The sequence below is a fragment of the Microbacterium saperdae genome (assembly GCF_006716345.1).
In the GTDB taxonomy this organism is placed as follows: domain Bacteria; phylum Actinomycetota; class Actinomycetes; order Actinomycetales; family Microbacteriaceae; genus Microbacterium; species Microbacterium saperdae.
The window spans coordinates 672,016-783,841 of sequence record NZ_VFOX01000002.1; the positions used below are offsets into that span (position 1 = coordinate 672,016).

The 111,826-nt window shown below is 69.5% G+C and carries 109 protein-coding genes and 2 pseudogenes (2 of these 111 running past the window's edge); 66 read left to right on the plus strand and 45 right to left on the minus strand.

The annotated features are described in order from the left end of the window. A protein-coding gene (locus FB560_RS17830; protein WP_141874055.1) for an MFS transporter crosses the window boundary here: on the minus strand, window positions 1–797 show its 5' portion. Its footprint begins 442 nt before the window's first position; the window shows 797 of its 1,239 coding nt (coding positions 1–797); its start codon is at window positions 795–797; the stop codon falls past the left edge of the window. Between the two features lie 82 nt (window positions 798–879). On the opposite strand from FB560_RS17830, the gene FB560_RS17835 reads away from it, so the two are divergent. After that, the gene (locus tag FB560_RS17835) at window positions 880–1,185 is read left to right on the plus strand and encodes an ArsR/SmtB family transcription factor (RefSeq protein WP_141874056.1); all 306 of its coding nucleotides are present in this window, start codon (window positions 880–882) and stop codon (window positions 1,183–1,185) included. Between the two features lie 225 nt (window positions 1,186–1,410). Further along, window positions 1,411–2,754, plus strand: coding sequence for an HNH endonuclease (locus FB560_RS17840; RefSeq protein ID WP_141874057.1), 1,344 nt, complete (start codon window positions 1,411–1,413; stop codon window positions 2,752–2,754). Window positions 2,755–2,759: 5 nt separating this feature from the next. Here FB560_RS17840 and FB560_RS17845 read toward each other — a convergent pair whose 3' ends face one another. After that, on the minus strand, window positions 2,760–2,969 hold the full coding sequence (locus FB560_RS17845; protein ID WP_141874058.1) for a helix-turn-helix domain-containing protein: 210 nt from the start codon (window positions 2,967–2,969) through the stop codon (window positions 2,760–2,762). Further along, window positions 2,969–3,457 (minus strand): DUF2975 domain-containing protein, encoded by a 489-nt coding sequence (locus FB560_RS17850; RefSeq protein WP_141874059.1) that lies wholly within the window; start codon window positions 3,455–3,457, stop codon window positions 2,969–2,971. Before FB560_RS17850 ends, FB560_RS17845 begins: the two co-directional genes overlap by 1 nt. 140 nt (window positions 3,458–3,597) lie before the next feature. Here FB560_RS17850 and FB560_RS17855 point away from each other — a divergent pair, with 140 nt between their 5' ends. After that, window positions 3,598–3,936 carry a YciI family protein gene (locus FB560_RS17855; RefSeq protein WP_141874060.1) on the plus strand — a complete coding sequence of 113 codons (339 nt, stop codon included), beginning with the start codon at window positions 3,598–3,600 and terminating at the stop codon, window positions 3,934–3,936. Window positions 3,937–3,952: 16 nt separating this feature from the next. On the opposite strand, the gene FB560_RS17860 is transcribed toward FB560_RS17855, so the two are convergent. Then, window positions 3,953–4,237 carry a helix-turn-helix domain-containing protein gene (locus FB560_RS17860; protein WP_141874611.1) on the minus strand — a complete coding sequence of 95 codons (285 nt, stop codon included), beginning with the start codon at window positions 4,235–4,237 and terminating at the stop codon, window positions 3,953–3,955. A 69-nt stretch (window positions 4,238–4,306) separates the two neighbouring features. Here FB560_RS17860 and map point away from each other — a divergent pair, with 69 nt between their 5' ends. After that, entirely contained in the window at window positions 4,307–5,080 is a 774-nt protein-coding gene (gene map / locus FB560_RS17865; protein WP_141874061.1) for a type I methionyl aminopeptidase, read from the plus strand. A gap of 11 nt (window positions 5,081–5,091) precedes the next feature. Here map and FB560_RS17870 read toward each other — a convergent pair whose 3' ends face one another. Next, window positions 5,092–6,681, minus strand: coding sequence for a glycosyltransferase family 2 protein (locus FB560_RS17870; protein WP_141874062.1), 1,590 nt, complete (start codon window positions 6,679–6,681; stop codon window positions 5,092–5,094). A gap of 154 nt (window positions 6,682–6,835) precedes the next feature. Here FB560_RS17870 and FB560_RS17875 point away from each other — a divergent pair, with 154 nt between their 5' ends. Continuing rightward, window positions 6,836–7,426: a PadR family transcriptional regulator gene (locus tag FB560_RS17875; protein WP_141874063.1), complete on the plus strand. Its 591-nt coding sequence runs from the start codon at window positions 6,836–6,838 to the stop codon at window positions 7,424–7,426. Window positions 7,427–7,471: 45 nt separating this feature from the next. Then, window positions 7,472–9,178 (plus strand): ABC1 kinase family protein, encoded by a 1,707-nt coding sequence (locus FB560_RS17880; protein WP_141874064.1) that lies wholly within the window; start codon window positions 7,472–7,474, stop codon window positions 9,176–9,178. A 15-nt stretch (window positions 9,179–9,193) separates the two neighbouring features. Here the strand turns inward: FB560_RS17880 and FB560_RS17885 are convergent, their stop codons facing one another. Next, window positions 9,194–10,765 (minus strand): SDR family oxidoreductase, encoded by a 1,572-nt coding sequence (locus FB560_RS17885; RefSeq protein ID WP_141874065.1) that lies wholly within the window; start codon window positions 10,763–10,765, stop codon window positions 9,194–9,196. Window positions 10,766–10,873: 108 nt separating this feature from the next. Here FB560_RS17885 and FB560_RS17890 point away from each other — a divergent pair, with 108 nt between their 5' ends. Further along, a complete protein-coding gene (locus tag FB560_RS17890; protein WP_141874066.1) occupies window positions 10,874–12,097 on the plus strand; it encodes an MFS transporter in 1,224 nt (407 codons plus the stop codon). Between the two features lie 32 nt (window positions 12,098–12,129). Here the strand turns inward: FB560_RS17890 and FB560_RS17895 are convergent, their stop codons facing one another. Continuing rightward, window positions 12,130–12,654: a MarR family winged helix-turn-helix transcriptional regulator gene (locus FB560_RS17895; RefSeq protein ID WP_141874067.1), complete on the minus strand. Its 525-nt coding sequence runs from the start codon at window positions 12,652–12,654 to the stop codon at window positions 12,130–12,132. Window positions 12,655–13,123: 469 nt separating this feature from the next. Beyond that, window positions 13,124–13,876, minus strand: coding sequence for an SDR family NAD(P)-dependent oxidoreductase (locus FB560_RS17900; protein ID WP_141874068.1), 753 nt, complete (start codon window positions 13,874–13,876; stop codon window positions 13,124–13,126). Between the two features lie 148 nt (window positions 13,877–14,024). On the opposite strand from FB560_RS17900, the gene FB560_RS17905 reads away from it, so the two are divergent. The 3 genes from FB560_RS17905 to FB560_RS17915 all read left to right on the plus strand — a co-directional run bounded on the left by FB560_RS17905 (window position 14,025) and on the right by FB560_RS17915 (window position 16,916). Beyond that, the gene (locus FB560_RS17905; RefSeq protein ID WP_229672986.1) at window positions 14,025–14,450 is read left to right on the plus strand and encodes an ArsR/SmtB family transcription factor; all 426 of its coding nucleotides are present in this window, start codon (window positions 14,025–14,027) and stop codon (window positions 14,448–14,450) included. A 2-nt stretch (window positions 14,451–14,452) separates the two neighbouring features. Beyond that, the gene (locus FB560_RS17910) at window positions 14,453–15,430 is read left to right on the plus strand and encodes an SRPBCC family protein (protein WP_141874069.1); all 978 of its coding nucleotides are present in this window, start codon (window positions 14,453–14,455) and stop codon (window positions 15,428–15,430) included. Window positions 15,431–15,557: 127 nt separating this feature from the next. Beyond that, entirely contained in the window at window positions 15,558–16,916 is a 1,359-nt protein-coding gene (locus FB560_RS17915) for a flavin monoamine oxidase family protein (protein ID WP_141874070.1), read from the plus strand. 50 nt (window positions 16,917–16,966) lie between these two features. Here the strand turns inward: FB560_RS17915 and FB560_RS17920 are convergent, their stop codons facing one another. From FB560_RS17920 to FB560_RS17955, 8 genes are all read right to left on the minus strand, one after another. Continuing rightward, a complete protein-coding gene (locus FB560_RS17920; RefSeq protein ID WP_141874071.1) occupies window positions 16,967–17,314 on the minus strand; it encodes a hypothetical protein in 348 nt (115 codons plus the stop codon). Window positions 17,315–17,347: 33 nt separating this feature from the next. After that, complete coding sequence (locus tag FB560_RS17925) at window positions 17,348–18,058, minus strand: Pr6Pr family membrane protein (RefSeq protein ID WP_229672988.1); 711 nt, start codon at window positions 18,056–18,058, stop codon at window positions 17,348–17,350. A 75-nt stretch (window positions 18,059–18,133) separates the two neighbouring features. Continuing rightward, window positions 18,134–18,523: a DoxX family protein gene (locus FB560_RS17930; RefSeq protein WP_141874072.1), complete on the minus strand. Its 390-nt coding sequence runs from the start codon at window positions 18,521–18,523 to the stop codon at window positions 18,134–18,136. 20 nt (window positions 18,524–18,543) lie between these two features. Then, window positions 18,544–19,278: a ribonuclease H family protein gene (locus tag FB560_RS17935; RefSeq protein WP_141874073.1), complete on the minus strand. Its 735-nt coding sequence runs from the start codon at window positions 19,276–19,278 to the stop codon at window positions 18,544–18,546. 51 nt (window positions 19,279–19,329) lie between these two features. Next, complete coding sequence (locus FB560_RS17940) at window positions 19,330–19,560, minus strand: hypothetical protein (protein WP_141874074.1); 231 nt, start codon at window positions 19,558–19,560, stop codon at window positions 19,330–19,332. A gap of 67 nt (window positions 19,561–19,627) precedes the next feature. Continuing rightward, on the minus strand, window positions 19,628–19,957 hold the full coding sequence (locus FB560_RS17945; RefSeq protein ID WP_141874075.1) for a hypothetical protein: 330 nt from the start codon (window positions 19,955–19,957) through the stop codon (window positions 19,628–19,630). A gap of 29 nt (window positions 19,958–19,986) precedes the next feature. Further along, entirely contained in the window at window positions 19,987–20,325 is a 339-nt protein-coding gene (locus FB560_RS17950) for a protealysin inhibitor emfourin (protein WP_141874076.1), read from the minus strand. Beyond that, complete coding sequence (locus FB560_RS17955; protein WP_141874077.1) at window positions 20,276–21,367, minus strand: M4 family metallopeptidase; 1,092 nt, start codon at window positions 21,365–21,367, stop codon at window positions 20,276–20,278. Before FB560_RS17955 ends, FB560_RS17950 begins: the two co-directional genes overlap by 50 nt. A 188-nt stretch (window positions 21,368–21,555) precedes the next feature. Here FB560_RS17955 and FB560_RS17960 point away from each other — a divergent pair, with 188 nt between their 5' ends. Both FB560_RS17960 and FB560_RS17965 read left to right on the plus strand, forming a co-directional pair. After that, window positions 21,556–22,797 carry a hypothetical protein gene (locus tag FB560_RS17960; protein ID WP_141874078.1) on the plus strand — a complete coding sequence of 414 codons (1,242 nt, stop codon included), beginning with the start codon at window positions 21,556–21,558 and terminating at the stop codon, window positions 22,795–22,797. Window positions 22,798–22,861: 64 nt separating this feature from the next. Continuing rightward, window positions 22,862–24,073 carry a hypothetical protein gene (locus FB560_RS17965; protein WP_141874079.1) on the plus strand — a complete coding sequence of 404 codons (1,212 nt, stop codon included), beginning with the start codon at window positions 22,862–22,864 and terminating at the stop codon, window positions 24,071–24,073. Between the two features lie 139 nt (window positions 24,074–24,212). Here the strand turns inward: FB560_RS17965 and FB560_RS17970 are convergent, their stop codons facing one another. After that, window positions 24,213–24,683 carry a hypothetical protein gene (locus FB560_RS17970; protein WP_141874080.1) on the minus strand — a complete coding sequence of 157 codons (471 nt, stop codon included), beginning with the start codon at window positions 24,681–24,683 and terminating at the stop codon, window positions 24,213–24,215. Between the two features lie 133 nt (window positions 24,684–24,816). On the opposite strand from FB560_RS17970, the gene FB560_RS17975 reads away from it, so the two are divergent. The 14 genes from FB560_RS17975 (at window position 24,817) to FB560_RS18040 (ending at window position 44,226) form a co-directional block, all read left to right on the plus strand. Further along, a complete protein-coding gene (locus FB560_RS17975) occupies window positions 24,817–25,986 on the plus strand; it encodes an ROK family transcriptional regulator (protein WP_141874081.1) in 1,170 nt (389 codons plus the stop codon). An 80-nt stretch (window positions 25,987–26,066) separates the two neighbouring features. Further along, the gene (locus FB560_RS17980) at window positions 26,067–27,554 is read left to right on the plus strand and encodes a M81 family metallopeptidase (protein WP_141874082.1); all 1,488 of its coding nucleotides are present in this window, start codon (window positions 26,067–26,069) and stop codon (window positions 27,552–27,554) included. Between the two features lie 163 nt (window positions 27,555–27,717). After that, window positions 27,718–29,526 (plus strand): peptide ABC transporter substrate-binding protein, encoded by a 1,809-nt coding sequence (locus FB560_RS17985; protein WP_229672990.1) that lies wholly within the window; start codon window positions 27,718–27,720, stop codon window positions 29,524–29,526. 52 nt (window positions 29,527–29,578) lie between these two features. Next, window positions 29,579–30,595 (plus strand): ABC transporter permease, encoded by a 1,017-nt coding sequence (locus FB560_RS17990; protein ID WP_141874083.1) that lies wholly within the window; start codon window positions 29,579–29,581, stop codon window positions 30,593–30,595. Beyond that, complete coding sequence (locus FB560_RS17995) at window positions 30,592–31,470, plus strand: ABC transporter permease (RefSeq protein ID WP_229672992.1); 879 nt, start codon at window positions 30,592–30,594, stop codon at window positions 31,468–31,470. The genes FB560_RS17990 and FB560_RS17995 overlap by 4 nt, the downstream gene beginning before the upstream one ends. Beyond that, the gene (locus tag FB560_RS18000) at window positions 31,467–33,134 is read left to right on the plus strand and encodes an ABC transporter ATP-binding protein (protein WP_141874084.1); all 1,668 of its coding nucleotides are present in this window, start codon (window positions 31,467–31,469) and stop codon (window positions 33,132–33,134) included. The genes FB560_RS17995 and FB560_RS18000 overlap by 4 nt, the downstream gene beginning before the upstream one ends. Next, the gene (locus FB560_RS18005) at window positions 33,131–34,096 is read left to right on the plus strand and encodes an ROK family protein (RefSeq protein WP_170198206.1); all 966 of its coding nucleotides are present in this window, start codon (window positions 33,131–33,133) and stop codon (window positions 34,094–34,096) included. The genes FB560_RS18000 and FB560_RS18005 overlap by 4 nt, the downstream gene beginning before the upstream one ends. Window positions 34,097–34,149: 53 nt before the next feature. After that, on the plus strand, window positions 34,150–35,670 hold the full coding sequence (locus FB560_RS18010) for an SDR family NAD(P)-dependent oxidoreductase (RefSeq protein ID WP_141874086.1): 1,521 nt from the start codon (window positions 34,150–34,152) through the stop codon (window positions 35,668–35,670). Between the two features lie 169 nt (window positions 35,671–35,839). Next, complete coding sequence (locus FB560_RS18015; protein ID WP_141874087.1) at window positions 35,840–38,821, plus strand: DUF5107 domain-containing protein; 2,982 nt, start codon at window positions 35,840–35,842, stop codon at window positions 38,819–38,821. A 4-nt stretch (window positions 38,822–38,825) separates the two neighbouring features. After that, window positions 38,826–39,755, plus strand: a complete 930-nt coding sequence (locus FB560_RS18020) for an aldose 1-epimerase family protein (protein ID WP_170198207.1) — start codon at window positions 38,826–38,828, stop codon at window positions 39,753–39,755. 144 nt (window positions 39,756–39,899) lie between these two features. Further along, a complete protein-coding gene (locus FB560_RS18025) occupies window positions 39,900–40,844 on the plus strand; it encodes a carbohydrate ABC transporter permease (protein WP_229672994.1) in 945 nt (314 codons plus the stop codon). Window positions 40,845–40,853: 9 nt separating this feature from the next. Continuing rightward, the gene (locus tag FB560_RS18030; protein ID WP_141874089.1) at window positions 40,854–41,765 is read left to right on the plus strand and encodes a carbohydrate ABC transporter permease; all 912 of its coding nucleotides are present in this window, start codon (window positions 40,854–40,856) and stop codon (window positions 41,763–41,765) included. A gap of 41 nt (window positions 41,766–41,806) precedes the next feature. Beyond that, window positions 41,807–43,162, plus strand: a complete 1,356-nt coding sequence (locus FB560_RS18035; RefSeq protein ID WP_141874090.1) for an ABC transporter substrate-binding protein — start codon at window positions 41,807–41,809, stop codon at window positions 43,160–43,162. A 77-nt stretch (window positions 43,163–43,239) separates the two neighbouring features. Then, complete coding sequence (locus FB560_RS18040) at window positions 43,240–44,226, plus strand: NAD-dependent epimerase/dehydratase family protein (RefSeq protein WP_141874091.1); 987 nt, start codon at window positions 43,240–43,242, stop codon at window positions 44,224–44,226. A gap of 6 nt (window positions 44,227–44,232) precedes the next feature. Here the strand turns inward: FB560_RS18040 and FB560_RS18045 are convergent, their stop codons facing one another. Beyond that, the gene (locus FB560_RS18045) at window positions 44,233–45,123 is read right to left on the minus strand and encodes an AraC family transcriptional regulator (protein WP_170198208.1); all 891 of its coding nucleotides are present in this window, start codon (window positions 45,121–45,123) and stop codon (window positions 44,233–44,235) included. Window positions 45,124–45,240: 117 nt separating this feature from the next. On the opposite strand from FB560_RS18045, the gene FB560_RS18050 reads away from it, so the two are divergent. Further along, window positions 45,241–47,400 carry an alpha-galactosidase gene (locus tag FB560_RS18050; RefSeq protein ID WP_141874093.1) on the plus strand — a complete coding sequence of 720 codons (2,160 nt, stop codon included), beginning with the start codon at window positions 45,241–45,243 and terminating at the stop codon, window positions 47,398–47,400. Between the two features lie 24 nt (window positions 47,401–47,424). Here FB560_RS18050 and FB560_RS18055 read toward each other — a convergent pair whose 3' ends face one another. Next, window positions 47,425–47,916, minus strand: coding sequence for a hypothetical protein (locus tag FB560_RS18055; protein ID WP_141874094.1), 492 nt, complete (start codon window positions 47,914–47,916; stop codon window positions 47,425–47,427). Next, window positions 47,913–48,251 carry a winged helix-turn-helix transcriptional regulator gene (locus FB560_RS18060; RefSeq protein ID WP_141874095.1) on the minus strand — a complete coding sequence of 113 codons (339 nt, stop codon included), beginning with the start codon at window positions 48,249–48,251 and terminating at the stop codon, window positions 47,913–47,915. Before FB560_RS18060 ends, FB560_RS18055 begins: the two co-directional genes overlap by 4 nt. Before the next feature lie 77 nt (window positions 48,252–48,328). On the opposite strand from FB560_RS18060, the gene FB560_RS18065 reads away from it, so the two are divergent. After that, on the plus strand, window positions 48,329–48,982 hold the full coding sequence (locus FB560_RS18065; protein ID WP_141874096.1) for an FMN-dependent NADH-azoreductase: 654 nt from the start codon (window positions 48,329–48,331) through the stop codon (window positions 48,980–48,982). A gap of 26 nt (window positions 48,983–49,008) precedes the next feature. On the opposite strand, the gene FB560_RS18070 is transcribed toward FB560_RS18065, so the two are convergent. After that, window positions 49,009–50,085: a sensor histidine kinase gene (locus FB560_RS18070; protein WP_141874097.1), complete on the minus strand. Its 1,077-nt coding sequence runs from the start codon at window positions 50,083–50,085 to the stop codon at window positions 49,009–49,011. Between the two features lie 10 nt (window positions 50,086–50,095). Next, window positions 50,096–50,767 carry a response regulator transcription factor gene (locus FB560_RS18075; RefSeq protein ID WP_141874098.1) on the minus strand — a complete coding sequence of 224 codons (672 nt, stop codon included), beginning with the start codon at window positions 50,765–50,767 and terminating at the stop codon, window positions 50,096–50,098. Window positions 50,768–50,854: 87 nt separating this feature from the next. On the opposite strand from FB560_RS18075, the gene FB560_RS18080 reads away from it, so the two are divergent. From FB560_RS18080 to FB560_RS18095, 4 genes are read left to right on the plus strand one after another with little or no spacing between them, the layout of a single operon-like run. Further along, entirely contained in the window at window positions 50,855–51,523 is a 669-nt protein-coding gene (locus FB560_RS18080; protein ID WP_141874099.1) for a M15 family metallopeptidase, read from the plus strand. Beyond that, window positions 51,520–52,650 (plus strand): alanine racemase, encoded by a 1,131-nt coding sequence (alr, locus tag FB560_RS18085; protein WP_141874100.1) that lies wholly within the window; start codon window positions 51,520–51,522, stop codon window positions 52,648–52,650. The genes FB560_RS18080 and alr overlap by 4 nt, the downstream gene beginning before the upstream one ends. Then, window positions 52,647–53,603: a D-alanine--D-alanine ligase family protein gene (locus FB560_RS18090; RefSeq protein ID WP_141874101.1), complete on the plus strand. Its 957-nt coding sequence runs from the start codon at window positions 52,647–52,649 to the stop codon at window positions 53,601–53,603. The genes alr and FB560_RS18090 overlap by 4 nt, the downstream gene beginning before the upstream one ends. 56 nt (window positions 53,604–53,659) lie before the next feature. Beyond that, on the plus strand, window positions 53,660–54,049 hold the full coding sequence (locus FB560_RS18095) for a VOC family protein (protein WP_141874102.1): 390 nt from the start codon (window positions 53,660–53,662) through the stop codon (window positions 54,047–54,049). A 192-nt stretch (window positions 54,050–54,241) separates the two neighbouring features. Here the strand turns inward: FB560_RS18095 and FB560_RS18100 are convergent, their stop codons facing one another. From FB560_RS18100 to FB560_RS18115, 4 genes are read right to left on the minus strand one after another with little or no spacing between them, the layout of a single operon-like run. Then, window positions 54,242–56,755, minus strand: coding sequence for a DEAD/DEAH box helicase (locus tag FB560_RS18100; protein WP_141874103.1), 2,514 nt, complete (start codon window positions 56,753–56,755; stop codon window positions 54,242–54,244). Window positions 56,756–56,794: 39 nt separating this feature from the next. Beyond that, window positions 56,795–57,508 (minus strand): purine-nucleoside phosphorylase, encoded by a 714-nt coding sequence (gene deoD / locus FB560_RS18105; RefSeq protein WP_141874104.1) that lies wholly within the window; start codon window positions 57,506–57,508, stop codon window positions 56,795–56,797. 14 nt (window positions 57,509–57,522) lie between these two features. After that, window positions 57,523–58,191, minus strand: a complete 669-nt coding sequence (locus FB560_RS18110; RefSeq protein ID WP_141874105.1) for a DNA alkylation repair protein — start codon at window positions 58,189–58,191, stop codon at window positions 57,523–57,525. 21 nt (window positions 58,192–58,212) lie between these two features. After that, a complete protein-coding gene (locus tag FB560_RS18115) occupies window positions 58,213–59,247 on the minus strand; it encodes an FUSC family protein (protein ID WP_141874106.1) in 1,035 nt (344 codons plus the stop codon). A 158-nt stretch (window positions 59,248–59,405) separates the two neighbouring features. Between FB560_RS18115 and FB560_RS18120 the strand changes: the two genes are divergently transcribed. The 11 genes from FB560_RS18120 (at window position 59,406) to FB560_RS18170 (ending at window position 71,038) form a co-directional block, all read left to right on the plus strand. Further along, entirely contained in the window at window positions 59,406–59,861 is a 456-nt protein-coding gene (locus FB560_RS18120; protein WP_141874107.1) for an SRPBCC family protein, read from the plus strand. Window positions 59,862–59,937: 76 nt separating this feature from the next. Further along, entirely contained in the window at window positions 59,938–61,023 is a 1,086-nt protein-coding gene (locus FB560_RS18125; RefSeq protein WP_229672996.1) for a DUF998 domain-containing protein, read from the plus strand. Window positions 61,024–61,125: 102 nt separating this feature from the next. Further along, a complete protein-coding gene (locus tag FB560_RS18130; protein WP_141874109.1) occupies window positions 61,126–61,383 on the plus strand; it encodes a hypothetical protein in 258 nt (85 codons plus the stop codon). A gap of 86 nt (window positions 61,384–61,469) precedes the next feature. Continuing rightward, the gene (locus FB560_RS18135) at window positions 61,470–64,322 is read left to right on the plus strand and encodes an ATP-binding protein (protein ID WP_141874110.1); all 2,853 of its coding nucleotides are present in this window, start codon (window positions 61,470–61,472) and stop codon (window positions 64,320–64,322) included. 290 nt (window positions 64,323–64,612) lie between these two features. After that, window positions 64,613–64,816: a cold-shock protein gene (locus tag FB560_RS18140; protein ID WP_141874111.1), complete on the plus strand. Its 204-nt coding sequence runs from the start codon at window positions 64,613–64,615 to the stop codon at window positions 64,814–64,816. Window positions 64,817–65,016: 200 nt separating this feature from the next. Next, entirely contained in the window at window positions 65,017–66,051 is a 1,035-nt protein-coding gene (locus FB560_RS18145; protein ID WP_141874112.1) for an iron-siderophore ABC transporter substrate-binding protein, read from the plus strand. 31 nt (window positions 66,052–66,082) lie between these two features. Further along, on the plus strand, window positions 66,083–67,126 hold the full coding sequence (locus FB560_RS18150; RefSeq protein WP_141874113.1) for a FecCD family ABC transporter permease: 1,044 nt from the start codon (window positions 66,083–66,085) through the stop codon (window positions 67,124–67,126). Next, window positions 67,123–68,202, plus strand: coding sequence for a FecCD family ABC transporter permease (locus tag FB560_RS18155; RefSeq protein ID WP_141874114.1), 1,080 nt, complete (start codon window positions 67,123–67,125; stop codon window positions 68,200–68,202). Before FB560_RS18150 ends, FB560_RS18155 begins: the two co-directional genes overlap by 4 nt. After that, window positions 68,199–68,999: an ABC transporter ATP-binding protein gene (locus tag FB560_RS18160; RefSeq protein WP_141874115.1), complete on the plus strand. Its 801-nt coding sequence runs from the start codon at window positions 68,199–68,201 to the stop codon at window positions 68,997–68,999. The genes FB560_RS18155 and FB560_RS18160 overlap by 4 nt, the downstream gene beginning before the upstream one ends. Further along, window positions 68,989–69,948, plus strand: coding sequence for a siderophore-interacting protein (locus FB560_RS18165; protein ID WP_141874116.1), 960 nt, complete (start codon window positions 68,989–68,991; stop codon window positions 69,946–69,948). The genes FB560_RS18160 and FB560_RS18165 overlap by 11 nt, the downstream gene beginning before the upstream one ends. Before the next feature lie 208 nt (window positions 69,949–70,156). After that, on the plus strand, window positions 70,157–71,038 hold the full coding sequence (locus tag FB560_RS18170) for an alpha/beta fold hydrolase (RefSeq protein WP_141874117.1): 882 nt from the start codon (window positions 70,157–70,159) through the stop codon (window positions 71,036–71,038). Between the two features lie 218 nt (window positions 71,039–71,256). Here the strand turns inward: FB560_RS18170 and FB560_RS18175 are convergent, their stop codons facing one another. After that, window positions 71,257–72,099 (minus strand): alpha/beta fold hydrolase, encoded by an 843-nt coding sequence (locus FB560_RS18175; RefSeq protein ID WP_141874118.1) that lies wholly within the window; start codon window positions 72,097–72,099, stop codon window positions 71,257–71,259. A 96-nt stretch (window positions 72,100–72,195) separates the two neighbouring features. Between FB560_RS18175 and FB560_RS18180 the strand changes: the two genes are divergently transcribed. The 3 genes from FB560_RS18180 (at window position 72,196) to FB560_RS18190 (ending at window position 74,673) form a co-directional block, all read left to right on the plus strand. Next, window positions 72,196–72,765 carry a TetR/AcrR family transcriptional regulator gene (locus tag FB560_RS18180; protein ID WP_141874119.1) on the plus strand — a complete coding sequence of 190 codons (570 nt, stop codon included), beginning with the start codon at window positions 72,196–72,198 and terminating at the stop codon, window positions 72,763–72,765. A 124-nt stretch (window positions 72,766–72,889) separates the two neighbouring features. After that, window positions 72,890–73,777: an aldo/keto reductase gene (locus FB560_RS18185; RefSeq protein WP_141874120.1), complete on the plus strand. Its 888-nt coding sequence runs from the start codon at window positions 72,890–72,892 to the stop codon at window positions 73,775–73,777. A 101-nt stretch (window positions 73,778–73,878) separates the two neighbouring features. Then, the gene (locus FB560_RS18190; protein ID WP_141874121.1) at window positions 73,879–74,673 is read left to right on the plus strand and encodes a TspO/MBR family protein; all 795 of its coding nucleotides are present in this window, start codon (window positions 73,879–73,881) and stop codon (window positions 74,671–74,673) included. 54 nt (window positions 74,674–74,727) lie between these two features. Here the strand turns inward: FB560_RS18190 and FB560_RS18195 are convergent, their stop codons facing one another. The 6 genes and pseudogenes from FB560_RS18195 to FB560_RS18220 all read right to left on the minus strand — a co-directional run bounded on the left by FB560_RS18195 (window position 74,728) and on the right by FB560_RS18220 (window position 82,516). Next, entirely contained in the window at window positions 74,728–75,399 is a 672-nt protein-coding gene (locus FB560_RS18195; RefSeq protein ID WP_141874122.1) for a response regulator, read from the minus strand. Continuing rightward, window positions 75,396–77,956, minus strand: a pseudogene (locus FB560_RS18200) (ATP-binding protein). Before FB560_RS18200 ends, FB560_RS18195 begins: the two are co-directional and overlap by 4 nt. Continuing rightward, the gene (gene kdpC, locus FB560_RS18205; RefSeq protein ID WP_141874123.1) at window positions 77,953–78,555 is read right to left on the minus strand and encodes a potassium-transporting ATPase subunit KdpC; all 603 of its coding nucleotides are present in this window, start codon (window positions 78,553–78,555) and stop codon (window positions 77,953–77,955) included. Before kdpC ends, FB560_RS18200 begins: the two are co-directional and overlap by 4 nt. Before the next feature lie 24 nt (window positions 78,556–78,579). Beyond that, window positions 78,580–80,745: a potassium-transporting ATPase subunit KdpB gene (kdpB, locus tag FB560_RS18210; protein ID WP_141874124.1), complete on the minus strand. Its 2,166-nt coding sequence runs from the start codon at window positions 80,743–80,745 to the stop codon at window positions 78,580–78,582. A 2-nt stretch (window positions 80,746–80,747) separates the two neighbouring features. Then, window positions 80,748–82,427 (minus strand): potassium-transporting ATPase subunit KdpA, encoded by a 1,680-nt coding sequence (gene kdpA / locus FB560_RS18215; RefSeq protein WP_141874125.1) that lies wholly within the window; start codon window positions 82,425–82,427, stop codon window positions 80,748–80,750. After that, a complete protein-coding gene (locus tag FB560_RS18220) occupies window positions 82,427–82,516 on the minus strand; it encodes a potassium-transporting ATPase subunit F (RefSeq protein WP_141874126.1) in 90 nt (29 codons plus the stop codon). The genes kdpA and FB560_RS18220 overlap by 1 nt, the downstream gene beginning before the upstream one ends. Window positions 82,517–82,742: 226 nt before the next feature. On the opposite strand from FB560_RS18220, the gene FB560_RS18225 reads away from it, so the two are divergent. From FB560_RS18225 to FB560_RS18235, 3 genes are all read left to right on the plus strand, one after another. Beyond that, window positions 82,743–83,906 carry an SLC13 family permease gene (locus FB560_RS18225; protein ID WP_141874615.1) on the plus strand — a complete coding sequence of 388 codons (1,164 nt, stop codon included), beginning with the start codon at window positions 82,743–82,745 and terminating at the stop codon, window positions 83,904–83,906. Between the two features lie 207 nt (window positions 83,907–84,113). Then, complete coding sequence (locus tag FB560_RS18230; RefSeq protein ID WP_141874127.1) at window positions 84,114–84,800, plus strand: GntR family transcriptional regulator; 687 nt, start codon at window positions 84,114–84,116, stop codon at window positions 84,798–84,800. Window positions 84,801–84,823: 23 nt separating this feature from the next. Continuing rightward, the gene (locus FB560_RS18235) at window positions 84,824–85,528 is read left to right on the plus strand and encodes a GntR family transcriptional regulator (RefSeq protein WP_141874128.1); all 705 of its coding nucleotides are present in this window, start codon (window positions 84,824–84,826) and stop codon (window positions 85,526–85,528) included. Between the two features lie 17 nt (window positions 85,529–85,545). Here FB560_RS18235 and FB560_RS18240 read toward each other — a convergent pair whose 3' ends face one another. Beyond that, a complete protein-coding gene (locus tag FB560_RS18240) occupies window positions 85,546–87,651 on the minus strand; it encodes an APC family permease (RefSeq protein ID WP_229672999.1) in 2,106 nt (701 codons plus the stop codon). Window positions 87,652–87,732: 81 nt separating this feature from the next. Beyond that, a pseudogene (locus tag FB560_RS18245) lies at window positions 87,733–88,056 on the minus strand (nuclear transport factor 2 family protein); the annotation flags it as partial. Window positions 88,057–88,197: 141 nt separating this feature from the next. Here FB560_RS18245 and FB560_RS18250 point away from each other — a divergent pair. The 5 genes from FB560_RS18250 (at window position 88,198) to FB560_RS18270 (ending at window position 92,031) form a co-directional block, all read left to right on the plus strand. After that, window positions 88,198–88,896 (plus strand): GTP pyrophosphokinase, encoded by a 699-nt coding sequence (locus tag FB560_RS18250; protein ID WP_141874129.1) that lies wholly within the window; start codon window positions 88,198–88,200, stop codon window positions 88,894–88,896. A gap of 179 nt (window positions 88,897–89,075) precedes the next feature. Further along, the gene (locus FB560_RS18255) at window positions 89,076–89,363 is read left to right on the plus strand and encodes a hypothetical protein (protein ID WP_141874130.1); all 288 of its coding nucleotides are present in this window, start codon (window positions 89,076–89,078) and stop codon (window positions 89,361–89,363) included. 96 nt (window positions 89,364–89,459) lie between these two features. Then, window positions 89,460–91,070 (plus strand): molybdopterin-dependent oxidoreductase, encoded by a 1,611-nt coding sequence (locus FB560_RS18260; RefSeq protein WP_141874131.1) that lies wholly within the window; start codon window positions 89,460–89,462, stop codon window positions 91,068–91,070. A gap of 41 nt (window positions 91,071–91,111) precedes the next feature. Beyond that, window positions 91,112–91,600, plus strand: a complete 489-nt coding sequence (locus FB560_RS18265) for a MogA/MoaB family molybdenum cofactor biosynthesis protein (RefSeq protein ID WP_141874132.1) — start codon at window positions 91,112–91,114, stop codon at window positions 91,598–91,600. Further along, a complete protein-coding gene (locus FB560_RS18270; protein ID WP_141874133.1) occupies window positions 91,597–92,031 on the plus strand; it encodes a molybdenum cofactor biosynthesis protein MoaE in 435 nt (144 codons plus the stop codon). The genes FB560_RS18265 and FB560_RS18270 overlap by 4 nt, the downstream gene beginning before the upstream one ends. Before the next feature lie 28 nt (window positions 92,032–92,059). On the opposite strand, the gene FB560_RS18275 is transcribed toward FB560_RS18270, so the two are convergent. From FB560_RS18275 to FB560_RS18300, 6 genes are all read right to left on the minus strand, one after another. Continuing rightward, the gene (locus FB560_RS18275; RefSeq protein ID WP_141874134.1) at window positions 92,060–92,293 is read right to left on the minus strand and encodes a MoaD/ThiS family protein; all 234 of its coding nucleotides are present in this window, start codon (window positions 92,291–92,293) and stop codon (window positions 92,060–92,062) included. Continuing rightward, on the minus strand, window positions 92,290–92,784 hold the full coding sequence (gene moaC / locus FB560_RS18280) for a cyclic pyranopterin monophosphate synthase MoaC (RefSeq protein WP_141874135.1): 495 nt from the start codon (window positions 92,782–92,784) through the stop codon (window positions 92,290–92,292). The genes FB560_RS18275 and moaC overlap by 4 nt, the downstream gene beginning before the upstream one ends. Then, window positions 92,781–94,016 carry a molybdopterin molybdotransferase MoeA gene (locus FB560_RS18285; protein WP_141874136.1) on the minus strand — a complete coding sequence of 412 codons (1,236 nt, stop codon included), beginning with the start codon at window positions 94,014–94,016 and terminating at the stop codon, window positions 92,781–92,783. Before FB560_RS18285 ends, moaC begins: the two co-directional genes overlap by 4 nt. Beyond that, a complete protein-coding gene (locus FB560_RS18290) occupies window positions 94,013–94,798 on the minus strand; it encodes a HesA/MoeB/ThiF family protein (RefSeq protein ID WP_141874137.1) in 786 nt (261 codons plus the stop codon). Before FB560_RS18290 ends, FB560_RS18285 begins: the two co-directional genes overlap by 4 nt. Window positions 94,799–94,865: 67 nt before the next feature. Beyond that, window positions 94,866–95,633 (minus strand): CPBP family intramembrane glutamic endopeptidase, encoded by a 768-nt coding sequence (locus tag FB560_RS18295; protein WP_229673001.1) that lies wholly within the window; start codon window positions 95,631–95,633, stop codon window positions 94,866–94,868. A gap of 98 nt (window positions 95,634–95,731) precedes the next feature. Next, window positions 95,732–97,135, minus strand: a complete 1,404-nt coding sequence (locus tag FB560_RS18300; protein WP_229673003.1) for a D-alanyl-D-alanine carboxypeptidase family protein — start codon at window positions 97,133–97,135, stop codon at window positions 95,732–95,734. A 108-nt stretch (window positions 97,136–97,243) separates the two neighbouring features. On the opposite strand from FB560_RS18300, the gene FB560_RS18305 reads away from it, so the two are divergent. From FB560_RS18305 to FB560_RS18320, 4 genes are read left to right on the plus strand one after another with little or no spacing between them, the layout of a single operon-like run. Next, window positions 97,244–97,636 carry a TOBE domain-containing protein gene (locus FB560_RS18305; RefSeq protein WP_141874139.1) on the plus strand — a complete coding sequence of 131 codons (393 nt, stop codon included), beginning with the start codon at window positions 97,244–97,246 and terminating at the stop codon, window positions 97,634–97,636. A 1-nt stretch (window position 97,637) separates the two neighbouring features. Further along, window positions 97,638–98,420, plus strand: a complete 783-nt coding sequence (gene modA / locus FB560_RS18310) for a molybdate ABC transporter substrate-binding protein (RefSeq protein WP_141874140.1) — start codon at window positions 97,638–97,640, stop codon at window positions 98,418–98,420. 2 nt (window positions 98,421–98,422) lie between these two features. Beyond that, a complete protein-coding gene (gene modB / locus FB560_RS18315) occupies window positions 98,423–99,205 on the plus strand; it encodes a molybdate ABC transporter permease subunit (RefSeq protein ID WP_141874619.1) in 783 nt (260 codons plus the stop codon). Then, the gene (locus tag FB560_RS18320; RefSeq protein WP_141874141.1) at window positions 99,202–100,254 is read left to right on the plus strand and encodes an ABC transporter ATP-binding protein; all 1,053 of its coding nucleotides are present in this window, start codon (window positions 99,202–99,204) and stop codon (window positions 100,252–100,254) included. Before modB ends, FB560_RS18320 begins: the two co-directional genes overlap by 4 nt. Window positions 100,255–100,258: 4 nt before the next feature. Here the strand turns inward: FB560_RS18320 and FB560_RS18325 are convergent, their stop codons facing one another. Together FB560_RS18325 and FB560_RS18330 are read right to left on the minus strand one after the other, a co-directional pair. Then, window positions 100,259–100,645 carry a bleomycin resistance protein gene (locus FB560_RS18325; protein WP_141874142.1) on the minus strand — a complete coding sequence of 129 codons (387 nt, stop codon included), beginning with the start codon at window positions 100,643–100,645 and terminating at the stop codon, window positions 100,259–100,261. Window positions 100,646–100,683: 38 nt separating this feature from the next. Next, window positions 100,684–101,052 (minus strand): VOC family protein, encoded by a 369-nt coding sequence (locus tag FB560_RS18330; protein ID WP_141874143.1) that lies wholly within the window; start codon window positions 101,050–101,052, stop codon window positions 100,684–100,686. A gap of 62 nt (window positions 101,053–101,114) precedes the next feature. Here FB560_RS18330 and FB560_RS18335 point away from each other — a divergent pair, with 62 nt between their 5' ends. After that, window positions 101,115–101,570, plus strand: coding sequence for a MarR family winged helix-turn-helix transcriptional regulator (locus FB560_RS18335; RefSeq protein WP_141874144.1), 456 nt, complete (start codon window positions 101,115–101,117; stop codon window positions 101,568–101,570). A 103-nt stretch (window positions 101,571–101,673) separates the two neighbouring features. Then, window positions 101,674–102,753: a GTP 3',8-cyclase MoaA gene (gene moaA, locus FB560_RS18340; RefSeq protein WP_141874145.1), complete on the plus strand. Its 1,080-nt coding sequence runs from the start codon at window positions 101,674–101,676 to the stop codon at window positions 102,751–102,753. Window positions 102,754–102,882: 129 nt separating this feature from the next. Here the strand turns inward: moaA and FB560_RS18345 are convergent, their stop codons facing one another. Together FB560_RS18345 and FB560_RS18350 are read right to left on the minus strand one after the other, a co-directional pair. Beyond that, a complete protein-coding gene (locus tag FB560_RS18345) occupies window positions 102,883–104,097 on the minus strand; it encodes an amidohydrolase (RefSeq protein WP_141874146.1) in 1,215 nt (404 codons plus the stop codon). Window positions 104,098–104,234: 137 nt separating this feature from the next. Next, window positions 104,235–104,882 carry a TetR/AcrR family transcriptional regulator gene (locus tag FB560_RS18350; RefSeq protein ID WP_141874147.1) on the minus strand — a complete coding sequence of 216 codons (648 nt, stop codon included), beginning with the start codon at window positions 104,880–104,882 and terminating at the stop codon, window positions 104,235–104,237. A 157-nt stretch (window positions 104,883–105,039) separates the two neighbouring features. Between FB560_RS18350 and FB560_RS18355 the strand changes: the two genes are divergently transcribed. From FB560_RS18355 to FB560_RS18380, 6 genes are all read left to right on the plus strand, one after another. Then, a complete protein-coding gene (locus FB560_RS18355; protein ID WP_141874148.1) occupies window positions 105,040–106,704 on the plus strand; it encodes an ABC transporter substrate-binding protein in 1,665 nt (554 codons plus the stop codon). A gap of 128 nt (window positions 106,705–106,832) precedes the next feature. After that, entirely contained in the window at window positions 106,833–107,657 is an 825-nt protein-coding gene (locus FB560_RS18360) for an ABC transporter ATP-binding protein (protein WP_141874149.1), read from the plus strand. Next, window positions 107,654–108,460 (plus strand): ABC transporter ATP-binding protein, encoded by an 807-nt coding sequence (locus FB560_RS18365; RefSeq protein WP_141874150.1) that lies wholly within the window; start codon window positions 107,654–107,656, stop codon window positions 108,458–108,460. Before FB560_RS18360 ends, FB560_RS18365 begins: the two co-directional genes overlap by 4 nt. Beyond that, window positions 108,457–109,545, plus strand: coding sequence for an ABC transporter permease (locus tag FB560_RS18370; protein WP_141874151.1), 1,089 nt, complete (start codon window positions 108,457–108,459; stop codon window positions 109,543–109,545). The genes FB560_RS18365 and FB560_RS18370 overlap by 4 nt, the downstream gene beginning before the upstream one ends. A 1-nt stretch (window position 109,546) precedes the next feature. Continuing rightward, the gene (locus FB560_RS18375) at window positions 109,547–110,641 is read left to right on the plus strand and encodes an ABC transporter permease (RefSeq protein WP_188895035.1); all 1,095 of its coding nucleotides are present in this window, start codon (window positions 109,547–109,549) and stop codon (window positions 110,639–110,641) included. Then, a protein-coding gene (locus FB560_RS18380; RefSeq protein ID WP_141874152.1) for an exo-beta-d-1,3/1,6-glucosidase crosses the window boundary here: on the plus strand, window positions 110,641–111,826 show its 5' portion. 1,061 nt of this gene lie beyond the right edge of the window; only the first 1,186 of its 2,247 coding nucleotides appear in the window; the start codon lies at window positions 110,641–110,643; its stop codon lies beyond the right edge, outside the window. Before FB560_RS18375 ends, FB560_RS18380 begins: the two co-directional genes overlap by 1 nt.

The following is a 111,826-nucleotide window of genomic DNA, read 5'->3' on the forward strand; positions in this document are numbered from 1 at the left end:
GCCTCGCCGCCGAGCTCGCCGCGCACGATGTTGGCGCCGAGCGACAGGAACAGTCCGCCGGTCGCCCAGCCCGCGATCACGGCAGGGGCTCCGCGCCAGAAGTCGGCGCGGATCTCGGAGGGGATCGACAGGCGGAAGCTCAGCGACGCCCACACCCCCGGCTTGCGGGGCGCGGTCTCGGGGATGAGGAAGAACAGCGCGGCGAGCACGACGTATGCGGAACTCAGCGGAGCGAACACGTCGAGCAGCGCCTCGCCGCTGACGTCGAGCATCACGGCGGAGGCGAGTGCCCCGAGTGCGAGTCCGATGCCGGGGCTGAGCGCGTTCCAGAGGGCGGCGACTCCCGGACGACCGCCGGGCGCGAAGTCGAGCACGGTCGCCGACAGCGCCGAGATCAGCAGACCGCTCGCGATGCCCTGCAGGATACGGGCGAGGAACAGCACCGCGACGGCATCCGCGTGCCAGAAAAGGATCATGCTCCCTGCCAGCAGCAGGAACCCGGCGATCGCGACCGGGCGGCGGCCGATGTGGTCCGAGAGGGATCCGGCCGTGAGAAGAGTGAGCAGCAGTGCGACGGCGTAGACCGCGAACACGGCACTGATGACGATCGCGTCGAACCCGATGTCCTGCGCGAGCACCGGATAGAACGGCGACGGCGCACTCGCCCCGACCATCATCAGGATCTGCGCCACGATCGCCAGCACGAACCCGAATCGAGCGCGCGGGCGGGTCGGCGCCGGGGCCTGCCCAAGGGGCGTGGATGCCGTCGGCACGACGATCGGCGCGGTGGTGGTCATGGCGGCTCCTCATAAGGTTCGAGAATCATCGAACTATCGGAGCGTACTCGCCATCCGCTAATTGTTCAACTATTATCGAACCATGCCTGGCGATCTTCCGCACCCGGAGCGCTCCGAGATCCAGCTGACCGACGTGCTCTTCGCGCTCAGCGACCCCGAGCGCCTCGCCATCACGCGCCAGCTCGCCGACGGCCCGCTCGACATGGCCGCCTGTCACGCCACCGACCCGAACCTCCCGAAGTCGACCAAGTCGCACTTCATGAAGGTGCTGCGCGAGGCCGGCGTCATCCGCAATGAACCCCACGGGCGCCGACGGATGCTGACACTCCGCCGCGACGATCTCGACGCATTGTTCCCCGGACTTCTGGAGTCGGTGCTCCGCGGCTAGCGCGGCGCTGCGCACATGGCTCGGCCCTGTGCGCCTCGCTCGGTCTCAGGCGGCAGATCTGGCCGAGGCAAGCGCACATGGCCGCGGCGGATGCGCGAACCAGGGCCTCAACTCTGTCCAGTCGTGATCGGATCAGTTCCCCGGCTCCCCGCGCGGCATGCCGGAGTATTGGAATACATTCGAACAAAACTTCGAATGTCGAGCTTTCGCGCGGTAAAATCGAGCATGCCCAAACTCCTCGCACTGCACGACGCGGTCCTCCGCCTCGAGGCCGCGTGGGCAGATGCTGATGACGCGCTGGACTTGACGAGGAATCAGCTCATCGGGGTCCATGAGGCGATCGGTGCGCTGCAGCGCCAACTCGATGCCGTGCATGCAGATGTCGCTGCGGGCATCGCGCGGGAGTCTCGACTCGAACTCGGCGCCGATGGCTTGGCCAAGCAGCGGGGATACCGTTCCCCTGCCAAGCTCATCGCCGCCGCCGTGGGAATCTCGACCGGCGACGCCGCACGGCTGGTCGCGGTCGGTGAGGCCACGGCCCCGCGCAGCGACCTTCTGGGGGCGCGCCTACCGGCCAAGTATCCCGCGGTGCGCGCCGCACTCGATTCGGGGGCGATCGGCGCCCAGGCCGCGGCCTTGATCGTCGGGCTCCTTGACCGGTGCCGCGTCGCGGCCGGCGCGGAGCGCATTGCGGAGGGGGACCGGATGCTGGCCGAAGCGGCCCCTGGCGTTGCGCTCGACGACCTCCGCAAGCTCATCGTGCGAGCGGAGGCGTGGCTTGATCCGGATGGCGTGGAGCCACGCGCCGACGCACAGCGGAGTGCGCGGTCGCTCACGATGTTCGAGCGCAACGGCATGCTGCACCTCGACGCGAAGCTCGATGCCGAGACCGCGGCTCCGATCGTCGCTGCCGTTCGCGGGTACGTCACCGCGGCGTTCGCTGCACGGGCGGAAGCTCCCGATCCCGAATCGTCGGATGTGGATCGCCGCACGGTGGCGATGATCCAGGCCGACGGTCTCGCCGTTCTCTGTGCCCACGCGCTCGGATGCACGGCGGAGCGCCTCCCGCTGGCCGGCGCGACGGTCGTCGTGCGTATCGGCCTCGACGAACTGGAGTCCGGAGCGGGATCCGCGGCGATCGACGGCATCGACCAGCCCATCAGCGTCGCGGCGGCCCGCCGGATGGCAGCGGGAGGTGGCGTGATTCCCTGCGTGCTCGGTGGTGAGAGCGAAATCCTCGACTGGGGGCGTGAGAAGCGGCTTTTCACCAGGGCGCAGAGACGTGCGCTCGTCGAGCGCGACGGGGGATGTGCGATGTGCGGGCTGCCACCCGAGATGACCAAAGCGCATCACATCCGATGGTGGAAGCGAGATCACGGTCCGACCGACCTGTCGAACGGCGTGCTGCTCTGCGAGACGTGCCACCATCGCATCCACGACAACGACTGGGAGATCCGCATCGAGGGCGCAGGTGTCGCCGCGCGCGTCTGGTTCGTCCCGCCCGGGTATATCGATGTCTCGCGCACGCCACGGCTGGGTGGTCGCGCCCGCTTCGACATCGCCGCGTGACCGGCTCAGTCCTCCGGCACCCACCGCAGCAGGTCGCCCGGCTGGCATTCGAGCACCTCGCACAGAGCGTCCAGCGTGGTGAAGCGCACGGCCTTGGCGCGACCGTTCTTCAGAACGGCCAGGTTCGTCGGGGTGATGCCGATCCGGTCGGCCAGCTCGCCCACACTCATCTTGCGACGTGCCATCATCACGTCGATGTCGACGACGACGGGCATCAGATCACCTCGTTGTCGAGTTCGGAGCGCAGCGTGCGCGCCTCGGTGTCGCGCTCGATCGCCTGCCGCAGCAGCGCCTTCATCACGACGACCAGCAGTGCCATGCCGCACAGCACCACTCCCGCTCCGCCGACCAGCGCCACGACTCCCGGCGCGATCGACCCCGGCGCCAGCACCCCGGCCAGCACGAACGTCAACGCCGCCGCCACCAGGATCGCGCCGATGATCACGTCGACGAACCGGAAGGACGACGCCGAGAAGATCGAGCCGCGGCGCACGCGGTTCAACAGCATCCACACGCACACCGCGAACACCTGCATCGTCGCCACTCCGCCCACGACGATCCCGACGATCACGATCCGCCCCCAGAGCTCCTCCTCGCCGAGGTCGAGCCAGAGCAGTGGGGCGATGAGCGCCTGCACGGCGACCGATCCCACCAGCGCCACCACGATCACGATCCGCAGCACGATGATCGTCGTCTTGCCCATGGGGCCACCTCTCGTCGAAGAACAGCAGTAATCTATCGTTAATCGTTCGATATGTGAAACCGAGAGCCCGATAGCCGCCAGACCGGGTGCCCCGACGCAACCCCATTGCCTCGCATCCGCCCGCGCGGCACCATCGACGTATGACCAAGTTCCTCATCTCCTTTCCGAGTGAAGCCATGGTGGTCGCCGAAGAGGACTTCCCGACCGTCGTCGCCGAGTCCCACGCCGTGATCGCCGAGGCCAAGGCCGCCGGTGTGTACGTCTTCGGCGGAGGTATCGCCGAAGAGATCGACCCCGTGCTGATCGCAGTCGACGGCACCGTGCAGAAGACGACGTACCCGGGCAGCGAGCTCACGGGCGGTTTCACGGTGCTCGAACTTCCGACACGCGAGGACGCCGTCGAATGGGCGCACAAGATCGCTCAGGCGTGCCGGTGCGCGCAGGAGCTGCGCGAGTTCGCCTTCGATCCGGACAGTTGACCCAAGCGGACCTCGGCTACGAGGCGATCCGCTCCCGACCGGTCGCGGTGCCGACGGCATCCGTCCCGATCTCGGCCCAGAGCGTGTCGAGCGAGATCTCGAGAACTCCGGCGATCGCGGCGATCGTCGAGAACGCGGGCGTCGCCACGCGGCCGGACTCGATCTTGCGCAGGGTTTCGGGGGAGACGCCGGCATCGAGCGCGATGCTCAGCATCGACCGCTCGCCGCGTGCGCGTCGCAGCAGGGCGCCCAGGCGCTCGCCGCGTTCGAGCTCGGCGGGAGTGAGCGGCATCCGGACCATCATGATGCCCATACTAATACCGGGATAGTATTACCGGGATAGTTTTCGGTACCCACGGAGAGAACCCCCATGATCGAGATCCTGACCGCTGCTGAACTGGACCGTGCCCGCGAGACGGGTGCGCTCGTCGGCACCATCCTGCAGGCGATGAAGGAGCGCGCCACCGTCGGCGTGAACCTGCTCGACATCGACCGGTGGACGAAGCAGATGATCGAGGATGCCGGTGCCGTCTCCTGCTACGTCGACTACGCACCCTCGTTCGGCCGCGGACCCTTCGGCCACTACATCTGCACGGCCGTGAACGACGCAGTGCTGCACGGCCTGCCGCACGACTACGCGCTCCGCGACGGCGACCTGCTCACGCTCGACCTCGCTGTCACACTCCGCGGCATCTCGGCCGACGCGGCGATCAGCTTCGTGGTCGGAGAGACCCAGGCGCCCGAGGATCTCGCGATGATCGATGCGACCCAGCGCGCGCTCGCCGCGGGTATCGCCGCCGCCCGCCCGAACGCGCGCATCGGCGACATCTCGCGCGCGATCGGAACCGTGCTGCGCACAGCCGGCTACCCGATCAACCTCGAGTTCGGTGGGCACGGCATCGGCTCGACCATGCATCAGGACCCGCACATCGCGAACGACGGACGCCCGGGCCGCGGCTACATCCTGCGCCCCGGCCTGCTGCTCGCGATCGAGCCGTGGGTCATGGCCGACACCGACGAGCTCGTGACGGATGACGACGGCTGGACCCTCCGCAGCGCGACCGGCGCCCGCACCGCGCACACCGAGCACACGATCGCGATCACCGAGAAGGGCGCAGAGATCCTGACGCTGCCGCGGGCCTGACGACCGCGAACCTACTTCCGCCGCGCGCGCCAGCGTCGCATCGCACGACCGGCGGAGTCCCTCAGGCGCCCTCCGGGCCACTCGCGCCGCAGCTCGACGCCTCCGTCATCCGTCGCGACGAGTTCGCACCTGCGGCCGGCCAGGAACGGCGAGCGGCCGGCGCGGGCGAGCGTATCGGGATCGGCGTGCACGGGAACGTCGAAGGTCCACCCGGCACGGCGGATCTTCGCGGTGAGGCGCGCACTCCGCAGCGTATCCGTCGGCCCGAAGGTCTTGAGCGGGTCGATCGTCACGGTGATGGCACCCAGGTCGGGCTGTCGCTGCGTCGCGAGCGCTCGTTCGCTCGCGCCCGACTCTCCGGAGACGATGTCAGACAGGACGAGATCGACGCGGTCGTTGCGCAGCTCGCGGCCGGCGAGGAGGGCGTCTCCGGGCAGGTCCGCGAGCCAGGCTGCGGACACGAGCCGCTCAGCGCCCGTCTTCGTCGTCTCGAAGACCAGGGCATCGTGACCGTCGTGGGTGATCGTGACGCGCAGCGTGAGGTGGAGCCCACCGCCACGCGACCAGGCGGCTGACGTCACCGTTGCCCGGCACTCCATGTCGGTCTCGAACATCGCGAAGCGCACGAGGTCCTCCCACCGACCCGCCCGGAGCAGGGCAGAGCGGATGCGGTGGGGGAACGCGAGCCCGCCGTCCACTCCCGGTCCGAACCTCTTCTGCACCAGCGGTGCCACGACGCGGAGCAGGCGCTCGCGATAGGCGGCGGGGTACTTCCGCATCCGTCGGCCCGCGAGACGCTTCAGGATCTTCCCGCGATACCAGTGCCGCAGCAGCCGGTCGCGCAGCCGACCCGGCTCGGTGTGCGCGTCGACCAGGTCGAGCACGGCTTCCAGGTGTGGAAAGTACGACTCCGGATCGATGCGCGACGAGCTGGCGCTCCCCGGGTGCTTGACCCAGGCGTAGCAGGGCTCGCTCGCCAGGATCGAGATCGTGTCGGCCGCGAAGTACGCCTGCATGACGAAGAGGTGATCCTCCAGCCGCACCTTCCCGTCGGGGAAGCGGATGTCGTTCGCGCGCAGAAAAGACGTGCGGAACAGCTTGTGCGGGGTGAGCATCTCCAGCAGCGGGTCCTCGCCGAGCGTCGCGCGCGGGATGTCGCGGCGGAAGATCCGTGACGGCAGGTCGCGCCCGATCCCGACCTCGCGACCGACGACGACATCCGACCCGTGCAGGTCGGCGTAGTCGCACAGCTTCTCGAGCGCACCGTCGAACAACCAGTCGTCCTGGTCCACGAACTGCACATACGTGCCGCGGGCGGCCTCGACCCCGCGGTTGCGCGGCGTTCCCGGCCATCCGGAGTGCGGCAGATCCAGCACACGCACGTTCGCCCTGGTGCGTGCGACCTCCGTCAGTCGCGCATGTGTCTCCTGACCGGAGCCGTCGTCGCACAGGAGGACTTCGAAGTCGGTGACCGGCAGCGTCTGCCGATCGAACGAGGCGATCAGGTCGTCGAAGGTGGGACCGGGACGGAACACCGGAACCACCACACTCACTCGGACGGACGCGGACGGCTCTTGCTGTTCAGGCTCTGGGGACACCATTCGGAGTAAAACATGAGTTCTTGTGCGTCACACGGGGCTTGCCATTCCGTCTCATGCATGCATGCCAGCGGGACGCCCGGGGGCGGATTCCCACCCCACCCACAGGGCTAACGATATATCGTTGAGTATCGCTACCCAGCTACGGGAGGTCACCATGAACAACGCATTCCCCTCGAACCCGTTCGGCGGATCCGGCTTCGGAGCCGGCGCCGGCGGTCCGGCATCCGCTCTGTTCGAAGCAATGGATCAGCTCCGCAAGTCGTTCGACCCGCGTCCGGGCGGCGCCTCGCGCATGGCGCGCGGCGACGTGCGCTCGGCCGTGCTATCGCTCCTCGCCGAGAAGCCCATGCACGGCTACCAGATCATCAACGAGATCTCCGAGCGCAGCGGCGGATCGTGGAAGCCCAGCGCGGGCTCCGTGTACCCGACCCTGCAGCTGCTCGCCGACGAGGGCTTGATCGAGGCCGAAGAGCAGAACGGTCGCAAGACCTACTCGCTCACCGAGGCGGGCCGCGATGTCGCCGCCGAGTCGGCCGACACCCCGGCTCCGTGGGAGTCCTCCGGCCACCGTGCCGGCGAGTCCCGCGACAGCGCCCGGTTCAACGCGCTGCCCAAGGCCGGAGTCGACCTTGCCGCCGCTGCCGCCCAGGTCGGTCGCAGCGGAAGTCCGGAGCAGGTGCAGGCCACCATCGAGGTGCTCGACGAGGCCCGCCGTAGGCTGTACTCGATCCTCGCCCAGGACTGATCGCGCAGTGCGGCATCCGGTGAGGAGCGGCGAGAGGATGACGCGATGACGGATGCCGCGGCGCAGGGCGCCCATCGTGCCCGCTACCGCCGCATCCTGTCGTTCGCGGCGCGGGAATTCGTCAAGATCTGGTGGTACGAGCTCGTCCTCCCGCGATTCGGGATGAGCTCGCTCGCAGAGCGCACCCGCGGCCCGCGCATGCAGAAGTTCGCTCGCCGCTTCCACGCGCTCGCGATCGAGCTCGGCGGTCTCATGATCAAGGTCGGGCAGTTCATGTCGTCGCGCCTCGACGTGCTGCCTCCCGAGATCACGGCCGAGCTCGAAGGGCTGCAGGACGAGGTGCCTGCAGTGCCGTTCGCCGACATCCGCGTGGTCGCCGAGGCCGAGCTGGGCATCCCGCTCACGCGCGCTTACTCCTGGTTCGACGAGACCCCGGTGGCTGCGGCATCCCTCGGGCAGGTGCACCGCGCCCGCCTCTCGGAACTCGACGCCGCCGACACCGGACTCGAGAACGTCGTGGTCAAGGTGCAGCGGCCGGGCATCGACGGGATCGTCGCGGTCGACCTGGCCGCCCTCCGCCGCGTCGCCCGGTGGCTGACCCGCGTGCGTCTGGTCGCCGACCGCGTCGATGCCCCCGCGCTCGTCGAGGAGTTCGCCGAGACCAGCCTCGAGGAGATCGACTATCTCCACGAAGCCGCGAGTGCCGAGCGCTTCCGCGAGAACTTCGCCGACGACCCGCGCGTCGACACCCCCGAGATCGTCTGGGAGCGCTCGACCCGTCGCGTGCTCACCCTCTCGGATGTCACGGCGATCAAGATCAACGACACCGAAGCCCTCCGCGCCGCCGGCATCGACCCCGCCCAGGTCGCCGAGGTCTTCGCCGAGGTCATGTTCGACCAGGTGTTCACGCACAGCTTCGTTCATGCCGATCCGCACCCCGGCAACATCTTCGTGACGCCGGGCCCTTCGGCGGACTCAGGGAGTCAGGCCGATGACTGGCGCCTGACCTTCATCGACTTCGGCATGATGGCCGAGGTGCCCGACAGTCTGCGCGACGGGCTGCGCATGCTCCTGATCGCCGTCGCCGCGCGCGACAGTCGCGGGCTCGTCGCCGCCGCGCAAGAGATCGGCGTGCTGCTGCCCTCCGCCGACACGGCCGAGCTCGAACGTGCGCTGAAGGCGCTGTTCGCGCGCTTCGGCGGCATGGGCTTCGCGGAACTGGCCACGGTCGACCCGCGGGAGTTCCGCGACTTCGCCGACGAGTTCGGCGACATGGTGCGCTCCCTCCCACTGCAGCTGCCCGAGAACATGCTGCTCTTGATCCGCGCGGTCTCGCTGACCTCCGGCATGTGCAGCGGGCTCGACCCGTCGTTCAACGTGTGGGATGCCGCCGAACCCTACGCCGGACGACTGCTCCGCGACGAGACCGGCAATGTGGTGCAGGCCTTCGCCTCGCGGGCGATGGAGACCGCCGGCATCACGATGCGGCTGCCGAAGCGCATCGACGACATCATCGGCCGCGTGGACGACGGGACGGTGTCGTTCGACACCTCCCGCCTGGAGCGCCGGCTCGACCGACTTGAAGGCATCGCGCGGCGCATCGCCTCCGGTGTGCTGTTCGCCGCGATGCTCGTGGGTGGCGCGCTGCTGGTCACTCCGCTGCCTCCGCTCGGCATCACGCTGATCTGCGCCTCGGCCCTGCCGCTGTTGCACTCCGTGTTCGCGGGGGTCGGCCGGCGCGGACCACGCTAGTCACGCGCGGCGTCGTCAGTCCCGCGTGCGGTCGACCCGATCGGCACCCTCCGCGGCCGCCGTGATGCGGGCGGCCATCCCCGCGAAGATGAACCCGTGGAAGGGCAGCACGGCGAGCCAGTACAGGCGTCCGCTCAGACCCTGCGGGAAGAACACCGCGCGCTGCTCGTATCGCGCGCCGTCGTCCTCGGCGATCGCGCGCAGCTCGAGCCATGCGGATCCCGGCACCTTCATCTCGGCGCGCAGGCGCAGCAGCCCGGCCTGCTCGTCGCCGGAGCCCGGTGCCGACGCCGCTTCGACCCGCCAGAAGTCGATCGCATCGCCCACGCGCGCGGCGGTGCGACTGCGGCGGCCGCGGCGCAGTCCGACTCCGCCGACCAGTCGGTCCATCCACCCGCGCACGGCCCACAGGAACGGCGAGGAGTACCAGCCGTTCTCGCCGCCGATGCCGACGATCACGCGCCACAGGTCGTCGACGGATGCCGAGGTCTGCAGCGAGCGCGCGTCGGTGAACGCCGTGCGGCCGGCCCAGTCGGGGTCGCTCGGCAGCGGGTCGCTGGGTGCGCCGGAGACCTCGGAATCCTGCCAGCTCGTCTCGATCGTGTCGGCATCCACGCGTCCGAGCGCCAGGGCCACGGCGGTGCGATAGGGGGTCAGGCCGCCGGACGGCGGCGGGATCAGCTCGTCGACCGCATGGTCCTTCACGACGCACTCGTTCTGCAGCGAGGCGACGAGCGGGCGGGCGATCGACCGCGGTACCGGGGTCACCAGGTTCACCCAGTGCGAGGCCAGGCCGGGGGTGAGCACCGGCAGCGCGGCGATCGCGCGCTGGGGGAGCCCGGCCTCGACCGCGTAGCCGTTCATCATCTGTCCGTAGCGGAGCACGTCGGGTCCGCCGATGTCGACAGCACGGTTCACATCCGCGTCGACCCTGGCCGCGCCGAGAAGATAGTGCAGCACATCGCGCACGGCGATCGGCTGGATGCGGTTGCGCACCCACTTCGGCGCCGGCATGTAGGGCAGCACGTCGGTGAGGTGCCGGATCATTTCGAACGACGCCGAGCCCGATCCGATCACGACGCCCGCCTGCAGCACGAGCGTCGGCACGCCGGAGTGCAGGAACGTCTCGCCGACCTGCACGCGGGAGCGCAGGTGCGGAGACAGCTTCGCGTCTTCGGGATGCAGCCCGCCGAGGTAAACGATGCGGTGGACGCCCGCAGCCTTGGCGGCCTCGGCCACCGTGGTGGCCGCACGATCGTCGCTCTCCTCGAAGCCCTTGCCCGCGGTCATCGAGTGGATCAGGTAGTACACGACGTCGACGTCGTCCATGGCCGTTGCGACGGCATCCGCGTCGTCCGCCGAACCTTCCACGATCTCGCAGTCCGGGCCCCAGGGGAAGGATGCCGCGCGCGCCGCATCGCGTGCGAGGACCCGCACCCGGTATCCGGCGTTCAGGAGCCGTGGAGTGAGCCGCCCTCCGATGTAACCGGTGGCGCCGAGGACCAGGGCCCGGGGGGCACTGCCGTCGTCGCGCGGGACGGCGCGCAGCTCTTCTTCGCGGCCGGTGGGCTGGGTGAGCTCGGTCATGTCTCGACAGTAGGCGCGGGTGGCGGGCGGCGATACGGGGTTGCGCGCGTCGGCACGGCCCATTAGGCATGTTCGCGGCGGGCGCCGCGGGGCCGTACGATCGTACTCATGACTTCAATCGAATCGATTCGACGATTCACGCCCGACCGGCAGACACGTCGCGCGCGCCTCGCCGTCTCGGCGCTGTTCCTGACGAACGGGGCGCTGTTCGCGAACATCCTCCCGCGCTACCCCGAGATCAAGTCCGCGCTCGGACTCGACAACGTCGGATACGGCCTCGCGATCGCCGCATTCCCCGCCGGAGCCATCGCCGCGGGACTTCTGGCCGCGGTGCTGATCCGCCGGTTCGGCTCGGCCCGCATCGCCGTGATCGGCACGATCCTCACCAGCCTCGGCCTGCTGTCTGCCGCGCTCGCCCCGTCGGGACTGCTCTTCGCCGCCGCGCTGCTGATCGGTGGTGCATCCGACGCCATCACCGATGTCGCGCAGAACGCGCACGGCCTGCGGGTGCAGCGCCGCTACGGCCGCTCGATCATCAACTCCTTCCACGCGATCTGGTCGATCGGCGCCGTTCTCGGCGGTGGCATGGCGGCGGTGGCGATCGCGTTGCAGCTGCCGCTCGGCGTGCACCTCGGCATCTCGACGGCCGTGTTCGGCATCGTCGCGCTGGTCGCGCTGCGGTTCTGCCTCCCCGGTCGCGACGACGAGGTCGAGGCGGATGCCGTCGCCGAACCGGCCGAGCTGGGGGAGACCCTGCGGCGGGGCATGAGCCCGCGGACCGTGTTCGTCCTCATCGCCCTCACGATCATCGCCATGGCCGGAGCCGTGGCGGAGGACGCGGGCAACTCCTGGGCGACGCTGTATCTCGGAGAATCCCTCGGAGCCGCTGCCGCGATCGCCCCGCTCGGCTTCATCGCCCTGGTCGGTGCGCAGTTCATCGGACGCCTGATCGGCGACGGCCTCACCGATCGGTTCGGGCAGCGCGCAGTCGCCAGGGTCGGCGGCCTGATCGCGGCCGTCGGCATGGGCCTGGCGCTCGCGTTCCCCTCTGTCCCCGGCACGATCCTCGGGTTCGCGGCGGTCGGCTTCGGCATCGCGACGCTCATCCCCGCCGCCATGCACGCCGCCGACGAGCTGCCGGGGCTGCGACCGGGCGTCGGCCTCACGATCGTGTCCTGGCTGCTGCGCCTCGGGTTCCTGTTGTCCCCGCCGTTCGTCGGCTACATCGCCGAGACCGAGAGCCTGCGGGCCGGACTGCTCGTGGCGCCGGTCGCGGCTCTGGTCGCGGTCGCGCTCGCGGGCGTGCTGGAGAAGCGGAAGCCGCGGGGGTAGTCGCGGGACGGCGTCGGGACTGCGTCGGGCGATCAGCTCGGGTCGACGCCGGGGTCCCGGTCGGAGGCCTCTTCGACCGCCGAGCTCATGCCGGCGAGGAAGCGGGTGACGACCGCGCGGTCGTGGTCCGAGAGGCTGTCGACGTACGCCAGCATCCGTCGGTGCATGGCGCCGAGCGTGGCCTGCACCTCTTCATCGCTGCTGTCCGTGGGGACGACGACCCCGGCGCGACGGTCGGTAGGGTGTGCTTCGCGTCGCGCGTGACCGTCCCTCTCGAGTCGGTCGATCAGCGTGGTCGTCGATGCGGTGGAGATGTCGAGGACGCGGGAGAGGTCGATCGGCCGCACGAGCCGTCCGGCGCGCTGCTCGTGCAGCAGGAAGCGCAGGGCCATGAGGTCGGTCTCGTTCATGCCCATGGAGGCGCGAGTGCGTGCCCGCATGGCGGTCTCGGCGGCGCGGTATCGGCGCAGCATGTTCAGCACGTCGATGGTCTGGGCGGAGTCGCCTTCCGGGTACCAGTAGCCGGAGCGCGAGAACTCGTCCCGCTGTGGCGTCATCACCGTTCGTCCCGCTTGCGCATGTCGCTGGTCCCGACTCGAAAAGGCGCCCTCGATGCCCCCCGGCGGATATCCATTGTCGCACTGGCAGGGGGCTGCGTCAGATGTCTTTCGAAGTGCGTGGAATCGACTTCGAGAATGTGACTAGATAATCTAGATACTAGATTTACTCGGCATATCTCACGCGAGGAAAGACCATCAGACACCCGGAAGACGACACGCGCCTGTTCCCGCACGCCGTCTATGGGTTGCGGCGATCGGGAAGGCGCTCGTCGCGGCGCAGTACAGGACGCGTTCGGGTCGCGCCCGTGGGAAGGCGACGGCTGCAGCGTGCTGCATGTTCGCGTCCCGTGCTACGCGGGGTACCCGCAGGACGTCGGATGAGCAAGGGACATCCGACTTCCTGCGTCTCACCCGAATGAAGGAGCCCGGTTGCGGAAGCTGGGGCTTCGCAACCGGGTTCCCGGTGTCACTGGGCGGTGTAGCCGCCGTCGACCAGGTGGTAGCTGCCGGTGATGAAGCTCGCGGCATCGCTGGCGAGGAAGGCGATCAGGTTCGCGACCTCATCGGCCTGTCCCAGGCGTCCGATCGGGTGCTTGCTCACCAGGAAGTCCTTCGCCTCGGCGCCCATGTTGGCAAGCAGCGGGGTGTCGATGAAGCCGGGGCCCACCGAGTTCACGCGCACGCCCTGCGCCGAGTACTCCAGCGCCGCGGACTTGGTCATGCCGACCACGCCGTGCTTGGCGGTGACGTAGGCGGGGGAGTTCGCGAAGCCCACGCTGCCGAGGATCGACGCGATGTTCACGACCGAGCCGCCGCCGTTCGCGAGGATCGACGGGATCTGCGCCTTCATGTTGCGGAACACCGCGTTGAGGTTGATCGCGATGACCCTGTCCCAGGCTTCGTCCTCGTACTCGGCGGTGGGGGCGGATGCGCCGCCGATGCCCGCGTTGTTGACGCCGATGCGCAGCGGGGCGAGGGTGTTCGCGAGCTCGACGGAGGAGGCGATCCAGACCGCGTCGGTCGCATCTCCGACGGAGGCCTCGGCGGTGCCCCCGGCGGCCCGGATCTCCTCGACGACCGCGTTCGCGTGGTCCGCGTTCAGGTCGTTCACGACCACGGCCGCACCGTTCGCGGCGAGCAGGAGGGCAGTCGAGCGTCCGATTCCGCTCCCCGCTCCCGTCACGATCGCCGAGCGGTCTGAGACGTCGTACTGAGCCACGAGTGACTCCACTTCCGGGCGGTCACGGTGCCGGGAGATCTTCTCGGACGGTCCGTCCTTCCTTCCACCCTACGCCCGGATGGAGGGGATGGATTCGCGTGAATGAATATCTTGACACCACGTCCGCTGAGGCATAACGTACAACCAAATGGTTGCACAAAGAGAACTCAGCGAAGCGGAGGTGGACCGTGTCTTCCACGCACTGGCCACGTCGACCCGGCGTGACATCCTGCGCCGGACGATCGAGCGGGAGCAGTCCGTCTCGACGCTCGCTGCTGAATACGAGATGTCGTTCGCCGCGGTGCAGAAGCACGTCGCCGTGCTCGAGGCCGCGAACCTCATCGTCAAGCGCGCCGAGGGACGCGAGCGGCTCGTCCGCGCGAATCCCGAGATGATCGCCCGCGCCAGGGCGCTCCTCGCCCGCTACGAAGAGCTGTGGCGGTCGCGCATCGCCCGACTCGACGACCTGCTGGCCGAGCCCGCCCCTTCGACGAGCTCAGGGACCCACGGCGGCTCAGGGACCCAGCCCACCCACGACGACACCACCGACCCACGCACTGAACAAGGAGACTGACAATGCCTGTCACTGACGTCATCACTGACACCGAGAACCTGACCATGACGGTCATCGCCGACCTGGCCGCACCCGTCGAGCGCGTGTGGAACGCCTACACCGATCCGCAGCAGCTCGAGCGCTTCTGGGGTCCTCCCGGATGGCCGGCCACATTCACGAAGTGGGACCACACGGTGGGCGGCAAGGCCGACTACACGATGAACGGACCCCGCGGAGAGAAGGCCTCGGGTACATGGGAGTTCCTCGAGATCGACGGCCCGCGCACGTTCACGGTGCTCGACGCGTTCGCCGATGAGGACGGAAACCCCAACCCTGATCTGCCATCGATGCGGATGACATTCACGTTCGCCCCGTCCGACACCGGTACGCGCATGGTCAACACGAGCTACTTCACCTCTCTCGAGGCGCTGGAGCAGGTCGTGCAGATGGGTGCGGTCGAGGGCACGAAGCAGGCGATGAGCCAGCTGGACGCCGTGCTGCAGGACCTCCGCGACTACGCGCAGGGCAAGGGCACCACGGTCGAGCTGCTCGACGACACTCACGTGCGCATCACCCGGCTCGTCGAGGGTTCACGCGAGCTGGTCTGGCGCGCGTACAACGAGCCCGAGCTCATCAAGCAGTGGATGCTCGGACCCGACGGGTGGGAGATGACCGAGTGCGTCGTCGCGACGGTGCCGGGCGAGACCTACCGCAACTCCTGGGCCCCGGTCGGCGACACGGAGGGTGAGCCGTTCGGCTTCGAGGGTGAGGTGCTGATCTTCGACGAGCCGCGCCGTGCCGTGACCACCGAGCGCATGCAGGGCCAGCCGACCGAGACGCTGAACGACCTGAACCTCTACGAGGAGGACGGCGCGACCCTCATCACGGTGCTCATCGAGTACCCCGACAAGGAGACGCGCGACATGATCCTCGCCACCGGCATGGCCGACGGCATGGAGGCGTCGTACGCACGGCTCGAGACCGGGCTGCTCACGGTCTGACCGTCCGCAACTCCTCAGAAACCGGCCGATCCGCTCGCGGATCGGCCGGTTTCTGCGATGTAGGGGCGGTTCGAGAGCGGTTCTTGAGGAGTGGTGAACGGGCCAAGCGGGATAAAGTGGCGGGACGATGAGGATCACGCGCCGCACTCTGCTTCTGGGAGCCGGCGCCGGCGCGATGTCGGTGCTGCTCGCCTCGTGCACCCCGGAGCCGAATCCCGCCCCGTCGCCGACGCCCACCCGCACGCGCGAGCCGCAGCCGAACGGCGACGTCCCGGTTCCGGCGGGCAGCGTGCGCAGTTCGTGGACCACCGATCCCTTCGCCCGCGGCGCGGCGAGCTTCACCCCGGTCGGCGCGCTCGCCGGCGCCCGCGCGGCGCTGGCGGCATCGGTCGAGGACCGCCTCTTCTTCGCCGGCGAGGCCACGGATGAAGACGCCCCCGGCACCATGCGCGGCGCGATCAGCTCGGGTGAGCGCGTGGTCGACGAGATCCGCGAGCGGGCGCAGCGCGGGGAGCGCATCGCCGTGATCGGCGCCGGTCTCGCCGGTGCCACGGCAGCCGCCGGACTCGTGGATGCCGGCATGGAGGTCACGGTCTTCGAAGCACGGGACCGCGTCGGCGGTCGCGTGCACTCCCGTTCCGATGACTCCTGGCCGATGCCGGTCCAGCTCGGCGCGTGGCTGTTCGCCGCGGATGACACCGACTTGATCGACCGACTGAGCGCGCGCGACATCGGTGTGGTCGACCTCTCCGGTGCGCAGTGGCTCTCGCCGGAGGGCGAGGTCGATCCGGTCAGCGCCGAGCCGTTGCAGACCGCGATCGATGCCGCGCAGACCGCGCCCGAAGACGTCACGATCGCCGAGGCGCTCACAGAGGCGGGCGGCGACCCCGCCGATCCCGCGACCGCGGCGCTGCTCGCCTTCCTCGCCACGCACGCGGGAGCCGATGCCGATCTGCTCTCGAGCTGGTTCCCGCCGGCGCTCGTCGAGGGCGATCAGATGGCGGCGCGCGACACCCTGGTGCCGTTCGTCGAGCAGGCGCTCGACGGTCTGCGGGTGGGACTCTCCTCTCCGGTCGCCGGTCTCGCCTACGACGACAGCGGCGTGAGCGTGCGCCTCGGCACCGGCGAGGCATCGTCGTTCGACCGCGTGGTCGTGACCGTGCCGCTGGGGGTTCTGCAGCAGCAGGGACTCGAGTTCGATCCGCCGCTCCCGTTCGCCAACCGCGGTGCGATCACGGCCCTCGGCATGGGTGCGATCGAGACGATCTGGCTGCGGTTCGATGAGCCGTTCGGAGAGTCGGATGCCGCGCTCTGGCACACGGTCGGCGGCGACGCGATGATCCGCACCTGGGTGAACCTGCGTCCGGCGACGGGCGAGAACGTGCTGGTCGGCATCGTCGGCGGCAAGGCAGCGGAGGACTTCGCGGCGCTCGACGACGAGGCCGCGCTGGAGGCCGCGCTGGCCTCTCTCACCGTCTACGCCTGAGGCGCGTCTGACGACGGTGCGCGCTCGGGCGGAGAGCCCGATCTCTGACGTCAGCGATAGTCCGGGGTGTGACGGCGCCGGAGGGCCTGCGCGCCGGCACCGATCGCGAACGTGAGCAACGCTGCGGTCCAGCAGATCACGAAGGACAGAAGGATGAGGGTGGCGACCACCATCTCGCGGTCGTAGGCCGAGACATCGTCGCGGAGTGCCTGGATCTGGCCGTACAGGAGCCACACGACGGCGAGACCGGGACCGGCGACCATGAGCCCGGTCACCCAGCGGCTCACGACCCGGGAGACGGATCCTCGGCGAGCGGCGGCGGCCGCCACCTTGGATATGCCGACCACCAGCAGTGCGACGACCGTGAGCAGAGCCGCGAGCACGATGACCATGTCCATGGTGTGGAAGTCTATGCGGCCCGCCGCGCCGCACTACCGCCGACCGGTCGAACCCGCCAGTGCGTGCTCCCGCGGGAGCTCTTCCGTCGGTGGCGGCGCGGGCTCCTCGAGTCGCAACCGCTTCGGCACCGGCATCCGGCTGATCAGCACGAGTGCCGTCGCGACGACCGCGAAGGTCGCAAGGGCGATGCCGGATGACGCGAGGAACTCGGCCGGTCCGCTCACCTGTCGCGGATCGAGGAAATAGTACGGATACCAGCCGATCAGCGGCCCACGCACCATCGTGAACACACCCCACACCACCGGATACACGAGCGTGGCCGGGATCACGCGCCATGGCACGGAGCGGTGCCCCGGCGCGAGCGCCCAGGCGATCACGGTGCACGCCGGGAGCCAGAAGTGGAGCACCTGGTCGGACCACGGCACGTCGATGCGGATGCCGCGGATGCCCGCCTGCCAGACCAGCAGTGCGAAGACGAGCCCGGCCGTGATCGTCCAGGTCAGCACCATGGCGAGAGCGACCGTGAGCCAGCGCGGATCACGGTCGCGCTGCAGGGCGATGACCCCGCCGACGGCCAGCAGCACCACGAACATGATGTTCGACTGGTTCGTCAGGTAGGCGAAGAAGTTCTGGCTCGCGATCGTGTACGAGGCCAGGCCCCAGGCGAGCCGATGGATGAGAGCGACCAGGCACAGCGCGGCCGCACTCAGCCGCAGCAGGCCGAAGACGGTACGCGCCGTCACCGCTGCGTCGCCTCCGCCCATTCCATCAATCGAGTCTACGGATGCCGGATGGGTGGCTCTGTCATGCTCCGCGCGTCAACGGCGCGCGCTGCGGGTCGACCAGAGCGCGAGGCCGATCAGCACCGGCTGGAAGAACAGCCGCACGAAGCGCTTCATGTCGGTGTCGAGTCCGAAACCGTCGCGATGGTGCATCCACTGGGCGAGGTTGCCGGGGAACACGGCCAGGAAGAACAGTGCCGCCACCACGCCCGTGAGTCGTCGGCGACGGCGGGCGAGCAGCAGCGCCGAGCCGAGGGCGATCTCGACGGCGCCGGATGCCACGACCGTCACGTCGGGATCGAGCGGCAGCGACTCCGGTACCTGGGCCCGGAACTCCTCCCGCGCGAACGTGAGGTGCGAGACACCCGCGAAGACGAGGGAGGACCCCAGGAAGACGCGGCCGATCGTGCGTGCGACGGAAGACATGGTGCGAGTGTACGCGCGGGTCAGATCAGTCGACGCAAGGCCTGCTCGAGAGACACCCCCTGCGCTTCCGCGCGGTCGCGCAGACGCGCGTGCTCCTCGCCGGAGAGGGTGAGCTGCAGGGCGATGGGCTCGGCCGTGGGGGCGTCGAGCCCGTCGAGCAGATCGGATGCCTCGGCCCACAGCGGCGCGGCGGATGCGACGGGGGTGGGGGCATCCGGAGCCGGCGGCTCGTCGTCGACGGTGTCCTGCGCGGGGGTGCTCGGTGTCGGAGCGGATGCGGGCGTGCCGCCCCCGCGGGTGAAACCGGGGCCCCGCCGCGGCTCCTGCTTCTGCTGATAGGCCTTCGCTGCCGCGTTGGCGCGCTCGTCGGCGGCCTCGTTCAGTTCATCGCCCGCGTGCCCCTTGACCCAGGAGAACTCGACGGTCCGGCCGCGCATGGCCTCGTCGATGCCCTCGAGCAGATCACGGTTGAGCACGGGGCCGCCGTCGGACTTGCGCCAGCCGCGGCGCTTCCATCCCGGCATCCACTTGGTCACGGAGTCGATCACGTAGCGGCTGTCGCACCAGATGTGCAGCTTCTCATCGGAGCCGGCCGTCGCTTTCAGCAGCTCGAGCACCGCCTGGAGCTCACCCTGATTGTTGGTGCCGTGCGGCGATCCGCCCGCTCCCCAGTTGTCGTCGTCGATGTACCAGGCCCAGCCGTTGGGGCCGGGGTTGCCCAGGGCGGAGCCGTCTGCGGCGGCGGTGATCGTCATCCCTCAACCGTAGCTGCGGGCGACGACGTGGTACGACGGTGGGTGGGGGCCTCAGGCTTCGGCCTCGTCCTCCGGCTCGCCGTTCTCGGTCGAGACGGCGGCGGGCGCAGGCACCGCGACCGGGAACACGATGGAGTTCACCGAGGCTCCCAGCCCGAGCGCCATCGGATCGACGGACGGGACCGCATCGAGAACGTCGGCGCCTTCGCGTTCGAGGGGCTCGGACGGAAGTCCGGCCCATTGGTTCTCTTCTTCCTCGGGGCGGTGCTGGAACAATCCCATGCCTCCCATTGTGAGCCCGCGCGCGGCGCGTGCGAGCCGATTCACACCGGATTGATCGGATGCCGGGTCAGCCCACCCTGCGGAACGTGAAGTACCCGACGACCTGGCCGCGGGTGACGGTGCCGGTCGTGTTGCTGAGCGCGCGCGGCGAGGAGGTGGCACCCGTCTCGGCGAAGGCATAGCCGGTGTGCTCCAGTCGCCAGCCCAGGCCTTCGACCTCGCTGAGGAACGAGCCGACGGTGTCGCTGCTCGACACCGCGTTCGCGCTCGAACCCCACGATGAGGTCTGGCCTTCGAGCAGGCTCACATCGAGCTGCAGGTGCAGCAGAGCATCGCCGCGTGCCTGCGCATCGCGGGCGAGGTCGAGCAGGCGCGTGGCTTCGTCGGCGGTCAGCATGGAACTCCGTTCGGTGGGAGGGGGGGGTATCAGTCGGCTGTACGCGATGCCTCGCGCACGGCCTGCACCAGAGCCAACCAGGGGCCGGCGAGTTCCGAGTCGGGGAGTTCGCGCTCGCGGCGCTCGACGGGCGTGCGCGCGCGGATGCTCCAGACGAAGCGGTCGGCGCCGGAGGTGGCATCCGCGTTCTCGTCCCAGGGGCAGCTCTCGATCAGCGCGATCCATTCGGGGGCTTCGGACGGTTCGGCCTCGATCCGCCAGCGACGGCTGATGCCGGCGATACCGCCGGAGCGCACGACCGCGATGACGACGTCGGCGTCAGTCGACTCGTCGATCGGCCTGTTGATCGGTCCCGGGGACTCGCTCATGTTCATAGACTCCCACGGTGGTCCACGCGCGTCGAGCCGCAGCCCCCGTGCCCGCGTCGATCGCGCTCGCCGCGGCGACGGTGGCATCCGCGAACTCCGTGAAGGTCGCCGTGCTCGACAGGCCGCCGGTCAGCGCCCGATACCAGGCCGTGCCTGCCCGCTCCCAGGCGTTGCCGCCGAGGTCGGTCGCGAACAGCGCGAACGCCCGATTGGGGATGCCGGAGTTGATGTGCACCCCGCCGTTGTCCTCCGTCGTGCGCACGTATCCGCTCATGTGGTCGGGCTGCGGGTCCTTGCCGAGCTCGTCATCGTCATAGGCCGTGCCGGGAGCGATCATCGAGCGCAGGGCCGCACCCTCGACGGCATCCGTGAAGATCTCGGCTCCGATGAGCCAGGTCGCCTGGTCGGCCGTCTGCCCGAGGAGGTACTGCTCGGTGAGAGCGCCGAACACGTCGGCGATCGACTCGTTGAGCGCGCCGGGCTGCCCCTGGTACTCGAGGTTGGCGGTGTGCTGCACGACGCCGTGGGCGAGCTCATGTCCGATGACCGTGGTCGACGCCGTGAAGTGCTGGAACACCTCGCCGTCTCCGTCGCCGAAGACCATGCGCTCGCCGTCCCAGAACGCGTTGTCGTAGTCGACGCCGTAGTGCACCGTCGCGTCGAGCGGCGCTCCCGCGTCGTCGAGCGAGTTGCGCCCGAAGGCCGAGAGCAGCAGCTCGAAGGTGGCGCCGAGGCCGTCGAACGCCTGATTCGCCGCAGCGTCTTCGACCGGCCCGTCGTCTTCCGTGCGCACCACGAGCCCCGGCAGCGTCTGCGTGTTGCCGGCGTCGCTGATCGTGCGGTTCGGCGCATCCGACAACTGGGCGACGAGGTCGCCGTTCTCGTCGATCGACAGGTCGATGCGTGCCCGGAACGGCGGGCGGCCCGCGGTCAGGGTCTGCCGGGCGGCGGCGGCGGCCTTGGGGAAGCGGCCCGACTCGGCCAGGCGTGCGAGCAGATAAGAGGGGACGACACCGTGACGCTCGAAGGATGTGCTGCTCATGAAGCGACCCTACGCCGGGGTGCCGACCTTCGGGAGTGTCGGCGGTCAGCTCCGGGGCGTGCGGAGGAGATCTCCCGCCGGGGAGGAGGTTCGGCCCGCATTCCTCCTCCCGAGGCGGGGAACTCCTCCCGAAACGGCAGACCCCTTAACTTGAGATTGAGAATCGTTATCAATAAGGTGAGAGTCCTATGGACGCCCACCGCCCCCTCCGCGCTCCTCGCCCATCCACCGCCGCCCGCTCCACCGCACTCCTCGTCGCGGTGCTGGCTCTCACCGCGTGCTCCGCCTCGACCCCGGCATCCGATTCGCCGGCCGAGAGTCGCACCGGCTCCGACGCGCACGGGATCGACGGCGGAGGGGCAGCCGAAGTCGCCGCGCCCGCCCGCGCTCTGGTCATCGCCGGCCACGACGGCAGCGCTACCCTGCTCGACCTCGAGACCCGGGAGCGCACGACTCTCGCCGAGGCCCGCGACGACCTCGTGAGCATCCAGAGCGACGGACGCCTGCTGTACCTCGCGCACGGAGCCGGTGACCGCACCAGCGTCGAGGTCATCGACACCGCCCGCTGGACCATGCCGCACGGCGACCACTCGCACTCCTTCCGCGGCGAACCGCGCGCGCTCGGCGCCCTCGACGGCGACGGCCTCCCCCGCATCACGGCCGGCGAGCAACGGGGCGCACTCCGGTTCGACGGCGAACTCCTCCTCCTCGGCCACGATGCGCTCGGCGACGGCCTCGATGCCGCGCCCCGGGTCGGCATCGAGGCGGCCGGCCCGGTCATCCCCTTCGCGGGGCACCTGCTCGTCCCCTCCGGCGGCACCGAGATCCAGGTCGCCGATGAAGGCGGGGTTCCGATTCCCGGCTCCGGCATCCCGTGCACCGACCCCTCGGATGCCGATATCACTCGCGTCGGCGCGGTGTTCTCGTGCGCCGAGGGCGCCGTGCTGTTCGTCCGTGAGGTCGGCGGGGCGGCGGCCGGCGAGAGCATCCCGTATCCGGAGGGCGCCGTACCCACCGCACAGTTGCACGGACGCACCGATCGCCCGGACCTCGCCGGAGTCGCCGCGGACGGCGCGTGGCTGCTCGACGTGCGGCAGCGCACCTGGACGCTCCTCGCATCCGACGTGCCTCTCGTGCGCGCCACCGCGGTCGGCGACGACGACAGCCGCACGATCGCGATCGACGTCGATGGCCGCATCCGCATCTTCGGTGCCGACGGAGCGCTCCTCGCCCGCACCGAGCCCCTGGTCGCGACATCCCTCCGCGATGCCGCATCCCGCGATCGGGTGCAGCTGATCGTTGACGGGCAGTTCGCCTACGTCTCCGACCCGACCGCGGGAGTCGTGCACGAACTCGACCACCTCGATGACCTCCGCGTCTCCCGGACCTTCAACGACCTCGACCCCTGGTTCGTGCAGCTGGTCGGCTGACCCCACTCCTCGGCGGCATCGCCCGTCACGCGCACCCGCGCACCCCTGAGAAAGAGAGAAACCCATGTCCCGACCTGTTCGCAGCCGCCTCGCGATCGGTGCGCTCGGCGCGCTCGCCGCCGTGACCCTCGCCGGATGCGCGACGTCCGCGCCCGCCGCAGACACCCCCGCGCCCGCCACCTCCGACCGCGCCCACGAGGGCGACACCCGCATCGCCGTGACCCACGACGGCGGCGTCCTCGTGCTCGACGGCGAGACGCTCGACACTGTCGATCACGTCGAGCTCGACGGCTTCCTGCGCGTCAACGGTGCCGGTGACCACGACGGCCACGTGTTCGTCACGGCGGATGACGGCTTCCACCTGCTCGACACGGGGCTCGCCTCCGACACCGTGGAGTTCACGGGCGAGGTGTTCGACGCCGTCGCTCCCGGTCACGTGACTCCGCACGCCGGCCGCACGGCCCTGTTCGACGACGGCACCGGGGACGTGCGGGTGTTCGACACCGACGCGGTCGGCACCGGCACGCTGCCCGAGTTCGACACCCTCACCTCGGAGGCGGCCCACCACGGCGTCGCGATCGAGCTGTCGGACGGCACCACTCTCTCGACGATCGGCACGGAGGAGTCGCGCAGCGGCGTGCGCCTGCTCGCGGCCGACGGTACCGAGGTCACGCGCAACGAGCAGTGCCCCAGCGTGCACGGAGAGGGCGCGGTCAAGGGCGAGGTCGTGATGTTCGGATGCCAGGACGGCGTGCTGCTCTTCGACGACGGCGCCTTCACCAAGCTCGACGCGCCAGACGAGTTCGGACGCACGGGCAACGCCTACGTCACCGACACCAGTGCGATCGCGGCGGCCGACTACAACGCCGACCCCGACGCCGAGGGCTACCTGCTCTCGCAGCTCGCACTCGTCGACACCGACGCTCAGACGCTCTCCGTCGTCGACCTGCCCGAGGGAGTCGAGTACACCTGGCGCGGCGTCGGCCGCAGCGCGCATGACGACATCATCGTGCTCGGCGCGGACGGCAGCCTGAACGTGCTCGACGAGACCGGCGCCGTGCAGGAGTCATGGACCGTGATCGATCCCTGGGTCAGCCCCACGGAGTGGCAGCAGCCGCACCCCGGCCTGCGCGTGGTCGGCGACATCGCCTACGTCACCGAGCCTGCGGCGAACCGCATCCTCGCGGTCGATCTGCACACCGGTGAGGTGTCCGCCGAGGCGACGCTCGACGTGGTGCCGAACGAGTTCGTGGTGGTGGGCGCCGCCGGTCACTGACCCCGGGTCCTTCGCTTCCGTGCCGAGCGCACCGGATGCTGTCGAGTGCACGGCTTCTTCGCGGGAGGAAGCCGTGCACTCTGTCGTTCGTCGTGCGCGCGGGCGATCCCCGGAGCGGGATGCTCGGGCGCCGTGACGCTCAGGGGTGCGTGACGCTCAGGACCGTGGTGCGCAGCACGCCGCCGTGGACCGGCACCTCGTAGCGCACGGGCATGCCGGGGTGGGCGAGCGAGAACCAGAAGCTCTCGACCGGGGCATCCGGCGCTTCGGACGTGTCGTAGCGACGGCACTCGAGCACGCCGAGCGGTGTCTCCAGAGACACATCGGTCACGGTCGTGTGCGCGGCGGGGAACGCGGCGTGCCCCTGCAGTTCGGCCCAGGTCACCCGGCTCGACGCGACCGCCTCGGGGGCGTCTGCGGCCCAGCGGTCGAGCGTGGCACCCTCGGCATCCGTCTCGCGGAAGCGGTTGACGCGCTCTCCGCGGGATCCGTCCGGCTGCTCGACCCGCAGCAGGATCGTCTTTCCGCGCCCTGTCGCCTCGCGGATCTCGGCCGCCGTGAACGGCGTGGGCAGCAATCCGGGGCCGAGGACATGCGGGTCGGTGGTCATCCCCACATTCTCCGCCCGTCGCTGCCCGACGTCACGGAATCGCCCCGCGTCGGCACGTTTCGCAGAGGATGACATTGCTCCACCGTGGCAGTATCTTTGTTTGACCACCGAAACAAGATGAGTCGAGGACAGCGTGACACCGGCGGCACACACCTCACATTCCGCGGGCGAGCTCTTCCGGCTCGTGCGCGCCGGTCGGGCGCAGTCGCGGGCCGATCTGGCTCGGCTCACGGGCCTCTCCGCCTCGACGGTCGCACTGCGCATCGAGGAGCTCATCTCTCATGGCTACGTCGAGGAGACGGGGCAGGGCGAGTCGCGCGGAGGCCGCCGCCCTCGGGTGCTCGCGGTCAAGGCCGGCGGCAGCATCGTCGCCGGCGTCGACCTCGGCGAACGGCATGCCACGATCGCGTTGCTCGATCGCCGGGGTGAGATCGTGGCATCGACCATCGACCAGGTCTCGCTCCTCGACGGGGTGGAGAGCGTCGTCAGCGAGGTCTGGGAGAGCGCGCAGCGCCTCGCCGAGGAGGCGGGCGGCCTGCGGATCGAAGGCATCGCGATGAGCCTTCCCGGTCCCGTCGATTCCCGCACCTCGCGGCTGCTCGCGCCGATGCGCATGCCCGGGTGGAACGGCGTCGACGTCGGAGAGGTGCTCGGCTCCGTCACCTCGCTGCCGTATCTGATCGACAACGACGCCAACGCCATGGCGGTCGGCGAGTTCCTCGAACGCGGGGGCGGCACCGAGCAGCTGGTCTTCGTCAAGGCCGGCAGCGGCATCGGCTGCGGCATCATCCTCGACGGCGCGGTCTACCGCGGCTTCCGCGGCGTCGCGGGCGACATCAGCCACGTCGCGCTGCACAACGCTCCGCCGGTGATCTGCTCGTGCGGGCGGATCGGATGCCTCGACGTCGTCGCCAGCGGTGCCGCCATCGTGGATGCGCTCAAGGAGGCGGGGGAGCCGGTCGAGACCCTCGACGACGTGCTCGCTCTCGCCCAGAACGCCCACCCCAAGTCGACCGCGCTGCTGCGCGAGGCCGGCGCGCGGACCGGCGAGGTGCTCGCCACGATCATCAACTTCTTCAATCCGCAGACTCTGGCGCTCGGCGGGCGGCTGGCGGCGGCCGACGCCTTCGTCGCCGGAGTGCGGCAGGCGCTGTTCACGCTGTGCCTCCCGATGTCGACCGACTCGCTGGAGATCGACGTGAGCAGGGCGGGCGCCCTGGCCGGAGCGCGGGGTGTGGGGTGGGAGCTCCTGGAGAGCATCCTGGATCCCGCGCGGATCGACGAGGAGCTGCGCGTCGCCTGAAACTGCGATTTCGGCGTAAGTCACAAGTTTGACGAAGGAAGAGGCTGGGTTTGCTTCGATCTGCCGTCTAAGCTTTTGGCATGGCCGAAACCACTGCGCGTCCCCGAATCGCCATCGCCGGCATGGCGATCGAGTCCAGCACGTTCTCTCCGCACCGTGCCGGCGAGCGCGACTTCCAGCGCGTCGAGGGTGACGAGCTCACGGGCCGCTACGACGCGATCCGCAACGGCGAGCTGACCGACCGCGCCGAGTGGCTTCCGGTCTACTACGCACGTTCGATCCCCGGAGGGGCCGTGCTCCCGGAGGTCTACGAGAGCATCAAGCAACGCATCTGCGACGGTCTGGCCGCGCTGCTCGCCGACGGCGGCACGCTCGACGGCCTCTTCTTCGACATCCACGGCGCCATGAGCGTCGTGGGCCTCGATGACGCCGAGGGCGACCTCATCACCGCGATCCGCGACGTCATCGGCCCCGATGTGGTGGTCTCCGCGTCGATGGACCTGCACGGCAATGTCTCGCGGACCCTCATCGAGAATGTCGACCTCATCACCTGCTACCGGCTCGCTCCTCATGAGGACACCTGGGAGACGCGCGACCGCGCGATCCGCAACCTCGTCGAGGCTCTCGAGAGCGGCACCACCCCGCACCGTGCCTGGGTGCGGGTGCCGATCCTCCTGCCGGGCGAGAAGACCAGCACGCGCGTCGAGCCGGCCAAGAGCCTGTACGCCCGCATCCCCGAGATCGAGGCGCGTCAGGGCGTGACGGATGCCGCGATCTGGATCGGCTACGCGTGGGCGGACGAGCCCCGCTGCCATGCCACCGTCGTCGTGACGGGCGTCGACGAGGCGGCGACGGCGGCGGCGGCCGAGGAGCTCGGGCAGGCGTTCTGGGCCGTGCGCGACGACTTCGAGTTCGTGGGCCCTCCCGGCACGCTCGACGACGCGGTCGTCGCCGGGCTCGCGGCGACCGACACTCCGTACTTCATCAGCGATTCCGGCGACAACCCGGGCGCCGGCGGCACCGGAGACGTCACCTGGACGCTGGCTCAGCTGCTGCAGAAGCCCGAGCTCACGGCGGATGACGCTCCCGTGACACTGTGCGCGTCGGTGTTCGACAAGGGGGCGCTCGACCTGCTGCGCACCCATGCGATCGGCGACGAGGTGTCGCTCGAGGTCGGCGCGCGCATCGACAGCGGACCGCACGGCCCCGTACGCGTCGACGCGGTGCTGCACAGCCTGCACGAGGGTGATGTGGATGCCGGAGGCGTCGCCGTGCTGCGCAAGGGCGGGCTGCACATCGTCGTCACCGAATTCCGCAAGGCGTATCACGCGATCACGGACTTCACCTCGATCGGTCTCGACCCGGCATCCGCCCAGATCGTGGTCACCAAGATCGGCTACCTCGAGCCCGAGCTGTACGCGGCCATGCGCGGCTGGACGTTGGCGCTCACCCCCGGTGGCGTCGACCAGGATCTCGAGCGGCTCGGACATCACCGCATCCTGCGCCCGATGCATCCCTTCGACGCCTTCGACTCGACGCCGGATCTGTCTGCGGAGATCGTTCGATAGACCGCGCGAACCGCGCCCGTTTGTCCGAAATCGCACCAAGTTAGTTACATAACCGTAACGCAACTGGCTATTTCGGGATACTTGCTTCGGGCATGATTCAAAGTACGTCGCCAGCTGGACGAACTCGCGTCCCTCAGTGCGGCATCGGAACAAGGAGGTTACATTGCGTACTCAGACGCTGCGTCGCCGAATGCTCGCCCCCCTGGGCGCACTCGCCGTCGCGACGCTCGCCCTCACCGCGTGTGGGGCCGGAGGAAGCGGAAACGAATCCGCTGGCGACAAGGACACGGTCAGCTTCGCGCTCCAGGTCGGCACCGGGCCGAACTGGATCCTGCCGATCTCCTCGCCCGACAAGATGGCCACGCACAACAGCGCCATCAAGGCGACCATGTGGCCGCGCCTGTTCGAATACAACGGTGTCGACGGCGAGATGGGCTGGGACGAGAAGGCCTCCGCTGCCAAGTCCTACGAGTTCTCCGACGACCAGAAGACCATCACGATCACGCTGAACGACCTCGACTGGTCCGACGGCGAGCCGGTCACCTCCCGCGACGTGGAGTTCTGGTTCAACCTGGTGCGCTTCAACGGCGAGAAGACCGGCGGATACTCGGCCGGACTCATGCCCGACAACGTGACCGAGTTCACCACCATCGATGACAAGACGTTCTCGCTGACGATGGACAAGGTCTACAACGAGGAGTTCCTCCTCGGCAACCAGCTCAGCCTGATCTACCCCATGCCGCAGCACGTCTGGGACAAGACCAGCGCCGACGGCGAGGTCGGCGACCTCGACCGCGACGCCGAGGGCGCCACCCAGGTGCTCGACTACCTGTTCTCCGAGGCCGAGGACATGAAGACCTACGCGACCAACGACCTGTGGAAGACCGTCGCCGGTCCGTACACGGTGAAGAGCTGGTCCGACTCGGGTCAGGTGGAACTCACCGCGAACAAGAAGTACACGGGTGAGGACAAGCCGAGCATCGCGAACGTGACGTTCATGCCGTTCACCTCGGCCGACGCCGAGATGAACGTCGTGCGCTCCGGCGATGTCGACTACGGCTACGTGACCAGCTCGCAGCTGACGAACGAGAAGCAGTTCACCGACCTCGGTTACAGCATCGAGCCGTGGGCCGGATGGTCGATCACGTACATGCCGTACAACTTCGCCAACCCCGAGAAGGGCGCTTTCTACAAGCAGCTCTACGTGCGTCAGGCCCTGCAGCACGCCATCGACCAGGAGACCATCTCCGAGGTCGTGTGGCACGGCGCCGCGACCCCCGACTACGGGCCCATCCCGCAGACGGCGGACTCGAACGGCCTCTCCGACGTGCAGAAGAACAACCCGTACCCCTTCGATCTGAAGGCGGCCGAGAAGCTCTTCACCGACAACGGCTGGGAGAAGGACGCCGACGGCAACCTCTCCTGCGTCGACGCCGGAACGGATGCCGGCCAGTGCGGCGAGGGCATCGCAGCGGGCGAGAAGGCGGAGATCGTCGTCACCACGCAGAACGGCTCGCAGGAGACCGACAACATGATGGCGGAGATCCAGTCGTCGCTCGGCAAGATCGGCGTCGCCATGACGATCGACTCCAAGCCGCTCGACACGGTGCTCACGCAGGCACAGGAGTGCAAGACCGGCAGCGCGTGCACGTGGGAGCTCGTCTTCTTCGGCACCGCGGGCAGCTGGTACTTCCCTCCCTATGCCACGGGTGAGCGCGTCTTCGCGAAGGACACCAAGTGGAACGCCGGACAGTACGACAACCCCGAGGCGGAAGAGCTCGTCCAGGCGATGGCCTTCTCGACCGACCCGGAGATCGCCAAGAAGTACTCCGAGTTCCTCGCCACCGACCTCCCGGTCATGTGGATGCCGAACCCGGTGTACCAGGTCTCCGTCGTGCGTGACGGACTCGACATCGCCCACCAGGACCCGGGTGCGTCGTTCCTGCCGCAGCGCTGGTCCTGGACCGACTGACGAGTCCCGGATCAAGCGATACTCCAGGACCGAGTGACAAGAGACGGATGACATGAGCGTGGTGGACGCAGCGCAGAGCGCGCAGAAGAAGGAGAGGACCGGCGGCGGTCGGTTCTGGTGGTACCTGCTGAGGCGGGTCGGCCAGGGCGGCATCGTCATCCTCATCGTGACGCTGATCGTGTTCGCGTTGCTCCACCTCGCCATGCCGAACGGTCCGGCCGCCGGCATCCTCGGGATGCAGGCCTCGCAGGAGCAGATCGATGCCTTCAATCGTGAGAACGGCTTCGATCTGCCCCTGTGGCAGCAGTACTTCAACTTCCTCGGGCAGCTCCTGCAGGGTGACCTCGGCGACTCGTTCAAGCTGAACCGCCCCGTCGCGGACGCGATCGGGCAGCGCCTGCCGAAGACCCTGATCCTCGCGCTCATCTCGATGCTGATCGCGCTCATCATCGCGATCCCGATGGGCATCTTCCAGGCTGTGCGTCGCGGCAAGGCCGCCGACTACATCCTCACGACGTGGAACTTCATCGTCTACTCCACGCCGTCCTTCTTCCTCGGACTCATCCTCGTGATCGTGTTCGCGCAGTGGCTGCGACTCGTGCCCGCGCAGGCGCCGCAGGGCGAGACCGTCGGAGACGTGCTGGCGAACCCCGCCGGTCTCGTGCTCCCCGTCGCCACCGCGGCCCTCGGCATCATCGCGACGTTCTCGCGGTACATGCGCTCCGCCACGATCGACAACCTCTCCGAGGACTACGTGCGCACCGCCAGGGCCAAGGGCACCTCGGTGCCGGTCGTGATCACCCGTCACGTCGTGCGCAACTCGCTGACTCCGGTCATCGCCATGCTGGGCTACTACCTGCCCGTCATGTTCGGCGGCATGATCGTCGTCGAGTCGCTCTTCAACTACCCGGGCATGGGGCTGCTGTTCTGGACGTCGGCGCAGACGTCCGACTACCCCGTCCTGCTCGGCTGCATCCTGGTCATCGCGCTGGCGACCGTCATCGGGTCGCTCCTCGCCGACATCATCCAGGCACTGCTCGACCCGCGCACCCGTGAGGAGCTCTCGTGAGCACGACGACCATCCTGACCCGCACGCTGACCCCGCGTCAGCGCGGCATGCGTCGCTTCCTGCAGAACAAGCTCGCGGTGTTCGGCATCGTCACGATCGCCCTGTTCCTGCTGTTCTGCTTCGTCGGACCGCTGATCCACCCCACGGATCAGGTCCACACGGACCTGCGCAACACCATGCTCCCCCCTGGCAGCCCCGGACACCCGCTCGGCACCGATGACATCGGCTACGACGTGCTCGGGCGCCTCATGATGGGCGGCCAGATCTCGATCCTCATCGGTCTCGCGGCCGGCATCCTGGCCACCGTCATCGGCACGCTGTGGGGAGCGATCGCCGGCTACGTCGGCGGCGCCGTCGACACCGTGATGATGCGCGTCGTGGACGCGGGCATCGCGATCCCGGCGACCTTCCTGCTGCTGATCCTCTCGGCCATCCTCCGACCGAGCGTGCCGCTGATGATCTGCGTGATCGGTCTGGTGTCCTGGCTCGTGCCGGCGCGTCTCGTGCGCGCCGAGTCGATCTCGCTCAAGTCGCGCGAGTACGTGCTGGCGCTGCGGGCGATGGGCGGTACCCACTCGCGCGCCGTCCTCAAGCACATCGTCCCCAACACCGTCGGCACGATCGTGGTGAACGCGACCTTCCAGGTGGCCGACGCGATCCTGCTCGTCGCCTACATCTCCTTCCTCGGGATGGGGCTGCAGAAGCCGGCCACCGACTGGGGCGCCATGCTCACCAGCGGCATCACCTACACCTACGCCGGTGCCTGGTGGCTCATCTTCCCCGCCGGATTCTGCATCGTGCTCACGGTGTGCGCGTTCAACAGCATCGGCGACGGCCTCCGCGACTTCTTCGACGTGAAGGGACGTGCCGCATGAGCGACGCGCTGCTCTCCATCACCGACCTCACCGTCACCTTCCGCACCGAGGACGGCCCGGTCGAAGCCGTCAAGGGCATCGACCTGGACGTGCGCGCCGGAGAGGTGCTCGCCCTCGTCGGCGAGTCGGGATCGGGAAAGTCGGTCACCGCGATGGCGGTGCTCAAGCTGCTGCCGCGGTCCGCGACCGTGACCGGCTCCATCCGTCTCGGCGGCCGCGAGATCCTCCCGCTCGGTGAGCCCGAGATGAACGGCATCCGCGGCGCGGAGATCTCGATGGTGTTCCAGGAGCCCATGACGGCTCTCAACCCCAGCATGCGGATCGGCGACCAGATCACGGAAGCGATCCTCAACCACGCCGGCGTCCCGAAGGCGGACGCGTGGAAGCGCGCGATCGCGCTGCTGCAGCGCGTGGGCATCCCGGAGCCGGAGCGCCGCGCGAAGAGCTACCCGCACGAGCTGTCCGGAGGTCAGCGCCAGCGCGTGGTCATCGCGATCGCGCTGGCGTGCGAGCCGCAGCTGATCATCGCCGACGAGCCGACGACCGCGCTCGACGTGACGGTGCAGGCCGAGATCCTCGACCTCATCCGTCGCCTGGCCGCCGACACGGGCACGGCATTCCTGCTCGTGACCCACAACATGGGTGTGGTCGCCGACATCGCCGACCGCGTCGCCGTCATGCTCCGCGGCACCATGGTCGAGGTGGGCAGCACGCGCGAGGTGCTCACGGCTCCGCGCGAGGACTACACGAAGAAGCTGCTCAGCGCCGTGCCCTCGCTGCCCGACATCGCCACGGTCGTCGAGCGCGCCGAGGCGGAATCGGTGCCGGACGCCGTGCTCGACATGGTCGGCGCGAGCGTCACCTACCGCCGCGGAGGGCGCTCCTTCCTCGCGCTCGACGGCGTGGACCTGCGCATCGCCCCGGGCGAGATCCTCGGCCTGGTCGGCGAATCGGGTTCCGGGAAGTCGACACTCGGCCGTGCGGCGCTCGGACTGCTGCCCCTGTCGGCCGGGAGCATGACGCTCTTCGGCGAGCAGGTCGGCCGCGGCGGCGTCGGCCGCAGACGCGAGCGCGAACTCCGCGGACGCGTCGGCGCGATCTTCCAGGATCCGGGTTCGAGCCTGGACCCGCGGATGACGGTGGGCGAGGCGATCGCCGAGCCGATGCTCGTGCAGCGCCGCAAGCTCCCGACCACGGCGACCCAGCGCCGCGCACGCGTCGCCGAGCTCCTCGACGCGGTCGAGCTGCCGACGACGTACGCCAACCGCTATCCGCACGAGCTCTCCGGAGGGCAGCGTCAGCGCATCGGCCTGGCACGGGCCATCGCCCTGGAGCCCGAGCTGATCATCGCCGACGAGCCCACCTCTGCACTGGACGTCTCGGTGCAGGCCGCCGTGCTCGAGGTGCTGCGCTCGCTGCAGGAGAAGATGCACTTCGCGTGTCTCTTCATCAGCCACGACCTCGCGGTGGTGCATCAGATCTCCGACCGCGTCGCCGTGATGCTGAAGGGCGAGATCGTCGAGACCGGTTCGGCCGACGACGTGCTCCTCGCGCCGCAGCATCCGTACAGCCGGCGCCTGCTGGCATCCGTGCCCGTCCCCGACCCGGACAAGCAGGCGCTGCGACGGGAGGCCCGTGCGGCCGCCCGGGTGATCGCTCCGTGACGGCGCTCGCTTCCGACGCGCACAGGGGCAGGAACAGGGCGGGCGACCGTGACACCGCGGTCGTGCTGGGACTCGACGTCGGCGGATCCAGCGTCAAGCATCTGCTCGCCCGTGCCGATTCGTCGATGTCGGAGCCGCCGACGCCGCTCGCGCGCGGCAGGAACGCGACGCCGATCTCGGCGCCGGCCGAAGCTCTCGCGGCCATCGCGGAGACGATCAGAGGCGACCGTGCGCTGGCGCGCCTCGTGCTCTCGATCCCCGGCATCGTGGACGAGGAGAACGGTGTGGTCATCCGCTCGGCCAACATCCCCGCGCTCGACGGATCCCCGCTGGGAAGCCAGCTCGAGACCGCGCTCGGCGTGCCGGTCGACGTGATCAACGACGGGCATGCGGCAGCGGTCGCCGAGGCCTCGTGGGGCGCGGGGGCCGGAATCGACGACGTCTTCGTCCTCGCGCTCGGCACCGGGATCGCCGGGGCGCATGTGATCGACGGGCGGGTCGTCACGGGCGCTCATGGCTCTGCGGGCGAGCTCGGCCACATCACGATCGACCCGCTGGGTCGCGCCTGCTCGTGCGGTCGCCGCGGCTGCCTGGAGACCATCATCGGAGCGCCTGCGCTGCGAGACGCGTGGACGGAGGTCGGTGGCAGAGGCGGACCCGAGGCGCTGTTCGAGGCGTTCGCGCAGGGCGACGGTGCGGCGACGGCCATCGTGCGCCGGGCATCGTCGGCGCTGGCCGAAGCCATCCTCACTCTCTGCGCGGTCGTCGACCCCGGCGGCATCGTGATCGGCGGGGGCCTCGCTCAGGCACCGCATCATCTCGTGACGCTCGCCGAGCGCTATGTGCGGGAGCGGGCGACGTTCCATCGGGTTCCCCCGATCGTCCCGGCGACCCTCGGGGGATGGGCGGGTGCCAACGGCACCGTGCTCACGGCCCTCCGCCGCCAGCGGGTCGCCGGCTAGCCTCCGTTCGATCCCGCGCCGAACGTCCAGGACACTCGCGTAAAATCAGCACAATGACCGACGAGCACCTGCCCTCCGAAGAGCCCCTGGGTGCCGGCATCGACCCCGACGATCTCGCCACGACGCTCCGAGTGCTCTCCGAGCTCCACCAGATCGACAACGAGCACCCGGACTTCGTCGCCGTCCGCCACGCGACCGCCGCGATGTTCAAGGCCGTCAAGCGCGTGCGCCGCAAGGAGATCCGCGACGCGATCGCCGACGCCGACAAGGCCGTGGTCGCCCGCACCGCCACCGGCGCTCCCGACCGCATCGACGACGAGACCCGCGGCAACGACCTCGCCACCAGCGTCGTCGACGCCCCGATCGCGGGCGAGCTCATCAAGCCCCGCAACTGCTACATCTGCAAGCAGCCCTACACGCAGGTCGACGCGTTCTACCACCAGCTCTGCCCGGACTGCGCCCGTTTCAGCCACGGCAAGCGCAACGCCCGCACCGACCTCACCGGCAAGCGAGCGCTGCTCACGGGCGGCCGCGCCAAGATCGGCATGCACATCGCACTGCGGCTGCTCCGCGACGGCGCGCACACGACCATCACGACGCGGTTCCCCCGTGACGCCGTTCGGCGGTTCTCGGCTCTGCCCGATTCGGCGGACTGGCTGCATCGGCTGCGGGTGGTCGGCATCGACCTGCGCGACCCCGCCCAGGTGATCGGCCTCGTCGATTCCGTCGCGGCGCAGGGACCGCTCGACATCCTCATCAACAACGCGGCGCAGACGGTTCGCCGCTCGCCCGGTGCGTACTCGCTGCTGGCGGATGCCGAGCTGCAGCCGCTGCCCGATGGACCTCTGCCCGAGATGGAGACATTCGGCCACACGGCCGACCCGCACCCGCAGGCGCTGCAGGCCTCCGTCGACGCGCATCCGCTGCTGTCGGTCGCTGCTCTCGGCGGCACGGTCGCCGAACAGGGCGGCCAGGCGCTCACGGCCGAGGACCTCGCGCGGCTCGCGATGGCCCCCGGATCCTCCTCGCTCGAGAAGCACGCCGACGGCACCGCGATCGACGCCGGGGGACTCGTGCCCGATGTGAACCGGGTCAACAGCTGGGTGCAGTCGATCGACCAGGTCGACCCGCTCGAGATGCTCGAGGTGCAGCTCGCGAACACCACGGCGCCGTTCCTGCTGATCAGCCGGCTGCGTGCATCGATGGCGGCATCCTCCTCGCACCGCAAGTACGTGGTGAACGTGTCGGCCATGGAGGGGCAGTTCTCCCGCCGCTACAAGGGCCCAGGACACCCGCACACGAACATGGCGAAGGCGGCGCTGAACATGCTCACGCGCACCAGTGCCGGCGAGATGCTCGAGAAGGACGGCATCCTGATGACCGCCGTCGACACCGGGTGGATCACCGACGAGCGCCCGCACTACACCAAGGTGCGCCTGGCCGAGGAGGGTTTCCACGCCCCGCTCGACCTGGTCGACGGCGCGGCCCGCGTGTACGACCCGATCGTGCGCGGCGAGGCCGGCGACGACATCCACGGCGTCTTCCTGAAGGACTACGAGCCCAGCCCCTGGTGAGGTCCGGCTGATCGTGGAGCGGTGGCCGCCGGCCGCAGGATGATCAGTGTTTTGTCCAGGCTCCCCCGCAATCTGGCCATGGGGGAGAGCCCCGTATCTTCCTAGTCTCGATGTGACCGCCCGGGCGATTCCCGCCCGGCGCTGCCGATCCAGACAAGGACGTTCCGCCATGGCACCCTCTTCTCCCGCATCCCCGGCGAACGCCCTGATGGATTCGACCGAGGGAGGTGCGGCGGGCGCCCCGGGGCGGATCACTCTTCCGGAAGCGCCGCGCGAGCTGGCGTCACGTCTCGAGGCCGGGGAGACCATCGCCTGGAGGGAGCCGCTCCGCATCCTCACGTATGCCGCCGGGGAGCCCAGTCGCTACCCGATGTATCTCGACCAGCGCGTCTACCAGGGCTCGAGCGGGAAGATCTATCCGCTTCCGTTCACCGAGCAGGTCGCCGAGGACGGAGAGCCGCGCGACTGGCAGGCCATCCATCTCGAGAACCGCTACGTACGTCTGGTGATCCTGCCGGAGCTCGGCGGACGCATCCACATCGGCTTCGACAAGACCACCGGCTACGACTTCTTCTACCGCAACAACGTCATCAAGCCTGCGCTGGTCGGGCTGGGCGGCCCGTGGATCAGCGGCGGCGTCGAGTTCAACTGGCCGCAGCACCATCGCCCGGCCACCTATCTCCCCGTCGAGACCAGCATCGAGCACGAGGATGACGGATCGGTCACGGTGTGGTGCCACGATCATGACCCCTTCGCGCGCATGTCGGCGCAGCACGGCATCCGTCTGCGTCGCGACAGCTCGGTCGTGGAACTGAGGGTGCGTCTGCACAACCGCACGATGGAGCGGCAGACGTTCCTCTGGTGGGCGAACGTCGCCGCCTTCGTGCACGACGGCTATCAGTCGTTCTTCCCGGAGGATGTGCGCTACGTCGCCGACCACGCACGGCGTGCCCTCACGGCGTTCCCCGAGGCGGATCGTCCCTACTACGGCGTCGACTACCCCGCCCTGGCTGCGGAGCGTCCTGGTGCCGACCGCATCGACTGGTATCGCAACATCCCCGTGCCCACCTCCTACATGATCGTGGACTCGGCCCAGGACTACTTCGGCGGCTACGACCATGACGCCGGCGCCGGATTCGTGCACTGGGCCGAGCGCCGGATCTCCCCCGGCAAGAAGCAGTGGACCTGGGGCGATGCCCCCTTCGGTCGCGCCTGGGACGCCCAGCTCACCGACGCCGACGGGCCCTATGTGGAGCTGATGGCCGGCGTGTACACCGACAACCAGCCCGACTTCAGCTGGCTGCTGCCGGGGGAGACGAAGACCTTCAGCCAGTACTGGTTCCCGATCCCGGCGATCGGCGTCGCGCATCAGGCGACCACGGATGCGGCGGTGCACGTCGACCGCGGGGCGGTCACTCGCGCGGTGGCCGCCGTCACCTCGCCGCGACCCGACGCGACGCTCGCGATCCTGCAGGACGGAGAGGTCGTGGCGTCACGCCGTGCCGACCTGGAACCCGGCGTGCCCTTCGCGCTGCAGGCGGATGCATCGGGAACCGGGCTCGGCGTCGAGCTGAGGGCTGCAGACGGGACCCTGCTCGTGCGCTGGGAGCCGGTCGACACGGATGACGAGGAGCCCTGGGTCGCCGAGGAGCCCCCCGCCCCCGCGGCCATCGCCTCGGTCGAGGAGCTGTATCTCACGGGGCTCCACCTCAGTCAGTACCGGCATCCGACGCGCTCGCCGCTGCCCTACTGGGACGCCGCGCTCGAGATCGATCCCGACGATGTGCGCACCAACCTCGCGCTCGCCGATCGCGAGTATCGCCGCGGTGGATATGCGGCGGCACTCGCACGGGTCGACAGGGCGCTCGCCCGCCTCACGCGCCGCAATGCCAACCCGCAGGATGCGGAGGCGTTCTACCTGCGCGGGCTGATCCTGGAACGGCTCGGACGCCGCGCCGAGGCTGAGGAGGCCTGGGGTAAAGCGGGGTGGGATGCCACCTGGTCCGCGGCGGCAGGGTTCGCGTTGGCCCGTTCGCATGCGGCGCACGGGCGCGATCGCGCTGCCCTGCGGGTGATCGAGAGCATCGACGGCGCGACCGGGCACGACGCACGCCGCGTCGCCCTGCGTGCGATCGTGCTGCGGCGTCTCGGGCGTGCCGACGAAGCTCACGCCCTGCTCTCCGAGGCGCTGCTGGTCGATCCGCTGGACTCGACGCTGCGCATCCTGGCCGGCGATCTGTCGGGCGAGGACCCCGGTCTCCTGCTCGACGCCGCACTCGATCTGCGGGCGGCGGGCGAGGACCAGCTCGCGCTCGAACTGCTGGCTCGGGTCGACGCGCTGCCGTTCGACCCGAGCGGGAACCGGAAGCCGCTCGCGCTCTATCTGTCCGCGGTCATCCTGGAGGGTGCGGGGAGGGCGGAGGAGGCTGCTCACGCTCGGGCGCGCGCACGTGCTCGAGATCTCACGTGGGCGTTCCCTTCCGGGCTCGATGCTCTCGATGCGCTCGACGCGGCGATCCGGGTCGACCCCTCCGATCCCACCGCCCGCCACCTGCGCGGCATGCTGCTGTACGGGCTCGGCCGCCGTCGCGACGCCGCGGAGGACTGGGACCGGGCGATCGCCGCGGGGCTCGAGGATACGGTGCTGCTGCGCAACGCGGCCCTGGCGGCGTACAACATCCGCCACGATGATGAGCGGGCCTGGGCGCTGTACTCCGAGGCGATCGCTCTCGCTCCGGACGATGCGCGACTGCGATACGAGCAGGATCAGCTCGCCGTCCGGTTGGGCCGTTCCTCCGCCGAGAGGCTGGAGAGCCTGCGGCCGGTGGTCTCCACGGTCCTGACTCGCGACGACCTGACGATCTCCTATCTGAGCCTGCTGATCGAGGCGGGCGAGGCGGCCGAAGCCCTGCGCATCCTCACCGAGCGCTCGTTCCACCCGTGGGAGGGCGGCGAAGGGCAGGCGCTCGGGGTGTGGGACGCGGCGCACCACGCGCTCGGACTCCCGCAGAGCGACCCGCCCGCATCGCTCGGCGAGACGCGTTCGCCCTACACGCCCCCGGTCGCCAGGGACGATGAGGGTGTCACCGACTACTTCGCGACGAGCCTGCCCGAGCTTCTGCTCTTCGCCCGTGAACAGTCGGAGGGCTGAGCGGGTGGCGCGCATCCCGCTGAGCGGTGAGCAGTGCGTGCTGCAGGGACACGGCTACCGCGCCGAGATCGCGACGGTGGGCGCGACGCTCCGCAGTCTGAGCCACCGTGGTCGACCGCTGATCGCCGGGTTCCACGCCGACCGCGTGCGCCCGGCGATGCGCGGAGCGCTCCTGGTGCCGTGGCCCAACCGCACCGCCGACGGTCGATACGACTTCGCCGGGGAGAGCCACAGGCTGCCGCTCGATGAGCCGGATACGCGCACCGCCGTGCACGGACTCGTCGCGTGGTCGTCGTTCGAGGTAATCGACCGTGACGACGAGAGCGTCACCCTGCAGGCGACGCTCGAACCGCGTCCCGGGTATCCGTGGCGACTGCGGGTGCGCGCCGCCTTCCAGCTCGAGTCCGGCGGGCTGCGGCAGGAGATCACGGTCGAGAACGACTCCGAGCGCACGGCCCCGGTCGGGATCGGAGGGCACCCCTACCTGCTGGCGGGCCCGGCGGAGGACGGGGGTGTCGACGGCTGGCAGCTCGAGGTCGACGCGCAGCACGTGCTGCTGACCTCCGCGGAACGCATGCTTCCCGAAGGGCTGGTCGCGGTGGACGAACGACCCGAGTTCGACTTCCGCACGCCCCGTCGAATCGGTCGGACCGCGCTCAACAACTCCTATACGGGGTGGGGACGGTCCGCAGACGGCATCGCGGCGATCAGTCTGCGCGATGCCCAGGGAGCGGGCGTGAGAATAGCCTGGGATCGGCGCTGCGACTGGGCGCACCTCTACAGCTCCGACGAGCCGGTGGACGGCATCCGTCGCGCGGCGCTCGCCGTCGAACCGATGACCTGCCCGCCCGACGCGCTGAACTCCGGCACCGGTCTGCTCGCCGTCCACCCCGGGCGGAGCGTCGACGCCGGCTGGCTCCTCAGCGCGCTCTGACTCCTTCATCCATCATCGTTATGTCTAGGTTTCCCATGAAATGCTTCCTGTTGCCGCGGAAAACGCCGCCTTACGTTTGTGAAATGTTCACCGACGAACGCTCAGCTCAACGAACCGAGCGCCCCACCCGGAAGGCGGCACCTGATGGCCGTTGACGTCGCTCCGCTCGTCTCGACGCGCAGCCCGCGAGGCGGCCGCGTCCGGATGTCGGTCTCGGCCGCGCACCGTGGCGACGCGAGGATGGCGTGGCTGCTGATCGCTCCCGCGCTGCTCGGGTTCCTCGTGTTCGCGGTCTACCCGACTCTGCGCGGCATCTACCTCAGCTTCACCGACTTCCGTGTGATCGGAGACGCCAACTGGATCGGCGGCGCGAACTTCGTGCGCATGATGGGCGACGAGGTGTTCTGGAACTCCCTGCGGGTGACGGTCTACTACGTGCTGCTGTCCGCCGGCGGGGTGATCGTGTTGTCGCTCGTGACCGCCGTGATCCTGCATCGGCTGACCACCTCGACCACGATCCGCAGCGTCATCATCATCCCGTTCCTCGTGTCGAACATCGTCGCCGGTGTGATCTGGACCTGGATGATGGACTCCCAGCTCGGCATCGCGAACGAACTGCTCGAGGCCGTCGGCATCCCGCGCATCCAGTTCTTCACCGACCCCGCATGGGCGATCCCGGCGCTGGCCGCTGTCACGGTGTGGAAAGGGCTCGGCTACACCACGATCCTCCTGTTCGTGGGGCTCCAGGCGATCCCCGTCCAGGTCTACGAGGCGGGGCGGCTGGACGGCGCGAGCGAGTTCCAGATGTTCCGGCGGATCACGATTCCGCTACTGCGCCCGGTGCTCGCGATGGTCGTGATCCTCACCATCATCAACTGCTTCCAGATCTTCGACCTGGTGCAGGTGACGACGAAGGGCGGACCCGAGAACTCCACCAACGTGCTGCAGAACTACATCTACAGCAAGGCCTTCGGGCAGTTCGACTTCGGTTACGCCTCGGCGATCTCCCTCGGGCTGTTCCTGATCATGCTCGTCATCACCTTCGTGCAGATGCGCCTGTCGCGTATCAACGAGTCGGACACGGACTAAGGGGTCGTCATGGCAACCACGCACATCGAACGCCGCAAGCACCGCCCCTTCAGCATCGGCAGGGCGGCCGGGTGGACCTATCTCGGCATCGTCCTGGTCGTGACGGTGTTCCCCTTCTACTGGATCCTGCGCACGGCGCTGTCGAACAACAAGGCGCTCGCGACCGATCCGAGCTCGCTGCTTCCGGTCGATTTCACCGTCGAGGCCTTCCGGCGCGTGCTCGGCATCGCCACCCTCGCCGAGGCGCAGGCGCAGGGCGGCAACGTCGCCGGCTTCGACATCGGGATCTACATGCGCAACTCGGTGATCTACGCCGGCGTCTCGACCGTGCTCGTCGTGCTGTTCTCCGCGCTCGCCGCCTACGCGTTCTCCCGCCTGGAATGGCGAGGACGCAATCTGGTCTTCGGGGTGCTGATGGTCGCGCTGATGGTTCCCGGGATCATGACCCTGCTCCCGAACTTCGTGTTCATCAAGCAGCTCGGACTGGTCAACACCTTCGCGGGGCTGATCCTGCCGGGTGCCCTGTTCTCGGCGTTCAACATCTTCTTCCTGCGCCAGTTCTTCCTCGGTATCAGCCGGGAGGTCGAGGAAGCAGCGATCATCGACGGCGCCGGGCGGCTGCGAGTCATGTTCCGCATCATCATGCCGATGGCCCAGGGCCCGATCGTGACTCTGCTCATCCTCGGATTCATCGGTGCCTGGAACGACTACTTCTGGCCGCTCCTGGTGTCGACCTCCGGTGATGAGGTGCGACCGCTTACCCTCGCCCTGGCGGTGTTCCGGCAATCGGCGCCCGGGACGGCGACCGACTGGGCCGGCCTCATGGCCGCGGCGCTGATCGCCGCGGTGCCCATGTTCCTCATCTTCATGATCTTCGGACGCCGGATCGTGAACTCGATCGGCTTCTCCGGCGTCCGCTGAACCCGCAACACCGACATCCACTGCAATCGAAGGAATCAGAGATGACTACACGATCGACCTTCCAGAGGGTCGCACTGCTCACCGCGACGGCGTCGTTGCTCGTGCCCCTCGCTGCCTGCTCCACGGGCAGCGGCGATGAGGCAGGCGGAAAGGTCCCGATCCAATGGTGGACCTGGGACCAGGGTCAGTCGCTGTCGTACGAGAAGTGCGCCGCGGCCTTCAACGAGGCGAACCCCGACATCGACGTCACGGTCTCGTACTACAACTGGAACGACTACTGGACCAAGCTCACGGCCGGATTCGTCGCGGGCGATGCGCCCGACACCTTCATGAACCACGCGAACTACTTCCCCGAGTACGTGTCGCAGGGGCAGCTGCTCGCGCTCGACGACCTGATCGCGTCGAGCGACTTCGACCTCGACCGTTTCAGCGTGGGGATCGACACCTGGACGTACACCGACGGCAAGCACTACGGCCTGCCGAAGGACTGGGCGACCGAGGTCTGGTACTACAACGAGGACGCCGTCGCGGACGCCGGTCTCACCGCCGACGACATGCAGAACATGACGTGGGCGCCCGACGGCAGCGGCACGTTCGGCGAGATCGTGAAGAAGCTCACGGTCGACGCGAACGGGGTGCACGGCGACCAGCCGGGCTTCGACAAGGACAACGTGGCCGTCTACGGTCTGATGCCGATGGGCCTTCAGGGCAACAACGGTCAGGACAGCTGGAGCGGCTTCCTCTCGACGACGGGCTGGACGCTGGGCGACGAGAAGAACTGGCCGACGCGCTTCCAGTACGACGACCAGGGCTTCCAGGACTCCCTCGACTGGATCCGCAGCCTGAGCGCGGACGGTTTCAGCCCGAAGAACGGCGCCTTCACGACCGAGATCGCCGACTGGCTCGGCTCGGGCAAGATCGCGATGGCAGGCAGCCACACCGCCAACCTCGGCGCGCTGACCAGCATCGAGGGCGTGAACATCTCGTTCGCCCCGACCGTGATCGGCGAGGACGGGAAGCGCAGCTCGCTCACGAACTCGAACGGCGACTCGATCTGGGCCGGCACCAAGCACCCGGACGAGGCCTGGAAGTGGGTCTCCTTCCTCGGATCCCCGGACTGCCAGAGCCTCGCGGGCGAGGACGGGACCTTCTTCCCGTCGATCCCGGAGTCGATGAAGGTCACCCAGGAGGCGATGCTCGAGAAGGGCATCGATGTGGCGCCGCTCGTCGAGCTGGTGGAGAGCGGACAGACGTTCACCACCCCGGTGTTCCAGCGCGGTGGTGAGCTCGATGCGACGCTGAAGCCGATGTGGGAGAAGTTCTGGAACTTCTCGGCCGACGCCGAGATCTTCGATCAGATGGCGGCGGAGTCCGAGCGGATCCTCGCTCAGCAGTGATCGCAGCCGTGTGCGGCGGAGTGCCCCCGGCTCCGTCGCACACGGTCGCCCAGAGAGAACATCGATAGGAGTCGCTCATGCCGCTGTCCGTCCTCTACATCGGCGGGACCGGCGTCATCTCCTCCGCCTGCGTCCGGGCCTCGCTCGCTCTGGGTCATGAGGTGCACGTCCTCCATCGCGGCACGGGCGGCGGGCACGGGACGCCTCCGGGGGTGATCGAGCATCGCGGTGATATCCGCGACCCCGAGTCGGTGCGGCGCGCTCTTGGGGGCCGCACGTTCGACGTCGTCGCCGATTTCATCGCCTTCGTCCCGGAGCATGTCACGACCGCCCTCGAGCTCTTCGCGGATTCCGGCCAGTACGTCTTCATCAGCTCCACCTCGGCGTACCAGAAGCCGGCGGCGATCCTGCCGATTCGGGAGTCGACGCCCCTCCGCAATCCGTACTTCCCCTATTCGCGCGACAAGATCGCCTGTGAGGACCTGCTGGTGCGCGAATACCGCGCCACCGGCGCGCCGGTCACGATCGTGCGGCCGTCGTACACCTACGACCGGACTCTCTTCCCGATGGACAGCGGATGGTCCGTGGTGGAACGGATGCGGGAAGGCTCGCCGATCCTGCTCCCGGATGGCGGGCGACCGCTGTGCACCCTGACGCATGCGGAGGATTTCGCCGCGACGTTCGTGCGGCTCCTCGGGGATCCGCGCACGCACGGCGAGAGCTTCCACATCACCGCGGACACGGCGATCAGCTGGCGTCAGGCCTTCGATGCGGTCGCAGCCGCGATCGGCGCCTCCCCTGACTACGTGGCGGCGTCCTCGGAGGAGATCGCGGCCAGCGACGGCGGATGGGGTGAGATCCTTCTCGGAGACCGCGCGCATTCCTCGGTCTTCGACAACGGCAAGGTGCGATCCCTGGTTCCCTCGCACGCACCCGGAATCGGATTCGCCGAAGGCGCCAGGCAGATCGTGGAATGGCACGACCGCACGCCCTCGGTTCAGGTCAGGGACCGCGAGCGCGAACGCCTGATGGACGAGCTCATCGGGCGCCACCGTGGGGGATGAACCCCGTCATCCGCGGTACGCGCGGGGGCTCACCCCGTGCACCTTCTTGAACTGTCGCGCGAAGTAGAACGCATCGGGGAATCCGACCTCGGCCGCGATGCTCGCGATCGTCCAGTTGGTGATGTGGAGCAGCTCGCGCGCCCGCGCCATGCGCAGCATCGTCAGGTATCGCAGCACCGGCTGCCCGGTGTGCCGCTTGAACAGCGAGCTGAAATGCGAGGTGCTCAGCGCGACGGATGCCGCGAGATCCGACACGCTCAACGGCTCCGCGAGATGCTCGCGCAGATACTGCACGCTCTGCTCGATCAGCTCGTCGGTGTCGTCCGCCGCCGTGCGGCTCGCGGCGAGGTGGGTCAGCGCGTGCCACGCGGCTCCGGACGCGGCCAGAAGACTCGGCAGCGTGGTGTCGCGCTCGGCCCACTGCAGGATCTCGGTCAGCAGCGTCGCGACGCGGTGCGGGTCGTGCGGTCGTCGCACCGGGTTCTCGATCGTCATCCCCGCCCGCTCGAGGAAGCGCTCCAGCTCCGGGCCTGCGGCGTGGAACCACCACAGCGTCCACGGATCGTCCTCATCGGCGCCGTACGCGTGCTCGTGTCCTGGTGGCAGGACGAGAACCTGGCCTCGCGTGACGGGGAAGTGACCGGTTGCGGTCTCGCACCACCCCGCCCCGTCGACGCAGACGATCACGACGACCTCATCGATCGCCGTGGTGCGTCGTTTTCCGTGCGATTGGGCGCGAGGGAAGTACCCGCAGTCGGTCACGATGAGCTGGGGGGTCCCCGGCATGCGGAAGACCTCGTTCACGAGGGGCCGGGGGAGGACGAGCATGCGCTGTCCAGGGAATCCGTCGGGGATGAGCACGATCCGAGTATCGACGGCGAGAAGCGAAATGTCCATGTCGACCATCGGTTGACGCCTTGGTCATCGTGGCCGGCGCGCTCTAGCGTGGAGTCGTCGCGGGTGATCCGCGTCGGCGAAGAAGCTCGGCAGTGACCGCGGAACGAGGACTCGAAGATGACCCACACAGCAACGCAGCGCCCGCTCGCCGCCGAAGACGTCGTGCACCTGCGTGCGGGAGGGACGAGCGTGGTCGTGCTCCTCTCGGATGAGCGGCTGCCGCGCATCCTGCACTGGGGTGAAGATCTCGGTGAGCTCCGTGCCCAGGACCTGGTCTCTCTCGCCGCGACGGCGATGCCCGGCATCGGCGACAGCGCCGTGACCTACCCGCAGCCGGTCCCGGTGCTCGCGCAGCTGCCGGAGGGGTGGATGGGCCGTCCGGGGTTGATCGCCGATCGCGACGGCGCCCAGTGGGCGGCGAAGTTCACGGTGTCGTCCTTCACGTGCGTCGACGGCGACGAGGCGCAGGCGCTCACCGTCTCGGCGGTCGATGAGCAGTACGGGCTCGACCTCGTGGTCGAGATCGAGGTGCTCCACGCCAGCGGGCTCGTGCGCCAGCGCGCGACGCTGCGCAATGCGCGTGCGGGCCGACTGCGCGTCGGAGCGCTCGAGCTCGCGCTTCCGGTCCCGGCGGAGGCGGACGAGGTCATGGATCTGACCGGACGCTGGGCTCTGGAGCGCGTCCCGCAGCGTCGGGCCTTCGACGTGGGCGAGTGGGTGCGCACCTCGCGGGGCGGCAAGCCGGGACTCGAGCACACCATGCTCGTCCTGGCGGGACGGCGGGGATTCGGGTTCCGCTCCGGCCGCGTCTGGGCGACGCACCTCGCATGGAGCGGGAATCAGACCCTGGGCGCAGAGCGCACCCCGGCCGACGTGCGCCGTCTCGTCGCCTCGGAGGTGCTCGTGGCCGATGAGGTCACCCTCGACGCCGACGAGCAGTACGTCAGCCCCTGGCAGTACGGGTCGTGGGGAGACGGACTGGATGAGCTGGCCGCGCGATTCCACCGTCATCTGCGCGCTTCCCCTGCGCATCCGGGCACTCCGCGACCGGTCATCCTCAACACCTGGGAGGCGGTGTACTTCGATCACGATCCGACGACGCTCATCGCCCTCGCGGAGCGCGGAGCGGAGGCGGGCGCCGAGCGGTTCGTGGTGGATGACGGCTGGTTCGTCGGTCGACGAGACGACACGACATCGCTCGGAGACTGGACGATCGATCGGGAGCGCTGGCCCGATGGGCTCGCTCCGCTCGCGAACCGTGTGCGGGAGCTGGGCATGGACTTCGGCCTGTGGTTCGAGCCGGAGATGATCAATCTCGACTCCGACCTCGCGCGCGCACATCCCGAGTGGCTCTTCGACGCCGGGCATGGAGCGGGAATGCCCTCTCGCCATCAGCATGTGCTCGATCTCGGTCATCCGGATGCCGAGCAGTACGTGCTCGAGGCCGTGTCGGCGTTGGTCGCGGAGCTCGACATCGCGTACATCAAGTGGGACCACAACCGCTATCTGCTCGATGCGGGCCACACGCCCACGGGCACGGCCGGATACCGCGCGCACACCCTCGCCGCATACCGGGTCATGGACGAACTGCACCGGCGGCATCCGGGGCTCGAGATCGAGTCGTGCGCGTCCGGCGGTGGGCGCATCGACCTCGGAGTGCTCGCGCGTACGCAGCGGGTGTGGCCGAGCGACTGCAACGACCCGCACGAGCGCATGGAGATCCAGCGCTGGACCGGACTCCTCGTGCCGCCGGAGTACCAGGGGACGCACATCGGCGCGGAGCACTCGCACACCACGCACCGCCAGCATCCGCTGTCGTATCGCGGCGAGAAGGCCATCTGGGGAAACCTCGGGGTCGAGCTCAACCTCCTCGTGGAAGACGAGGGCAGCCGGGCGGCGGTCGCGTCGTGGATCGCCCTGCACAAGCGGTTCCGCTCGCTGCTGCATGGCGGGGTGAGCGTGCACGCCGACCTCGCCGAACCGGCAGCCCGTCTCGAGGGGGTCGTCGCCGCTGACGGCTCCGAGGCCCTCTTCGCGCTCTCGCTGACGGAGCGCCCGCGCACATGGCCGCTGGGGAGACTCACGATTCCCGGCCTCGATGACGACCGGACCTACCGTGTGACGAGGGTCACCCCCGAAGCCGAACCGCTAGGCGACGCGCAGCCGATGTGGCTCGCGGACGGCGTCGAGCTCCCGGGGCGCGTGCTCAGGGTCGTCGGCGTGGAGATGCCGAACCTCGACCCCGATCGCTCCGTGCTCCTGCGCTTCGAGGGCTGACCGCGGGCCCTGACGGCGCGGCGGTCAGGCGCGCGGCCGCCGGCGAACGAGGCGCAGTATGACGCCGAGGATCAGCAGCACGACGGCGAGCACGCCGACGGCTGCGGCTCCGGCGATGTCGAAGATCGACTGGATCGGCCCGACGGTGAATCGTCCGCCCTCCACGGGGCCGTCGCACGTGAGCGCGGTGTTCCCCGCGGTGGCGGTGACGAAGCTGCCCTGCGCGTCCCATGCTTCCGGCACCAGCAGACCCTGCATGGTCATGTCGGGGCGCAGCTGCACGTCTCCCCCGTCGGCGATCGTTCCGGTGCAGTCGATGTCGCCCCACCGGTCCGAGGGAGTGACGTAGATCGCATGCGTGCCGGCGGAGAGCTCGACCTGCATCGTCTCTCCGAACGGCGTCGGCGGGGCAAGGCGGAAACCCGGGCTGAAGGCCAGGAAGGCGGCAGCGGCGAGCGAGAGGAGGCCGATCAGGATCAGGATCCACCAGGCGCGTCGCGGCCGCAGCTCGCTCATCCGGAGTGACGCTCCAGATTCACGGATGCCCAGGCACCGAGCTGATCGAGGATCGGCAGCAGCCCCTGTCCGCTCGCGGTGAGGGTGTACGACACCGTGACCGGGGGGCCCGCGTCGACCGTGCGGGCGACGAGTCCGGCCTGGGCCAGCTCGGCGAGTCGATCGGAGAGCACGGTGTCGCTGATGCCGGCCACGGCGCGGCGCAGCGCGACGAAGGTCGACGGTCCGCCGCCGAGCGACGAGACGATCATGCCGTTCCACCGCTTGCCGAGCACGCTGAAGGCCAGTGTGACCGCCGCGTCACACGCATGGATCTCTGCCTCGGCGTCCGCCATGACCCCATCCTACATGTGCTACGTTAACCGCTGTCGCTAGGAAAAACCTAGTGACTACGAAAACGAAAGGCAGCCCCATGTCGCTGTTCCGCCTGGATGCCAGCATCCTCCCCGCGTCGTCCGCCAGCCGCTCGCTCGCCGACCTCGTCGAAGCCGAGTGGTCGGCATCCCACCCGGACTCCACGGTGACGCGACGCGACGTCGCGGCGGACCCCGTGCCGGCGACGGCGTGGACGGATGCCGTGACCTCCGGCTTCGTCGAGGCGGCGCAGCGCACCGAGGGGCAGAACCGGGCGCGCGCCCTCGCGACCCGGTTCGCCGACGAGCTGATCGACGCCGATGCGCTGCTGTTCGCGGTGCCGCTGTACAACTACGGCGTCTCGCAGCACTTCAAGACCTGGTTCGACCTGGCCTACACCGACGAGCGCATCAGCCCCACCGGCACGGCTCTGCAGGGCAAGCCCGCGACCCTCGTCACGGTGCTCGGCGGCAACTACGCCCCCGGTACCCCGAAGGACGGCTGGGACCACTCGACCGGATGGCTGCGCCGCGTGCTGGCGGACGTCTGGGGCCTCGACCTGCGCGTCGTGCAGCGTCCGTTCACCCTGGTCGGCGTCAACCCTGCCCTCGATGCCTTCGCCGACACGGCTCGCGAGCTCAAGGAGAACGCCGAGAGCGACGCGCGCACCTACGGCCGCGAGATCGCGGCGCTCCGCGGCAACGTCGCCTGAGACGGACGGCGGACCGGGGAGCGCGCTCAGCCGGCGGTCGGAAACGGATGCGGCAGCCACACCGTCACGATCAGTCCGCCCTCGGCGCGGGGCGTCAGCACCAGCGTGCCGTCGTGCGCCTCGGTGATGCGTTGAGCGATCGCGAGGCCGAGTCCGACGCCGACATGATCCTCGCTGCGCGTGCGCTCGGCGCCGCGCTGGAAGGGCTCGACGAGGGTCGCGACCCGGTGCGCCGTGATCGGCTCCCCGGTGTTCTCGACCACGAGGGCGACCGCGTGCGGCAGTGCGTGGGTGCGGATCGCCACGTGCCCGCCGAAGGACAGGTTGTGCACGAGCGCGTTGTGCACGAGGTTGGTGGCCAGCTGCTGCAGCAGCGCCGATGATCCGCGCACCATTGCAGGGTCGCCTCCGACGTCGATCGTGATGCCCCGACGGTCCGCCAGCGGCAGCAGCTGTTCCACCGCCTCTTCAGAGAGCAGCGAGAGATCGAGGATCTCCCGTGTGAACGCCCGACGATCGGCCCGGCTGAGCAGCAGCAGCGCCTCGGTCAGGTCGATCGCGCGGGTGTTGACCTCCCGCAGGCGTGCGATGAGCGCATCGATGTCACGCTCGGGATCGGTGCGGGCGACCTCCAGCAGCGTCTGCGAGATCGCCAGCGGCGTGCGCAGTTCGTGCGAGGCGTTCGCTGCGAAGCGCTGCTGTTCCGCCACGTGCGCTTCGAGCCGGTCGAGCATCGAGTCGAACACATCGGCCAGGTCGCGGAACTCGTCGCGCGGACCCTCGAGTGCCACGCGGTGCGACAGCGACCCCTGGGCGGCGAGCTGCGCGGCGCGGCTGATCCGGTCGAGCGGCGCGAGCATGCGGCCGGCCAGCAGCCATCCTCCGGCGAGGCCGAACACGAGGAGCACGATCATCACGACGACGGCGACCGGGAGGAATGCCCGGATCAGGTCGGAGCGGTTCGGCACGAAGAACTCCGTGACGGGGATCTGCACGTCCGGTACATACCGCAGCAGGTAGGCGGCCACGGCGGCGAGCAGCAGCCCTCCCGACACCACGACGATGCCCGCATAGCTCAGGGTGAGCTTGAGGCGCGCGCTCATCCCGCGGCGTCTACGCATCGGCATCCGTCCCGATCCGATAGCCGACACCGGGGACGGTGAGGATGAGCCACGGCTCCCCGAGCCGTTTGCGCAGCGACGACACCGTGATGCGCACGGCGTTCGTGAACGGGTCGGCGTTCTCGTCCCAGGCCCGCTCCAGCAGCTGTTCGGCGCTCACCACGCCGCCGTCGGCGTCGATCAGCACCTCCAGCACCGCGAACTGCTTGCGGGTCAGGGCGACGTAGCGGCCGTCGCGGAACACCTCGCGCCGGAAGGGGTCGAGTCGCAGGCCGGCGACCTCCAGCACGGGCGGGCGCACGCGCTGACGGCGACGGTCCAGCGCCCGCAGACGCAGCACGAGCTCCCGCAGTTCGAACGGCTTGGTGAGGTAGTCGTCGGCGCCGAGCTCGAACCCGGAGGCCTTGTCGTCGAGGTGGTCGGCCGCCGTCAGCATGAGGATCGGGATGCCGCTGCCGGATGCCACGATCCACCGCGCGATCTCGTCGCCGTTCGGGCCCGGGATGTCGCGGTCGAGCACGGCGAGGTCGTAGGAGTTGATGCTCAGCAGCTCGAGCGCCGCGTCGCCGTCGCCGGCGATGTCGGCGGCGATCGCCTCCAGCCGCAACCCGTCGCGGACGGCCTCGGCGAGGTAGGGCTCGTCCTCGACGATCAGCACACGCATGGCTCAGATCCTACGCACCGCCGTATATCGGGAGCATATGAAGAACCGCATACGCCCCGGCAACAGGTCGCTGAGTTGGCTGGAGACATGAACAGCACCACCGTGTCTCCTCCATCCCGTGTACGGCGCCGTCGAAGGATCGTCCTCACGGTCGTCGGCCTCATCGCCGCGGTCATCGTCGCGTTCGCCGTGCAGCAGTCGCTCGCCGCGGCATCCGCCGCCGTCCCCTCGGGACAGGGCACCGCGACCGGGGAGGCGATGCCGAGCGGAGCGATCGACGGGTCCGTCGTCGCGCCGAGCGAGGTCGACGGAGTGATCCGCGACGGCGACCAGCCGACCGTGTTCGACGTGGACCGGGTCGCGGTGTCGAAGCTCGATCCGGCGCTGCTCGCGGCGTTGCAGCGCGCAGCCACGGATGCCGCCGACTCCGGGGTGACCTTCCTCGTCAACAGCGGTTGGCGTTCACCGGTGCTGCAGGACCGGATGCTGCAGGACGCGATCTCGCACTACGGCTCCGAGGCCGAGGCCGCGCGCTGGGTCGCCTCCTCCACCACCTCTGCGCACGTCTCGGGCGACGCGGTCGACCTCGGGCCGCTCCCGACTCTGGACTGGCTGGCGCAGCACGGCGCCGACTACGGCCTGTGCCAGATCTACGGAAATGAGTCCTGGCACTACGAGCTGCGACCCGAGGCGGCCGCGCAGGGCTGCCCGCAGATGTACAACGACCCGACCGAAGATCCGAGGATGCAGCGATGACCGTCGTGCTCACGCCCGCACGGGCGACCCTGTCCGCACTGCCCGTGCCGACACTCCAGACGATCCCCGATGCGGTCGCCGCGAACGTGCACCTGGTGCGTGCCGCGACCGCGTCGATCATCATGGCGGTCGTGAAGGCCGACGGCTACGGGCACGGCGCGGTCACCGTCGCGCGGGCGGCTGTCGATGCCGGAGCGGAATGGCTGGGGGTGACCGAGGTCGCGGAAGCCGTGGCGCTGCGCGAAGCCGGGCTCACGGTGCCGATCCTGTCGTGGCTGAACCCCGCGGGGGCGGATGCCCTGCTCGCCGCCGCGCACCGCATCGATGTCGCGGTGGGCTCGGTGGAGGAGCTGCGACAGCTGGTGGCTGATGCCGAGCAGCCCGTGCGGGTGCACCTGCATCTCGACACGGGAATGGCGCGCGGAGGGTGCGCGGTGGAGGACTGGGCCGAGCTGCTGCGCCTCGCGCGCCGAGCGGTCACAGGAGGGCGTATCGAGATCGTCGGGGTGATGGGGCATCTGCCGCGGGCGGATGAGGCGGACCCGGTGGCGAATGCTGCTGCCGTGCTGCGGATGCGGCAGGGGCGCGACGCCGTGCTGCGAGCCGGGTTCGGTCCGCTCCTGGTGCACCTCGCTGCGACGGCGGGCGCGCTGACCGACCCCACCACGCACTTCGGGATGGTGCGCATCGGCGCGGGGCTCGTCGGGATCGATCCGTCCGAGACGGTGGCGCTGGTCGGGGCGTCCCGGTTCACGGCATCCGTCGTGCACAGTGCGGGAGTGCCGGCCGGCACCGCGGTCGGATACGGAGGGACCTGCGTCATGACACGGGCGACGCATCTCAGCGTCGTCGGCGTGGGCTACGCCGACGGCATCCCGAGGCAGCTGAGCGCGGAGGCGGGAGTGGAGATCGGAGGGAGGCGGCATCCGATCGTCGGGAGGGTGTCGATGGATCAGATCGTGGTCGACACGGGCGAGGTGTCGTTCCCGCGGGGGACCGCGGTGACGCTGTACGGCCCCGACGGCGGGGCTGTGCCGTCCGTGCAGGACTGGGCGCGGTGGGCGGAGACCATTCCGCACACGATCGTGACGGGAATCGGCCCCCGCGTGCAGAGGAGCATCGCATGACGACGGACGTGCTGGTCATCGGCGGCGGACAGAACGCCGAGCATGAGGTCTCGCTGGCATCGGCGGCCGCGGTCGCCGCCGCGCTGCGGATGGGCGACCACACGGTCTCCACCGTGACGATCGATCGCGAAGGGATCTGGCGGGCGGACGGCATCCCGGCCGGCGTCTCGGCGGCGGAGTCGCTGGCTCTGGCCGTGCCGCTGCTGGGCAGGGCCGATGTCGTCTTCCCCGCGGTGCATGGAGCGCTCGGCGAGGATGGCGCCCTGGCGGCGGTGTGTGCGCTCGCTGGGGTGCGGGTGGTCGGATCAGAACTGCGCGCGGGTGCCATCGGCATGGACAAGTGGGCGACCAAGCTGGTGGCCGCTGCCGTGGGGCTGCGCACGGCGCGCGGACGGCTGGTCTCGGCGGCCGACATCGGCGACGTCGAGTTCGAGGGGCCGGTGGTCGTGAAGCCGGTGTCGGCGGGGTCGAGCTACGGAGTGGGTCTCGTGACGGAGGAGGACCAGCTGCTCGATGCGCTGCGGGAAGCGGCGCGGTTCGACAGCCGGATCCTGGTCGAGGAGGTCGTGCGGGGGCGCGAGATCGATGTGGCGGTGCTGCGGGAGGCGGGCGGTGTGCGCTGGGCGGCACCGCCCCTCGAGATCCATGCGACCGGGCTGTTCGACACCGCGACGAAGTACGACGGGAGCGCGCGGTTCGAGGTGCCGGCGTCGTTGGACGCGGCCGAGACGGCGGCGCTGAAGCGCGCGGCCATCGCCGTGTTCGATGCGCTCGGCTGCGCCGGCGTGGCGCGCATGGACTTCTTTCTCACCGACGACGGGCCGGTGCTCAACGAGGTCAACACCATGCCGGGTTTGACCGCGGCCTCACAGGTGCCCCGCATGTTCGCCGCCGCGGGTGTGAGCTACGTGGACCTGGTGGCGAGGCTGGTGCGGGCCGCCGCGGCGCGGTGAGCACGGCCGCGCGACGTGGCCTCGACTTTCGCGGAGGGAAGGCGGATGCTGGACGCATGACAGCGTTCACTGCAGAAGGCGCGTTCAGCGGGTTCAGCGTCGATGACATCGATGCGGCGGAGCAGTTCTACGGTTCCGCTCTCGGGCTCGACGTCCAGCGCAATGCCATGGGGTTCCTCGATCTGCGGTTGCCGAACGGCGGATCGATCCTCATCTATGCGAAGCCGAACCACGAACCGGCGAGCTTCACGATCCTGAACTTCCCGGTCCCCGACATCGATGCTGCCGTCGACGAGCTCATCTCCCGCGGAGTCACGACCAAGATCTACAGCGACGCCGAGTTCCCGTCCGACGACCGCGGCATCGTCCGCGGCGACGGGCGGGGACCGGACATCGCGTGGTTCCGCGACCCGGCGGGCAACGTGCTGGCCGTGCTGCAGGCCTGATCCTCCGCGGACGGCTCCTCGAACAGCACCACGCAGGTGCCGCTCGGAGTGCCGGTGATCCGGTAGCTCGCGGTGACGTCGTCGCTCGTGAGATGGAGCCGCAGGCCGGCAGGCGTGCGGCGAGGAACCTCGACGGCACCTCCGTCGAAAGGTCCTCCCTGGATCGTCAGCCGCACCGGCGCCATCCCGTGCTCAGAGCCGGTCGACCGCGGTGACCGTGACCACCGCAGCGCCTTCCGCATCGGAGGCGGCGAGGTCGACGGTGGCGGAGATTCCCCAGTCGTGGTCTCCGGCCGGGTCGTCGAGGATCTGACGGACCGTCCAGGTCTCGGCGCCCTCGGTGAGCAGCAGCAGCTTCGAGCTGCGGGCATCCGCACCGGTGAGGATCTCGTCGTGGTCGGCGAAGTAGCCGTCGAGCGCATCCGACCAGGCATCCGCGCCGAAGGCGGGATCGAACTCGGAGAGGGCATCCACGTCCTCACGCGCCGCGAGCTGCACACGGCGGAACAGCTCGTTGCGCACCAGGATGCGGAAAGCGCGCACGTTGCTCGTGAGGCGCTTGGGCGCGGGCGGCACGATCGGTTCGTCGCCGCCGTGCGCGGGGATGACGCCGCTCACCAGCTCCTCCCACTCGTCGAGCAGGCTCGAGTCGACCTGGCGCACGAGCTCGCCCAGCCACTCGATCAGGTCGCGGAGGTCCTCGTCCTTCAACTCTTCGGGGATGGTCTGCGATGCCGCGCGATACGCGTCGGAGAGGTACCGCAGCACCACGCCCTCTGAGCGGGCGATCTTGTAGTACGCGACATATTCCCCGAACGACATGGCCCGCTCGTACATGTCGCGCACCACCGACTTCGGGTGCAGCTCGAAATCGCGGATCCACGGCTGCGCCGCGCTGAATGTCTCGAACGCGGCGCTCAGGAGCTCGTCCAAGGGCTTCGGATAGGTCACCTGCTCGATCAGTTCCATGCGCTCGTCGTACTCGATGCCCTCGGCCTTCATCGCGCCGATCGCCTCGCCGCGGGCGAGGAACTCCTGTTGCCCGAGGATGGCGCGGGGGTCGTCGAGGGTCGATTCGACGATCGAGATCATGTCGAGCGCGTACTGCGCGGTTCCCGTGCCCGTCGAAGGGTCGGGGTCCAGCAGCTCGAACGCGGCGAGAGCGAACGGCGACAACGGCTGGTTCAGGGCGAAGTTCGGCTGCAGGTCGACCGTGAGGCGGATCTCACCGTCGGCCGTGCGCTCGACGATCCCGGATTCGCGCAGCGTGCGGTAGATGCCGATGGCGCGGATCGCGAGCTCGCGCTGACGCTTCCGCGGCTCGTGGTTGTCGTATGCCAGCGCACGCATATTGCCGAACACGTCTCCGCCGCGACCGATCACGTTGAGCATCATGGCGCTCGTGATCTGCATGTGCGAGGTCAGCGTCTCCGGTACCGCGTCGATGAGCTTGCGGAACGAGGGCTCACCCCAGGAGACGAAGCCGTCCGGCGCCTTCTTCCGGATGATCTTGCGCTTCTTCTTCGGATCGTCACCGGCCTTGCGGATCGCCGCCAGGTTCTCGGTCTCGTGCTCCGGCGCCTGAGCGACAACGGTGCCGGCGGTGTCGTACCCGGCGCGACCGGCACGCCCGGCGATCTGGTGGAATTCGCGGGCGTTGAGCTGCCGCATCCGGGTGCCGTCGAACTTCGCGAGTGCGGTGAGCAGCACCGTCCGGATGGGCACGTTGATGCCGACGCCGAGCGTGTCGGTGCCGCAGATCACGCGCAGCAGTCCGCGCTGCGCGAGCTGTTCGACCAGACGCCGGTACTTCGGCAGCATCCCCGCGTGGTGCACGCCGATGCCGGCGCGGAGAAAGTGCGACAGCGTCTTGCCGAACGCGGTGGTGAAGCGGAACCCGCCGATCAGCTCGGCGATCTGGTCGCGCTGCTCACGGGTGGCGACCTTGGTGCTCGACAGGGCCTGGGCGCGCTCCATCGCGGCCGCCTGCGAGAAGTGGACGATGTAGATCGGCGCCTGCCCCGTGCCCAGCAGGTCGTCGATGGTCTCGTGGATCGGTGTCTGCTCGTAGAAGAAGTGCAGCGGCACCGGGCGCTCGACACCCGTCACCGAGGCCGTCTCCCTGCCCGTGCGGCGAGACAGGTCGGCGGCGAGCTCCGTCACGTCACCGAGCGTCGCGGACATCAGGATGAACTGCGCCTGCGGCAACTCGAGCAGCGGCACCTGCCACGCCCAGCCGCGGTCGGGGTCGGCGTAGAAGTGGAACTCGTCCATCACGACCTGACCGACCGGCAGATCCGTGCCCTGACGGAGTGCGAGGTTCGCGAGGATCTCGGCCGTGCAGCAGATGATCGGCGCATCCGCGTTGACCGAGGAGTCGCCGGTGATCATGCCGACGTTCTCGGCGCCGAAGACATCGACGAGGGAGAAGAACTTCTCACTCACCAGCGCCTTGATCGGCGCGGTGTAGTAGCTGCGGACGCCGGCGTTCAGCGCAGAGAAGTGCGCGCCGATCGCGACGAGCGACTTACCGGTGCCCGTCGGAGTCGACAGGATCAGGTTCTTGCCCGAGACGATCTCGATGACCGCTTCGTCCTGCGCGGGGTACAGCCGGATCCCGGTGGACTCCGCCCACTCGACGAACGCCAGATAGACGGTGTCCGCATCGGCTCCGGCGGGAGGGGCGGCGTCGAGGAGGGAAGGCATGGTCCTCCGATCATCCCATCCCGGCCTGGACGAACCGACTCAGACCGCGGTCGCCGCCTGCAGGGCGATGCGGATCATGTCGCCGAAGGTCTGCTCGCGCTCCTGCGCCGTGGTCTCCTCGCCGGTGACGATGTGATCCGACACCGTGCAGATGCTCAGGGCCCGCCGGCCATGGAACGCGGCGAGGGTGTACAGCCCGCTGGTCTCCATCTCCACCCCGAGCGCGCCGTGCTGCACGAACGGTGCCGTGAGCTCGGGGCGCGTGCTGTAGAACTGGTCGCTCGACAGCAGCAGACCCACGTGCACGGCGGAGTCCAGCGGCTCGCGCTCGCTCGCCTCCACCGCGGCGCGCAGCAGCGAGAAGTCCGCGACGGGGGCGTAGTCGAGTCCGTGGAAGCGCACGCGGTTGATGCCGGAGTCCGTGCACGCGCCGTTCGCGATGATGATGTCGCGCACCTTCAGCCGCTCGGTCAGCGCGCCGCACGACCCCACGCGCACGATGGTCTGCACGTCATAGGAGGTGAACAGCTCGGTGGCGTAGATCGCCATCGAGGGCTGCCCCATGCCCGAGCCCTGCACGGAGACGCGGTGCCCTTCCCACGTGCCGGTGTAACCCAGCATTCCGCGGGTCTCGGAGTACAGCTCGGCGTCGTCGAGGAAGGTCTCGGCGATCCACTTCGCGCGCAGCGGGTCGCCGGGGAACAGGACGATAGGGGCGATCTGACCGGGCTCTGCGGCGATGTGCGTGCTCATCGACTCAGCGTAGGTCAGCCCTCGTTGCGCCGCACCATCTCGCCGATCCACAGCGGGGCGAACGGTGAGGTGCACCCGGGGGCCGTCGGATAGTCGGCCAGCACCTGCAGGTTCTCGCCGATCGCCAGCGCCCGCGCCCGCAGCGCCGGATGGTGGATGCCGATCTGCGCGAGGGTCTCGTTCATCGACCACTGCAGTCGCTTCGGGGCATCCTTCATATCGCGCTCGATCAGATCGAGGAGGTGCGCGAGGTCGAGTCCGTCCGGTTGCTTCATGACCCGCACCGAGGTGAGCGACCAGGCTGCGGCGGCGACCGTCGGGTCGGGGTCGTCGAACCAGCGCAGCCGCAGCTGCTCGGTCAGAGGCGTCTTCTTCGCGACGTAGTTCACGAACCAGTCGTTGACCTTGGGCGGACGCGTCTCGCGCAGCATGGCGTCGAGCTCGTCGGCGGTGAACGCACGAGGTGTGCAGATGAGCAGCGCGAGCAGGCGCGCCGGCGTCTCGCCCGTCTCCCACAGCTCCTTCGCGAGTGGCTGGTCCGTCTTGATGCGCTTCGCGAGGGCCCGCAGGCGGCTGAGGTTCATGCCGTGGTCGTCGCCGCGCTTCTCGTTCGCGGCGCGCATCTTCGGATCCTCGAGGGCGGCGAGTTCGCCGAGCGCCTCGGGCAGCGTCATGTCGGGCATGGGTCCAGGGTAGGCCGCACCTCAGTCCTCGACCAGCTGATCGCGGATGCGCCGCAGGTCCTCCATCATCGACCCGATGAGGATCCAGTGCTGCGACGCCGGCGGACGGATGACGAGGGGAGCCGTCAGCGCCGGGATCGCGGATGTCAGCGCCTCCGGCTCCGGGGCGACGTCGGCGATCTGCACCGCGAGGCGCACATCATGCCCGGCCCGACGCAGCTGCTCGGCGATCGCCGCAACGGCGGGCTCCTCGCCGATCGAGTCGTCGTAATGGTCGAAGTAGGCCCGCGTCATCCCGATCACCTGCGTGACGATGGGAGACAGCCGCTCCAGCAGCGCCCGCATCTCCCGTAGATCGGCGCGGTGGGTGGAGCGCCGAGGATTCAGCGTCAGCGACTCCTCGCCGGCCGCGATGGATGCTTCTGCCGCATCTTTCATGGGCCGCAGCAGCCGCGCCTCCAGCATCAGCTCCTGCAACCGGGCCGGACTCTGCGGGGACGGCAGCGCGTCGGCGAGACGATCCAGACAGGCGGCCAGCTCGCTGCCCAGCAGCCCGAGGTCGCGGCGGGCGGGGGCGACGAGCACCGGGGGCACGATCGCGGCGTTCACGACGATGCCGATCACGACGCCGATCAGCGTCTCCACGATGCGGGCGAACGCGTACTCGGGACTGGACGATCCGAGGGCGAGCACGAGCATCGCGGAGATCGCGACCTGGTTGCCCGTGCCGGGCGAGGCCCGGAACACCCACGCGACGAGCATCGCGACCACGATCGCGAGCAGCACGATCCAGCTCGGCGACCCCAGCAGCAGGCCGAGGGCGACGGCGATCACGACCCCGGCGATGACGCCGATGCTGCGCTCGAGCGCCTTCGACAGCGACTGGTTCACGCTCGGCTGCACGACCAGCAGGGCCGCGATCGCGGCGAAGACCGGGAGCTGCGCGGGGAACACCCACCCGGCGATCAACCACGCCGAGATCGTCGCTGCGGCGGACTTGACCACCTGCAGCAACGGGGAGCGCTGCGAGGCGCGGATCGCGGCGGGGATGCGCATGCTCACCACGGTAGTCGTGCGGCGGCGACACGGGTCCGAGCGATGCCGACAGCGCGCGGGGAACGCGCCGTCGACCCGCAGAAGTCAACCCCGTCGCGGTACGTCCACGCGAGGCGCTGAATGGGAGAACGCGCGCGACCGACAGCGAGGAGCACCGCATGGTGCAGATCATCGAGACGATCGACGTCGACGTCCCCATCGGGATGGCGTACGACCAATGGACCCGGTTCGAGAGCCTTCCGCAGTTCCTCGACGCCGTGGACTCCATCACCCCGATCGACGCCACACACACCCGGTGGACGGTGAGCATCGGCGGTGCGGCGCAACAGTTCGACGTGGAGCTCACCGAGCAGCATCCTGACGAGGGGCTCGCCTGGAACAGTGTCGGGGAGGCGCCGACGCATGCCGGGGTCGTCGCGTTCCATCGGCTGACCGAGGGGTCGACGCGCCTGACTCTGCAGGTCGACTGGGAGCCGGCGGGCTTCTTCGAGAAGATCGGCGTGCTCACCGGAGCCGGTGCGCGCGCCGTGAAGAAGGATCTGATCCATTTCAAGGCGTTCATCGAGAGTCGATCGGTCGGGGCGGGTACCGGTCACGGCGGAGCAGACGACTGACCCCGACAGGCCGGAGTCGATGCCGTCCCGGCGAGGGCGGACGCCGACGTCGCAGCCGCATGCTTGCATGGGCCACATGGAGCAGCAGTACCGACTGCAGGGTGAGACCAGAGCGGTCTGGGCGACCGCGATCTGCTTCGTGCTCGGCACGCTCGCGGGCGTCCTGCTGCTGGGCGCTGAACCGCGGCCGCTGACCGGTGTCGGCGGGCTCGCGCTGCCGATCGCCGCCATCGCCGGGGTGATCGCGGCCGCCGCCTTCATCGTGAGCACGCGGATGCATCGACAGGGAGAGACGGCAGCGATGCCCCGCTGGCAGGCCGTCGTCTCGGATGTCTCGGAGGTCGCGCTGACCGTCGTGTTCGGCGCGGTCACCGCGATGGGGGTGCTGCTGACGGCGGAGATCCTCGCGGTCGGATTGCGCGGACTCGCACTCGCGGCGATCGGCGGGGGACTGCTGGCGGGGGTCGCGGCGGCCGTGGGTGGACGGTTCGCGTTCGGCGCCGGCATCGGCCTGCGTACCGCCGACCTCGCGGGACTCCTGTTCGGCTACCTCGTGATCGGCACGCTGTTCGCGATGGTCACCGCCGCCGATCCGCGGTGGTGGGAGTCGAACTTCTCGCAGCTGGGAGGTGGGGCGGGGTCGTGGGCCTTCAACGGCACGCTCGTGATCGCCGGGCTCCTCGTCGCGACCGTGGGCTCCTACATCGGGCGCGATCTGCACCGGGCGCTCGGTGATCCGGCGCTGGTCCGCATCGCCGGCATCGTGACGCTGTGGGCGGCGACCGGGGCCGCGCTCGCCGCGGTGGGTCTGCTGCCGCTGCACCGGGTGCCGATCGCGCATGACGTGGCGGCGTTCGCGACGCTCGCGCTGTTCGCGGTGGCGATGGTGAGTACCGCGACCGCGGTGCCGGGGCCGCCGCGGGCTCTCGTGATCACCACGGTGGGCGTCGTGCTGCTCGTGGTCGTCGCGGTCGTGCTGTGCTTCGGCTTCGCACTGTTCAGCGTGACCGCGCTCGAGGCGATCGTGGTCGGTCTCGGTCTGCTCTGGATGACGACGCTGGTGCGCGTGCTCGCGATCGTCGCTCCGCCGGAGTCTCGTCCTTCGGCGAGGACCACGTTGAGGCGGGGTTCGTCGCCACCGGCCCGGAGCGGGTCGGCTTAGTCGCACGGGCGCACGCGGACGGGAAGATAGGGAATCCGTCGGATGTGGGCGGGGTGCCTCAGAGCGGAGTGTAGGGATATCGCACACCGTCGAGGAGAAGCCATGTACGAGCACCCCTATCTCAGCTATCAGGTCACCGAGTTCGAACGCGAGCAGCTGGAGCGCGCGGCCGAACGCCGTCGGATGCTGATCGAGCGTGCCGATCAGATCGTGCCGCGTGAGGCCGGAGCACTGCGGCGGATGCTGCACCGGATGCGCGGGCGCGCGGCGGCGGGCGTCGGAGCGGGAGCACAGGCCGTCGCCGCTCCCTCGGTGGAGCGTCGTTCCCCCGGCTCCTGCGAGCCGCTGACCGCGCGGTGAGCACCGCGATCGGGACGGCGCCGAACCGCGCGCAGCCCGTCGGGGACGACGTCCCGGATGTCGGCGGGGAGTGGGAGCATGAATCCATGCCCTCCTTCGCTCCCAGCTCCGCGATGGTCGGCCGCGACGCCGATCTCGCGGTCGTGCGGCGCGCGTTCGAGAGCGCCGTCGACGGGATGCCGGCGGCCCTCCTCGTCGAGGGGGAGGCCGGCATCGGCAAGTCGCGGTTGCTGCGGGAGTTCGCGGTGGAGGTCGCCGATCGGGCCGACGTGCACGTCGGCTGGTGCCTCGATCTCGGTGCGGCGCGCACACCGTACGGCCCTCTGACGGGCATCCTGCGTTCGCTCGTCGAGACGGTCGGCGTCGACGAGGCGCGCCAGGCCGTGGGGGTGGGCGCCGAGGCGCTCGGCATGCTGCTGCCCGCGCTGGCATCCGTGCCGACCGAGCGCGCCGGCACGAGTCCCGAGAGGTTGCGCGATGCGATCGCGACCCTCATCGAGACCGCGGCGGCGCGCGCCCCGCAGGTGCTGATCGTGGAAGACCTGCACTGGGCCGACGAGTCGACGCTCGCGATCCTCTCCTTCCTGCTGCGCACGCTCACGCGCGGAAGGATCCTCCTCCTTCTCAGCTGCCGCTCCGACGATGTGCGTCGTGGCGACGCGGTCAGCAGGTTCATCGCCGAGGCCGCCAGAGCGAGGTTGCTCGAGCGCGTGGCGCTGCAGCGTCTCGAGGCGGATGCCGTGAGGGCGCTCGCCGAGCAGATCACCGGCCATCCCCTCAGTGAGGGAGCGCTCGAGCGCGTGCAGGAGCGCGCCGAAGGAGTCCCCTTCTTCGTCGAGGAGATCGCCGGGTGCACGGCGGGTCCTCTGCCGGACGGCCTCCGCGACATCCTGCTCGGGCGGTTCGACCGTCTGGGCGACGATGCGCGTCGGGTGGTGCAGATCGCCTCCGGTGCGGAGCGCCCGCTCGCGCATCCGCTGCTCGTGCGCCTCACCGACCTGGGGGAGGAGCGGCTCGACGATGCGCTGCGTGAGGCGATGAGCAGCGGCATCCTCGTGATCTCCGACGATCTCTACCGCTTCCGGCACGCCCTTCTCCGCGAAGCCGTGCACGCAGACCTGCTGCCCGGTGAGCGTTCGCGGCTGCACCGCTCCTACGCCGAGACGCTCGAGGCGTACTGCGACGACACCGAGAGCGGCGACGCGGCGGCGCTGGCCTATCATTGGCAGCTCGCTCAGGACGAGCGCCGCGCCCTGATCGCGGCTGTCGAGGCGATGCGCCATGCCAAGGCCCGGTTCGCGTTCGGAGCGGCCGCGCGGTTCGGCGAACTCGCCCTCGACCTGTGGCCGCACGTGCCGGATGCGGCAGACGCGGCCGGCGTCGCGCATCTCGAACTGCTCCACACCCTCGGCTCGATCTTGCGCAATGCGGGCGACGGCGAACGGGCGCTCGCGGTCGCCAATCTCGCACTCGATGAGGTCGACTCCTCGACCATCGATCCTCGGCTGCATGCGCGGCTGCTCCGCAACAAGGCGCTGTATCTGGTGAATCTCGGCCGTGCCGGTGCAATTCCCCTGCTGCAGCAGGCACTCGCGATCGTCGACGAGAACGTCGACGATGACCGTCTCAGGGCGGAACTGCTGAACCAGTTGGCGAGTCGCCGCATGATCGCGGGTGACCGGGTCGAGGCGATCGCGATCGCGACCGAGGCCGCCGAGGTGGCCGAGCGCGCACACTCCGACGATCAGCTCTCGATCGCCGCGAACGTGCGCGGAGCGTCGCGCGCGCACCTGGGCGACATCGAGGGTGGCATCCGCGAATACGGGATCGCTCGCGACCTCGCCCGCGGTTCGACGGCCGAGATGCGTTATCGCGTCAACTACTCCGACCTGCTCGGACTGCTCGGGCGCTACCGTGAGGCGCTGCTGCTCGCCGAAGAGGGCCTCGCCCGTGCCCGCGTGCTCGGAGTGGAGCGCACATCGGGATCGATCATGGCGCAGAACATGGCGGTGCCGCTGCTCGAGCGCGGTGACATCGCCCGCGTCGAGGAGATGCTCGCACGTGACTTCATGCAGGGCACGCTGCGGGTGTTCCGCATGTACGCGACCATGACGCGGGTGCGCGTGCTGGCCTGGCGCGGTCGCTCCGCCGAGGCGGCCGACGCGATGCGCGAGTGGCTTCCGGCCTTCCGCGAGACCGGGGGCGTCGAGCGGCAGATCTGGTACGACAGCGTGGTGATGGCCGTGGCCGTCGCCGAGAGCGCCGGAGATCCGCGCGGAGCGCTCGCGGCCATCCTCGCGATGATCGACGACGAAGGACCGGCACTCCTGCATCAGCGACGTCTGCTGCTGCAGGCGGGGGCCATCATCGCCGAACTGCGCGCGTCCGGCGACGACGTGGTCGAGGCATCGCGTGCCGTCGCCGCGGCCTGGGCGGCGCAGTCGTCGCAGCTGAGAGCCGGGACATGGTCGTCACTCCTCGACGCGCTGCTCGTTCCGACGGCAGAGGCGCTCGACGCGGCGATCGACCTCGCCGACGGAGAGGACGTTCCGGTCACGTTCCGGGTCGTCACCCGGATCGAGCGCGCGCGGATGCTCGTGCACGCGGGGGAGCGCGCCGCGGCGGCCCCGCTGCTGGCCGACGCCGAGAAGATCGCCGACGAGCTCGGTCACGTGCAGCTGCAGGCGGCGGTCGCGGAGTTCGCCACAGCGGCCGGGTTGCGGGCGGGCGATGAAGACGAGGCCGCGCTCCTCACCGCACGCGAGCGCCAGGTGCTGGCGTTGATCGCCGAGGGACTCAGCAATCGCCAGATCGGCGAGCGACTGTTCATCAGTGCGAAGACGGTGAGCGTGCATGTCTCGGCGGTGCTGCGCAAGCTCGGGGTGAGCACGCGCACCGAGGCGGCGCTGACTGCCCGCGCCTCCGCCGTGCTGTCGTGAGCACGGCGCGACATGTCCGGAAGTCGGGGGCGCGCTACCAGGGACGGCGTGGTACGGTTGGCAACGTGCCTCTTCCTGGAGGCGTCATTCATCACCGGCCCGCGAACGCTTGCTGCGACGTGTGTGGCCCGACATCTGGATCCGAATTCTGCGCCGATCGGTTCGGCACGGATCCCCTGAAAACTTCGCCCCTTCCGTTCGGAGGGCGGCTCACTCGTATCCTCCGGTTGTTCCGGGGCGATGCACAAGCCGTGTAAAACAGCGGCTAGATCAACAGAAAGAAGAAACACATGGCCACTGGCACTGTGAAATGGTTCAACGCGGAAAAGGGCTTCGGCTTCATCGCTCCCGATGACGGCTCCGACGACCTGTTCGCCCACTACTCGGCGATCACGGGCTCGGGCTTCAAGGAGCTCCGCGAGAACCAGAAGGTCGAATTCGACGCTGAGCGTGGCCCCAAGGGCATGCAGGCGGCGAACATCCGCGCACTCTGAGCGCGCACTGATCGTCCGGAAGCCGGTCGGGCCCCTCGTGGGTCCGGCCGGCTTCTGCGTTCGCCGGGTGGCGGATGCGGTGAGGGCAGGCTCCGTATGTCCAGACCATGGGCTTATTAGGGATGCCTAACTTTCTGTTAGATTAGGCCAGGCTTACCAAAGCCTCCCCCCCCCCCCGCCACCCTCCGAAGGGAATGCCTGTGCGCACCTCTCGACTTCTCGCTGCCGGCGTCGCCGCGGCGCTCGCCCTCAGCCTCACCGCCTGCGCCTCCGCGTCGACCGGCGAAGACTCCGACGCCGTCGGCAGCAACCCCGCCGATCCTGCCGCCTTCCCGGTCACGGTCGAGCACGTCTACGGCGAGACCACGATCACCGAGAAGCCCGAGCGCATCGCCACGATCGCGTGGGCGAACCACGAGGTGCCGTTGGCCTTCGGGATCGTCCCGGTCGGCATGAGCAAGGCCACCTGGGGCGACGACGACGACAACGGCGTGCTGCCCTGGGTCGAGGAGAAGCTCGACGAGCTGGGCGCCGACACCCCGGTGCTGTTCGACGAGACCGACGGCATCGACTACGAGGCCGTGGCCGACACCGAGCCCGATGTCATCCTCGCCGCATACTCCGGCCTGACGCAGGAGGAGTACGACACCCTCTCCAAGATCGCCCCGGTCGTCGCCTACCCCACGGTCAAGTGGGGAACGACGGTCGACGAGATGATCGAGCTGAACGCCAAGGCCCTCGGCCTGGAGGAAGAGGGCAAAGCCCTGATCGAGGACCTGCGCGTCGACTCCGAGGCCGCCCTCGAAGCCAACAGCATCCTCAAGGACAAGAAGGTCCTGTTCGCCTACGTCGACCCGACCGACCTCAGCCAGGTCGGCTACTACACGGCGATCGACACGCGCCCCGGCTTCCTGCACGACAACCTCGGGCTCCCGCTGCCGTCGATCGTGGAGGAGAACGCGGACAGCGACCAGTTCTACCTCACGGTCAGCTCCGAAGAGGCCGACAAGTTCGCCGACGTCGATGTGTTCGTCACCTACGGCGACGACTCGCTGATCGCGACGCTGCAGGCCGACCCGCTGCTCTCCAAGATCCCGGCCATCGCCGAGGGGCGGATCGCGATCCTCCCGGATGCCACTCCGATCGCGGCATCCGCGAACCCCTCGCCGCTGTCGATCCCGTGGGGTCTGACCGACTACCTGGCCCTGCTGGCCGCGCCGCTCGCCGCGAACTGAGCTCCGGCTCACGCTTCCCGCACGGAACACAGTGGCCACCGTCACCGTCCCCACGCCGGGCACCGCAGATCTGCGGCGCCCGGCGTGGGCGCGCACCCTCTGGCTCCTGATCGGGCTGGGCGTGCTGCTCGTGCTCTGTGTCTTGTCGGTGTGCTTCGGCGTGCGGGCCGTGAGCATCGACGATGTCTTCGCCGCGCTCGGTGGGCAGTCCGACACGCTCGCTCAGGCCGCGATCGTCAAGCGCCTGCCGCGCACGGTGCTCGCCCTCCTGGTCGGTGCGGCTCTCGCGCTCTCGGGAGCGACGATGCAGGCGGTGACGCGCAATCCGATCGCCGACCCCGGCATCCTCGGCGTCTCGAACGGCGCCTCGCTCGCGGTCGTGATCGGCATCGCGTTCCTCGGGCTCTCGAACCCGTACGGTCAGATGGCCCTCGCGATCGTGGGCGCTGCGGTCGCCGCGACATTCGTCTACACGGTCGGATCGCTCGGCCGTGGTGGGGCGACACCGCTCAAGCTCGCCCTCGCGGGAGCGGCCACCTCTGCCGCCTTCGCCTCGCTCATCAGTGCGATCATGCTGCCCCGCGTCGACCTGCTGCAGGCTTTCCAGTCCTGGCAGATCGGCGGCGTCGGCGGTGCCGAATGGCCGCGCATCGCCCTGACCGCACCGGTGCTCGCACTCGGCGCGCTCATCTGCTTCGCGAGCGCCCGCGGCATGAACTCCCTCGCGCTCGGCGACGACATGGCGAAGGGGCTGGGGGAGCACGTCTTCCGCACCCGGCTCATGTCGGCGCTGGGTGCCGTCATCCTCGCCGGCGCCGCGACCGCCATCGCCGGACCGATCGGGTTCGTCGGCCTGGTGATCCCGCACGTCTGCCGCATGCTGATCGGCACCGACCACCGTTGGCTGCTGCCGTTCTCCGCACTCGCCGGAGCGGCGCTGCTGCTCGCGAGCGACATCATCGGGCGCGTGATCGCCCCGTCCTCCGAGGAGATCCAGGTGGGCATCATCACCGCGCTCATCGGCGCCCCGTTCTTCATCTGGATCGTGCGTCGCCAGAAGGTGCGGGAACTGTGAGCACCACGAAGGCCTCGGTCGCGCAGACGACGGCCGCGGACAGCGGAGCGGCGCGCGTCGCGACGATCATCGCGGGTCGTCGTGCCCGCCATCGCCGGCATGGCATCGCGACCATCGTGCTCGGCATCCTGCTGTTCGCGCTCTTCGCCGTCGCGCTCATGGTGGGCAACAAGTTCTACACGCCGGACCAGATCATCCGCGTGATCCTCGGCGAGACCGTCCCCGGCGCCTCCTTCACGGTCGGCGAGCTGCGGCTGCCGCGCGCCGTGCTGGCGGTGCTCGCCGGGCTTGCATTCGGCATCGCGGGCGTGTGCTTCCAGACCCTGCTGCGCAACCCGCTCGCCTCCCCCGACATCATCGGGATCTCCGATGGCGCGGGCGCCGCGGCGGTTGTCGGCATCGTCGTGCTGTCGCTGAACGGCCCCGTCGTCTCGCTGCTGGCGCTCGGCGGTGCGCTCCTGACCGCGGGAGTGATCTACCTGCTCTCGATCAAGGGCGGCTTCGCCGGCACGCGACTGATCCTGATCGGCATCGGCATCGCGGCCATGCTGCAGAGCGTCATCTCGTACATGCTGTCGCGTGCCGCGAGCTGGGACATCCAGACCGCCATGCAGTGGCTCACGGGCAGCCTGAACAATGCGTCCTGGGAGCGGGTGACGCCGCTCGCGATCGCCGCGGCCGTCATCCTGCCGCTGATGCTCACGCAGGGCAGGGCGCTGGGCGCGCTGCAGCTGGGCGACGACTCGGCCTCCGGTCTCGGCGTGCGCGTGAATCGCACGCGCCTGCTCTTCATCCTCGGCGCGGTGGCTCTGCTGGCCTTCGCCACCGCCGCGACCGGGCCCATCGCCTTCGTCGCGTTCATGGCCGGGCCCATCGCCGCCCGCATCACAGGGCCAGGAGCGAACCTGCTGCTGCCCAGCGCCTTCGTCGGCGCGGTGCTGGTGCTCGGCGGCGACCTGATCGGCCAGTTCGCCCTCGGCGCCCGCTACCCGGTCGGCGTCATCACGGGCGTGCTCGGCGCGCCCTATCTGATCTATCTCCTCATCCGCACCAACCGCACGGGGGGCTCGCTATGACCGTCTCGCACACACTGTCGGCGGAGGGGGTCACCCTCTCCTACGGCGACCGCACCATCATCGACACGCTCGACCTGCAGATCAGCCCCGGCAAGATCACCACGATCGTCGGCGCGAACGGATGCGGCAAGTCGACCCTGCTGCGCTCGCTCGCCCGGCTCCTGTCGCCCAGCGCCGGGCAGGTCGTGCTCGACGGCAAGTCCGTGCACGCGCGTCCGACGAAGGAGGTCGCGCGCATCCTCGGACTGCTGCCGCAGTCGCCCGTCGCGCCCGAGGGCATCGCCGTCGCCGACCTGGTGGGTCGAGGGCGGCATCCGCACCAGAAGGTGCTCGCGCGGTGGAGCGCCCATGACTATGAGGTCGTGGCCGACGCGCTGGCGGCCACCGGGACCACCGAGCTCGCCGACCGCAGCGTCGACGAGTTGTCGGGCGGGCAGCGTCAGCGCGTCTGGATCGCGATGGCGCTCGCGCAGGAGACCGACATCCTGCTGCTCGACGAGCCGACCACGTTCCTCGATGTCGCCCACCAGGTCGAGGTGCTCGACCTGCTCACCGACCTGAGCGTCTCGCGCGGCACGACCATCGTCATGGTGCTGCACGACCTCAACCTCGCCGCGCGCTACGCCGACGAGCTCGTCGCCATGAAGGAAGGACGCGTGCACGCGATCGGCGCTCCGCAGGATGTCGTCACCGCCGCACTCGTCGAAGAGGTCTTCGGCCTCGCCAATCAGATCACCATCGACCCGGTCTCCGGCAAGCCGATGGTCACACCCATCGGGAGGCACCATGTCCGCTGAGACCACCACCGAGCGCCCCACCTACGTGCTCGCCCGCGCCGAGGTGCGCGCCGTGAACCGCGTCTCTCCATCGTTCGTGCGGGTGACCTTCGGCGGCGACGAGCTGTTCGAGTTCGGCACCCCCGGCGAGGTGTTCGACAGCCGCATCAAGCTCATCTTCCCGCCGGCATCCGGTGTGCTCCCGACCCTCGATCGCGAGAACGGCGACTGGTGGGGCTCGTTCCTCGCGGTGCCGGAAGAGGAGCGCGGGTCGATGCGCACCTACTCGGTGCGTTCCCTGCGGGCCGACGAGGCCACGGGTACGGAGGTCGACGTGGACTTCGTGCTGCATCTGGAGCCCGGTCTGACCGGTCCCGCCTCGCGGTGGGCGAGCGCCGCGGCCGTCGGGCAGGAGCTGTACCTGGTCGGTCCGCGTCGTGGAGTGGATGCCGATGCGCACGGTGGTGCGGAGTACGCGCCCGGCACCGCTGCCTCGGTCCTGCTCGCCGGCGATGAGACCGCTGCCCCGGCCATCGCCCGCATCCTCGAGGACGCCCCGAGCGACCTGCGCGGTGTCGCCTTCATCGAAGTGCCGTCCCCCGCCGACATCCTGCGCATCGATGTGCCGTCCGGCGTGGAGGTGCACTGGCTCCCCCGCGACGCCGGTGAGCCGCACGGGCTGCGCCTGATCCCCGCCGTGCTCGCGCACCTGGGTGATGCCGACGCGGCGGACGAGATCCGCGTGAAGGACATCGACACCGAGGACCTGCTCTGGGAGACCCCGGACTACTCCGGGCTGGGCGAGGAGATCGCCGCGGCGGATGCTCCCGCCGAACGCTACTTCTGGATCGCGGGCGAGAGCGGCGTCGTCACGACGCTGCGCCGCCACCTCGTGAAGGACCTCGGCATCGACCGCTCGCAGGTCGCGTTCATGGGGTACTGGCGCCGCGGCGTCGCCATGCGCGGCTGACGCGCCGGCCGCCGCGCTCCTGCCCGCGCGCGAGGAAGGAGATCTCCTGCAACGAAGGACCGTGTCGGGCATCCGGTCCTTCGTTCCGTGAGATCTCCTTCGTCGCGTGCGATCGAGGGGACGCAGGGATCGGCCGAAAATCGGTGGCGGACGAAGACGCTGCGGCGTAGCATCCCCGTGGAATCGTTCGGCGACGAGGAGGCCCCCGATGACGCAGCACACACTCGAGCTCCCAGGTGTCGAGCTCGTCTACGACGTGCATGGACCGCTGCCGACCGCGGAGGGCCGGCCCCCGCTGATGATGATCGGCCAGCCGATGGATGCGAGCGGATTCCAGGCGCAGGTGAGGCTGTTCGAGGATCGCACCGTCGTGACGTACGACCCGCGCGGTCTCGGCCGCAGCATCCGCACAGACGGTGGAGTCACGAACGACCCCGAGATCCAGGCGGAGGACGTCCACGCGATCATCGAGGCGCTCGGTGCCGGACCGGTCGACATGCTCGCGAGCAGCGGCGGCGCGGTGACGGCGCTGGCCCTGGTCGCGCAGCATCCGCACGACGTCGCGACCCTCGTCGCGCACGAGCCGCCGATAGACAGCGTGCTGCCCGACGCGGAAGCCGTGCATCGCGCCCGCGTCGCCTACACGCAGGTGTATCAGGAGAAAGGGTGGGGCGCCGGGATGGCGGCGTTCGTCGCGATGACGGCGTGGGAGGGCGAGGTCACCGACGAGTTCCTCGCCCGACCGGCCCCCGACCCCGCCGCGTTCGGGATGCCGACAGAGGATGACGGGAGGCGGGACGATCCGCTGCTGTCGGAGCGATCCTGGGCAGTGCCGCTCTATCAGCCGGATCTCGAGGCGCTCGCGGCGGCGCCGACCCGGATCGTGGTCGCGGTCGGCGAGGAGTCTCTGAAGGTCTACACCGGGCGCACCGCGACCGCCTTGGCCGAGCAGCTCGGCCAGCAGCCCACGGTCTTCCCCAGTCACCACGGCGGGTTCATGAGCGGCGAGTTCGGCTATGCCGGGCAGCCCGAGGCCTTCGCGGCGAAGCTCCGCGAGGTGCTCGACCGATCGTCGGGGCGCGGCGAATGAGGCGCGGTCGACCCTGCCTGTCGTCAGCCGTCGCACGCACCGAAGGAGATCTCACGGAATGAAGGACTGATTTCGGCATCCGATCCTTCGTTCCGTGCGATCTCCTGCAGGGCGTGAGCTCGTGGGCGGCGGCGAGGGCGGAGTCTTCCTCCTCCCGCGGAGCACAGACGACCGCCCCGGGCCAGGAGAGATTCTCGGGGCCCGGGGCGGTGTCCGGATCACTTGCTCAGGAAGTCCTTCAGTGCGGCGTTGACCTCGTCGGCGTGAGTCCAGAGCAGACCGTGCGGCGCGCCCTCGACCTCGACGTACTCGGCCGCGGGTACCGCCTGGTGGAAGCGGCGCGCGGTGGCGTCGATCGGGAGGATGTTGTCCTTCGTGCCGTGCAGGATCAGCGTGGGCTTCGCGGCAGCCGCCACGGCCTCGACGTCGGCGCGGAAGTCCTCGATCCAGGAGGAGACGACCGCGTAGGCGGCGACGGGCGCGCTGCCGATCGCGACGTTCCAGCTGCCGGTGACGGCCTCCTGGCTGATGCGCGAGCCGAGGTTCTCGTCGAGGTTGTAGAAGTTCTGGTAGAAGTCGGTGAACCACGCGAAGCGGTCCCCCTTGGCTGCGGCTTCGATGCCGTCGAAGACCTCCTGCGGCACGCCTTCGGGGTTGTCGTCGCGCTGCACCAGGAACGGTTCGAGGGAGGCGAGGAAGGCGAGCTTCGCGACGCGCTCGTGGCCGTAGCGCGACACGTAGCGGGCGAGTTCTCCGGTGCCCATCGAGAAGCCGACGAGCACGACGTCGCGCAGGTCGAGGGTCTCGAGCACGGTGTGGAGATCGGCGGCGAAGGTGTCATAGTCGTAGCCGGCGTTCACCTTGGAGGACTGGCCGAATCCGCGACGGTCGTACGTGATCACCCGGTAGCCCTGGGCGAGGAGCTCGCGCGTCTGGCGCTCCCAGCTGTGTCCGTCGAGCGGGTAGCCGTGGATCAGGACGACCGGCTGCCCGGCTCCCTGGTCTTCGTAGTACAGCTCGATCGGGGTGCTGTTCTCGTTCCCGACGGTGATGTAGCCCATGATCCTGATCCTTTCGGTTCCGGTGAGAACGATCGTTCTCGCTCGATGTCCTCAATCTAGAGAACGATCGTTCTCATGTCAAGTATACTTCTGGGTATGACCGAAGAAGACGCCCGCGAACGCATCCTCGCCGCCGCCGAGGAGCTCTACTACCGCAAGGGCTACGCGGCTGTCGGCATGGACGAGCTGCGCCAGAGCGCCGGTGTGTCGTTGCGTCGCCTCTACGGACTGTTCCCCGCCAAGAACGACATCGTCGCCGCGGTGCTCGCGCGCAAGCACGCCGAGTGGGAATCCGGGTTGTCGACGGCGGTGGCGGATGCCGGAGACGACCCCCGTGCGCGGCTGCTGGCGGTGTACGGCTACCTGGAGGACTGGTTCTGCACCGACAGTTTCCGCGGCTGCGCATTCATCAATGCGTTCGGCGAGCTGGGAGGCACCCACCCCGAGGTCGCTGCGGTCGTGCGCGCGCACAAGGCATCGTTCCAGGCGTACATGGCCGGACTGGTCGCCGAGATCGGCGCTCCTGCCGCGCTCGCTGCGCAGCTGTCGATCCTCGCCGAGGGAGCGCAGAGCACCGCGGCGATCTCCGCTGATCCGCAGGTCGCGGTGCAGGCCCGCGGCGCTGCCGAGGTGCTGATCGACGCCGCCGTCCCCACGCGGGTCTGAGGAGCGAACCAGGTTCTGCCAGTACCGGTTACGTCCTGACCTCCCGTGCGCGGGGCGCGGCTCCTACGGTGGAGGACAGGACGGCGCTGCGTGGCGTGACCCCCGGCCTGCGAAAGGACTCACCATGATCGATCTCACTCTGAACAACGGCGTCACGATGCCCGCGCTGGGGCTCGGCGTCTTCCAGAGCGCCCCGGAGGAGACGGCCGCCGCCGTCGCGGAGGCTCTGCGCATCGGGTATCGCCACATCGACACCGCGGCCGCGTATCGCAACGAGCGCGAGGTGGGAGAGGGCATCCGGCGTTCGGGTGTCGCCCGTGACGAGATCTTCGTCGAGACCAAGGTGTGGGTGTCGGACTACGGCTACGACAAGACCCTGCATGCGTTCGAGAAGGCCACGGGCAAGCTCGGCATCGACACGCTCGACCTGTTCATCCTGCATCAGCCGGCGCCCGCCCGTATCGACAGCGTGATCGCCGCGTACAAGGCGCTCGAGACTCTGCTCGCGGAAGGCCGGGTGCGTGCGATCGGCATCAGCAATTTCATGCCCCCGCACCTGGAGCGACTGCGGCAGGAGACCGACGTGGTCCCGGCGGTCAACCAGGTGGAGCTGCATCCGTACTTCGCCCAGCCGGACGTGCAGAAGGCGGATGCCGCGCACGGCATCATCACGCAGGCCTGGTCGCCGATCGGCGGCATCACGTTCTACCCGGGGCCGTGGGGGGAAGAGCGCCGCAACGTGATGCAGGATCCGACGATCGCTGCGATCGCGGCGCAGCACGGCAAGAGCCCCGCGCAGGTCATGCTGCGGTGGCACCTGCAGCAGGGGCGTTCGGCGATCCCGAAGTCGACCAACCCGGCCCGCATCGCCGAGAACTTCGACGTGTTCGACTTCGCGCTGAGTGCGGAGGAGCTCGCGCAGCTCGATGCGCTCGACACCGGCGTGCGCAGCGGTCCTGATCCCGATGCCCCGCGCGACGAGTTCTTCGACCGGGTGATCGACGAGGCCTGAGCTGATCTGACCGGGTGGGATATCTCTCGCCTGGTTAGACGTTTTCGCGACCGGTGTCAAGGTGGATGCGCGGGAATGGATGCCTGGATAGTGTCCGGGGCATGGAATCTCGGAGCAGGGACATCATCAGGCAGACGGTGATCATCGCCGCGGCATCCTTCATGCTGATCGCCGCAGCCGTCGGAGCCGGGGCGTTCGGCGGCACCTCGGTCAGCGAGCTTCAGGACGGGGCGCTGTCGGCGCAGGGCTCGTACCTCGCTCCGGCCGGCCCGGCGTTCTCGATCTGGTCGCTGATCTACATCGGGCTCATCGCCTACACGGTGTGGCAGGCGTTGCCGGCGCAGCGGGCGGACGAACGGCAGCGTGCGGCCGGGGGCTGGATCGCCCTGTCCATGGTGCTCAACGGGCTGTGGCTGGTCACCGCGCAGTTCTGGTCGCTGATCGCCACCGTGATCGTGATCGCGCTGCTGCTCGCGACCCTGGCCAGGGTGATCGTCATCCTCGGTCGCCGGCCCGCCCGCGGATGGCCGGAACGCCTGGTCGTCGACGGAGCCAACGGCCTGCACTTCGGCTGGGTCACGATCGCGACCGTCGCCAACATCACGGCCTGGCTCACGCAGATCGCCCCGGCGAGCTGGGCCGCTCAGGCAGAGGTCTGGGCGGTCGTCGTGCTCGCGGTCGTGCTGGTCATCGGCGTCGCCGCCGCCTGGACGACGGGCCGCATCGCTCCGGCCCTCGCGACCGCGTGGGGACTGGTCTGGCTCGCGGTGGGGCGCCTGACGGGCGCGCCCGAGAGCACCGTGACCGCGGTCGCCGCGATCATCGTCGCCGTGGTGCTGGTGGCGGCCGGGGCCTTCGCCCTGGTGCGGCGGCGGCGGATGCCTGCGCGCCCCTGAGGTCGAGTTGGCGCCCCTGAGCTCGAGTTGGCACCTGTGGTCGGCGCCCGGCGCTCAGAGCACCAGCCGGTAACCCATCCCCGACTCGGTCAGCAGGTGCACCGGCGTGCGGGGCTCCTGCTCGAGCTTCTTGCGCAGCTGCGACATGTACAGCCGCAGGTAGCCGGAGTCCGAGACCTGCTCGCTGCCCCAGATCTCCTTCAGCAGATCCTGCCGGGTGACGAGCGCCCCGGGATGCCGGGACAGATGCTCGAGCATCCGCCATTCGGTGGGGGTCAGGTGCACGCGGGTACCCGCGCGGGTGACGGTCTTGGTCGCGAGGTCGACGACGACATCACCGAACGAGACGGCCGACTCGCCCCCCGCCGGGAGGGAACGGCGCGACAGAGCGCGCAGCCGCGCCAGCAGTTCGTCGACCTGGAACGGCTTGGTGACGAAGTCGTCGGCGCCGGCATCCAGCGCGTCGACCTTGTCCGCCGAGCCGGTACGACCGGAGACCACGATGATGGGGACGTTCGTCCATCCGCGCAGCGCCTGGATCACCTCGATGCCGTCGAGTCGCGGCATGCCGAGGTCGAGCATGATGAGGTCGGGGTGGGACTGCGCCGCCGCCGCGATCGCTGCGGCGCCGTCGGCTGCGACCACGACCTCGTAGCCGTGTGCGGCGAGCGTGATGCGCAGCGCCCGCACCATCTGCGGGTCGTCGTCGGCGATGAGGAGCTTCACTCCGTGTCCTCCCTGTCCGGATCCGCTGCGGCCAGCGGCAGTGAGATGACCATCGTGAGTCCTCCACCCGGGGTGTCCTCGGGTGTCAGGCTACCGCCCATGCCCTCGGTGAACCGCGCGACAGAGCCAGGCCCAGACCCAGTCCGGTCGTGTTGTCGGTGTCGCCGAAGCGCTGGAACGGCTGGAAGATGCGATCGCGCCTCTCCACGGGCACGCCCTCTCCACGGTCGATGACGCGGATCTCGGCGCGGTCCCCGAGCGTGCTCGTCGAGATGATCACCCGACGGTCCCGGGGGGAATGGCGGTGCGCGTTGGCGAGCACGTTCACCAGCACGCGCTGCAGCAGCACGGGGTCGGCGAACAGCGCCGGCAGCTCGGGGTCGAGTGTGAGGTCGACATCGGCCGGACCCAGCCCGAGCTCGTCGACGGCGGCGAGGATCGGAGAGGTGGCGTCCAGAGGCTGTGCGGATACGGCGAGCACTCCCGCCTGCACACGGCTCACGTCGAGGAGATCGGTGACGAGCGTCGACAGCGTCGCGAGGCTCTCGTCGGCCGTCGCCAGGAGTTCCGCGCGATCGTCGGCCGAGAGTTCGCGGGCGCCGCGGAGTCCGCCGATCGCGGCGACCGCAGAGGCCAGGGGGCGGCGCAGGTCGTGGCTGAGGGCCGACAGCAGAGCACTGCGCACCTGATCGGTCTCGGCGAGTGCCACGGCCTCCTTCGCGGTGGCGCGCAGATCCGTGTGCTCGATCGCGGCAGAGAGCTGGGCGACGATCGCATCGAGCAGGCGGCGGGCGGGGCCGTCGAGCGGGTCGCCGTGCAGTTCGAGCAGCGCACGCGGCGCCGTGTCGGATGCCGAGAGCACGGGGATCGTGGTGGCGCGCCCGTCGCGCAGGGGCTCGCCGTCGCAGGCCAGTACCTCGCCCTCGGGCGAGAGCAGTCGCACCCCGCTCAGCCCGAACGCCTCACGGGTGCGGCTGACGAGGGCGAGCACGGCGTTGTCGCCGCGCAGCACGTTGCCGGCGACCGCGGCGAGCAGCTCGGCCTCGGCCGTGGCGCGTTTGGCGGTGCGGGCACGACGGGCGGCCTGGTCGACGATCAGGCTCACCAGGATCGCGATGATGACGTAGAGGGTGAGCGCGAGCACGTGCAGCGGATGCGCGATCGTGATCGTGAAGAGCGGGGCGACGAAGAGGAAGTCGAGGGTGATCCCCGAGAGCACGGCTGCGAACACCGCGGGGCGCAGGCCGCCGATGAGCGCGACGACGACCACGAGCAGCTGGTAGGCGAGCACCTCGGCGGTGATCGACTCGGGGCTGCGGAACGTGAACATCAGCCACGACAGCAGCGGGCCGAACACGAGAGCGACCGCGAAGCCGAGCACCTGGCGGCGCCACCCCAGCGCTCCGCCGGTGATGCGGGGGAGCGCCGCTCGCCCTCCGGCTGCGGCGTGGGTCACGATGTGCACGTCGATGTCGCCGGAGCCGCGGATGATCTCGGAGCCGATGCCCGGTCCTGTCAGCGCGGCCATCAAGCGGCTGCGCCGGCTCACGCCGATCACGAGCTGCGTGGCATCCGCGCCCTGGGCGAACTCGACGAGGGTGCCGGGGATGTCGTCGCCGATGATCTGGTGGAAGCTGCCGCCCAGCGACTCGACGAGCGCGCGCTGGGCGGCCAGTGCGCCCGGGGTCTCGCCGCGCAGACCGTCCTGCGTGGAGACGTGCACCGCGAGCAGCTCGCCCCCGGCCGAACGCGCGGCGATGCGTGCCCCGCGGCGCAGCAGGGTCTCACCCTCCGGGCCTCCGGTCAGGGCGACGACCACGCGTTCGCGCGCCTGCCAGCTGCCCTCGATGCCGTGGTCGGCGCGGTAGCTGCGCAGGGCGCTGTCGACCTCGTCGGCGAGCCAGAGCAGTGCCAGTTCGCGCAGGGCGGTGAGGTTGCCCAGGCGGAAGTAGTTCGACAGCGCGGCGTCGATGCGCTCGGCGGGGTACACAAGCCCGGCGGAGAGCCGGTCGCGCAGGGACTGCGGCGCCAGGTCGACGACCTCGATCTCATCCGCCGCGCGCACCACGGCATCCGGGATCGTCTCCTGCTGGGCAATGCCGGTGATCTTCTCGACCACCGCGTTCAACGACTCGATGTGCTGCACGTTGACGGTGGTGATCACGTCGATGCCGGCATCCCGCAGCAGCTCGACGTCCTGCCAGCGCTTCGGATGCGCGGAACCGGGGATGTTCGTATGCGCGAGCTCGTCGACCAGTGCGATCTCGGGACGACGGGCGATCACCGCGTCGACGTCGAGCTCGGTCAGAGTGATACCTCGGTGGCTGTCGGAGCGGCGGGGGACCTCGGGGAGCCCGATGGTCTGCGCCAGCGTCGCCGCCCGGTCGTGCGTCTCGACGATCGCGATCACGACGTCGCGGCCCTCGTCGAGCAGGCGTCGGCCCTCGGCGAGCATCTCGAACGTCTTGCCGACGCCCGGGGCTGCACCGAGCAGCACGCGCAGACGTCCGCGTCGTGCGGGCCCCTGCTCGTGGCTGCGCGTCCGCTCTGCGCTCATGCGCCCTCCTGCTCATCGAGCGCGAGATTGAGTTCGGCCACGTTGATGCGCTCCTCGCCGAGGAATCCCAGATCCCGCCCTTGAATCCTAGACTCCACGAGCGCGCGCACCTCGGCCTCCGGCAGGCCGCGAGCCTCAGCCACACGGGGCACCTGCAGCAGCGCGTACGCCACGCTGATGTGCGGGTCGAGTCCGGAGCCGGATGCCGTGACGGCGTCGGCCGGGACCTCGGAGGGATCGACGCCCTCGCGCGCGGCGATCGCGGCCTTGCGCTCCTGGATCGCGGTGATGAGGTCGGCGTTCTCCGGACCGAGGTTGCTGCCGCCCGAGGACGTGCCGTCGTAGCCGTCACCGGCCGCGGAGGGACGGGACTGGAAGTACTCGGGGAGGGCTTCGCCGTCGGCGTCCGTGAAGGACTGGCCGATCAACGCGCTGCCCTTGTCGTCGGGGAGGGGGGAGCCGTTGGCCTGCGAGGGGAGCAGCAGCTGCCCGATGCCGGTGATGACCAGGGTGTACCCGACGCCGAGCACGAGGGTGAGGATGAGCATGGCACGCACGGCGACGCCGGTGGTGCGCAGAGCGGTACGGGTGGAGGACATGTCTGTATCCCTTTCGGATCCGGGTCAGAAGCCCGGGATGAGACTGACGACGAGGTCGATGAGCTTGATGCCGATGAACGGGGCGATCACTCCGCCGAGACCGTAGATCAGCAGATTGCGCTGCAGGATCTGGGAGGCGCTCGCCGGGCGGTACTTCACGCCGCGCAGCGCGAGGGGGATGAGGAAGACGATCACGATCGCGTTGAAGATGATCGCGCTCGTCACCGCGGAGGCCGGCGAGTGCAGCTGCATGACGTTGAGCACGGCCAGGCCGGGGAAGACGCCCATGAACATCGCGGGGATGATCGCGAAATACTTCGCGATGTCGTTGGCGAGCGAGAAGGTCGTCAGCGCCCCGCGCGTGATCAGCAGCTGCTTGCCGATGCGCACGATGTCGATCAGCTTGGTCGGGTCGGAGTCGAGGTCGACCATGTTGCCGGCCTCCTTCGCGGCCGAGGTGCCGGTGTTCATCGCGACGCCGACGTCGGCCTGAGCGAGGGCGGGGGCGTCGTTCGTGCCGTCTCCGGTCATCGCGACCAGCCGTCCGCCCTCCTGCTCGCGGCGGATCAGCTCGAGCTTCTGCTCGGGCGTCGCCTCGGCGAGGAAGTCGTCGACGCCGGCCTCCGCCGCGATGGCCTGCGCGGTGAGCGGGTTGTCGCCCGTGATCATCACGGTGCGGATGCCCATGCTGCGCAGCTCCTCGAACCGTTCGCGCAGACCCTCCTTGACGATGTCCTTCAGGTGCACGACGCCGAGGATGCGGGCATCCGAAGGGGTCTTCACCGCGACGACCAGCGGGGTGCCGCCGCTCTGCGCGATGGCATCCGTGCGGCTCGCGAGCTCCTCGGCGGTCGCCGCGGCGGTGGCGGGGTCCCGCTCCAGCCACGCCTGCACGGCGGAACCGGCGCCCTTGCGGATCTGCGTGCCGTCGGCGAGGTCGAGCCCCGACATGCGGGTCTGCGCGGTGAACGGGACGACGACGGCATCCTCGGGTGCGGTGACGCGGATGCCGCGGCTGATCGCGAGCTCCACGATCGACGCGCCCTCGGGCGTGGGGTCCGCGAGCGACGACAGTGCGGCGGTGCGGAGCAGCTCGTCGGGGTCGACGCCGGGCATCCGCACCACCTCGTGCGCGCGGCGGTTTCCGTAGGTGATGGTGCCCGTCTTGTCGAGCAGCAGCGTCGTCACATCTCCCGCGGCCTCGACCGCGCGGCCCGACATCGCCAGCACGTTCCGCTGTACGAGGCGGTCCATGCCTGCGATGCCGATGGCAGAGAGCAGCGCGCCGATCGTGGTCGGGATGAGGCAGACGAGCAGCGCGATCAGCACCGGGATGCTGACGGGCGACGCGGCGTATGAGGCGATCGGGTTGAGCGCGAGCACGACGAACACGAAGACGATCGACAGGCTCGCGAGGAGGATGTTGAGCGCGATCTCATTGGGCGTGCGCTGGCGGCTGGCTCCTTCGACGAGGGCGATCATGCGGTCGACGAAGGTCTCGCCGGGCTTCGAGGTGATGCGCACCACGATGCGGTCGGACAGCACACGGGTGCCGCCGGTGACGGCGCTGCGGTCGCCGCCGGACTCGCGGATCACCGGGGCGCTCTCGCCCGTGATGGCGGATTCGTCGACCGTCGCGATGCCGGCGAGGATGTCGCCGTCGCCCGGGATCAGCTCCCCGGCCTCGACGATCACGACGTCGTCGCGCTGCAGCTCGGCCGACGACACCTCGGTCGTCGTGGCGCGCTCGGCGACGGCATCCACGGCGGCGTCGTAGTCGGTGACGCGTCGCGCCATGGTGCTGGTGCGCGTCTTGCGCAGGCTCGCGGCCTGGGCCTTGCCGCGCCCTTCGGCGACCGACTCGGCGACGTTCGCGAACAGCACGGTCAACCACAGCCACACCGCGATGCCCCAGGTGAACAGCGCGGGCACCGCGGTGCCTCCCGATTCTCCGGCGCCGCCGAGGAAGGGCTCCGCGATCGCGAGCACGGTCGTGAACGCCGCGCCGACCCAGACGAGCAGCATGACGGGGTTGCGCACGAGCGACGCCGGGTTGAGCTTGCGCAGCGCGCCGGGCAGCGCCTGCGCGAGCTGCGCGAACCCGAAGGCGCGGGACTTCGCGGCGGCTCCGGATCCTTCGTCGGGCTCAGGAACCGACGGGGTGTCGGTGGCGGAGGTGATGAGCGTCATGGTCAGACCAGTCCTTCGGCGAGCGGGCCCAGGGTGAGCACCGGGAAGTAGGTGAGCGCGGTGACGATGACCGTCACGGCGAGGAGGAGGCCGACGAACTGCGGCCGGTGGGTGGGCAGGGTTCCGGCGGTGGCCGGCACCCGTTCCTGCGCGGCGAAGGAGCCGGCCAGGGCGAGCACCAGCACGATCGGGATGAACCGGCCGAGCAGCATCGCCACGCCCAGCGCGGTGTTGAACCACGGGGTGTTCGCGGTGAGGCCGGCGAAGGCGGAGCCGTTGTTGTTCGCAGCCGAGGTGAAGGCGTAGAGCACCTCGCTCATGCCGTGCACGCCGGGGTTGAGGATGCTGGTCGCCTCGACGTCGGCGCGGATGCCGGGGATCGCGAAGCTCAACGCCGTGCCGCCCAGGACGAGCGCGGGCACCACCAGGATGTAGAGGCTGGCGAGCGTGATCTCCTTCGGGCCGATCCGCTTGCCGAGGTACTCCGGGGTGCGTCCGACGAGCAGCCCGCCGACGAACACCGCGACGATCGCGAGCACGAGCATCCCGTACAACCCGGAGCCGACGCCGCCGGGGGCGACCTCTCCGAGCATCATGTTGAGCATCGGCATCATGCCGCCGAGCGCGGTGTACGAGTCGTGCATCGAGTTGACCGCACCGGTGGAGGTGAGCGTGCTCGCGCTGCCGAACAGCGTCGAGGCCAGGATGCCGAAGCGCTGCTCCTTGCCCTCCATCGCGGCGCCGGCGAGTTCGGGTGCGCTGCCGCGCCCCGCCAGCTCGAAGGCCGAGAGGGCGAAGGTCGAGACCAGGAAGATCGTCGCCATGACCGCGGCGATCGCGTAGCCCTGGCGGTGGTCGCCGATCATGCGACCGAAGGTGCGGGGCAGGGAGAACGGGATCACGAGGATCAGCAGCACCTGCAGCAGGTTGGTGAATCCGCTCGGGTTCTCGAAGGGATGCGCCGAGTTGGCGTTGAAGAAGCCGCCGCCGTTCGTACCCAGGAGCTTGATGGCCTCCTGCGACGCGACAGGTCCGCCGGGGATCGTCTGAGTGCCGCCCGAGACGGTGGCCACGTCGGTGAAGCCGGCGAAGTTCTGGATCACGCCACCGGCGAGCAGGGCGATCGCCCCGATCACGGCGAGCGGGAGCAGGATGCGTCCGAGCCCGCGGATCAGGTCGACCCAGAAGTTGCCGATGGTCGTGGAACCGCGGCGCGCGAAACCGCGCACCAGGGCGATCGCGATGGTGAGGCCGACCGCGGCGGAGACGAAGTTCTGCACCGTGAGGCCCGCGAGCTGCACCGTGTAGCCCATCGTCTGCTCGGGGGAGTAGGACTGCCAGTTCGTGTTCGCGACGAAGGATGCCGCGGTGTTGAACGCGAGCCCCTCCGGCACGGCGGGGAGACCGAGCGACTGCGGCAGGAACGCCTGCAGCCGCTGCAGGGCGTAGACGAGCACGACACCGACCACCGAGAACGCCAGCACGCTGCGTGCGTACGCCCGCCAGGTCTGCTCGGAGGCGGAGTCGACGCCGATGAGCCGGTAGATGCCGCGTTCCACGCGCAGATCACGCGCCGAGTTGAACACCCGGGCCATGTAGTCGCCGAGAGGGCGGTAGAGCAGCACGAGCACGACGACGACCGCCGTGAGCTGCAGGATCCCGAACCAGATCGTGGCGTTCATCAGAACCTCTCCGGCGCGACGAGCGCGACCACGAGGTAGACGATGGCGGCGACGGCGAGGACGACGCCGAGGATCTCGAAGACGATCATCGGCGCTCCACCCCCTTCGCGATCAGCGAGACGAGGGCGAACAGCGCGAAGGTCAGCGCGAGGTAGATGATGTCGAGCACGGATCCGATACAACTCCGCTGCGGCCCGGGCGAACCCGATCCTCACGCTTCCCCTACGCCCCGGCGCGCAACGCATGCGGGTTGCTCACACCATCCGCTCTCTCCGGGCCCGTCGGATCTATGCTCACGAGGTGAGTGCACGGCGGATGAGGCTCGGCGCGGGGACGGCGGTCGTCCTCGTGCTGATCGTCGTCGCGGCGGTGTGCGTGCTCACCGGGCTGCTCCCCCACGCGGATGCCGGTGCGCTCGGCGCCCGCATCACCCCGGTTCTCGGTTTCGTGGTGGCGATCACGATCGTCGCCGAGCTCGCCAGAGACGCGGCCGTGTTCGACGTGCTCGCGCAGCGCCTCGCGCAGTGGGGTCGCGGTCGCGTGATCGCCCTCTGGGCCTCGGTCGTCGCGCTCGCCGTGGTGAGCACGGTGTTCCTCTCGCTCGACACCACGGCCGTGATCGTGACCCCGGTGGTCGTGGTCCTGGCCCAGAGCATCGGGGTCTCGCCGCTGCCGTTCGCGCTCGCCACGGTCTGGCTCGCGAACACGGCATCCCTCGCCCTGCCGGTCTCGAACCTCACGAATCTGCTCGCGGCTCCCGCGATCGGCGACGACCCCGGGGCCTTCCTGGCGCTGAGCTGGGCACCCACGCTGGTGGGTGTGCTGATCCCGGTCGTGATCCTGACGGTCGCCCACCGGCGCACCCTCTTCGGCACCTACCGCGTTCCCCCCGCCGGAGGTCCGTCGGACCGCGTGCTGTTCTGGGGAGCGACCGGAGTGCTGGTCGTGCTGCTGCCGCTGCTCACCCTGACGCACGAGGTGTGGATCCCCGCCACGGCCGCAGCCCTCCTCCTGGTCGGGCTCTTCGCCGTCCGACGCAGGCACGTGCTGCGCCCCGCGCTCGTGCCGTGGCAGGCGATCGGGCTCGCCGCCGCTCTGTTCGTGCTGGTCGAGACCGCACACGCCAACGGCATCCTGGACTTCCTGACGTCTCTGGTGTCGAGCGGTCATGGCATCGGTGAGATCCTGGGGCTCGCGGCCCTCGGGGCGCTGACAGCCAACGGCGTGAACAATCTGCCGGCGTACCTGATCCTGGAGCCGGCCGCCGGCGATCCGGTGGCGCTCATGGCGCTGCTGATCGGTGTCAATCTCGGGCCGCTCGTCACGCCATGGGCGTCGCTGGCGACGCTGCTGTGGCATCACCGGATCGTCTCGCTCGGCGTCGAGATCCGCTGGGGCCGCTTCATGCTCTGGGGCCTCGTCGTCGCGGTGCCGACGGTCGTCGTCGCCGCTCTCGCCCTCGCGCTCGTCGCCGGCTGATCGGCGTCCCGACCCCGCGAGGGGAAGAAAGAAGGGCAGCGGCCCAAGTACTGGGGATACTCGGGGGGATTGACGACACAAGTGGGGGCCGTGTCGTGAGCGGGCCGCTGCCCTCCACCTCGACGGTACGCAAAGTCCCCCACCGCGTGTGAAATTTCAGTCTCTGATGTGTGGTGGGTGCGTGCGCGAGCGGCATAGGGTGTGGCCGTGGACGATGCCAGCGACTCCCTGCCCATCCGGCCCCGGCAGCTCATCCGGGATCAGGTCTTCGCGACCTTGGCGGAGGAGATCGTCTCGGGGCGCATGCAGCCACTCGAGGAGATCCGGGATCAGGACCTGCAGGCCGAGTACGGAGTCTCTCGCACACCCATCCGCGAAGCGCTGACCCGGTTGGCCGAGATCGGTCTGATCGAGGTCAGCACGAACCGCTTCACCCGGGTCGCTCCGGTCGACCTCGCGGCGCAGGCCGATCGCGTCGAGACGGCCTGCGCGGTGGTCGCCTACTGCGCGCACACGACGATCCCCACGTACAGCGACGGGCAGGTCGACGCCTTGCATGCCCGCATCGATGAGATCCTCGCGTTCGACCTGACGCTGGCAGGCAGTCGTGAGGTGCGCGGGCACTGGTACGGGCTCTGGGGCTCCGTGGTGATCGCGGCGGGGAATCAGACGATGATCGACATCCTCGACGGGCAGCTGGCTCTGCACCTGACGCGCACGATCCCCACCCAGCGCACTCCGCAGGACATCGCCGACTATCTGCGTCGGGCCCTCGGCGAGCTCCGGGAACTCGTGCACCGGCGAGACGGGGAACGGGCGCGGGTTCTGATCGAGGAGCTGTTCGTGCGGTCATCGATCGAGCCTCTCCGGGCCGCGGCGGCAGCGACCCCCTAGCGGCGGGATGCCAGGATGAGTGCATGACGGATGCCGCGCAGATCGATTCGCTGCAGTCCACGCGCCTCCTGAGCGGCGGAGAGGCGAGCGCTCCGCTCGTCAGCTCGCGAGCGGATGCGGTGGTCGACACCCTCGCAGCCGCGATCGAAGCCGGCGACCTCCGCCCCGGCGACCCGCTCTCGGTGTCGGCGTTGACCGAGCGCCTGGGCGTCTCGGCCGCGACGGTGCGCGCCGGGCTCGGCGTGCTCGACGGGATGCATCTGATCGAGCATCGGATGAACCGGGCCTCGGTCGTGATCACGCCGACGCCCGCGTGGTTCATCGCGGTCGCGTCCGAGTGCTCCGGGCTCTCCGTGAGCGCCGCGGACCTCGGCATCGCGCACGCCACCGACGCGCAGCTCGCCGAGTTCGTCGAGCGCTCGGCGTACGTCCGGGCGCTCTGGGAGACCGACGAGCACGATCAGATCGTGGGCGCGGAGGGGCTCTGGGAGCTGATCGATCTGCTCGCGACCTTCTCCCGCAATCACTACCTGCGTGAGCTGCACGCCGCCAAGCGCACGGCGCTGGTGTTCGGCATCCATGCGCTCAGCAAGCCCCGCAACCCGGCGATGCTGCGCTCGGTGGTCGATGCCCTGGTGCTGGCTGTTCGCTCGCGCGACCGCATCGAGGCGACCGACATCGTCCGCGACCTCTACATGTTCGTCATCGACGGGGTCGTCGAGCTCTGACGAGCATCCAGGGCGACTCAGTCCTGCGGCGGACCGGCGGGGCGATGCGCGCGACGGCCGTTCACGACAACCGGCCGCCCGGCGCGCTCCTGCCCGGGCAGCGGGCGTGAGCGGCGGCCGTAGATCAGCTCCGAGGAATCCAGCAGCCACGGCACCAGCGTGATCGAGACGCCGTGCACCAGCATGAGCTGGTTCGCGAGGCGCCGCGCGCGCCGGTTGTGCAGGAACGACTCCCACCAGTGGCCGACGATGTACTGCGGCAGGTAGACCGTCACCACCGAGGATCCGTGCTTCTCCCGGTACTGCTTGATGAACTGCGTGACCGGCTGCGCGAACGAGCGGTACGGCGACTCGACGATCACCAGCGGGATCGGCACCAGGTGGTCGGCCCAGTCCTTCTGCAGAGTGGCCGCGTCATCGGAGGCCACCGCGACGTGCACGGCCAGGGTCTTGCCGTGCTTGGCGGCGATCGCGTAGTCGATGGCCTTCACGACGGGCTTCTGCAGCCGGTTGACGAGCACGATGGCGAGGTCGCCCGTCGCGCCGAACTTCGTGGTGTCGTCGATCGCGATCTCATGCTCGACGTCGCGGTAGTACCGCTTCACCCCGAGCATCAGGAAGGCCAGGATGGGGATCGCGAAGAACACCAGGTAGGCGCCGTGCGTGAACTTCGTGATGGTCACGATCAGCAGGACGAGCACGGTCATGACCGCCCCGGTGGAGTTGATGATCAGCCCGATCTTCGCCGAACGGCGATCGGATGCCGAAGCGCCGTCGATGCCGGAGCCGGCTGCATCCTCGGCCGGCCCTCGCAGAACCCTGCGCCAGTGCCGCACCATGCCGATCTGTCCGAGCGAGAACGACACGAAGACGCCGATGATGTAGAGCTGGATCAGGGTCGTCAGTCGCGCCTGGAACACCACCAGCACGATCATCGCGCCGATGCCGAGCAGGATCATGCCGTTCGAGAAGACGAGGCGGTCGCCACGGGTGTTCAGGGACTTGGGGGCGTAGCCGTCACGGGCCAGCACCGCGCCCAGCAACGGGAAGCCGTTGAACGCCGTGTTCGCCGCGAGCAGCAGCACGCACGCCGTGGCCGCCTGCACGACGAAGAACAGGATGCTGCCGCCGCCGAAGGTCGCGCTCGCGATCTGAGCCATCAGGCTGGGCTGCGGATTCGTGCAGTCGAAGCCGACGAGGTCACAGGGATTCTCGGCGTAGTGCACGCCGGTGATGAGCGCGAGGGCCGTGAGGCCGGCGAACAGGCAGGCGGCGATCGATCCCATCAGCACGAGGGTGGACTGCGCGTTGCGCACCTTCGGCGCGCGGAACGCCGGAACACCGTTGGACACGGCCTCGACACCGGTGAGCGCCGAGCATCCGCTCGAGAAGGCGCGCAGGATGAGCAGGATGACCGCGGCCTGGCTGAGGTTCTCGGCCTGTACCGAGAAGTCGTGGCTCGATGCGATCGGGGCGTCGCCAAGGAAGGTGCGGATGAGCCCCGTGACGATCATGAAGCCGACGGAGGCGATGAACACGTACGTGGGGATCGCGAACACCAGCGAGGCCTCGCGCACGCCGCGGAGGTTCACGATGATGATCAGGATCACGAAGCCGACCGCGAGCTCGACGCGGAACGGATCGAGGCCGGGAACGGCGGAGATGATGTTGTCGACGCCCGAGGCGACGGACACGGCGACCGTAAGCACGTAGTCGACGAGCAGTGCGGCGGCCACGATCACGCCGGGGATCTCGCCCAGGTTCTTCGACGCGACCTCGTAGTCGCCGCCGCCGGAGGGGTACGCCTTGATCAGCTGTCGGTAGCTGAGCACGACCACGATCAGCAGCACCACGACGGCCGCGGCGACCAGCGGGGTGAACGACAGGAAGGTCAGGCCGCCGATCAGCAGGATCATCACGAGCTCCTGCGGCGCGTAGGCCACCGAGCTCAGCGCGTCGGATGCGAAGATCGGCAACGCCATCCGCTTGGGGAGGAGCTGGTCGTCGACCTGCTCGCTCGTGAGCGGGTCTCCGATCAGGATGCGCTTGGCGAGAGGAGGCGCATCCGGGCTGTCGCGGTTTTCATCTGACACGTCCGGCGACACTACGCCCGCCGATGGCATCCTCACAAGATCCTCACGGAATCCCTACGGGCGGCTCGGTGTCCCTCACGGAATCCTTACGGGTGCTTCCGGACGCGGATCTCACCCACCGTGAGGGCGCGGCATGTACCACTCCGTGAATTCCGATGCTCGTCCGTCCGCTGCGAGTCGCACGACCCAGAGGTTGAGGTAATCCCGCTCGGACGGGTACTGCGTGCGGCCCTGAACCACGACGAAACCGTCGTGCTCGTGCAGGATGAACCACTCGAAGCTCCACGTGCCGGGGTCGTCGAGATCGTCGAGCCAGCCGGCGACGATCGCCTCGCGCCCGATCCGAGGCTCAGAATCCGGACTCGTGAGGTAGCGGGCGTCATCGCTGAAGAGTGCGCCGATCTCCTCCGGATCATTCGACTTCCATGCGGCGACGTATGCGTCGACCCATCTCGACCGCGTTCGTCATGTGCTCTGTTGTAGCCGCGACGGGCGGTCACGTCAACGTCGGAGCGGATCGTGGCCCCATCGGGAATCCACAGCGATTTCCGATCACGAACGCGTAACGTCGGACGTATGACGACCCTTCAGGTCACCGAAGACTCCATCCGCAAGACGCGCGAACTGCGCGACGAGTTCCAGCGCTTCCTGCGTGAATACGAGTTCGGGATGCGGGAGGTCGAGACGAAGATCTCGATCCTCCGCGACGAGTTCACGCACCACCACGCGTACAACCCGATCGAGCACGTGAAGAGCCGGCTCAAGACTCCCGACAGCATCGTCGAGAAGATCGCCCGCAAGGGCATCGAGGAGCCGGACTTCGAGCGCATCCGCGCCGAGATCACCGACATCGCCGGTGTGCGGGTGACCTGCAGCTTCGTGGCCGACGTGTACCGGCTGTTCGATCTGCTCACCGCGCAGGACGACATCACCGTGCGCACCGTCAAGGACTACATCGCGACGCCGAAGGACAACGGCTACAAGAGCCTGCACGCGATCATCGAGGTGCCGGTGTTCCTGTCGACCGGTGCGCTGTCGGTGCCGGTCGAGGTGCAGTTCCGCACGATCGCCATGGACTTCTGGGCCAGCCTGGAACACAAGATCTACTACAAGTTCTCGAACCAGGTGCCGTCGCACCTCGTCGAGAGCCTGACGGATGCCGCGGATGCGGCCGCCGAGCTCGACAGCCGCATGGAGCGCCTCCACCGCGAGGCGCACGGCGTGCCGCAGCGGCAGCTCGCGCCTCCGCCCCCACCGCGCATCGTCCCGGTCTGACCCCGGCCGCGCGGCGGCGGTCCGCAGCGCTCTCGCGCCATAACTCCGGAGAATTCGAACCGTGTCGGCGCACAGAGTGCCTGGCCGCCCGTACTCGCCCGAATCTCCGGAGTTATGGAGCGCGCCGCGCGGAGCCGACCGATGTTGCGAGGCCGCTGCAGCCCTGGGAGCATCGGCAGGTGGTGAGAATGCAGGAGGCCGTGTCCGTGGACGCCGAGCACGATGTCGGCGAACGCGTTGACGTCGGCGAACTCGCGGGGGTCGACCGCGGACGGCAGATCTGCGAGTGCGACCACGGCGATGACGAGGGCTACCAGCCGTGCGGACGCACGGCGAAGTGGCGCGTGACGGTCGACTGCGTGTGCGGGGAAGGCCACCCGCGCCGGGTCGAGATCCTGTGCTCCCGGTGCATGCGCACGCTGCGTCAGATCCAGGGCCGCGAGGCCATCACCGTGCGTCGCCTCTGATCCGACGCGCCGACCGCCGCGGTCCGTCACATCCGATCGCGCGTCGGCTCCGAACAATCCTGGACCACACCGGTGACGGTGGAACAGGAGACGATCATGGCGCAGCGCAGCAGTGGCAAGAGGTTCTTCGTGTGGGCCGCTCTCGCGGGCGTGATCGGCGGGGGCGTGTTCCTGGCGACGGCCGAGCTGTTCGCGTTGCTCTTCGCCCGAGCGGCCAGTCCGATCCTCGCGGTGGGCGGCTTCGTGATCGACATCGTGCCGCAGCCGTTCAAGGAGTTCGCGATCGCCACCTTCGGCGAATACGACAAGATCGCGCTGCTCGCCGGCCTCGGACTCGCGGTGGTCATCGCCTCGGCGATCGCCGGCATCCTGCAGCTGGTGCGCCCGCCGCTCGGCGTGATCGCGCTGGTGATCGCGGGGGTGCTGTCCACGGTGGCGATCGTGACCAGGGCAGCGGTGACGCCGCTCGCGTTCGTGCCTCCGGTCCTCGGGACCATCGCCGGGTCGTTCATCCTCGTGCTCCTCATCCGTCGTCTGCGGGCATGGCGGGCATCCGTCGTCGCAGTGCGGACGGATGACACGACCGAGGCGCCGTCGGCCGATGTCGAACCCGTCGACGGTGCGACCGTCCGACCGGGCTTCGACCGTCGCCGCTTCTTCATGCTCACCGCGGTCGCGGGGGCATCCGCTCTCATCGTCGGCATCACGGCCCGCACGGTGAGCATGGCCGTGTCGTCGGTCGAGGCCATCCGCGGCGCGCTGAAGCTGCCGTCTCCGAAATCGAAGGTCGTGGTGCCGGAGGGCGCGGAACTCGACATCCCCGGGCTGAGCAAGCTGTTCACCCCGAACAAGGACTTCTATCGCGTCGACACCGCGCTCACCGTCCCCTCGATCGATCCGGAGACCTGGCGTCTCGTGATCGACGGGATGGTCGACAAGCGCGTCGAGATGAGTTTCCAGGACATCCTCGACATGGGTCTGGACGAGTACGCGATCACGCTGACGTGCGTGTCGAACGAGGTCGGCGGCGAGCTCGTCGGCACTGCGAAGTGGCTCGGAGTGCCGCTGCGTGACGTGCTGAAGAAGGCCGGTGTGAAGTCGGGTGCCGACATGGTGCTCTCGCGCAGCGTCGACGGCTACACCGCGAGCACCCCGCTCTCGGCCTTGACCGACGACAACCTCGACGCGATCCTCGCGGTGGCCATGAACGGCGAGCCGCTGCCGCTCGAACACGGCTTCCCGGTGCGGATGGTCGTGCCGGGACTCTACGGCTACGTGTCGGCGACGAAGTGGCTCACCGAGCTCAAGGTCACGACGTTCGCCGACGACGAGGCCTACTGGACGCCCCGTGGCTACAGCGCGGAGGCGCCGATCAAGTTCGCCTCTCGCGTCGACACCCCCAAGCTCGGCGCGGCCGTCGATGCGGGAAAGATCCCGATCGCCGGAGTCGCCTGGGCGCAGTCGGTCGGCATCGAGCGGGTCGAGGTGCGCATCGACGACGGCGACTGGGTTCCGGCCACCCTCTCGGCGCCGATCAACGACGACACCTGGGTGCAGTGGTTCATGGAATGGGACGCCACTCCCGGCACCCACTACGTCGCCGTGCGCGCGGTGAACAAGAACGGCGACCTGCAGATCGAGGAACGAGCGCCGATCGCACCGAACGGGTCGTCCGGTTGGCAGCGCTCGCTCATCCGGGTCACCTGAGGCCGGTGCGCGGCCGCCCGCGCGGGCCTAGGGTGGGAGCCATGACGCCGCTCCCCGCACTCGTGATCACCGTCTCGGACCGATCATTCGCGGGTGAGCGCGAAGACCGCGGAGGCCCGATCGCCGTCGGACTGCTGCGGGACGCCGGGTGGCACTGCCCGGATGCCGAGATCATCGCCGACGGAGAGAGCTCGGTGGCGGATGCGCTGCGCCGAGCGCTCGCCCGTGGCATCCGACTGGTGCTGACCACCGGGGGGACCGGTGTCGGCCCCCGAGACCTGACGCCGGAGGGCACCCGGAGGGTGATCACCCGTGAGATCCCCGGGATCGCCGAGGAGCTGCGCCGCAGCGGCCTCGCCGACACCCCGCTGTCTGTGCTGTCGCGGGGGCTGGCCGGCATCGTCGACCCGGCCAGCATGCTCGTGGTGAATCTTCCCGGTTCGCCCCGTGCCGTGGCATCCGGCGTACCCGTGGTGCTCGGCGTCGCCGGGCACATCCTGGACCAGGTGGAGGGCGGAGATCACTCATGAACGATGTACGACTGGCCGCAGTGTCGGAGGAACGGCTCGATCTGGACACGCATCTCGCCGCGGTCGAGGACCCCAGGCTGGGCGCCGTGACGACGTTCGTCGGTCGGGTGCGTGACAACGATCCGGATGCCGCGACGCCCGTCGTCGGGCTCGAGTACAGCGCCCACCCGGATGCCGAGGCGACGCTGCGGCGCATCGCCGAGCAGGCCGGTGCCGGGGCGGATGCCCCCGCCGTGGTGGCCGTGAGTCATCGCATCGGACGCTTGGACGTCGGCGACGCTGCGGTCGTGATCGCGGTCGCCTCCGAGCACCGTGCCGAGGCGTTCGAGGTGTGCCGGGCGGTCATCGAGGCGATCAAGAGCGACCTGCCCGTGTGGAAGCGCCAGCTCGAGGTCGACGGGACCTCGTCGTGGAAGGGCATCGGCGGCTGAGCCGAGGCGGCATCCGTCCGTCGCGCGGTCAGCCGCCCGCGAAGGGCGGGAGGATGTCGATGAGCGCGGCGTCGTCGAGGGTGAGGTCGCCATCGGTGCGGACACCGTCGACCATGACCGCGCAGCGCGGCAGGATGTCTGCCAGCGCCGGATGCTCCGTCACGATCGCCGCGCGCAGTGCGACGAGCGAGACCTCGTGGCGCTGCTCGCTGTCGGTGCCTGCGGCCTCCGCCGCCGCGGCGAAGTAGCGCACGCGGGTCATCCGGCGTCCCCGGGAGCGGCTTCACCGGGACGCACCCAGTCGCCCGACCGACCGCCGGACTTCGCCACGATGCGCACGTCTTCGATCACGACGGCGCGGTCGACGCCCTTGATCATGTCGACGATCGCCAGAGCCGTGACGGACACCGCCGTGAGGGCCTCCATCTCGACGCCGGTGCGGTCGGCGGTTCCCACCGTCGCCTCGATGCGCACGCCGTCGTCGACGATCTCGAGTTCGACGCTCGCCCGGTGCACGCCGATCACGTGCGCCAGCGGCAGCAGCGAGGCGGTGGACTTGGCCGCCTGGATGCCGGCGATGCGCGCCACGGCGAGCACGTCGCCCTTGGGCACGGTGCCGTCGCGGAGCGCCGTGATCACAGCGGTGCTGCAGCGCACGAAGCCGCGGGCGGTCGCCGTGCGGACGGTCGGCTGCTTCGCGGTCACGTCGACCATGTGGGCACGGCCGGCGGCATCGAGGTGAGGGAAGCTCATCCCACCAGCATGACATCGATCGCGTCGCCCACGGCGACGGCCTCGACCTCGGCCGGGATGATCGCGAACGCCCGCGCCCTGGCCAGTCCGCCGGCCAGGTGCGATCCCGATCCACCCGCGGTCGCCGGGCGCACGGTCCGCGCCACGAGGTCGACGATCGCGGGGAGGTATTGGCGGCGGCCGGGAGGTGTGGTCCAGGCCGCGTCGGCGGTGAAGGACGCACGCGGCCGCTGGATCTCGGCACGCCCCTGCAGCGCGAGCAGGGCCGGGCGCACGAAGACCTCGAAGGACACCGCGACGCTCACCGGATTGCCCGGGAGCCCGAACACCAGAGCCCCGCTGCTCAGCACGCCGAAGGCCTGCGGTTTGCCCGGCTGCATCGCGACGCTCGCGAACTCGACCTCGCCCTGACCGTCGAAGGCGCCGCGCACCGGCTCGTAGGCTCCGGCGCTCACGCCGCCCGTGAAGACGATCACATCGGCGCCGCGCGCGACGGCCTCGGCCGTGACGTCTCGCACGGCGTCGGGGTCATCCGGCACCCTCGCGACCAGCACGACGTCGGCGTCGGCATCGGCGACGAGCTGTTCGAGCAGCGGCCCGTTCGAGTCGGGGATGCGGCCGCGGGTGACCGGCTCACCGGGTGCGAGCAGTTCGCTCCCGGTCGACACCACGGCCACGCGGGGCGCGCGCGTCACGGACACCTCGGCGACACCCGCGGCCACAGCCGCGGCGACCTGGAAGGCGCCCAGCCGCTCGCCGGTGCGCACGACCTCGTCGCCCGCGTGCAGGTCGGCGCCGCGTCGGCGCACGAACACACCGGGCTTCGCGGGCGCGTGCAGCACCCGCACCTCGTCGAGCGAATCGGCGAGCCCGCCTTCCGTGTCCTCGAACGGCACGATCACGTCGGCGTCGGCAGGGGTGGGTGATCCGGTCATGATGCGGGCGGCCTCGCCGGCGCCCAGCGGCGGGTCGAGCGCGACGCCGGCGGGCAGATCGGCGACCACCCGCAGGGTGACCGGGTTCTCCGCGGATGCCGCGGCGACATCGGCCGCGCGCACCGCGAAGCCGTCCATCGCCGAGTTGTCGAACAGCGGGATGTCGTGGGCGGCAGCGGCGGGCGAGGCGAGGGTGCGCCCTGCGGCATCGCGCACCCCGCGCGTCTCAGACGGAAGAACGCGCACGGCGTCCAGCACGCGCGCGAGCTGCTCCTCGACCGTGCGCCGGCCGGTCATGCGCGCACCTCCGTCGCCGCGGACGACGCCGCGCGGATCGCGATCTCGTGCTGGCGGGAGCTCAGCGCATCGATCACGGCGAGCCGACCGAGCAGGGGTTCTCCGGCGCCGGTCACGAGCTTGATCACTTCGCCGGCCAGCATCCCGCCCACCTGCACGCACAGCGCCCCGAGCACTCCGACCTGCGCGCAGCTGGGCGGCTCGCCCTCGGTCCCTGGGGGGAAGAGATCGGCCAGCACGACCGGCTCACCCTGCGGCGGCGCCGACCAGAACACGGTGACCTGCGCATGCCACTCCTGCACGGCTCCCCATACCAGGGGCAGGCCGAGGGACTCGGCCGCCGTCGCGACGTCCCGCCGGGTGAGGAAGGAGTCACTCGTGTCGACCACGACATCCGCGCCGGTGAGCAGCCGTTCGGCGTTGGTGGCATCCAGGCGTTCGGGTACCTGCGTCACGATGGTCTGCGGGGCGAGCGCCGTGATGGCGCGGGCGGCCGACTCCGTCTTGCGCGTGCCGATGTCCTCGACGCGGTGCGCGAGCTGACGCTGAAGGTTCGTGAGCTCCACCACGTCGTCGTCGATCACCGTGATCGAACCGACCCCCGCGGCGGCCAGACCGAGCAGCGCGGGGGAGCCGAGCCCGCCGGCGCCGATGATCGCGACGTGCGCGGCGCTCAGTCGGCGCTGGCCCTCTTCGCCGATGCCGGCGAGCACGGCGTGCCGGGCCGTGCGGACGAGTTCTTCCGGGTCCAGCGCGGGGGCGGGGGCGACGAGGGGCTGCATGGGATCAGCGTATGCCCGCAGCCCGAAGGCGAGCCGGATGCGGCGTCCGGGAGGGCGACCGCGATCGCTACGCCGCCGCGGGGAGACGCTCCTTCGCGCCGCGGATGACGAACGCGACCGAGATGAGCGCGGTGATCCCCGCGATCGCGTAGATGATCGTCCCGAAGCCCCCGAACGGGCCGGGGGTCCCATGGATGACGGCGAACGTCGAGAAGTCCCACAGCCCGTGCAGCAGCATGGCCCAGATCAGGCTGCCGGTGGTTCGACGCAGGATGTAGAAGATCGTGCCCCCCAGGAACGCCGCTCCCACCTGCTGCAGCGTCGGCAGCAGATCCTGACCGGAGAACGCGTTCATCAGGTGCATGAGCGCGAAAAGCGCGGAGGTCAGGAACCACACCCATCCTTCGCTGAGCCGGCTGCGCAACGCCGTGAGCAGAAGTCCCCGCGTCGTGAGCTCCTCGGTGAACCCGACGAGGATGAGCACGACGGATGCGGCGAAGAACGCCGTGTCGAACGACCCCCAGTCGGTGGAGGCCAGGTTCACGAGCAACGCCACGGCCATGAGGATCGGGGCGATGATCGGCCAGCGGACGCTGCGCTTCTGTTCGAAGAGCGCGGGGCGCCACCACCCGAGCGCCGTGGTGGTGATCGCCAACAGGATCGCGGCGATGATCAGCGACAGCCCGGCGCCGAGGAACAGATTGCTCCCGCTCTCGCCCAGCGTGGTGTAACGGATGCCGCTCAGTCGCTGCACCACGAACACGACGACGACGTAGCCGACGTAGATCGCCAGGCCGATCCACACCTTCGGACGCACCCTCAGAGTCTCGGTCATGGCGCCCATCCTGGCAGAATCCTCGCCCGCTCGCCCTCCCCGGGTGACGATTTTCGGGCGATGCGGGAGCGGGATCTCCGCACGCAGGGGCAGCCGCCTCAGCCGCGCGCGTCCGACATCGCAGCGAGCTGGGACGGGTGGGTGAGCCGCCACCACTCGGACGGCTGGTCGATGCTTCCCTCGATCGCCACCGGAGCCGTGACGGTGTTCGGCCCGGCGGTCCAGGTGACGCTCCCCACGACCGTGCCGTCCTGGTACATCGGCGGGGTCTTGATATCCATGGTCACGGCGATCGGCGTGTCCGACCACGTGAAGATCGATGCCGCCTCGCCGACGACCAGTCGAGCGGCGGAGCCCCACGGCGTCGAGATCGTGCCCACTTCCTGGCCGGACGTCGCGAGCGGGACCTCGTGGAAGCCGGCGCGGATGCTGTCCAAGCTCGCGATCACGGCGGCGTTCACCGACTCGCGCGACGCTCCTCCGAGAAGGACGCCCGTCACCGCCAGCGGATCGGCTGCTCCCACATCGAGCGTCGCCGTGTACAGCAGGCAGTACGTGCCCTCGCCCAGCGTGCCGGTCTTCAACCCGGTGATCCCCGCAGTCCCGAGGAGCCCGTTGGTGTTGGAGAGCTGACCGGCACCGGGGAGGTCGATCGACGAGGTCGCGACGATCTGAGCGATGGCCGGATGAGCGGCGGCGAGCTTGCCGATCGCCACGAGGTCGGCGGGTGTGCTCGTATTGCGCGGGCTGATACCGGTGGGTTCGGTGATCGTGGTGCCGGTGAGCCCGTGTGCGGAGAGCCAGGTGCGCGTCGCACCGAGGAACGCGTACTGCGATCCGAAGATCCGGGACGACAGCGCCTCGGCGTAATTGCTCGCCGAAGGGATCAGCATGGCGGCCAGGGCGTCGTGCAGTGACATCGAGGTGCCCGTGGGCATGGGGGCGATGGTCGCGCCCTGCACGTAGTACCTGTCGTAGAGGTCGTGGTCGCTCTTGGTGAAGGTGATCGTGGGGCCCGGATCTTCCGCCGAGGCGAGCGGGACGGCGTCGAGGATGACCAATGCGGTGATGAGTTTCGTGATGCTCGCGATGGGTCGAGGGTCGCCGGTTCCGCTCGACGACCAGATCCCACTCGCCCCCTCGCCGAGATACGCGTCCGCACCGGAGATGCTGATCGCCGAGGCGCCTTCCGAGGCGGTGGCGACGGTCGCGGCCTCGATGGCCGGGACCTGCGGCGTCTGCGTGGTCACCTCAGGAGGATCCACGGGGGCGGTGAGAGCCCACCCGACGTAGCCCCCGGACGCGGCCAGGAGCAGGACGAGACAGGCGGCGGTGATGATGAGCCCCCGGCGTCTGCGTGCTCTGCGCACCTCGGGGGCGATTCGCTCACGACGACCGGTGAACTCCTGCTCGTGGCTCATCAGCTCCGCGAAGTCGGACAGTCCGTCCCCCGGCTGGTCCGGTGCCGTCATCGAGGTCCCCTCACCGGTCGCTCCTGGCATGAGGAACACCGTATCGCCGATGAGCGTCCACGGGGAGGAAAGATCGCGTGTGACGCAATTGCGGTGAATTTCGCGTGGAGCGTCCGCATCAGCGGTAGCCTCGGCAGTATGCAGACCTACCGGATCGCTCGAGCCGCGCAACTGCTCGGCGTGAGCGACGACACCGTCCGCCGCTGGATCGAGCAGGGGCTGCTGCCCGTCACAGACGCCGTGCCGGCGGAGATCCCCGGTGATGCGATCGCGGCCCGAGCCGTGGCCGTCGCGGAAGAGGCGCAGATCGCCGATGACGTGCTCTCCAGCGCCCGCAACCGCTTCGTCGGCATCGTGACCCGCGTGCAGATCGACGGCCTGATGGCACAGGTCGACATCCAATCCGGACCGCACCGCGTGGTCTCGCTCATGTCGGCCGAGGCGGCCCGGGAGCTTCAGCTCGAGGTCGGCTCCCTCGCCACCGCATCCGTCAAAGCGACCCAGGTCGTCGTCGAGGTCCCGAAAGGCTGACATGAACCGCACGCTCCGCCGCTCTGCCGTCGTCGTCCTCGCTGCCGTCGCCCTCGTCCTCGCCGGGTGCGCCGCCCCCGCAGGGGATGCCCCGTCCCCCTCGGCCACGGCGGAGCAGGGCACCGTGAGCGGCGAGCTCACGGTGTACGCCGCCGCATCCCTCAGCGGAGCGTTCGACGCGATCGCAGAGGCCTTCGTCGCGGAGAACCCGGATGTGAGCGTCAGCCCGGTGTACGACGGCTCATCGACTCTGGTCACGCAGATCCTCGAGGGCGCCCCCGCCGACGTCTTCGCCTCGGCGGACGAGGCCAACATGGACAAGGCGGCGGATGTCGCGGTCGCCCCGACGCTGTTCGCCTCGAACACCCTCGTGATCGCGGTTCCGGCAGGCAACCCGGGCGGCGTCGAGACGCTGGCCGACCTGGCTGACGTGACCACGGTGCTGTGCGCCCCCGAAGTGCCGTGCGGGGCGGCATCCGCGAAGCTGCTCACGGCGGCGGGCGTCACGGTCGAGGCGGCGAGCCTCGAACAGAACGTGACGGCCGTGCTGACCAAGGTCGCGGCATCCGAAGCCGACGCAGGACTCGTGTACGCCACCGACGTGATCGGTCGCGAGGACGTCGAGGTGATCGTGCCGGACGGTGCCGGAGAGGTCGTCAACCACTACCCGATCGCCGCGCTCTCCGATGCCCCGAACGCGGAGGCCGCCGACGCGTTCGTGGCGTTCGTGCTGTCGGAGGCGGGTCAGAAGATCCTGGCGGACTTCGGGTTCGGGGCTCCGTGAGCGTGGCCGGCGCCCGCGGATATGCTCCGCGTGCGCTCGCCATCCCGGCCGTGATCGGCCTGGCGTTCCTGATCGTGCCGCTCGCCGCGCTCGTCGCGCGGGTGCAGTGGTCGACCTTCCTGGCCGATGTGACGTCGGAGGCCGCGCTCTCGGCGCTGGCCCTCTCGCTCGGCACCGGCCTCGTCGCCACCGTGCTGTGCATCATCGTGGGGATACCGCTCGCGCTGTACATCGCCCGCTCAGGGCCGCGCCTGGCCGCCGTGCTGCGGGCGGTCGTCACCGTGCCGCTCGTGCTGCCGCCGATGGTCGGCGGCGTCGCCCTGCTGTACCTGTTCGGGCGTGCGGGATGGCTCGGCGGGCTCGGCCTCTCGTTCAGCACCCCCGCGGTCGTGCTCGCGCAGACCTTCGTCGCGCTGCCCTTCCTGATGCTGGCCGTCGAGGGCGCCGTGCGCACCTCGGGCGTGGAGTACGAGCGCACGGCGGCGGCGCTCGGGGCGGGACGGTGGACGATCCTGCGCCGCATCACCCTGCCGCTCGCCGCCCCCGGCATCGTCGCCGGCGTCGTGCTCTGCTTCGCCAGGTCCATCGGCGAGTTCGGGGCGACCGCACTGTTCGCCGGCAACAGGCCGGGCGTCACGCAGACCATGCCGCTCGCGATCTACACCGCGTTCAACGGCGCGGGCGTCACGCAGGGGACGGCGGTCGCGCTCGCGCTGCTGCTGCTGGCCACCGCGATCGTGGTGCTGCTGCTCGTGCGCGGCTGGCGACCAGGGGCTGCCCGATGAGCGCCGGCCTGCGTGCCCACGTCGTGGTCGCCCGCGAGCACTTCGCGGTCGACGTCGAGGTCGAGGTCGCGGTCGGCGAGACCGTCGCGGTCATGGGGCCCAGCGGAGCCGGCAAGTCGACGCTGCTGCAGGCGCTGGCCGGACTCGAACCGCTGACGGACGGCGAGATCTCGATCGAGGGCCGGGTCGTCGACCGCGCCACCGCTCCGCGTGTGCAGACGGCCCCGATGGGACGCGGCATCGTGCTGCTGAGTCAGGAGCCGCGGCTGTTCCCGCACCTGTCCGTGCGCGAGAATGTCGCGTTCGGTCCCCGGGCTGCGGGTGTCGCTGCGCGGACCGCGCGTGACTCCGCAGATGCCTGGCTCGCCCGCGTCGGCCTCCCCGGCGCGGGGGACCGGATGCCGCGGGACATGTCCGGAGGCGAGGGGCAGCGCGTCGCGGTCGCGCGGGCGCTCGCCGCCTCACCCCGCGCGGTGCTGCTCGACGAGCCACTCGTCGCGCTCGATCCGGAGACGGCGGGAGAGATCCGGCGGATGCTGCGCGACCAGCTCGCCGGCGTGACGACGATCGCCGTGACGCATGACGCGGCGGATGCGGTCGCTCTCGCCGAGCGACTGGTCATCGTGGAGGAGGGGCGTGTCACGCAGAGCGGCCCCGTGCGCGAGGTGCTGGCGGCGCCGGCATCCGGGTTCGTCGCCTCGATCGCCGGCGTCAACCGTGTGATCGGCGTCGCGGACGGTGGTGCCTGGCGGGCCGAAGGAATCCGGCTGCGGAGCGCGGATGCCGCCTCGACGGCGCGGGCTGCGACGACGGGTACGCCCCTCGCGGCCGTGTTCCGCCCCGCCGCCGTGCGCATCGCGGGTGCGGATGCCGCCGAGGCCTGGCGCACCAGGATCATCCGACTCGAAGCCACCCTCGCCGGCATCCGGGTGCACACCGAGCTGTGCCAGGTCGATCTCTCGCTGTCGGAGGCCGCCGGTCTCGCAACGGGTGACGAGCTGCACCTGCACGTCGCCCCCGCCGACGTGCGATTCCTCGCGGTCGGGTGAGGTCTCAGCGCGATTCGGAACGGTCCGGCGAGCCGTTCTCGATCAGGTGCAGCTGCGTTCCCTCGCGATCGACGAGGAATCCCGCCCGCTGACCCCAGGGCTGCGCCCGCACCGGATGCAGCCGGGGAAAGCCCGTGCTGCGCTCGATCACGCCCGCCTGTGCGATCTGCCGGTACAGCGCATCGACGTCATCGACGCGGATGCTGCACAGGAACGAGCTCCGCGCGGGAACATGCTCAGGGAACAGGAAGAACTCCAGCTGCAGCTCGCCGCGGTGGAGGATCAACCAGCCGTCGTCCCGATAGGACAGCTCGAAACCGAACCCGCCGTAGAACGCGATCGTGTCGTCGAAGTCGCGAGACGGCAGATTCGGCACCGCATGATCGGTCATGCGGAGAGCCTAGTCAGGCGTGCGGGTCGTGCGCGGGTTCAGGCGCGGTCGTGGAGGGTGATCTGGTATCCGTCCGGGTCGGCGAAGGTGAACGTACGGCCGAAGGGACCGTCGATCGGTGCCGACACGATCGTGTGACCGTCGGCGACCAGCGCGTCGTGGATCTCCTGGACCTCGGTGGCGTGGAGCCAGATCGCCGCGCCGATGCCGGGCTGGGGCGTGGCGTCGAGATCGGTGCCCGGAACGAGGTCGCGCAGGGCGAAGGCGATCGGAGCGGTCTGGAAGACCACGGCGTGCGGCGGTCCGGCGGGTGAACGGACGAGACCGAGGTACTTCGCGTAGAAGGCCTGGGATCCGGCGAGGTCGCGCGCCTGGAGGGAGATGAAGTCGGGACCGGTGACGGGCATGATGAGCTCCTTGATCGTGTGTCAGTTATCTGACATGCATCACCATATGTCAGAATACTGACATGAGTCAAGACGGAGAGGTCATCGACCTGGAGACGTCGCTCGGCTACCTGCTGAAGGAGGCCTCGAGTGCCCTGCGGGCGGCCATGGAGGAAGTGCTGCGGCCGCTCGGGATGACGGTCACGCACTACTCGTGCCTGGAGCTGTTGGCGCAGCGGCCCGGCCTGTCGAACTCGGAGCTCGCGCGAGGGACCTTCGTGACGCGGCAGTCGATGAACGTGCTGCTGCAGGCGCTCGAGCGCGACGGATCTGTGACGAGGGCGGCTGAGGCTCCCGTGGGCAAGGCCCTTCCCACACGGCTCACCCCGCTCGGGGAGCGCAAGCGGCAGCAGGCGAGCGCCGCGGTCCGCTCCGTCGAGCTGCGGATGCTCGGCGGGATGACGGGCGACGAGCAGTCGGGTGCACGGCGGATCCTCCGCAGCATGATCCATGCGCTGAGGGATGCCGACGGCTCGTGACCACCGGGAGCAGAACGCTGGCAATCCGCCGGTGGACGCCTCCACACCGCCCTGACCGGTATTCCGCGGGTTAGTCTCGAACGATGGGGAGCGTGGGAACGCCATGACGGCCGTACCGGTCGTCATCGGGGTGCGCGCGCCGCAGGCCGAGCCCGTGGCCGGTGCTGCGACGACCGGCGGCCTCATCGACACGCACGGCCGGGTGCACCGCGATCTGCGCATCTCGCTCACCGACCGCTGCTCGCTGCGCTGCACGTACTGCATGCCCGAGCAGGGGAACGAGTGGCTCGCGCGCACCAGCATCCTCTCCACCGACGAGATCGTCGAGGTGGCCGAGGTGGCCGCCGCTCTCGGCATCCGCACGTTCCGCCTCACGGGAGGCGAGCCGCTGCTGCGCACCGACATCGTCGAGGTCGTGCGCCGGGTCGCGCGGATCGAGGGGGAGGACGGGCCGGTCGAGGTCGCGATGACGACCAACGGCATCAGCCTCGCCCAGAAGCTTCCGGCGCTGATCGACGCCGGACTCACGCGGCTGAACATCAGCATCGACACGGTCGACCGTCAGCGCTTCGCCGACCTCACCCGCCGCGACCGCCTCGACGACGTCTTCGAGGGCATCGCCGCCGCCGCGGCCTCCGCGCTGCGCCCGCTCAAGCTGAACGCGGTCGCGATGCGTGGAGTGAACGACGACGAGCTGGTCGATCTGGTGGAGTTCGCGATGGGGGTCGGCGCGCAGCTGCGCTTCATCGAGCAGATGCCGCTGGACGCCGGGCACACCTGGGATCGCACCTCGATGGTCACGCGCGAGGAGATCCTCGCCTCGCTGGGAGAGCGCTGGCGTCTCGACCCGGTCGAAGGACGAGGCGGTGCGCCCGCGGAGAAGTGGCGGATCGACGGCGGCCCGCACGAGGTCGGCGTGATCGCCTCGGTGACCGCGCCGTTCTGCGGGGCGTGCGACCGACTGCGGCTCACCGCCGACGGCCAGCTGCGCAACTGCCTGTTCTCCAACGTCGAGTACGACCTCATCGGGGTGCTGCGGGGCGAGGGCTCGAGGCCCGGCGACCGTTCCGAGGGGATCGCCGACATGCTGCGCTCGTGCGTGCACGGCAAGCTGCCGGGGCACGCGATCAACGACCCGTCGTTCCTGCAACCGGCGCGCGGGATGAACGCGATCGGCGGCTGAACTCCGCTTCGATGTGCGGCCGGCAGCTCGGGCGGTGCTCCACAACTCCGGAGAGAACGTGCGGCCCGGGGCTGATCAGGCCGGCACGGCGCCGAATCGGCGAGTTTCTCCGGAGTTGTGGAGGCAGCCTCAGGCCAGGAACTCGCGTGCGGCCGCCGACAGGGCGGTGACGCCGACCTCGATCGTGGGGTGGATCTCCGGCGCGAAGAACGGCGAGTGGTTCGTCGGGATGTCCTTGTCGAGCGTGCCCGCAGCCATCGCCGCGGCGAACGCGGCAGGGTCGACCCCGCCCCAGAACCAGAACACCAGCGGAGCGCCGGTGTCGCGCGCGAACCACGACACGTCCTCGCTGCCCGTGAACATGCCGGGGTCGATGACGGAGGCCTCGCCGAGCGCGCGCTGCAGCGCCGTCGTGACCCGGGCCGTGGCCTCGTCGTCGTTGATCGTCGGCGGCAGGGTGTGATCGGTGCGGATCTCGGGTTCCCTCTCGGCACCGGATGCCGCAGCCTCTGCACGTACGATGCGTTCGACGCTCGCGAGCACCTTGTCGCGCATCTCGTCGTTGGGGTACCGCAGGCTGAGCTCGAGCTTCGCCTCGGCCGGGATGATGTTGTTCTTGAGTCCCGCGTGGATCGAGCCGACCGTGACGACGGCGACGTCGCGGGGGTCGACCTCGCGCGAGGCGATGGTCTGCAGGCGCATGACGGTCGCCGCGGCCATGACGATCGGGTCGATCGTGGAGTGCGGACGCGAGCCGTGCCCGCCGCGGCCGTGGAGGGTGACGGTCAGCCCATCCGAGGCGGCCATCTGCGTGCCGGGACGCACGCCGATCGTGCCGGCGGGGAGTGGGGTGACGTGCTGGCCGAGCACGATGTCGGGCTTCGGGACGAGGTCGAGCAGTCCGCCGTCGAGCATCGCCCGTGCGCCCGCACCGTACTCCTCGGCGGGCTGGATGAGCACGACCAGCGTGCCCGTCCACTCGCCCCGCTCCGCCACCAGCTTCTCGACGGCGCCGATCATCGCGGTCACGTGCATGTCGTGTCCGCACGCGTGCATGACCGGAACCGTGTTGCCCGCCGGGTCGATGCCGGTCGCGGTGCTGGCGTACGGGCGTCCGCTCTGTTCGCCGACGGGGAGCGCGTCCATGTCGGCTCGTACCCAGACGACCGGTCCCTCACCGTTGGCGAGCACGCCCACCACGCCGGTGACGCCGATGCCTTCGTGCACTTCGAGTCCGAGATCACGCAGGTGCGCGGCGGCGATGCCGGCGGTGCGGGTCTCCTGGAAGGAGAGCTCGGGATGCTGATGCAGGTCGATGTAGAGCGCTTCGAGATCGATCGTCATGGCCCGAGCCTAGCCGGGTGGCCTCTGGAGCCTCCCTGCGGCATCGAGACCCATCGCCCGTGTCCAGGCCCACCGTCTCCGGCGTGGGGAGTGGTGGGTCTCGGCGGGCGTGGTGGGTCCGGGCGGATGCCGCGGGCTCAGGACGGGTGCACGTAGGTCGTGAGCGCGGGGCCGGGGTTCAGCACGGCGTTCACGATCGCCCTGATCGCGAATTCGCTGATCTCGCCGAGCTCGATCCGGTCCGGGTGCAGGAGCCACTGCAGCTGCAGGCCGTCCATGACCGCGAGGATGCTGGCGGATGCCGCGGCGATCGTCTCGGGCTCGGTCACCCCCTCCTGCGCGCAGAGCTCGCGGAATGCGGCGGTGACCTCGCGGCGGAGCGTGGTGTAGCGGTCTTCGAAGTACTCGCGCCCGGGGTGGTCGTCGGTCACCGATTCGGACGACAGCACGGTGTACGCCTGCACGATGCCGGGGCGCAGCTCGTTCGCGAACGCGGTGCGCACGAGGTGCAGGAACAGCTCGGGGCCGTCGGGGATGTGCTTCTCGGCGAGGTTCGCGACGTCGGCCTGGTCGCGGTAGGCGAGCACTTCGAGCAGCAGCTTCTGCTTGGAGCCGAAGTGGTGCAGCACGCCGGCGTGGGTGATTCCGACCTGCTCGGCGACGTCGGCGAGGGTGCCGTTGGTCGACCCCTTGTTGCCGAAGATCTCCACGGCGGCCTTCAGGATCTGTTCGCGTTTCGCTCGGGTCGCCGGGCGCACACGGGACGTCTCGTCGGTGTCCTTCATCACGACCCCCTCTCGCTTGTCATCGTGCACTTGCCATCTTACTTACCAATGGGTAACCTCACGGAAGCTTACTTTCTCGACAGTAAGCAAATCACGACAGCCGCGGAACCCCTTCCGACGGCGACGCAGCACAATGACCCGTGCCCAAGGAGAAGCAATGAAGCTCAGAAAGTCTCTGATCGCCGCGACCGCGATCACCGCCCTCGGCGTCTCGGCCCTCGCCGGATGCTCGTCGGGCGGTGGCGACGACGCGAACAACGGCGATTCCCCCGCACTGACCATCGCGAAGCCCGACGGTGCCATCACCGCAGAGTCGAACAACCCCTACGTCGGAGACTCGTCGGCGTCGAAGTACGGCTATGGCAAGGTCATCTTCGAGTCGCTCGGCCTGGTGAACCAGACCGGTGATCGCGGAGTGACCCCCTGGCTCGCCGAGAGCATCGAGTGGAACGATGACTACACCGCCGTCACGGTCGTTCCCCGCAAGGACGTCACGTGGAGCGATGGCGAGCCGTTCACCGCCGATGACATCGTCTACACCTACGAGCTCGTCTCGACTCCCGCACTCGACACCGCCGGCCTCAAGTTCGAGGGCGCCGAGGTCGACGGCGACGCCGTGACGCTGACCTTCGGCGAGTCGAAGTACGTCAACCAGGCGCGCGTGCTGCACGTCCCGATCGTCCCGAAGCACATCTGGGAGAACCTCGACGAGCCGGCCACCGACCCCGTCAAGGGCGACGACCTGGTCGGCACCGGTCCCTACGAGCTCTCCAACTGGTCCACCGAGTCGGTCACGCTCGCCGCGCGCGACGACTACTGGGGCGGCGACCTCGCCGTGCCCGAGCTGCACTACGTCTCCTACGGCGACAACACCGCGCTGACCACGGCGCTCGCGCAGGGCGAGGCGGACTGGGCGCAGGCGTTCATCCCGCAGGTGCAGGAGCAGTTCATCGACGCCGACCCCGAGCACAACGTGTTCTGGGCCGCTCCGACCACCGGCTCCGCGACGCTGTTCATGAACCTGCAGCAGAAGCCGTTCGACGATCCCGCATTCCGTCAGGCCCTCGCCTGGGTGATCGACCGCGACGCCTACGTCGACATCGCGCGCGAAGGCGCGAGCGAGGCCGTCTGGTCGGTGACCGGACTCTCCTCGATCCTCGATGACGAGATCCAGCCCGAGTTCCAGGGCAAGGAGTACAAGGTCGACGCCGAGAAGGCGCGCGCCGTGCTGACCGACGCCGGCTACACCTGGAAGGACGACGCGCTGGTCGACCCCGACGGCACCCCCGTCTCGTTCACGCTCTCCGTGCCCTCCGGCTGGAGCGACTGGAACACCGCGCAGGAGCTGATCGCCGAAGACGTGAACGAGGCCATCGGCGCCGAGGTCAAGATCGACATGCCCGATTGGGGCGGCTGGCAGGGTCCTCGCGACGACGGCACGTTCTCGGCGATCATCCACTGGCTCGAGGACAGCGGCACGGCGTACGGTCTCTACACGTCGACCATGGACCCGCGCTGGATCTCCCCGGAGGGCATCGCCGGATTCAACTTCGGTCGCTTCGACGACCCGACGGCGACCGCAGCCCTGAACAGCTACGCCAACGCCTCGTCCGACGAGGAGCGCACCACCGCGCTCGACACGCTGCAGACGATCTTCTCCGAGCAGGTACCGGCGATCCCACTGGGCGCGCACCCGCTGCTGGGTGAGTTCAACACCCGCAACTACGTCGGATGGCCCTCGGACAAGGACCCGTACGCCTCGGCAGACCCGACGCAGCAGAACATCGTGCAGATCCTCACGAAGCTGAAGCCCGCCGAGTAACGCTCCGTCTGTGCGCCCTTCGTCTCGTCGCTTCGCTCCTCGCTCAGGGAGCGGGAGTCACCTCCGCTCCCTGAGCGAGCGCAGCGAGACGAAGGGCGCACGGCACCAGGCCACACAAAGGACGACCCATGCCAGACCCCCTGCTCAGCGTGCGCGACTTCTCGGTCGTGTACGACGTCGATCCGCCCGTCGAGGCGGTGAAGAACGTGTCCATCGAACTGCAGCGCGGCGAGATCCTCGGTCTCGCCGGTGAGAGCGGATGCGGGAAGACGACGCTCGCCTACGGTGTGCAGCGACTGCTGCGCGCACCGGCCGTTATCACCAGCGGCAGCGTGACCTTCCACGACGCATCCGGAATCGACATCGACATCAACGCGCTCGACGTCGACGCGATGCAGCGTTTCCGTTGGGACAAGGTCTCGATGGTCTTCCAGGGGGCCATGAATGCCCTGAACCCGGTGGCCACGATCGGCTCTCAGCTCGAGGACGTGTTCGAGATCCACCGTCCCGACATGAACCGCAGACAGCGCCGCGCCGAGGCGGAGGAGCTGCTCGAGATCGTCAAGGTCGGTCGCCAGCGCACGCGCTCGTTCCCGCACGAGCTCTCCGGCGGCATGCGGCAGCGCGTGATGATCGCGATGGCCCTGGCACTGCGTCCGCAGCTGATGGTCATGGACGAGCCCACCACCGCGCTGGACGTGCTGGTGCAGCGCGAGATCCTCAAGCAGATCTCGCAACTGCGTCACGAGTTCGGGTTCTCGGTCATCTTCATCACCCACGACCTTCCGCTGCTGCTGGAGATCAGCGACCGGATCGCGATCATGCGCGAGGGCGAGATCATCGAGCTCGCCACGGCCGAGCAGATCTGGACGCAGCCGCAGCAGGACTACACCAAGACGCTCCTGTCGTCGTTCCCCCGGCTCACCGGTGCCAGAGGAGTGCTGACGCGATGACCACGCTCGAGTTCAAGAACGTCAGCAAGTCGTACAACGTGCGCGGCGCCGGGCAGGTGAAAGCGCTCGACGACGTCAGCTTCACGCTCGTCTCCGGTCAGACGATCGGACTGGTCGGACAGTCCGGCAGCGGCAAGTCCACGATCGCCAAGATCCTCACCCAGCTCGAGACCCCGACGAGCGGGGAGGTGCTGCTCGACGGCACGCCCATCCCGCGCCGCGGCAAGGGGCTGCGCAGGTACCGGCAGCAGCTGCGGATGGTCTTCCAGGATCCGTTCGCCTCGCTCAACCCGTACCACTCGATCCGCTATCACCTCGAGAGGCCCATCCGCCTCGACGACGTCGTGCCGAAGAAGGAGACGGAGGACGAGGTGCGCCGCCTCCTCGATCGCGTCCGCCTGGACGGGGACGCCGTGATCGACCGCCGCCCGCATGAGCTCTCCGGAGGTCAGCGGCAGCGCGTCGCGATCGCCAGGGCGCTGGCCTCCCGTCCTTCCCTGCTGGTCGCCGACGAGCCGGTCTCGATGCTCGACGTCTCCATCCGTCTCGGCGTGCTGAACCTGCTCGCCGACCTGCAGCGGGAGGAGGGCCTCGGGGTGCTCTACATCACGCACGACCTCGCCACCGCCCGCCACTTCAGCGACGAGATCATGGTGCTCAACCAGGGGCGCGTCGTGGAGTACGGGCCGGCGGATGACGTCATCCTCGACCCGCAGGATCCGTACACGCGCGAACTGCGGGCGGCATCCCCCGACCCGGACAAGCACTTCGCGACCGCGACCTCGAACGGAGGGGCACTGTGAGCACCGCGTTCCCGCAACTCGACGACAACGACCTCATCCAGCGTGACGCGCTCGAGGTCGGCACCACGGCGACCGTCGCGGAGAAGGGGCGGCGCCGAGTGCCCTGGCGCTTCTTCGCCGGACGGGCGGGGTTCTACCTGTTCACCCTGTGGGCCGCCATCACGATCAACTTCTTCCTGCCGCGCTTCATGAAGGGCGACGCGGTCAGCTCGTACCTCGCGCGCAACCGCAACGTCAGCCCGGAGGCGGCGGAGTCGCTGCGCATCCTGCTCGGCATCGACTCCGACAAGTCGATCTGGCAGCAGTACATCGAGTACTGGGGGATGCTGCTGCGCGGCGATCTCGGCATCTCGACCCTGCACGGTCTGCGACCCGTGGCCGAGGTGCTCTCCGCGGCGCTGCCGTGGACGCTCGGCCTGGTCGGCATCGCGACGATCATCTCGTTCGCGATCGGCACGATCGGCGGCGCGATCGTCGGATGGCGCCGCGGCAGCAAGCTCGACGCGCTGATCCCGATCACGACGTTCTTCAACACGATCCCCTACTTCTGGCTCGGTCTGATCGCGATCGCGATCTTCTCGTCGACGCTGAAGTGGTTCCCCTCCTCGCACGCCTACGACAAGGGGCAGTCGCCGGAGTGGAGCTGGGACTTCATCGGCCAGGTGATCATGCACGGCACCCTGCCCGCTGTCACGATCATCATCGCCTCGCTCGGCGGGTGGATGCTCGGCATGCGCAACATGATGCTCACCGTGCTCGACGAGGACTACATCACGGTCTCGCAGGCCAAGGGCATGCCGAACAAGAGGGTGCTGTGGTCGTATGCCGCGCGCAATGCCGTGCTGCCGCAGATCCAGAGCTTCGCGCTGTCGATCGGCTTCATCGTCGGCGGCACGATCGTGATGGAGATGGTCTTCAGCTATCCGGGCGTCGGCAAGCTCCTGCTCGACGCCACCAACGCCAAGGACTACGCGCTCATGCAGGGCGTGTTCCTGGTGATCACGCTCTCGGTGCTCGTGGCCAACATCCTCGCGGATGTCGTCTACGCCTACCTCGACCCGCGCACGCGCCAGACGGAGGCCTGAGATGACCGTTCCCACATCCGCCGCAGGCGCCGCCCCCGACGGCACCCCCGTCGTCACCGGGATGCCGGAGACCGCCACGCTGCGCTCGCCGGTGACCGCCGGGCCGCCGCGGAAGACCTTCTGGTCGCAGTTGGCGCAGGCGTTCGCGATGTTCCGCAATCCGAAGTCGGTCGCGGGGCTCATCATCCTCGGGGTGTTCGTGCTGGTCGCGATCCTCGCTCCCTGGATCTCGCCCTACGCCCCCACGCAGAAGGACCGTGACGCTCTGCGTCAGCCGCCCTCGTTCGAGCACTGGTTGGGCACCACCCACATGGGCGAGGACGTGCTGAGCCAGATCATCTACGGCACCCGCGGCGTGATCGTCGTGGGGTTCCTCTCCGCCCTGATCGCGACGGTGATCGCGATCACGATCGGCGTCATCGCCGGCTACGTGCGCGGGTGGAAGAGCGAGTCGCTCTCGGCGCTGACCAACGTGTTCCTGGTGATCCCCGGCATCCCGCTGATCATCATCATCGCCTCGCAGTTCGAGAACCCGCCCCTGATCGTGATCGCCGCCGTGCTGGGGCTGACCGGATGGGCGTGGGGAGCGCGCGTGCTGCGCGCGCAGACCATGTCGCTGCGCAACCGCGATTTCATCCAGGCCGCACGCGCCAACGGAGAACCGCTGCGCCGCATCATCACGGTCGAGATGCTCCCGAACCTGATGGCGCTGATCGCGTCGAGCTTCGTCGGCACAGTGACCGCGGCTATCCTCGGCCTCACGACGCTGGCGTTCATCGGGGTGATCCCGGTGAGCAATCTGAACTGGGGAACCATCCTGTTCTGGGCGCAGCAGAACGGCGCGTTCCCCCGGCTCTGGTGGTGGTACGTGCCTGCGGGCCTGTGCATCGCGATCATCGGCGTCGCGCTCTCGCTGATCAACTTCGGCATCGACGAGTACGTCAACCCGCGTCTGCGCTCCGCCGGAGAGCGGGCCAGGGCGATGAAGAAGAAGGGGCTGAACGTGAACGATGCGGTCACCGCCGTGCGCACCGTCCCCCTGCCGGACAAGAACTCCCCGAACCCCTCGACGAACACGACACAGAACACGAAGTGATGACCTCTCAGACGTTGACCACGGTCCTTCCCTACCAGGACCCCGCCCTCTCGATCCCGGAGCGCGTCGCCGACCTCCTCAGCCGCATGACGGTCGAGGAGAAGGTCGGGCAGATGCTGCAGCTCGACGCGCGCGACGACCTCGACGACCACGTCGCACGGCGCCATGCGGGCTCGATCCTGCACACCTCGCCGGAGCGCATCCTGCGCGCCAACGAGCTCACGGCGCAGACGCGCCTCCGCATCCCGCTGCTGGTGGGGGAGGACTGCATCCACGGGCACTCGTTCTGGCCCGGCGCGACGATCTACCCGACCCAGCTCGGCATGGCGGCGTCGTGGGATGCCGAGCTCGTCGAGCGCGTCGCGCGGGCGACGGCCGAAGAGGTCGCGGTGACCGGCATCCACTGGACGTTCTCGCCGGTGCTGTGCATCGCCAGGGACCTGCGCTGGGGGCGGATCGACGAGACCTTCGGTGAGGACCCGTTCCTGATCGGCGAGCTCGCCTCGGCCATGGTGCGCGGCTACCAGGGCGACGGTCTCGACGACCCCACCGCGATCCTCGCGACGGCCAAGCACTTCGCCGGCTACTCCGAGACGCAGGGCGGCCGCGACGCGAGTGAGGCCGACATCTCGCGCCGCAAGCTCCGTTCCTGGTTCCTGCCGCCGTTCGAGCGCGTGGCCCGCGAAGGATGCCGCACATTCATGCTCGGCTACCAGACCACCGACGGCGTGCCGATCACCACGAACGACTGGCTGCTCAGCGACGTGCTGCGCGGCGAGTGGGGCTACACCGGAACACTCATCACCGACTGGGACAACGTCGGACGCATGGTGTGGGAACAGAAGGTGCAGCCCGACTACGCGCACGCCGCCGCGGCGGCCGTGAAGGCCGGCAACGACATGATCATGACCACGCCGCTCTTCTTCGAGGGTGCGCTGGAAGCCGTCGCGCAGGGCCTGCTCGCGGAAGACGCCTTCGATGCCGCAGCCGCGCGCATCCTGACGCTGAAGTTCGAGCTGGGGCTGTTCGAGAACCCGCGCCTTCCGGGCAGCGAGCTCGACGCCGTGGTCGGTAACGCGGCGCACGCCGAGCTGAACCTCGAGGTCGCTCGGCGCTCGATCGTGCTGCTCGAGAACGACGGCGTGCTGCCGCTCGACGCCGCGGCCCCGCTGAAGGTCGCCGTCA

What these genes read in the sequence shown, in the direction of transcription:
- FB560_RS17835 (WP_141874056.1), top strand. Translation starts at nt 880, where the DNA reads ATGCCTGGCGATCTTCCGCACCCGGAGCGCTCCGAGATCCAGCTGACC.
- FB560_RS17840 (WP_141874057.1), top strand. Translation starts at nt 1,411, where the DNA reads ATGCCCAAACTCCTCGCACTGCACGACGCGGTCCTCCGCCTCGAGGCC.
- FB560_RS17845 (WP_141874058.1), bottom strand. Translation starts at nt 2,969, where the DNA reads ATGCCCGTCGTCGTCGACATCGACGTGATGATGGCACGTCGCAAGATG.
- FB560_RS17850 (WP_141874059.1), bottom strand. Translation starts at nt 3,457, where the DNA reads ATGGGCAAGACGACGATCATCGTGCTGCGGATCGTGATCGTGGTGGCG.
- FB560_RS17855 (WP_141874060.1), top strand. Translation starts at nt 3,598, where the DNA reads ATGACCAAGTTCCTCATCTCCTTTCCGAGTGAAGCCATGGTGGTCGCC.
- FB560_RS17860 (WP_141874611.1), bottom strand. Translation starts at nt 4,237, where the DNA reads ATGGTCCGGATGCCGCTCACTCCCGCCGAGCTCGAACGCGGCGAGCGC.
- map (WP_141874061.1), top strand. Translation starts at nt 4,307, where the DNA reads ATGATCGAGATCCTGACCGCTGCTGAACTGGACCGTGCCCGCGAGACG.
- FB560_RS17870 (WP_141874062.1), bottom strand. Translation starts at nt 6,681, where the DNA reads ATGGTGTCCCCAGAGCCTGAACAGCAAGAGCCGTCCGCGTCCGTCCGA.
- FB560_RS17875 (WP_141874063.1), top strand. Translation starts at nt 6,836, where the DNA reads ATGAACAACGCATTCCCCTCGAACCCGTTCGGCGGATCCGGCTTCGGA.
- FB560_RS17880 (WP_141874064.1), top strand. Translation starts at nt 7,472, where the DNA reads ATGACGGATGCCGCGGCGCAGGGCGCCCATCGTGCCCGCTACCGCCGC.
- FB560_RS17885 (WP_141874065.1), bottom strand. Translation starts at nt 10,765, where the DNA reads ATGACCGAGCTCACCCAGCCCACCGGCCGCGAAGAAGAGCTGCGCGCC.
- FB560_RS17890 (WP_141874066.1), top strand. Translation starts at nt 10,874, where the DNA reads ATGACTTCAATCGAATCGATTCGACGATTCACGCCCGACCGGCAGACA.
- FB560_RS17895 (WP_141874067.1), bottom strand. Translation starts at nt 12,654, where the DNA reads ATGACGCCACAGCGGGACGAGTTCTCGCGCTCCGGCTACTGGTACCCG.
- FB560_RS17905 (WP_229672986.1), top strand. Translation starts at nt 14,025, where the DNA reads ATGGTTGCACAAAGAGAACTCAGCGAAGCGGAGGTGGACCGTGTCTTC.
- FB560_RS17910 (WP_141874069.1), top strand. Translation starts at nt 14,453, where the DNA reads ATGCCTGTCACTGACGTCATCACTGACACCGAGAACCTGACCATGACG.
- FB560_RS17915 (WP_141874070.1), top strand. Translation starts at nt 15,558, where the DNA reads ATGAGGATCACGCGCCGCACTCTGCTTCTGGGAGCCGGCGCCGGCGCG.
- FB560_RS17920 (WP_141874071.1), bottom strand. Translation starts at nt 17,314, where the DNA reads ATGGACATGGTCATCGTGCTCGCGGCTCTGCTCACGGTCGTCGCACTG.
- FB560_RS17930 (WP_141874072.1), bottom strand. Translation starts at nt 18,523, where the DNA reads ATGTCTTCCGTCGCACGCACGATCGGCCGCGTCTTCCTGGGGTCCTCC.
- FB560_RS17935 (WP_141874073.1), bottom strand. Translation starts at nt 19,278, where the DNA reads ATGACGATCACCGCCGCCGCAGACGGCTCCGCCCTGGGCAACCCCGGC.
- FB560_RS17940 (WP_141874074.1), bottom strand. Translation starts at nt 19,560, where the DNA reads ATGGGATTGTTCCAGCACCGCCCCGAGGAAGAAGAGAACCAATGGGCC.
- FB560_RS17945 (WP_141874075.1), bottom strand. Translation starts at nt 19,957, where the DNA reads ATGCTGACCGCCGACGAAGCCACGCGCCTGCTCGACCTCGCCCGCGAT.
- FB560_RS17950 (WP_141874076.1), bottom strand. Translation starts at nt 20,325, where the DNA reads ATGAGCGAGTCCCCGGGACCGATCAACAGGCCGATCGACGAGTCGACT.
- FB560_RS17955 (WP_141874077.1), bottom strand. Translation starts at nt 21,367, where the DNA reads ATGAGCAGCACATCCTTCGAGCGTCACGGTGTCGTCCCCTCTTATCTG.
- FB560_RS17960 (WP_141874078.1), top strand. Translation starts at nt 21,556, where the DNA reads ATGGACGCCCACCGCCCCCTCCGCGCTCCTCGCCCATCCACCGCCGCC.
- FB560_RS17965 (WP_141874079.1), top strand. Translation starts at nt 22,862, where the DNA reads ATGTCCCGACCTGTTCGCAGCCGCCTCGCGATCGGTGCGCTCGGCGCG.
- FB560_RS17970 (WP_141874080.1), bottom strand. Translation starts at nt 24,683, where the DNA reads ATGACCACCGACCCGCATGTCCTCGGCCCCGGATTGCTGCCCACGCCG.
- FB560_RS17980 (WP_141874082.1), top strand. Translation starts at nt 26,067, where the DNA reads ATGGCCGAAACCACTGCGCGTCCCCGAATCGCCATCGCCGGCATGGCG.
- FB560_RS17990 (WP_141874083.1), top strand. Translation starts at nt 29,579, where the DNA reads ATGAGCGTGGTGGACGCAGCGCAGAGCGCGCAGAAGAAGGAGAGGACC.
- FB560_RS18000 (WP_141874084.1), top strand. Translation starts at nt 31,467, where the DNA reads ATGAGCGACGCGCTGCTCTCCATCACCGACCTCACCGTCACCTTCCGC.
- FB560_RS18010 (WP_141874086.1), top strand. Translation starts at nt 34,150, where the DNA reads ATGACCGACGAGCACCTGCCCTCCGAAGAGCCCCTGGGTGCCGGCATC.
- FB560_RS18015 (WP_141874087.1), top strand. Translation starts at nt 35,840, where the DNA reads ATGGCACCCTCTTCTCCCGCATCCCCGGCGAACGCCCTGATGGATTCG.
- FB560_RS18025 (WP_229672994.1), top strand. Translation starts at nt 39,900, where the DNA reads ATGGCCGTTGACGTCGCTCCGCTCGTCTCGACGCGCAGCCCGCGAGGC.
- FB560_RS18030 (WP_141874089.1), top strand. Translation starts at nt 40,854, where the DNA reads ATGGCAACCACGCACATCGAACGCCGCAAGCACCGCCCCTTCAGCATC.
- FB560_RS18035 (WP_141874090.1), top strand. Translation starts at nt 41,807, where the DNA reads ATGACTACACGATCGACCTTCCAGAGGGTCGCACTGCTCACCGCGACG.
- FB560_RS18040 (WP_141874091.1), top strand. Translation starts at nt 43,240, where the DNA reads ATGCCGCTGTCCGTCCTCTACATCGGCGGGACCGGCGTCATCTCCTCC.
- FB560_RS18045 (WP_170198208.1), bottom strand. Translation starts at nt 45,123, where the DNA reads ATGGACATTTCGCTTCTCGCCGTCGATACTCGGATCGTGCTCATCCCC.
- FB560_RS18050 (WP_141874093.1), top strand. Translation starts at nt 45,241, where the DNA reads ATGACCCACACAGCAACGCAGCGCCCGCTCGCCGCCGAAGACGTCGTG.
- FB560_RS18055 (WP_141874094.1), bottom strand. Translation starts at nt 47,916, where the DNA reads ATGAGCGAGCTGCGGCCGCGACGCGCCTGGTGGATCCTGATCCTGATC.
- FB560_RS18060 (WP_141874095.1), bottom strand. Translation starts at nt 48,251, where the DNA reads ATGGCGGACGCCGAGGCAGAGATCCATGCGTGTGACGCGGCGGTCACA.
- FB560_RS18065 (WP_141874096.1), top strand. Translation starts at nt 48,329, where the DNA reads ATGTCGCTGTTCCGCCTGGATGCCAGCATCCTCCCCGCGTCGTCCGCC.
- FB560_RS18070 (WP_141874097.1), bottom strand. Translation starts at nt 50,085, where the DNA reads ATGAGCGCGCGCCTCAAGCTCACCCTGAGCTATGCGGGCATCGTCGTG.
- FB560_RS18075 (WP_141874098.1), bottom strand. Translation starts at nt 50,767, where the DNA reads ATGCGTGTGCTGATCGTCGAGGACGAGCCCTACCTCGCCGAGGCCGTC.
- FB560_RS18080 (WP_141874099.1), top strand. Translation starts at nt 50,855, where the DNA reads ATGAACAGCACCACCGTGTCTCCTCCATCCCGTGTACGGCGCCGTCGA.
- alr (WP_141874100.1), top strand. Translation starts at nt 51,520, where the DNA reads ATGACCGTCGTGCTCACGCCCGCACGGGCGACCCTGTCCGCACTGCCC.
- FB560_RS18090 (WP_141874101.1), top strand. Translation starts at nt 52,647, where the DNA reads ATGACGACGGACGTGCTGGTCATCGGCGGCGGACAGAACGCCGAGCAT.
- FB560_RS18095 (WP_141874102.1), top strand. Translation starts at nt 53,660, where the DNA reads ATGACAGCGTTCACTGCAGAAGGCGCGTTCAGCGGGTTCAGCGTCGAT.
- FB560_RS18100 (WP_141874103.1), bottom strand. Translation starts at nt 56,755, where the DNA reads ATGCCTTCCCTCCTCGACGCCGCCCCTCCCGCCGGAGCCGATGCGGAC.
- deoD (WP_141874104.1), bottom strand. Translation starts at nt 57,508, where the DNA reads ATGAGCACGCACATCGCCGCAGAGCCCGGTCAGATCGCCCCTATCGTC.
- FB560_RS18110 (WP_141874105.1), bottom strand. Translation starts at nt 58,191, where the DNA reads ATGCCCGACATGACGCTGCCCGAGGCGCTCGGCGAACTCGCCGCCCTC.
- FB560_RS18115 (WP_141874106.1), bottom strand. Translation starts at nt 59,247, where the DNA reads ATGCGCATCCCCGCCGCGATCCGCGCCTCGCAGCGCTCCCCGTTGCTG.
- FB560_RS18120 (WP_141874107.1), top strand. Translation starts at nt 59,406, where the DNA reads ATGGTGCAGATCATCGAGACGATCGACGTCGACGTCCCCATCGGGATG.
- FB560_RS18125 (WP_229672996.1), top strand. Translation starts at nt 59,938, where the DNA reads ATGGAGCAGCAGTACCGACTGCAGGGTGAGACCAGAGCGGTCTGGGCG.
- FB560_RS18130 (WP_141874109.1), top strand. Translation starts at nt 61,126, where the DNA reads ATGTACGAGCACCCCTATCTCAGCTATCAGGTCACCGAGTTCGAACGC.
- FB560_RS18135 (WP_141874110.1), top strand. Translation starts at nt 61,470, where the DNA reads ATGCCCTCCTTCGCTCCCAGCTCCGCGATGGTCGGCCGCGACGCCGAT.
- FB560_RS18140 (WP_141874111.1), top strand. Translation starts at nt 64,613, where the DNA reads ATGGCCACTGGCACTGTGAAATGGTTCAACGCGGAAAAGGGCTTCGGC.
- FB560_RS18160 (WP_141874115.1), top strand. Translation starts at nt 68,199, where the DNA reads ATGACCGTCTCGCACACACTGTCGGCGGAGGGGGTCACCCTCTCCTAC.
- FB560_RS18165 (WP_141874116.1), top strand. Translation starts at nt 68,989, where the DNA reads ATGTCCGCTGAGACCACCACCGAGCGCCCCACCTACGTGCTCGCCCGC.
- FB560_RS18170 (WP_141874117.1), top strand. Translation starts at nt 70,157, where the DNA reads ATGACGCAGCACACACTCGAGCTCCCAGGTGTCGAGCTCGTCTACGAC.
- FB560_RS18175 (WP_141874118.1), bottom strand. Translation starts at nt 72,099, where the DNA reads ATGGGCTACATCACCGTCGGGAACGAGAACAGCACCCCGATCGAGCTG.
- FB560_RS18180 (WP_141874119.1), top strand. Translation starts at nt 72,196, where the DNA reads ATGACCGAAGAAGACGCCCGCGAACGCATCCTCGCCGCCGCCGAGGAG.
- FB560_RS18185 (WP_141874120.1), top strand. Translation starts at nt 72,890, where the DNA reads ATGATCGATCTCACTCTGAACAACGGCGTCACGATGCCCGCGCTGGGG.
- FB560_RS18190 (WP_141874121.1), top strand. Translation starts at nt 73,879, where the DNA reads ATGGAATCTCGGAGCAGGGACATCATCAGGCAGACGGTGATCATCGCC.
- kdpC (WP_141874123.1), bottom strand. Translation starts at nt 78,555, where the DNA reads ATGTCCTCCACCCGTACCGCTCTGCGCACCACCGGCGTCGCCGTGCGT.
- kdpB (WP_141874124.1), bottom strand. Translation starts at nt 80,745, where the DNA reads ATGACGCTCATCACCTCCGCCACCGACACCCCGTCGGTTCCTGAGCCC.
- kdpA (WP_141874125.1), bottom strand. Translation starts at nt 82,427, where the DNA reads ATGAACGCCACGATCTGGTTCGGGATCCTGCAGCTCACGGCGGTCGTC.
- FB560_RS18220 (WP_141874126.1), bottom strand. Translation starts at nt 82,516, where the DNA reads ATGATCGTCTTCGAGATCCTCGGCGTCGTCCTCGCCGTCGCCGCCATC.
- FB560_RS18225 (WP_141874615.1), top strand. Translation starts at nt 82,743, where the DNA reads ATGAGGCTCGGCGCGGGGACGGCGGTCGTCCTCGTGCTGATCGTCGTC.
- FB560_RS18235 (WP_141874128.1), top strand. Translation starts at nt 84,824, where the DNA reads ATGACGGATGCCGCGCAGATCGATTCGCTGCAGTCCACGCGCCTCCTG.
- FB560_RS18240 (WP_229672999.1), bottom strand. Translation starts at nt 87,651, where the DNA reads ATGCCATCGGCGGGCGTAGTGTCGCCGGACGTGTCAGATGAAAACCGC.
- FB560_RS18250 (WP_141874129.1), top strand. Translation starts at nt 88,198, where the DNA reads ATGACGACCCTTCAGGTCACCGAAGACTCCATCCGCAAGACGCGCGAA.
- FB560_RS18260 (WP_141874131.1), top strand. Translation starts at nt 89,460, where the DNA reads ATGGCGCAGCGCAGCAGTGGCAAGAGGTTCTTCGTGTGGGCCGCTCTC.
- FB560_RS18265 (WP_141874132.1), top strand. Translation starts at nt 91,112, where the DNA reads ATGACGCCGCTCCCCGCACTCGTGATCACCGTCTCGGACCGATCATTC.
- FB560_RS18270 (WP_141874133.1), top strand. Translation starts at nt 91,597, where the DNA reads ATGAACGATGTACGACTGGCCGCAGTGTCGGAGGAACGGCTCGATCTG.
- FB560_RS18275 (WP_141874134.1), bottom strand. Translation starts at nt 92,293, where the DNA reads ATGACCCGCGTGCGCTACTTCGCCGCGGCGGCGGAGGCCGCAGGCACC.
- moaC (WP_141874135.1), bottom strand. Translation starts at nt 92,784, where the DNA reads ATGAGCTTCCCTCACCTCGATGCCGCCGGCCGTGCCCACATGGTCGAC.
- FB560_RS18285 (WP_141874136.1), bottom strand. Translation starts at nt 94,016, where the DNA reads ATGACCGGCCGGCGCACGGTCGAGGAGCAGCTCGCGCGCGTGCTGGAC.
- FB560_RS18290 (WP_141874137.1), bottom strand. Translation starts at nt 94,798, where the DNA reads ATGCAGCCCCTCGTCGCCCCCGCCCCCGCGCTGGACCCGGAAGAACTC.
- FB560_RS18295 (WP_229673001.1), bottom strand. Translation starts at nt 95,633, where the DNA reads ATGACCGAGACTCTGAGGGTGCGTCCGAAGGTGTGGATCGGCCTGGCG.
- FB560_RS18300 (WP_229673003.1), bottom strand. Translation starts at nt 97,135, where the DNA reads ATGCCAGGAGCGACCGGTGAGGGGACCTCGATGACGGCACCGGACCAG.
- FB560_RS18305 (WP_141874139.1), top strand. Translation starts at nt 97,244, where the DNA reads ATGCAGACCTACCGGATCGCTCGAGCCGCGCAACTGCTCGGCGTGAGC.
- modA (WP_141874140.1), top strand. Translation starts at nt 97,638, where the DNA reads ATGAACCGCACGCTCCGCCGCTCTGCCGTCGTCGTCCTCGCTGCCGTC.
- FB560_RS18320 (WP_141874141.1), top strand. Translation starts at nt 99,202, where the DNA reads ATGAGCGCCGGCCTGCGTGCCCACGTCGTGGTCGCCCGCGAGCACTTC.
- FB560_RS18325 (WP_141874142.1), bottom strand. Translation starts at nt 100,645, where the DNA reads ATGACCGATCATGCGGTGCCGAATCTGCCGTCTCGCGACTTCGACGAC.
- FB560_RS18330 (WP_141874143.1), bottom strand. Translation starts at nt 101,052, where the DNA reads ATGCCCGTCACCGGTCCCGACTTCATCTCCCTCCAGGCGCGCGACCTC.
- FB560_RS18335 (WP_141874144.1), top strand. Translation starts at nt 101,115, where the DNA reads ATGAGTCAAGACGGAGAGGTCATCGACCTGGAGACGTCGCTCGGCTAC.
- moaA (WP_141874145.1), top strand. Translation starts at nt 101,674, where the DNA reads ATGACGGCCGTACCGGTCGTCATCGGGGTGCGCGCGCCGCAGGCCGAG.
- FB560_RS18345 (WP_141874146.1), bottom strand. Translation starts at nt 104,097, where the DNA reads ATGACGATCGATCTCGAAGCGCTCTACATCGACCTGCATCAGCATCCC.
- FB560_RS18350 (WP_141874147.1), bottom strand. Translation starts at nt 104,882, where the DNA reads ATGAAGGACACCGACGAGACGTCCCGTGTGCGCCCGGCGACCCGAGCG.
- FB560_RS18355 (WP_141874148.1), top strand. Translation starts at nt 105,040, where the DNA reads ATGAAGCTCAGAAAGTCTCTGATCGCCGCGACCGCGATCACCGCCCTC.
- FB560_RS18360 (WP_141874149.1), top strand. Translation starts at nt 106,833, where the DNA reads ATGCCAGACCCCCTGCTCAGCGTGCGCGACTTCTCGGTCGTGTACGAC.
- FB560_RS18365 (WP_141874150.1), top strand. Translation starts at nt 107,654, where the DNA reads ATGACCACGCTCGAGTTCAAGAACGTCAGCAAGTCGTACAACGTGCGC.
- FB560_RS18375 (WP_188895035.1), top strand. Translation starts at nt 109,547, where the DNA reads ATGACCGTTCCCACATCCGCCGCAGGCGCCGCCCCCGACGGCACCCCC.